Here is a 115343-nt window from a genome sequence, read left to right on the forward strand (position 1 = left end):
CCACCCCGCGCTCCACCTCCGTCACCAGCTTCTGCCAGAACGCCTGCGACCGTCGTGTGCTCGTCATCCCGCGAGTCTGGTCTGCCGCCTTGTCCTCGTCGAGAGGTCCGAATCCGGACGGTTACGTTTCGCGGGAGGATGGCGAGTGAACAAGCCCGAGCATTGCGAGCAGTGCGGGGAGGCGCCGGGGGTGTTCCGCACCCTCGACCGTTGTATCTCGTGCAGACGTTGGATCTGTCACAAGTGCGATGCGGGCAACGACTGGCGGAATCGCTTTACCTCCGAGAAGGGCTACGCCTGTAGGAAGTGCGTGGACGCTGGTCTGCTCGCATCAACACAGGGGTATGCTGGAGGCGTGCGCGAGGCGGCAGAACATTTTCACAAACTCACGGTGCCTGAGCTCACGACCATCGTGGACAGCGCGGTCAGGACGCTTGTCGAGGCGACCAAGGACAACCTGCTGAAGATTCAGGACATCGTTGACAGCATCGCCAAGGCGGCCGAGAGCACGCATAGGGCCGTTGACAGGGCAGCGGACACCTTTCCGCAGATCAAGGCGGCGGTCGACAGTGCGACGCGGGTGGTCGGCAGGACGGACGGGCTGCTTCGCTGGATCAAGGCCGTGGCGGTGCTCCACTTGCTCGTCCTCGTCGTCGTCGCAGCCGCCGTGGTGTGGATGTGCTCGGCTCGACGTTGAACGCGTCGAGGGCGCGTGGCAGAACGGGGGCACAGTGAGTCTCGAGGAGTTCCGGCGCAGGACGTGGTGCCGGCGTTGCAGTCATGTGCCGGCGTGCGCCCAGTCCTGAGCACAGCAGGGAGAACGCGCCCGTTCCGCCGCGCGCGGAGACGGATGCGCATCCGGCATCGTCCACGCCGCCGGCCTGGTGACCCGTCCGCCAGGCTGGGCACGAGCGTCAAGGATCTGCTCCGACGCGCACAGTAGAGGGAGGCGCGTTGATCGCGGGAAGAACTGGTCGCTGGTGCGACGCGCGGCGCTGTCGGCCGTCGGCGGGTCTCGACTAATAGTCGCAGTCGCCCCACTCGTAGTCGTGGCTCTCCCAGTCGAGCTCGCCGCTGCCGAGACCCTCGGGAGCCAGGTCGTCCTGGTCCGGATATCCGTCGTCCCAGTCGTCCCCGCCGACGCCGTCGTCGCTGTCCTCGGTCAGGACGTTGCCGTCGCGGTCCAGGCGGGCGAGCTCCCAGTCCCAGTCGTCCCCACCATCCTCCTCGCCACCGTCGTCATCGAGCGCACGCGCGAGGGCCTGAAGATCCTCTCCCGTCCAGGCCGGGATCCGAGCCTCGCGCGTCGCCCGATCGCCCCACTCCGCGAACTCCGCATCCACCCTGTCGAGCGCCGCGAGCTCACAGAGCTCGAGCCCGTCCACCTCGCCCTCGACCCGCGTCTCCTCGAGCCCCTCGAAGGAGATGGAGATCAGCGACGCCGCCGCGTCCATCCAGGCCGGCGGCTCGACGGTGGTCAGCATCTCCGTCGCGTGCAGCAGTCCAAAGAGCCCCAGCTCGTCGCCGACCACGTCCTCCCCCAGCCCCTCCGGCGCCACCGTCGCGCGATCGCGGAGGTCCACCGCCGGCGGCTGCGTGCTCATCCACGCGGCCTCGTAGAAACCTCGATGCATGGCGTCACCTCCTCCGTCGAGCGGCCGTCCCCTGGCCGGCAAGGTTGCTCGAGGTGGAGACGGTAAGAGGGCCGGGAATCTGACACGGGGGGGTCGGGGGCCGTTGGCCGCGGCCACGGGGGAAGCCGCGGGGCGGCAAGGGCCTGGCTCGTCGTGGTATTTGTGGCTACGATGGTTCTACATCCGAGCGATGCCGGGGCTGCGCCGGGCGATTCATGCCATCCGGAGCCGCGCCACATGCTCCGGTGGGTGTTCGTGGTCGTGCGTACCCGGGGAGACGCGCAACGTGGGGCAGAACGGTTCTCGAACGCGCAGCGGTGGGCTCGGCCGGGAAACCGTGCCGGAGCTGCTCAAGCCCCCCCGGCCGAACGTCGGCGACGTGGTCACCCGCACTGGCCGGGATGTGCGCACCAATAGGGACGCGTCGGGCCTGTATTCCCGATCGACGCTGGAAGCGAACACGCCGTGCCTGGTGGCCCTCGACGGGGCGCAGCGGGGCAAGCGGCACGACTTGCACCAAGAGGCCGTCGTCGTCGGGCGTTCGGGCACCGCGGACATCGTCCTCGCCGACGAGGGCGTGAGCCGGCGACACTGCGAAATCTCCTACTCGGGGATCAACTACCTGATCAGAGACCTCGGCAGCGCGAACGGGACCTTCGTCAACAACGAACGCGTCGAGAACGAGCGCCGGCTGTGCGATGGCGACATCATCCAGGTTTGCCACTGCACGTTGAAGTTCCTGAGCCAGGGCAACATTGAGCATCACTACCACGAGGAGCTCTACAACCTCGCGAGCACCGACCCGTCGACCGGGCTGCGAAACGAGAAGTTCTTCTTCGAGATGCTCACGGAGGAGCTCATCCGGGCGATGCCGCGGGGTCGCCGCGTCGGCGTAGCGTTGCTCGAGCTCGACCACTACCTCGACATCTGTCGCGAGTTTGGTCGCGTGGTGGCGAGCGACATGGTGCGCGCCGTCGGGACCGTGATCTCCGAGTACGTTCACGCCCCCGAGCTCCTCGCCCGTCGCGCCGGCGCCCAGTTCGCGCTGCTCCTGCCCGAGGTCGACCTCACACAAGCGCAGACGAAGGTGAGCACCATCTGTGCGGAGGCGATCCGCCGAAAGGGCATCCTGGCCGGTACGCGAGTCGTCTTCACCCTGAGCGCTGGGGTGATCGTGGCTCAACAGCCCGGTCACTTGGCCGATGGGCTTCTGCGGGCGGCGGAGCTCCGGCTCGAGCAGGCGCTGGCGAGCGGGGGCGGCAGGGTGGATGCTCTCGAACTCGGCGAGATGCTGCCTCCGGCGACGCGGGCCACGTTGCTGGCCAGAGCGACGCCGTTGCCGCCGGTGAGGCCCATCCCCGAGACCTGGTTCAAGCAACGGCTGGTCGCCGAGCTCGAGGGCTTCGACGAGTCCTCGAAGGTGATCCTCGGGGCCTGCGGGCTTCGGGACGCTCTCGCGCTGATCGTGGAGGAGGGGCGTCCTGCCGTCGACAGGTGTCGCGCGATTCTGCTCGAGCAGCTCGTCGCCCTGAGCGATGCACGACCCGTGATCACGCAGGCCGCAGAGGGGGTATTCCTCTACTTCCGTACCGTGCGCAGGAACGAGGATCTGCAGCGGCAACAGCGTCGGCTAGCGAAGGCCTTCGCGGCAGCGCTCGCGAAGCAACCGCTCACTCCACGGCGCGTGGAGCTCGTCCAGAGCCTGATGAGCACGGAGGATCACGAGGCAGGCGTGGACGACTTCATGGATCGTGTCTTGCGGCGCCTCGACCGACTGCCCGTCGCGGATCGAGGCCTAGCCCTGCGACCCTTCCCCGTGGCGCGCGCCCTCCGCCGCATGGAGACCGCCGACGGGGCCGCGGCGAGGCTCAACGAGCTGCACGCCGCGACCGACACCGTGCTGCGCTACCTGACGAACATCGCCCTGGCCGATCTGGTCCTGACCGTCGATCCGTCATCCGAGCTTGTCGGCTGGCTCAGCCAGCAGGTGGGCAAGCCTTTCTCCACGGGGCTCTACATCGGCGTCCTGCGGAAGTGTGTGAACGATGGACGGGCGACGGCGGGCCCGATCATGAAGTCCATCGGTCAGGCGCTCGAACGTCCGGACGCGGGCCGGACGAATACCTTCGCCAGGTTCGACGAGCTGGTCAAACTTCGGAACGCCACGGTTCACGGCGCGCCGGCGGGCAGCGAGGCCGCCGCGCGACACCTGCTGAGCACCGTCCAGCCCCTCTTCGACCGCGTTATCGAGGACCTGGCCGTCCTCGATCAGCAGCAGCTTCTCACCGTCACCGGTCTCGAGTTTCGTGGAGGGAGCTTCCACTGCAACATCCGCGACCACTCGGGTCCCGACCAGCTCTTCAGCGTCGACCAGCGCAAGACCTCAACGCCCGTCGAGAACGGCACGTACGTTTTGAGTCGCCGTGGAGACGACTGGCTGCCGCTCCACCCGTTTGTGCGCTTCGAGCACTGCGGCGCCTGCGGCCAGAGCGAGCTCTTCTGGAACCAGGTCCTCAGCTTCGACAGCGAAACCATATACCACTCGATGATCACCGCCCACCGCCTCTCGGCCGAGGTGGTGCTCGACAAGGTGCCGGCATGGTTCCGGCGCGACGTCAGCCGTGGCTTGATGACTCTTCCTCCGGGACCGGCAGTGCCGCGACCGCCGGCCGCCCTCAGGCGGGTGGACAGCCGGGATACCGTCATGTTTCGCACCGAGGACGTCCGGCGGGCGATGGACGCGGCCCGACGGGAGAGGGAGGAGGGTGACGGCGAGGACGACGGAGCCGGAGACGCGTCATGATTCACCCACGAAGCCCTCATCGCCCTGCCAAGTCAATGCTTCCGGCGACTGTCAGAAAGCGGCGACGACGAGCGTCTGTAGGGGCACGACCGCGGCGCTGCCCGCTGCAGCGGAGGGGTGGTCCGGATGACTGTCACGCCGTTTTCGGAGGATGAGCTTCGCGCAAGACTTCGCGTTGCGCGAGGAGACGACGCGGGGCATCAAGGGCTGTCGATCGAGGCTCGGTACGGGCGGCTTGCGGGCATCGAGCCGCCCGAGCAACCGGGTCAGATCTTTGCGAGACTCACCAGGTGGCCGACCGAGCTCTACCGCGACGCCACGCCAAGCACGCGACGCGAGATCCTCGAGTGGCTCGTCGCCCACGTTGGCGGTGTCCGGGGCTTTGACGAGAAGCACGGGTGGCTGGAACAGTGGCACCTGGAGCTGCTGCGCTGCGGTCGGGCTCTGCCCGGCGAACTCGAGACTCTCGCGGGATCCATGCAGACGCGCCGGCTCAGCGACACCTCGCGGCGCCTCTATGCCGATCTGCGGGCGCGCCATTCGTCGCCCGTGGTGGACCTGGCCTGGCTGAGGCACCTGACGCATGCCCGAGCCTGGGGCGAGTGCATCCACGACGCGGCCGAGATTCTCGGGGCGAGGGCTCCGAGTCCCCTTCGGGCCGAGATGTACAGGCTCCTCGTCGAAGCGCTTCTCGAGCGCGGAGAAGCTCCCGAGTCTCGTCCGAGCGATGTCGATCGTGCGCTGAGCGCTCTGCTGGCCTGCCGTTACGAGGGTCTGTGGCGCGGATCTTTCCAGCCACTCCTCGAGCGCGTGACGGAAGCCGCACTGCCGCCGGAGCTCAGGGCGGGACGTGGTGAGGGAACAGGCCTCATTGCTGGTTTTGGTCGCGATCTGTCGAGGGCGGGGAAGTGGCTGGGCGGCATCTTCGGCGGGCGCGACGCGGAGGTGCCGCACAGCCCGCCGGTCATCGCGAACGCCCCATCCATGCTGCCGCCCGCCGCCGTCGAAGCATTCGTGGCCTCGTCGCGCAAGCTCAGCGAGGAATTCAAGCAAGCGTTCCCCGGGCGCGGGCACGGCACGGAAGCCGCGGTGGCTGCCGCGGCGCTCACCATGGGCGGACTCTGGACGCTGGCGCAGCTCGACAGTTCGGTTCTGCGGGCCATCACCTTCTCTGCCGCCGCGCACCCTGAATCGCTCTCGCGGCTGCAGAGCGTGGCCGAAGCGTTCGATGGCAGCGATGGGGCCAAGACGCGCCTCGCCGGCTACGTGGCAGAGCAGCGGGTCGCCGCCGATCTGGTGCGGGAGGGACACGCCGTCGAGTTCCCCGCCGGGCCCACGCAGGCCGGGTGGGATCTCTTGGTGGATGGCCACGCCGTGCAGGTGAAGTGCTCGACGAGCGCGGACTACGTGCTCGATCATTTTGGTCGGTATCCCGACGTTCCGGTCATCGTGAATGCGGAGCTCGCCGACCAGCTTGGCGACCATCCGATGGTCTGGATTGATGCCGCATTGAGTCACGAGGAGGTGACCGACGCGACGGACGACTCGGTCGCTGCGCTTGCGGACCTCGGCGACGCGGACTTCCTCCCAATTCCTCTCGTCGCTCTCGCGTTTGCGGCCGTCCGCAACGCTGGCGACCTGACCGCCGGGAACATCGACGGGGGTACCTACGCTCAACGCGTGGGGGTCGACGTGGCGGCGCGGGGCCTCGGGGGTGGCGCCGGTGGGGCCGTGGGCGCAGTGGTGGTCGGGGCCTTGATTGGTCCCGTTGGTGCCGCCCTCGGAAGCATCGTGGGTGGGGTTATCGGCAGCATCGCGGGGGGGACCGGTGCGGATGCCATCAATCGCAACGCCGTCTGCGATGCTCGCGACTTGGTGGTGAGGGGGCTCGGCGAGTTCGCGGTCTGGTTCCGAACGACGCTTCTCCGCCCGCGCATCGCCGTCCTCGAGTTACGACACAACCAGGTCACCCTCTGGGCTCAGGAGGCCGCTGCGGCGGGAAAGGCGCCTGCGGCCGTCGCGACCTTCTACGCGGCATCGGCGGAGATGCTCAACCGCGCGAAGCGCCTGGATAGTTGGATCGCTGGCCGCGAGGACTACGACGACTTCGCCCGAGCCCAGGCCGGCTGGGTCGCCCTTCGCGAGGCCCCCGGCTTCTTCCACCCCGAGCTCAAGACCCACCTCGCCGCCCTCCGGGACGCGCTCGACCGCTACCGGCTTGCGGCACATCCGGAGGCGGCGCATAGGCAAGACGCGCAGACCGACGCGCTCGCGAGGGCAGCCGTGGATCTAACGAACATGATGAGCGAGATGGGGAATGTGATCGGTCGATTGGGCACCCCACAGGGCGACGACGACCGTGTGCTCTGCATCGACGTGGGGAGGACGTGCACGCGGTACGTCGTCTTGCCGCGGCGCGCCGGTAGGAAGGATGTCGGGGCGTGCGTCGTCAAGGTGGCTCGCACGTCCGGGTTCGACAGGCATGTGCTGAACGCCACCTGTACGAAGGCGACAGAGCACCGGGTGAGGCCCCGAGCCATCGCTGTGGCCGTTCCGTTCCCCGTCGACTACGGCAAAGAAGGTTCCTTGGTGGCGACGTGTCACTCCGAACAACGGGTCTGCGTCTACAACGATGCCGTCGCCTGGGCCGCGGGCGCAGCCGCGTACCGACGGATGTGGGGTGCCGACGTTCCGTTGCCCGCACTGGCGCTGGTCCTGGGCTCCGGCGTGGGCCTCGCCGTCGTGGCCGAGGAGGAGAGCATCATCGCTCTGGAGGTCAGCGACGTTCCCTGGAGGCTCCACGAGCTGCGGCGCATCTCGCCGGGAAACGACGCGGGCTGTCCCAGCGACTGTGGGCCCGCGGTTCACTCCATCTGTGGAAATGACTTCTTCGCGTGGGTCGCGCGGGACAAGTCGCACTGGAGCGAAGACAAGGTCAGGGAGGAGTACACCGCGCGCGTTCGCGCGCTGGTCGATGACATTCTCCAGCCCATCTCGCGGGCCGTCGGTCCCGTGCGTGCGATTCTCGTCGGCGGGCGCCATTCCGCCTTCGTCTCCCGACAGAAGTTGGGACAGGGAACGAGCCTGAGCGTGGACGTGCTCTCGAAGCGGGAGTTGCCGGTAAACCCTGACCTCGTGGCCCTCCTCGGGCTCCTCAACCTGGCGCAGTCGCGGCAGGCGCTGCGGGTGTTGCCCAGCAAGGAGGCGATGCGCCTCATTGCCCGATGACTTTGCCGCTGTGCCGAGCGCTGGTGTGCAGGGGGGCGGCCGGGATGCTTGGATGGTGGATGCACAGCCTGTCTGGCTGCTGGCTAGGCATCGTCCGCGATCTTCGCCAAGGGCACGATGCCCAGGCGGATCGTCTTGCGGCCAGGTCGACCTGTGCGCGCCAGCCTCTGCCGATGCATCCGCCGGCTAGGCGAGCCGCTCGAGCGAGCCCCCGTTGGCGGCATAGCGGTCTAGGATCTCGCCCGTTGTGTCGTCACAGACGCGAATCTCGATGCCGTTGGCCAACTCGCACCAGGCGCTGTTGTAGAACAAATCCTCGAGATCGAAGCCATTCGAGGGCACGGAAAGCCGCCAACACGGCCACGGCCCCGGTAGGTAGCGGAAGCCGGCGGCTTGAAGCTGGCCCTTGATCGACCACGTGGGCGCGCTGCCGCGGCCTTCCGCGCTGCCGATGCGCACCGAGAGCCGTTGGCTATCGAGGTAGACCGTGCGAAGGCTGCTCCAGTCCAGGCTTGCTGTTGGCCTGAGCCCCTCGAGGAACGGGCTCGGTCGGTTCTGGTCGGTGAGGATCACGAGCACCCGCTCGGCGCGAGTCAGGGCGACGTAGAAGAGCCGGCGTTCGTCTTCGACAATCTTCCCCAGGGTGTCACCGAAGACCCGCATCAGGACCCAGTTGGGATGCACGAGAGGATAGGAGCCCTCAAGGGCGTCGAGTACGATGACCAGGCTAGCCTCGAGGCCCTTGTACTTGTGGGCCGTCGACACGTCGACCCGGTCCTCGGGTAGCCCCGGTAGCTCCTTGCAGAGCCAGTCTCGCCATTCGGTCAACCTGCTTGATGACCCGTCCTTTGAGCGGTCGGCCTCGCTCCGCGGCCACGGCAGCTGATTTCGCCGGCACAGCAACGCAACGCGGTGTGCGGTGCGCGGCTCCTTCATGTTCGCGAAGAGCGGCGACGCCTTGCTCAACGCGGTGGCGACGAGTCGCTTGAGCGCCGTGAGGCCGGGATCGCTTCGCCGCGTCGCGGCCGCCAATGTTGAGAGATCGGCGAGCCACACGTTGCCGGGAGCCTTCTTGTGGGCCCGCGCACGTACTCCGCCGAGCGGACCCATGAGGGAGTTCCCCAGCTCTACGATGGCGGGCAGCGACCGGTAGTTGGTGCGCAGGTACAGCCGGCGGCCGTCGGGGAAATGGCGCTCGAACTCCCTGAAGTAGGTCAGGTCGGATCCCGCGAAACCGTTGATCGCCTGCCAGTCGTCTCCGACGCAGAAGAGGCGCGTCGCGGGGTTCTTCTCGCGGATGGCGGCGAGAAGCTCGAAGAAGAGAGGGCTGAAGTCCTGGTACTCGTCGACGAAGATCAGTCGGAGCTGCTGCAGGTCGCCCATGCCGCTCTTCCGCCTGAAGGTCGTCTTCCCCCCGCGAATCCGTGCCGCGGCCTTCGCGAGCAAGCCGTCGAAGTCCTCTTCACCCGTGGCCTCGAGGCGCTCGAGGTAGCTTGCGTAGAGCTGTGAGATGGTCGCCAGGAACATCGTCTCCACACCGGCGGTGGCGTCGTGCGCGGCGATGCGGTGCACGAGCTGCTCTCGGCTCAACGAGAGCTTGCGCGCGCGCTGAATGAACTGCGTGGTGGCCTTGGTGAAGCGATCGATGGCGCGTTTTCTGCATCTCTCCCAGAGTTCGTCCTCTGTGAGACGCCGCAGCGCCACGCCATGGCGCGACAGCTCCTCCGAAAACCACGTGCCGAAGTCGTCGCGCCGCACCTCCGTGGGGGTCACCTCGACGAGGTGCCACTCGGGCTTTGCGCTCCAGTAGGCGCGCTTCTGGTCCCGCTCTTTGTCGTAGTCGGGGTCCCCTTTGATGCCGAAGTACTCGACGATCACCCCGCCTGCCGGCTTGGCGTAATGCGTGAAGTCGGGCCGATAGACCCGCTCCTCCCATCGGTGCGCAGCCTCGTACCGGTAGTTGACGTCGTGCTCGACGAGGAAGTTGGCGATGGCCTTCTCTCCGTAGGACTTCACGTACTCGCCGCGGAGGGTTTCCCGCGCGAGCGAGCGACGGAAGGCGAGGAAGTCGGACTTCGAGAGGTGGTGGCCACCAGCCGCCAGCGTCTCCCAGTCCTCTCGCCAGTAGGTCATCATTAGCTTGCGAAGGGCGGCGTCCCCGACCGGATCCTGCACGTAGGCGTCGATCAACTCCTGAACAGCGGCGTAGAGCCGTTCGTCTACGTCGTCGTTGAACAGCAGGTCCTCAGGGTGGACGATGGCGTAGGCCAAGGCGTGAAAGGTCATGACGTGCGGCCACGTCACGTCTGAGAGTTTCTCCAACCGATCCTTCACCTCTGTGGCAGCCTTCTTGTTGAAGGCCAGGAGCAGGATCTCCCGTGGCGCCAGGCCGCAGTGACGGTGCAGGAACCAGGCGCGGTTGACGATTGTGGAGGTCTTGCCGCTGCCAGCCCTGGCCACGACGAGCGTGTCTTGCAGCTCCGCCGCGATGGCCCGCGCCTGCTCCTCGTCCGGCAGCGACTTCCTCGCTCCGTTCCTTGGCATCGGCAGGTTTCGTTCGAACCACGCCCGGACGTACTTGCAGAGGAGCTCCTCGAGCTCCGTCTCGGACAGGGCGTCGCGGCACTCCGCACGATAGATGTCGCGAACTCCGAGGAAGTCGGTCGTCATGGCCTCCTCGAGTCTGGCGACCGCGCGCGCCCGTCCCTCCTCCTGCGCCGCGAGGCGCGCCTGGCGCTCAGCTTCGGCCTTCTGCGCCTCCCGCTCGGCTGCGATCCGGATTTCTTCGTCGCGCGTTCGGCGAGCGTCATCTTGCGCCGCCTGCATTTCGGCCCTGTTGATCTGCGCTGCGTAGGCCGTGCGATGAGGCCCAAACCATGACGACGCGCCGACCGTGGGGACCAGTCCAAGGAATTCGCGCGCCCACTCGAACTGACGGCAGCCGAGGAGATCGGCGAGCGCGGAATCGAGAGCCTCTCGCACGTCGTCAGGGGGAAGCTCCTTGAAGGTTCGGTATACCCAAGCCTGGGCGTTCGTAAGGTCCCGATACCGGATGCAACCGCATATGTTGCGCGCGTAGTCAGGCACCTTCGCCCCCCTCGCAGCTGATGTGTGGTCCCCGCGATTGCCCCGAGCTGCCGGCCCCGGGGCAACGGACCTCACGATACCGCACTGCGTGGCTATGCGGCTATGATTCCACCCACGGAAGGACGATTGGCAGGCACGCTCCCTGCTGACAAACCCGCCGCTTCCGGGGTAAGGTCGCGGCCTCGGCCATTCATCCAGAGGGGGACCCGTGGCGGACCAGCAGGCAACGCGCATTCGGGACCAGGACAAGGCGGCGTTTTATCGCGCGGCGCTTGCGGGGCTGCGGTTTGTGGAGGCGCGGCGGGCGACGGGGCGGCGCTTTGGCACGGAGGCGGACGCGCGGTGGAGCTCGTTTCGCGGGGACCTGACGACGGCGGCGCGGGTCGAGCTGATGCTCCGTGACGCGGACGCGGAGTGGCCGGGGGCTTTCGGGCCGCGCACGACCTTTGCGCTGGAAGGGGTCGCCGAGGACGAGCCGTTCGGGCCGGCCTGGGTGCCGCTCGATCCGGTGGACGCGGAGGCGCTCTTCCGGGACGCGATCGCCGCCGCCGCGCCGGCATCTCTCGGGGACGCCCTCACGGCGGTGGCCCGGGCCTGGGGCCTCGAGCTGCGCCCCTTCGACGTGCCCCGCCTCGACGCGGCCGACAAGCTGATCCTGTGCGGGCCGAGCGCCATTGCGGCGACCATCGACGCCTTCGCGCGCGGGACAGGCCTCGACTGGGCCGACCAGACGCTCTGCGTGGCCACTGCCCCGGCGCACCGCCAGCTCGCGGCGCTGGCCCCGGCGCTGCTCCGTGGCACGCGCGCCGCCTCGATCGTCGGCCACGCGCACGCTCCGGAAAAGCCCGCTTCTGCCTGCCGCCTGATCCTCTCCGAGGACGCCGACCCGGCCGATGCGGCGCACGCGCGTCGGCTCGCGGGCTAGGCGAAGGAGAGTCGCCCGCGCATGACCCTCGCCACGACGCGCATCGTTCAGCAGGGCACGACGCCCTTCGCGCACGAGCGGGAGGCCATCGACTTCGCCATCCGGGGCCTGCCGAACGTCGACCCATATCATCTGTGGGCGCTGCTCGAGCTCTTCGAGCCCGCGAGCGGCCGGCTCTACGAGCTGGACCTGCTGATCTTCGGGTATCGCGCGCTCTATCTCGTCGAGGTCAAGAGCGCGCCGGGCTGCTACGCGGGCGACCGCCAGGACTGGTACCGCACGCCCCCCGGCGAGAGTCGCCGCGTCTACATGGAAAACCCGCTGTCGCTCGCCAACCTGAAGGCGAAGGTGCTGAAGAATCGCCTGCGCGGCGCGATGACGCAGCCCGACCGCTGCCCCTACGTGGAACCGCTGATCTTCCTCAGCCACCCCGAGGCGGAGACGCGCTTCGAGCGCTACGGGGACTCGCATGTGGTCGTGCGCGACACGTTCCTCCGCGCCGTAAGCCACCACGACTTTCCGGGGGCCGGGCCGCTACGGACAGACCGCTCGCTCGATCACCGCACCGTGCAGGACGTCGTGCGTGCCCTCGCGGCCATCGGCTTGCGGCCGTGCAAGGGGAAGCTCCACGTCGGGCCCTACGAGCTGGGCGAGATCCTCGAGGAGGGGGCGGGCTATCAGGATCGGGTCGCGACGCACCGCGACCAGCCGCAGATCACGCGACGCGCGCGCAGCTATCTCGTGCCCGACCAGACCACGGTCGCGCGGCGCCAGCAGCTTCGCCGGGCCGCGGACCGCGAGACGCAGCTCCTCTGGGAGCTCCGGGAGCATCCGAGCATCCTGCGCATCGCCGACTATGTCACCGACGCGCCGCTCGGCCCGACGGTGCTCTTCGACCCCTTCGACGACGCGCTGCCGCTCGACGCGTACCTGCGACGCGAGCCCGAGCTCTCCTTCGAGGACCGCGTGGCGATCCTCGAGCAGGTGGGTCAGGCCCTCGGCCACTGTCACCGCAAGGGCATCGTGCATGGCGCGCTCTCGCCGCAGGCCGTGCTCGTGCGGCGGCGGGCCGCGCTCGAGGTGCGACTGATCAACTTCCAGCTCGGCGCGGGGCGCGAGGTGGAGGCGACGACCCACTGGTCGGCCCTCGCCGCGGCGCCCTGGGCGGTCTATCAGGCCCCCGAGCTGCGCGAAGATCCGTCGGCGCGCGGACCCCAGTCGGACCTTTTCAGCCTCGGGGCGGTGGCCTATCTGCTCCTCACGGACCAGGCCCCCGGCAAGGACACGGTGGAGGTGGACCGTCGTCTCAGCCGGGACCTCTGCCTCGATCCCCGCGGCGCGAACGACGCGATCCCCGAGTCCGTGGCCGAGGCCGTGCGGCTTGCGACCCAGCTCACGCCCGCCCGGCGTGCCGACGACGTGAGCGAGTGGCTCGAGCTGCTCCTCGACGTGGTGACGCGTCCGGAGCCCGAGACGCAGGCCCCCGAGCTGGACCCCCTCACCGCGCGCAAAGACGACCGGCTGGCCGGGGACCTGACGGTCATCGGCACCCTCGGCCAGGGCGCCACGGCCCGCGTGCTCCGCGTCGAGCGGGGCAGCGACCGTCGCGCCTACGCCCTGAAGGTCTCCCTCTCGGCCGAGCACGACGAGCGGCTGCGGCACGAGGCCGCCGCGCTCAGGGAGCTCCGGCATCCGCGCATCGTGCAGCTCGTGGACGAGCTCCGGCTCGCGGGCCGGGCCTGTCTCCTGCTCTCGCTGGCGGGTACCGAGACGCTGCATCGGCTGCTGGTCAAGGAGGGCACCGTCTCCCTCGACCTCGCGGCCCGCTACGGCGACGATCTCCTCTCCGCTCTCGAGCACCTCGAGGAACGGGGCGAGATGCACCGCGACCTGAAGCCGGCCAACCTGGGCGTGGGTGCGCTGGGCAAGGACGCGGCGCACCTCACGCTCTTCGATTTCTCGCTTGCCGGCGCGCCGGTCACCGAGCTCGGCGTGGGTACCGCCGCCTATCGTGACCCGTTCCTCCGGCTGCGCGGCGCCTGGGACCACGCGGCCGAGCGCTACAGCGCGGCGGTCACCCTGCACGAGATGCTGACCGGCGTGCGCCCCACCCTCTCCGGTCCCGACGGCTCCTCGCTCGACCCCGAGGCGCGGCTCGCCATCGCGGCCGAGCGCTTCGAGGCCTCCGTGCGGCCGGCGCTGGTGAAGTTTTTTCAGCGCGCCCTGGCGCGCGAGGTCGAGGACCGCTTTGCCTCGGCGCGCGAGCTGCGTCTGGCCTGGGTCACCGCCTGCCAGGCTCCCGCGGAGGAGGGCGCGAGCCTCGACGCCGGGGAGTCTTCTCCCCTGATCGAGCTGCCCGTGGAGCGCCTGGCCGAGCTCGCCGAGGAGACCGCGATCGGCGCGCTGCCGCTCTCGCCCCGGGCGGTGAACGCGCTCGATCGCGCCGGGCTGCTCGTGGCGTCGGAGCTGCTCTCGCTCCCCGACAATCGGCTCTCGGCGATCCGCGGCGTGGGGACGGCCGTGGCGCGCGAGATCCTCGATTTCCGCAACCGCTGGCGGGACGCCCGAGCCCTGGCCCCCGCGCCGTCCGAGCCCTTCTTCGCCGGCTACCGGGGCGAGGATCTCGTCGTGGAGGCCGCGGGCCTCGACGCATCCGTGTCCGCCGCGCTGCGGGATGCGGGGCTCCGCATGCTCTCGACCGTGGCCGCGGCTCCCGGTCCGCAGGTCCAGGCGCTCGCCGTGCGCCACGGCTTCGACGTGAAGGTGCTCACCGCGACCCTCTCCGCGGAGAACCAGCGCGCGAGCCAGCGGGACCGGCCGACGACACTCGAGGGTTGGCTCGAAGCGCTGCTCCCCCCGCGCAAGGCGCACGTGAAGCACGCCCGTCTGCTCTTCGGCCTCGACGGGGAGACGGCCGGGCGCCTCGACCTCACGGTGAGCGACGTGGCCGCCGCCGAGGCGGTGACCCCCGCGGCGATCTACATCGCGCTCGGCAAGTGCCGCGAGAAGTGGGGCGCCCACAAGGCCTTCCCCGAGCTCCGCGAGCGGGTGCAGGCGCTGGTGGACGCCGCGGGCGGAGCCGTGCCCCTGGCCCAGGCTGCCGACCGGCTGCTGCTCGAGCTGCCGCACGATCGCGCACGAGAGGCGGCCGAGCTGCGGGCGCGCGCCGCGGCGCTCTTGCGCGTGGTGGCCGAGGTGGGCAAGGACGGCGGCTCCGGCCTGCGCTACGTCCGGCTCCACGACCGCACGCCCTGGCTCTTCGCCAGCGACGGGCACGCCCGTGCCGTGCGGCTGCTCGGAGAGGCGGCCGACCGCTTCGCCGCCGAGGAGGTGCTCGCCTCGCCGGGTGAGGTGGCGCGCCGGCTGGTCGAGCAGGTGGCGGAGAGCCCGCTCGCGGCGCTGGCTCCCGATCGGCTGGTGGAGCTGGCCGCCTCGGGAAGTCACCGCGCCGCGCGTTCCACCCGGCTCGAGCTCTATCCGCGCGGGATGGCCCCCGAGCGCGCGCTGGCCCTCTCGGCGTCGGTGCTGGCGAGCGGCCTCTCGGCGGGCGAGCTCCAGCGGCGCGTGGCGCTACGCTACCCCGACGCGGCGCCCTTGCCGGACCGCCCCGAGCTGGACCGGCTCCTCGAGCACCACGAGCTCTACTGGAACGTGTCGCTCGACCGGTACGAACGCGAAGGCGCTCCCGAGGGCACCGTGCTCGAGACGCACTATGCCTCGCTGCACCGGGTCAGCACCGCGCTTCCGGGCCAGCCGCGGGCCATGGATCCCGAGGCGGTCGCCGCGCGCCAGTTCGACGAGCAGCTCCGGAGCGCGGTGGAGCGCCGCAGCTTCCGCGTGCTCGGGGTGGCCGCGGACCGGTCGCGCGAGGCGGCGCTGGCCGTCGGTGCGCGGCTCGGCGTGGACCCGGTCCTCTTCGATCAACGACTGATCGCCGCGGCCCGCGAGGAGATGCGCAAGAAAGGTATCCGGAGCGAAGAGATCGTCCATCAGGCCGACCGGGCGCGGCACGGGCCCGGCTGGGAACGGCTGCTCAAGCTGATGCAGGACGCCGCGGCGCGCGTCGCGGAGGCGCTCTTGCCCCCCGCGCAGCCGCTGCTGCTCGTCCAGCCGGGACCCTGCGCGCGCTACCGCCTGATGGGGTTTCTCGAGGCGCTCGTCGAGACCGGCAAGCGGTCCGACTCGGCGGCGGTGCTCCTGCTCGTGCCCGCGGAGGACACGGGGGGGATCCCGCGCATCAACGGCGAGCTCGCCATTCCGGGCGTACTCTCGTCGCACGTGCTCTGGGTCTCTCCGGAATGGCTGGCGAACAAGCACAACGCGGCGGCATAAGGATCGGTTCATGGCGCAGACCAAGCAGCTCGTCGTCGAGAACTTCGGCCCCATCCGCAGGGTGGAGGTGCCCTTCAAGGACATCACCGTGCTCGTGGGTCCGCAGGCGAGCGGCAAGAGCCTGGTGCTGCAGTGGCTCAAGCTGGCCGTGGACGGGAATCGTATCCTCGGCACGCTGGGGCAGCACGGGTTCGATGTGAAGCAGGATGAAAAGCGCGTGCTGGGTTGGATGTTCGGCGCGGGCTACGCGGGGAGTCTGAGGCCGGACACCGCCGTGCGGTTCGCGTCGAAGAAGCTCAGCGTGAGAGCGCTCGCCAAGGGCCGCCGTCGCACGGAGGCGCACCAGGCTCTCTTCGTCCCCGCGCACCGGGCGCTGGTCATGAGCACGGGGTTTCCGCTCATCTTCCGCGCCTTCGACGAGGAGACGCCCTTCGTGGTCAAGCACTTCTCCGAGCGCGTGCGCGAGTACCTGAGCCAGGGGGCGCTGGTGACCGTGTTTCCGGCCGATCGCCGCTTCCGCACGGAGATCCGTGCGCTCCTCGACGACTCGCTCTTTCACGGCGGCAAGGTCGTGGTCGAATCCAAGGGGCTCGGCGGTCGAGAGCTGCGGCTGGTCCACGAGAAGACCCGCCTGGGGATCATGGAGTGGACCACCGGCCAGCGCGAGGTGCTGCCGCTCATCGTGGGGCTCTACGATGCGCTCCCCGCCGGCGCCGCCGATCGGCGAAAACCCATCGAGTGGGTGATCGTCGAGGAGCCGGAGCTCGGGCTGCATCCCGACGGAGTGCTGGCGGTGCTGCTGGTGCTGATGGAGACCTTGCGGCGCGGCTACCGGCTGGTGCTCTCCACGCACTCGCCGCTGGTCCTGGACCTGCTGTGGGCCATGCAGCGGCTGCGCGACGACCCGAAGGGCCCCGAGAAGCTCACCCGCATCTTCCGCGTGCCCTCGACCTCCTTCACGCGGCAGCTCGGCAAAGCGGTGCTGGGCAAGACGCAGTCGATCATCTACCTGGATTTCGAGGACGGTCGCGTCGTCTCCCGAGACATCAGCGGCCTGGACCCCATCTCCGCCAACGCCGCCGAGGCGGGCTGGGGGGGACTGCTGGGCCACAGCACGCGCATCGCTGACGTGCTCGCGGGGGCGGCATGAAGGGGCCGACGCGGAGGAGAAGCCGTGGAGCGCCGGCCGTCGCGGGGAAATACGCCTGCGCGGTGTCACGTGCGCTCGCTCAGCCCGGTGCTTCGCTGGCTGCGCACCTCCGTCGAGGCAAGGGCGCGATCGACGGCGTTCATCGAACGCTGATCGAGCCGAAGCTCGATGGCTCGGTGAATCTCGAGGTCGCCTGGGCTGGCGGGCAGCGAGAAGGCGAGAGACTCTTCGACTACCTTGCCGTCGTGGCCGATGGGTGCGCGCTCAAGCTGATCGAGGTCCACCCGGCCAGCTCCACAGGAGCGGTGCAAGAGGTGATCGAGAAGAAGCAGGGCACCGAGGCGATAGCGGCGAGATCCAAGGTTTCGCTTGAGGGTGGTAGCTGGCACTGGCTGGTGCCGGGGAAGGGATCCGTGACCTTCACGGCCAATGACGGCCACGGCAAGCGTTTGGCCCTGGCTGGGATCGTTCAGCCCCGACGACGTCTGGCGGGGTAGCGGGTAGAAGAATGGCGCGAGGGGCAGGGCAGAGGAAGAAGGTCAGGCTGGAGGAGCTGCCGGGGCAGGCGGATCCGCGGGCGGCGCTTGATGGGGCGGGGCTTTTGCGGGCGGCGCAGCCGGTCCTGAAGGTGCTGAACGCGGATCTATTGGCGCGGGCCAAGGGCTCGCCGGCGGTGAGGGCGGCGCTCGAGGCGCGGCACGCGGCGGACAGGGCGGCGCGACGCACGGCGGACAGCTTCCTCGAGTGGCAGGGCCGGTTCATTGCGCAGGTGGGGGCGGCCTGGCTGCTCTCGTGCGTCTTCGTGCGCACCCTCGAGGACCGGGGGCTTTTGGGCCGGGCGCGGCTGGCGGGGCCGGGGGCGGCGGACAGCCAGCGGCTCTTCTTCGAGCTCGCCCCGTCGCTCACCGAGCGGGACTACCTGCTCACGGTCTTTCGGGAGCTGTGCGGGTTTCCGGCGGCGCGGGACCTCTTCGACGCGCGGCACAACCCGGTCTGGCTGCTCGCTCCCTCGGCGGAGGCGGCCAAGGCCCTGCTCTCGCTCTTTCGCACGCCGACGATCGAGGCGCCGGCCTTGCGCTTCGGCCAGGCGGACACGCGCTTCCTCGGGGACCTGTACCAGGACCTGGACCCGGAGGTGAAGGAGCGCTTCGCCCTGCTCCAGACCCCGCGCTTCGTCGAGGCCTTCATCCTGGACCGCACGCTCGAGCCGGCTCTCTCGCGCTTCGGGCTCGACGAGACCCAGCTCATCGATCCCACCTGCGGCAGCGGGCACTTCCTCCTCGGGGCCTTCGAGCGGCTCTACCACGAGCGGCTGCGGGCGGAGCCGGGCCTCGAGCCGCGGGAGGCCGCGCGCAGGGCGCTCGACGCGGTCTTCGGGGCGGACCTGAACCCCTACGCCGTGGCCATCGCGCGCGTGCGACTGACGCTGGCCTTCCTCGAGAAGGCGGGCTACGCGCGCCTCGCCGACGCGCCGGCGCTCCCGTTGCATCTGGTCGTGGCGGACTCGCTGCTCCACAATCCGCACCTCAAGCAGACGAGCTTCGGCGATCGGGCGAGCACGAAGGCGAGGCCGTGGCACGGAGCGGAGTGGGCGCTCGAGGACGAGGCGGGCGCGCGCGAGGTGCTCTACCGGCGCTACGCGGCGGTGGTGGGCAACCCGCCCTACATCACGGTCAAGGACGCGGCGCTCCGGGAACGTTACCGGGAGAGCTACCGGTCGGCGGCGGGCAAGTACTCGCTGGCCGTGCCCTTTACCGAACGCTTCTTCCAATTGGCGGGAAAGATCGGCGGGCAAGTAGGCATGATCACCGCCAACTCCTTCATGAAGCGGGAGTTCGGCACGAAGCTGATCGAGGAGGTGCTCCCGACGGTGAACCTGGAGCTGATCGTGAACACCTCGGGGGCCTACATCCCCGGGCACGGCACGCCGACGGTGCTGCTCTTCGGCACGGCCGAGCCGCCCCAGGGGAGTGACGTGCTGACCGTGCTCGCCAGCCGCGGCGAGCCCTCCACCCCCGAGGACCCGGAGCAGGGTCTCGTCTGGCGCAGCGTCGCGGATCACTTCTTAGAGGTGGGCTTCGAAAACGACTACATCTCCGTGGCGCGGGTAGCGCGGACCGACCTGGCGAAGCATCCCTGGAGCCTCGGGGGCGGTGGTGCGGCTGAGCTGAAGGCCCTGCTGGAGGAGCGGGCGGAGAAGCGACTGGGGGACGTTGCGCAGAGCATCGGCATCTCCTCGTTCACGCTTGAAGACGAAGTGTACCTACGGGCAATCGATGCATGGCGCAGGATCGGCGTCCCGCCAGTACGCCTTCGCCCGATGGTTATCGGAGAAGCCATCCGCGACTGGGTGATAGGCGAGGTGCCGGAGGCCTTCTTCCCATACGAGAGCGACCTGGAACCCGCTCCCGACGACCATCGAGACATCGCGGCCCTCTGGCCATTTCGCACATCTCTCGCGAACAACAAGCTGTTCGGTGGAAAGACGAAGGTCGAGGGCGGGCTGAAGTGGTACGAATATGGGAGGCTTACGGCCGACAAACTCCGCACCCCCCTCAGCATCGCCTTCGCCTTCGTCGCCACCCACAACCACTTCGTCCTCGACCGCGGCGGCAAGGTGTTCAACCGGAGCGCGCCAATCATCAAGCTCCCCGCGTCCGCCACCGAGGACGACCACCTGGCCCTGCTGGCCTACCTCAACAGCTCCACCGCCTGCTTCTGGATGAAGCAGGTGTGCATGCCGAAGGGTATGAACAACACATCGGAGGCCAACGCGACGCCGTACCTGGTGCGTTACGAGTTTGACGGGACGAAGGTTGGCAATCTTCCAATACCACCCGGGGTAGGTGAACGCGGCGGCGAGCTGATCGGCCTCGCGAGGGCGATGGTAGAGATTCAAGATCGGCGGCAGGCAATCGAGTTCGCACGGTTGATCGAGACGACTGCCGATCACGACGAGCTTGGCGTCAAGGTAGTCGCTGCGATAGCTGAACGCGAAGCCCTGCTGCGTCGGCTTGTCGCGCTGCAGGAGGAGCTGGATTGGCTCACCTACGAGATGTTCGGGCTGTTACGAAAGGGTGACCATGCGCCGGTCGAATCGGTGGCCGGTGTGCCCCTTGGGGCACGGCCGTTCGAGGTGCAGCTTGCCGAGGCGGTCGTAGAGCCGGGGGTGAAGAGCTACTTCGCGTGGCACGGCACGCAGCCACGGCCCGACGCGGTCCGCGAGCTCGGGCCGACGCAGCGAGCAACGTACGAGAGCCGGGGCGGCCTTCTTTCGAAGAATGCCGAGATACGTCTGCTCGAGAGTCCCGAGAACAAGCGCAGGTGGCTGCAGCCGGCGGGAAAGGCGGCGCAGGAAGTCGAGACAGATGCCAAGATCCTCCACGACCAAGCTGTTGCGTGGCTTGAGGTGGAGCTCGAGCAGCTCCTGCGCAGTGCGTCCAACGGCCGTGCGGTCTCGAGGGCAGAGCTCGTGCGGGCCGTGCAGAAGCACCGAGGCATGATGATCACGTTGGCGTGGCAACACGCGGGATCTGCCGAGGTGAAGCCATGGCTCGAAGCGACCATGGCCGAGGAGAGCGTCCCCTACATTGCCGCCCTGCGGTACAGCCGCGGCGGCATGGAGAAGCGAGCGCTGTGGGAGGCGACGTGGGAGCTGCAGCGGCGAGAGGACATGGGGACCGGCGTTGCGGAGATCCCCGTGCCGCCAAAGTACACCCCCGAAGATTTCGCTGACTCGAAGTACTTCCGGCTCCGCGGCCCGCTCGACGTACCGAAGGAACGCTTCATCGCCTACCCCGGCTGCGCCTCCGACGAAGACGGCGAGCCGCTCTATGGCTGGGCCGGGTGGAACCACCTCGAGCGGGCCCAGGCGCTGGCCGCGCTCTACAACGACCGCAAGACCCGCGAGGGCTGGAGTCGGGACCGCCTGACCCCGCTGCTCGCGGGGCTGCTCGAGCTCGTGCCCTGGCTCAAGCAGTGGCACAACGCGCCGGACCCCGAGTTCGACGGTCTGCGCCTCGGGGACTACTTCGAGGGGTTTCTCGACGGGCAGGGCCGCGAGCTCTCCTTGACCCACGAGGAGCTCCAGGCCTGGAGGCCGACCGAGACGAAGGGCCGGGGCAAGCGTGGCGCGGGCGCCGGGGCGACGCGCGAGAAGCAGGGGGAAGCATGAGCACCCGCGAGACGGCTCCGGTCAACACCAGCCAGGCCACCAGCAACCAAGGCACCCGGAGCGGCGGTCCCCGCGTGAAGGAGCTCTTCGAGCTGCCGGAGAGCATCCACCGCATCGCCTTTGTAGAAAAGCTCTCCGAGGCCATCCTGCGGCCCGAGACGACGGCGGCGAACTACGTCCTCACCCCGCCGCTGGTGGAGGCCTTCGACCGAGCGCTGCGCCTCGTCGGGGCCTCGCTGCGGGACGGGCGGAGCCAGGCCGCGTACCTCCACGGCAGCTTCGGCAGCGGCAAGTCCCACTTCATGGCGCTCGTGAGCCTGGCGCTCGGCGGGAGCGAGCCGGTCTGGCGCCTGCCCGAGCTGCACCCCCTGCGGGCCAAGCACCCCTTCGTGGGCCAGGCCCGGCTCCTTCTGCTCCACTTTCACCTGGTCGGGCACGAGAGCCTCGAGCAGGCGATCTTCCTGCGCTACCTCGAGCACGTGCGCCGGGAGCACGCCGGGGCGCCGCTGCCGGGGCTCTTCGCCGACGAGGAGCTCTTCTCCGACGCGCGTCGGATGCGCGAGGAGCTCGGGGACGAGGCCTTCTTCGCCCCGATGAACGCGGGCCTCGCCACGGACGACGCCTGGGGCGAGTACGGCCAGGCGCCCGTCTGGGACAGAGACCGCTTCGACGCCGCCGCGGGCTCCACCGATCCCGCCGGGCGCGAGGCGCTCTTCTCGGCGCTCGTGACCACGCGCTTTCGCTCCTACGCCCAGGAGCACCGGAAGCTCATCGACCTGGACAGCGGCCTGGCCGTGATCGGTCGTCACGCGAAGGGGCTCGGCTACCAGGGGGTGGTGCTCTTTCTCGACGAGCTCGTGCTGTGGCTGGCCTCGCGGGCCGCCGAGGTGACCTGGTTTCACAACGAGGTGCAGAAGATGGTCAAGCTCGTCGAGGCGCAGGAGGCGTCGCGGGCGCTGCCCTTCGTGAGCTTCATCGCGCGGCAGCGGGACCTGGCCGAGATGGTGGGCGAGGACTACGCCGGCAGCGAGAACGCGCGCGTACGGGATTCGCTGAAGTGGTCCGAGGGGCGCTACGAGAAGGTCACGCTCGAGGACCGGAACCTGCCGGCCATCGCCGAGAAGCGCGTGCTCAGGGCGCGGAGCGAGGAGGCGCGGCGGACGCTCGACCAGGCCTTTCAGCAGATGAAGTCCAGCGTGGGGGAGGCCACCTGGCAGACCCTGCTGGGCAAGCTAGACGCGCAGGACTTCCGGCGGCTCTATCCCTTCAGCCCCGCGCTCGTGGAGGCTCTGGTGGCGCTCTCGAACTCGCTGCAGCGCGAGCGGACGGCGATCAAGCTGCTCACCGAGCTCTTGGTCGAGCACGTCGAGGACCTGGAGCTCGGGCAGGTCGTGTGCGTGGGGGACCTCTACGACGTGCTGGCGGGGGGCGAGGACACGGCCTCGGGGCCGATGAAGGCGCGCTTCGAGTCGGCCAAGCAGCTCTACGCCTATCAGTTCCTGCCGCTCTTGCAGGACCGGCACGGCACGACCACCGCCGAGCGCTGTCAGAGGCTGCGGCCCGATCATCCGGCGCGGCTCGGCTGCTCGAACTGTCCCAACCGGGCCTGTCGCACCGACAACCGGCTGATCAAGACGCTGCTCGTCGCGGCGCTGGTCCCCGAGGTGCCGTCGCTCAAGGACCTGACCGCGAGCAAGCTCGTGCAGCTCAACCACGGCTCGCTGAGGGTGCCGATCCCGGGGGACGAGGCGAACGCGGTGGCCAAGAAGCTGCAGGACTGGGCCAGCGCGATCGGTCAGCTCCACCTCGGGCGGAACGCCGATCCGAGCGTGCGGCTGCAGCTCGAGGGCGTGGACCTGGAGCCGATCCTCGAGCAGGCGCGGCGCGAGGACACCCCGGGGGTGCGGCAGCGCGTGCTCCGCGATCTGCTCTTTCACGAGATGGGCGTCGGGGAGGTGAAGGACTGGGCCGTCGACTGGGAGCTCGAGTGGCGCGGCACGCGGCGGCGGGGACAGGTGGCCTTCGCCAACGTGCGCAAGCTCTCGCCCGAGGCGCTGCGTTGCCCGGAGGCGCACGACTGGCGGCTGATCGTGGACTACCCCTTCGACGAGCCGGGCTTCGGGCCGGCGGACGACGAGGCGCACCTGCAGGCCTTCTGCGAGCAGGGGGCCGGGAGCTACACGCTCGTCTGGGTGCCTAGCTTCTTCTCGCACGCCATGAACCAGATGCTCGGCGATCTGGTGGTGCTCGAGCATATTCTCGCGACGCCGGCGCAGACGCGGAAGTACGTCTCGCATCTGAGCGTGGAGCAGCAGGGCCGGGCCGTGAACGACCTGACGAACCTGCGCACGCAAAAGCAGTCGCGGTTGCGGCAGGCGCTCGCACAGGCCTATGGCCTGGCGAAGGTGCGCGAGGGGGACCTGGACAGCGCGCGGCTCGTCGAGCGACACCTGCACGTGCTGAAGCCGGGGGTGCAGCTCCGGGCGCAGCTCGCGCCCAACCTGGCGGACGCGATCGACGCCTACGTGAAGGCGCTGCTCGAGGCGCGCTACCCGCGGCACCCGCAGCTCACGAAGCCGCTCACGGCGAACCGCGTCGAGGAGCTGGTGCGTGTGTTCGGCCAGCTCGTGGACGCGGAGGACAAGCGGATCCCGGTGGCCGAGCGCGCGCTCGCCGAGGAGGTGCGGGGGACGCTCGGGGAGCTCGGGCTGGTGCGCGTGACCGAGGGGGCGGCGCACCTGCTCGAGGATCGGCGGCTGCAGGAGCTCGAGAACCGGCGGCAGCAGCAGGCGAGCGAGCGGCCTCTGGTGGGGGAGGTGCGGCGCTGGATCGACGAGGGCGGCCGGATGGGGCTCCAGACCGAGGCGCTCGACCTGGTCGTGCGGTGCTACGCGCGGTACGCGGCGCGGACGCTGGTGCTCGGGGATCAGCCCTTCGAGGTGAAGCCGCGGCAGCGGATCCCCGACGAGGTGGTGCTGGAGAAGCCCGACCTGCCGACGCACGCGGCGTGGAACGCGGCGCTGGGGCTGGTCTGGGAGGCCTTCAGTCTCCCGCACGCCGGGAAAGCCCTGCACGGGGACAACCTGAAGCGGCTTGAGGCGGAGCTCGGGGGCAAGCTGAAGGAGCTCGGGCCGGCCTGCGCAAGGCTCCCGGGCCTTCTGCGCGGGAGGCTGGAGGCGCTGGGCCTCGAGACCTCGGTCGATCGGCTGCGCACGGCGAGCTCGGCCGAGGCGCTCTGCGCGGCGCTCGCGGGCCAGCGGAGCAAGACCCAGGTGGAGCTACTAGCGGCGTTCCGGCCGGAGACGAGCGCGCGGGCGCTGGGGGCCAGCATCCGGACAGCGAAGGAGACCCTGGCCGTGCTCGAGGACGCGCTGGTCTTCGGCGCGATCGGGCAGCTCGCGGCGCGGCGGACGGAGCGCGCGGGGGCGGCGGAGCTGCTCGAGGAGGTCGCGGGGGCGCTCAGGCAGGACGAGCTGAACGTGCGGCTCGCGCCGAGGCTGCGCGCGCTGGCGGAGAAGGGGCTGCGGTTGCTCTCGCCGGTCGAGCTGGTGGGGCGAGTGGTCTACGAGCGCGCGTTGAAGGGGGAGGGGCGGGCGGCCGCGATCGAGCTTCTGCGGGCGGTGCTGGCCGAGGCGGAGGGGGCGCTCGCGGCCGGGGGTGAGTCGGTGACCGTGACCGGGGAGCTCCGGATCGTCTCGCGGGAGCCCGGAGCATGATCGAGCTGCCGCTGCTCGCGCGCGCCGACGTGGAGGCCAAGCTGGCGGAGCTCTATCGCGTGGAGCGGCGGCACCACCTGGTGGCCTTCCTCGGGGCGGGCGAGGCCGAGCTACTCGACGTGGCGCACGCCGGACGCTTCGAGGTGGTGCCCGTGCGGAGCGAGCTCGAGCTCCGGGCGGCGCTCCCGCCGCTCGCCGACGACGACCGCCGGATGGCCTTTCTGTTGGGCTGGAACGCGCTGCGCGTGCCGCTCGACCTGGCCGGGCGCTTCGCGTGCGGCGGGCGGGTGCTCTCCATCGGGCGCGACGAGCGGCTGAAGCGCCTCTTCGGGGTGAGCGAGCTCGACGATGCGGTCCGGGGCTGTCCGCTGGCGAAGTACCTCCTGCGGCCGGGCGGCGAGGGGCGGTACGGCACGACCGGGGGCCGGCTCACGCTGGAGGCGCTGTGGGCGGAGTGGCTGCGCGCGAGCTGGCAGGTGGACGTGGCGGGGGGGCTCGCGCTCGACACCCTGCTCGCCTTCGCGGCGCGGAATGGCCGGGGGGCCGAGTTTCGCGAGGCGATGGGCGCGCCCGAGGCGGAGGGGGTGCGCGAGGCGCTGCTCTCGCACCTGCGCGAGAAGCTCGGCGCGGCGGGACCGGCCGTCTGGCAGGCCTGGGAGGCCGGTCGCGGGGCGGTGCCGCTCGAGCTCGCGGTGGTCCTGGCGACCCTCGGGCCGAGCGCGCGACCCGAGGTGCAGCTCTGGGTGCGGAGCACGCTGCGGGCGACGCTCGGGATCGCGAGCGAGAAGGAGGCGGCGGAGGCGGCGCGGGCGCTGGGACGCGCGGCTTCGGCCGGGCTGCGAGCGCTCGAGGCGGGTGACGGCGGCCAGCGCGCGCGGGCGCTGATCGTCGCGGCCGATGCCCGGCTCGACGACGCGGTGATCCGCGAGGCGGCGTCGGGGAGCGAGCTGCTGCCGAGCGCGTGGCGGGCTCGGCTGGAGGCGCTCGGTCGGAGGCTGGAGGAGAGCGCGGGGAGCCCGAGCGTGGCGGCGGTGCGCGCGGCGGTGGAGGGGCTGCGGTCGCTCGAGGCGCACCTCTTCTTTTCGGATCGGGAGCAGCGCGCGGAGCTCGGACGCGCGGAGATGGCCGTGCGGCTCCTCGGGTGGCTGGCGGTGCGCGCGGGTCAGCGGCTCGAGGCGGGAGCGACGCCGCAGTCCGAGGCCGAGGCGCTCGGTCGCTGGTACGCGGAGGAGGGGGGCTACGTGGACCGGGCACGGCGCTGGGCGCGTGGCGCGACGGACACGCCGCTCGGCCGCGGCGTCGAGGCGGTCGTGGCGGCGGCCGATGCGGCGCGCACGGAGCTCGACCGGCGCTTCGCGCGGAGCCTCGTCTCCTGGATCGAGGCCGATGGGCCGGCGCAGCAGGTGCTGCCCATCGACCGGGCCGTGGCGCGGCTCGCGGTGCGCTTCCTCGACGAGCGACCGGAGCGGCGGCTGCTCGTGCTGCTCCTCGACGGGATGGCCTGGGCGCAGGCGGTGGAGCTGCTCGAGTCGCTCGGGCATCGGGCCGCGCCTTGGGGGCCGCTAGCCTGGCATGCCTCGCGTCACGGGCGCCACGGGGAGGGCCTCTACCCGGTGGTCTTCGCCGCGCTGCCGACGGTGACGGAGGTGAGCCGGGCGGCCTTCTTCGCGGGCAAGCCCGTGGTGCCGGGGCAGGGCCTGGACTCGCAACAGGACCCGGTGCGCTGGCGAGCGCATCGCGAGGTGCTGAAGTACTTCAGCGGCCCCGACGCGCCGCCGCTCTTGCTCCGCAGCGAAGGGCATACGCGGGCGGGGGGAGCCTCCCCGGAGGCGCTGAACCTGGTCGCGGACCCGGACCGCCGGGTTGTGGCCCTGGTGGTCAACGCGATCGACGACGCGCTGCGGGGGAACCCGGGGCATCGGGTGGCCTGGGAGGTCGAGAGCATTGCGTCGCTGCCCGATCTGCTCGAGCGGGCGCGCGAGCACGGGCGGAGCGTGCTCCTGGCGAGCGACCACGGGCACGTCCCGGCGGACCGGCTGGTCTCGGTCGGTCCTCGATCGGCGACGGGCGGGGCGAGATGGCGAGCCTGGGCGGGTCCCGAGGAGGTGCTGGGCGAGAGCGAGGTCGCGTTCGCGCTGCGAGGCGAGCGGATCTGGGCGCCGAAGGGCGCGCGCGGGGTGGTGCTCCTCGCCGACGACGCGAGCCGCTACGGGGGCAGCACCCACGCGGGCGAGCACGGCGGCGCGACGCTGGCCGAGGTGGTGGTGCCGTGCTTGCTTCTCGGCTGCGACGACGGGCTCGGGACCGGCGGGGACGATCCGGCGCTCGCGGTGCGCGCGGCGCACGTGCCGGGCTGGTGGTGCTTCGACGTGAGGGAGCCGGTCGACGTGCCCGGGGAGGCGAGCGGGGAGGTTCCAGCGACGCCACCGCCCACGCGGCGGACGAAATCGACGGTGTCCGAGGCGCAGCTCCCGTTGCTCGACGTGCCGGCGGTCAGCGTCGCGGCGCAGCCGGGCCCCGTGCCGTTGGGAGCGGACGGCGGCGTGGAGAGCCCGCTCGCGAGCTCCGCGGTGCTCAAGGCGCGCGCGCCGGCGGGCAAGGTGCGAGACGAGGTGCTGCGCGCGGCGACCTTCCTGCTCGAGCGCAAGGGTACGTGCTCGGCGGACGCCTTCGCGGCCGGCCTCACGATCCCGCGCTTCCGGGTGGAGGGCTTCATCGCCGTGTTGCAGGAGGTGCTGAACGTCGACGGCTACGAGGTGCTGAAGTACGATCCGAAGGCCCGGGAAGTGAAGCTGGATCCCGAGAAGCTGCGCCAGCTCTTCGAGGTGGCCCTGTGACCGAAGCGAGTCCGCTCAAGCGGCGGGAGATCATCGACGCGCTGCGGGTTGGCGCCGTGCCCCGGCGGGGGCTCGAGCTCTTCGCGGTCGGGCTCGAGCGCTTCGAGCGCGCGCTGGACGAGGAGCTGGACGCGGCGGCGATCGGGCGGGGCAAGTTCAAGGCCGTGCGCGGGGAGTACGGCACCGGCAAGACCTTCTTCGCGCGCTGGCTCGAGCATCGGGCGCTGGCCAAGGGCTTCGCCACGACGCTGGTGCAGATCTCCGAGCGCGAGACGCCGCTCTACCGGCTGGAGACGGTGTATCGCCGCGCGGTGGAGGGGCTGCAGACGCGCGAGTGGACCGACGGGGCCTTTCGCTCGCTGGTGGATCGCTGGTTCTTCCAGCTCGAGGAGGAGGCGCTGGGCGGGGACGCGGGGCTCGCCGCGGAGCCGGAGGCGGTGGCCCGCGCGGTGGGAGAGCTCCTCGAGCAGCGGCTGCGGTCGGTGAGCGCCACCCAGCCTCAGTTCGCGGCGGCGCTACGGGCCTGTCACACGGCGCGCGTGCGGGGCGATCACGCGACGGCCGAGGGCCTCGTGGCCTGGCTGATGGGCCAGCCCAACGTGGGTGCGGCGGTCACGCGGGTGGCGGGGCTGAAGGGGGACCTGGACCACGACGGGGCGGGGGGCTTTCTGCGCGGCCTGCTCGAGGTGCTGCGGCAGACGGGGCGGGTGGGGCTCGTGCTGGTGCTCGACGAGGTGGAGACGATCCAGCGCGTGCGCGCCGACAGCCGCGAGAAGAGTCTGAACGCGCTCAGGCAGCTCATCGACGATCTCTCCGCGGACCGCTATCCGGGGCTCTACGTGCTCGTCACCGGGACGCCGCAGTTCTTCGACGGGCCGCAGGGCGTGAAGCGGCTTCCGCCGCTGGCTCAGCGCCTGCACACGCAGTTCTCCGAGGACCCGCGCTTCGACAGCGCGCGGGCGCCGCAGCTTCGGCTGATGCCCTTCGATCTGGACAAGCTGGTGGCCGTGGGGCTGCGGGTGCGGGCGCTCTACCCGAGCGCGGCCCCGGAGCGCATCGCCGCGAAGGTGGACGACGAGGTGCTGCGGAGTCTCGCGGTCGGGGTGGCGGGTGCCCTGGGAGGCAAGGCGGGCGTCGCGCCGCGGATCTACTTGAAGCGGCTGGTCGGGCTGCTGGACCAGGTGGACGAGCACGCGGACTTCGAGCCGCGGCTGCACCACGCGCTGGTGGTGGAGGCCGGCGAGCTGCTCCCCGAGGAGCGAGCGGCCGCGGGTATCGCGCGGACCGTGGACGAGATCCAGCTCGACCTGACCGACGGGGGCGATCGCGACGGGGGAACCGAGGGCCCGTGAGCACCGCAGCCTTTTCCCGCCTCTCGCCCGCGCTCCAGTATCAGATCATCAACACGCTCGGCTGGCCCGCGCTGCGTCCCGTGCAGGAAGCCGCGATCGGGCCGGTGCTGGACGGCAAGAACTGCGTGGTGCTCGCGCCCACGGCGGGGGGCAAGACCGAGGCGGCCTTCTTTCCGCTCCTCGCGGCGATGGACGAGCGAGGCTGGCGGCCCGTCTCGGTCGTCTACCTTTCGCCGATCCGGGCCCTCCTGAACAACCAGGAGGAACGGGTGTCCTACTACGCCGGCCTCGTTGGGCGGCGGGCCTTCAAGTGGCACGGGGACGTGGGGCAGAGCGAGCGGCGGCGCTTCCTGCGGGAGCCCGCGGACATCCTGCTCACCACGCCCGAGTCGATCGAGGCCATGTTCATGAGCACCCGGGTCCCGGCGCGGGCCCTCTTCGCCGGGCTCCAGGCAGTGGTGATCGACGAGATCCATGCCTTCGCCGCGGACGACCGGGGGGCGCACCTGTCGGCGCTGCTCGAGCGCCTGTCCCGGTGCTGCGGCCGGGACCCGCAGCGCGTGGGGCTGTCGGCCACGGTGGGCAACCCGGGCGCGATCCTCGAGTGGGTGCGGGGCAGCTCGCGGCGCGAGGGCCTGGTCGTCGATCCGGCGGGGGAGCGCGCGGTGGCCGACCTCACGGTGGACCACGTGGGGAGCGTCGAGAACGCGGCGCGCGTGATCCAGGCGCTGCACCCGGGGCGCAAGCGGCTCGTCTTCGTGGACGCGCGACGCCATGCGGAGACGCTGGGGGTCGAGCTGAACCAGAGGGGCGTCGAGACCTTCGTGATTCACGGGTCGCTCTCGGTGCGGGAGCGGCGGGAGGCCGAGCACGCCTTCCACGACGGGCAAGACTGCGTGATCGTGGCCACGAGCGCGCTCGAGCTCGGGATCGACGTCGGGGACCTGGACCAGGTGCTGCAGCTCGACGCGCCGGGGAGCGTGGCCAGCTTTCTGCAGCGCATGGGGCGCACGGGGCGTCGGCCGGGAGCGCGGCCGAATTGCACGTTTCTGGCGACGAAGGACGAGACGGTGCTCCAGGCCGCGGCGCTCGTCGCGCTCTATCGCCGGGGGTACGTCGAGCCCGTGCGACCGAGCGGACGGGCGGCGCACATTCTGGCCCACCAGATCCTGGGCCTCGCGGTGGCGCAGGGGGGCGTCCCTCGCGGCGACCTCTGGGCCTGGCTCGAGGGGGCGGCGGCCTTCTCCGGCCTCGAGGCGACGGAGCGCGAAGGTGTTCTAGAACACATGCTCTCTAACGGCATTCTGTCCGATCAGGGCGGCCGTCTCTGGCTCGGCGAGGCGGGCGAGAAGCTCTACGGGCGGGCCGGGTTCCGGCGCCTCTATGCCGTCTTCGAGGCGCCGCGGCTCATCGCTGTGCGCTGGAACGCGAGCGAGATAGGCGAGGTGGACGCGGCCTTCCTGTCGGTGATCCACACCGAGGAGGAGCCCGGGTGCTTCACCCTGGCCGGCCGCTTCTGGCAGGTCGAGCACGTGGACTGGGAGCGCGGGAGCTGCATCGTGCGCCCTGCCCCGGGAGGCCGCGCGCCGCGCTGGTCGGGCGGGGGGCGATTCCTCGGCTACGAGCTGTGCCAGGCCATGCGCGAGGTCCTGGTGGGCGCGGAGCTGGACCCGAGCTGGTCCGCCCGGGCGCGGCAGGCGCTTGCCACCCTGCGGGCCGATCGCGCCTTTCTGCGCGAGGCCCGCGCGCCCCTGGTGGAGACCGGCGACGAGCTCGTCTGGTGGACCTTCGGAGGCGGCGCGGCGAACCTGCTCCTGGCCCGGATGCTCGAGGCGGCCCTCGGGGGCCGGGTCACGAGCCGCAACACGGCCATCAGCCTGCGCGGTCAGGCGGGCAAGAGCCTCGTCGCCGTGCGCCAGACCCTGCGCGCCTGGCGCGAGACCGGCCGCCCGAGCCCCGCCGATGCGCTCGGCCTGGCCGACGCCGCCGCGCGCGCCCGCCTGAGCAAGTTCGAGCCCTGCCTCCCCCCTGGCCTCCTCTCCGAGCTCCGCGCCACGCGCCTCCTCGACCCCGAGGCCGCCGCGTCGGTGGTGGCCGCGGGAGGAAATGTGGGAGTGGGGTAGGGGGCGGGAAGCGACGACAGAAGGTATCGACCTACTGAACGTGGGCTCGTAGCCCAACGAGCGCGAGTGCGGCAACAAGGGCCAGTATCGCCGCCACCGTCCATCGCCGGAGGGTCGTCAGGGATCGTTCGAGGCGCAGGACGCGAGTCTCGCGGCGTTCGAGGTCGGCGCGGAGGTCGGTGAGCCCGGCTGCGAGGGGGCCGAGGCGCTGGTCGAGGCGCCGCAGGTCTTCCTCGCACTTCGCGGTGCGCGTCCTCACGTCGAGGACGACGTTGTGGGCGATCTCCTCGGTGCGATGCGGGAGGGTATCGAGGAGGTCGGCGGCGCTGACCTTGATGCGGTCGAGCCAGGTTTCGATGGCGGACTTGGTCTCGGCGAGGTGAGCCATCTCGGCACGCACCCCGGCGGCTGCGGCCCGCACTGCCTCGCCCTCCCGCCGCGCGGCTTGAGCGCCAGAGCGCGCGTCCGTGATGGCCGCGGAGGCGTCCTTCTCAATCTCTCGCAGGGACTTCACCCAGCGGTCGCGCTCCGAGGCGAGGGCCGCTAGCTCCGCCGAAAGCGTCGACGATTTCGCAAGCCAGTCCATCATGGTCAGGGCTCCGTGGGTAGAGGCTCAGCGACGAGCGCGCGAAGGGCGCGCGCTACGGCGACATTCGCGGCCTCTTCGTTGTCAAGCGCGAGAGCGGTGTCGCCGCATAACAGAGCGTACTCCCGGGCGCCGAGGTGCTTTTCGATCGGAGTGCGCTCCTCGCTGAGCAGTCGAGCGAGAGTGGCGGGAGGCATGGTGCGCAGCGCCTCGTTGAGGGGGTTCGCCTCCCCGCGGAAGACCAGGACCTCAAGCAGCCGTTTTGCGTCTCGGCGGGCGCGATCGGGATCACCAAGCCCATGCCAGACCCGGACGAGGATTCCGAGGGCGAAGACATCGTTCGGATCTTCTTCGAGCCGGCGCAGGGACGCGTCGCGGAGCTGCCTCAACGCAGGGGTGGGGCGATCGCGGGTCAGATCTTGCAGTGCGTCGAAGGGCAGCGTGCCACCGTGGGCCGCGAAGTCTACGTGAATTCGCTCGGCCGCGGGCTCGTCGGCCGGAGCGGTAGGTGTCGGAGCCGGCTCAGGCGCAGGTAGCGGTGCAGCAGAGGGCGCTGCATGGGGCGCTTGTTGCGCCGCACGAACGGATCGGCTTTCTACGGGTGGTCGAATGCCACAGACGTCGCAGCGGCCGCAGCTCGTCGGTGGGTTCGGATCGCCGAGAAAGCCGAGCAGGCGCGACTTGCGGCATTCGGTCGACGCGGCGTAGTCCTCGAGATTGAGGAGCATCTGCCAGCGCTGCCGAGCGAAGATCTCGTAGTCCGCGTTCACGACGAGCCGGAGCGCGGTCAGGACCTGGTTCAGAGCGCCCCGCTCCGCGTCGAGGGATTCCCGTAGCTTTCGCATCCAGGCGGCGACGTCTGCCTGGCTTTTCAGAACTCGGCCGAGAAAGCTCTCCGCGCACGCCTCCAGGCGCGGGCGTTCGTGGGGGAGAACGATCGTCCTCCAGGCGTGCGCTTCCTGCTCGTAGCGTTCGACGACGCCGAGGCGCTTCAGCCGATAGAGGAGCTTTTCGGTCGAGGAGTCGCCGGAGCTCGCCTTTAGCGTCAACGGGATCTTCCCCTGCTGCCCCGGCGGGATGTGGGCCAGCCAGAGGGCCCAGACTGAGGCTGCCCTCTCGGCGTGGTCTCTGGGCCGTCCGAGCGCCTCGACCAGCAGGTTCTCGATGACGCCGCTCGTGGACAAGCTCTTTACGGCGCCGGGATGCACGACCGCGGGGTTGGCGCGCTGAAGCGAGGCGGCGTCGGCGGCGCCCACGGTCGCATAGATGGTCCGCCATACGGAGGTCTTGGGGTTCTTGGCTGTATGCCGGCTCACTGCGCCAATCTTCACCAGGTCGTCGAGGAGCTGTCTGAGCCTCTTCTCGTTGACCAGCTCCGCGCGCACGTCCGCCGAAATGGGCACACGCACCTGGCCTCCGCGCTCGAGGTGAGCGGCGAGGGAGTCCTTCAGAGCGTACTGAAGCTGCGCCATGTCGGCCTCGGGGCCCGGGCGGCTCCTCGACAGGAGAAACGCCTGTACGGAGAAGGAGCATTTCTCGGCGAGACGGTAGTCGCACTTGGGCTCCGTAAGGCAGGAAGGCGCCTTGACGCCCCAGTCGGTGCTGCACTCCGGCACTCGCGGGGCCCAAATGAGGACGGCCCGCGCGTCCTTGCGATCCCGACCGATCCGGCCGGCCTCCTGATAGTAGCCCTCGAGCGAGCCGGCGAGACCCGTGTGGATGGCCCAGCGAACGTTCGGCTTGTCGATGCCTGTGCCGAAGCCTTTCGTCGCAACGACGATCGGCAGTCGGTCCTCCTTGAAGCGCTCCTGCACATAGCGCTTGTGCGCCACGTGCAGGTCGTTCGCGGCGTCGGAGGAGATGTAGTGGTCGGCCGTGAGGCCCCCCTGGCGGAGGGCACGTGCGAGTTCGGCTGCGCGGAGGGTGACCTTCCCATCGTCTTTCTCCGATCTCTTGCGGAAGGGCGTGAAAATGAGCCCGGCGTTGGTGTAGCCGCCCTCTCCGCTGCCGTGGAGGGCTTCGAAGCTACGGCTTCCCGCGAGATCGCCAGGCAGACCCTCCCGGAGAAGGTGCAAGAGCTCGGTCATGCGCGCGTCTTCCGTCGGTGCGGTCAGGACCTGAAAGGCAAGCTCCGGACGATCGAAATCCTTGGGCCGCACTTCGTGCTCGAGCGCGAGGTCGAACATGCGCAGGACGTCCTCGCGAATGTCCTTGGAGGCCGTGGCGGTGAGAAGGGCGACCGGGCGCCCGGGCGCAAACTCATGCGCGTGGTCGGGGACCTCCAGATACGAGGGGCGAAAGTCGTGTCCCCACTCCGACGCGATATGCGCCTCGTCCACGACGAAGTACGAGACCGCAACGTGCTTGTCCTCGAGGGAGCTCCTCAACTTGGATCTGAAGGATGCGAGCTGTAGACGCTCGGGTGAGAGATAGAAGAACTTCCGTCGGCCGGTCGTGAGCAGCGCCAGCTCGCTCGCTTGCATATCATCGGGCATCCCCCCGTGCACTCCGCCCGCAAGATCGAGACCCTGTCGGCGGACGTTCTGCACCTGGTCTTCGATGAGCGAGACGAGCGGGCTCACGACAAGAGCCGTGCCCGGGGACAGCAGCGCCGGGAGCTGAAAACAGACAGTCTTGCCCGCCCCGGTCGGTAGGACGCCGAGAACCGATTGCCCCATGAGCAGGCGCTCCACGATCTGCCACTGCCCCTCGCGAAAACGGCGATGGCCGAAGAACCGCTCGAGGAACCATAGGGTGTCGACGTCACTTGGGCTGCGGAAGGGCTCGAGCGCTTGGGGAGAAGGCGGTGCAACGGGCTCATCCGGGCTGCGGGAGCCTGGTTCTCCCGCAACGAGTATCCCCTCGGGCCCGACAGCACGGCGCCATGCGTCGATTTCCTCCGCCGACGCGGAGATATCGTCCAGGACTGGGCCGACGACCAGCTCGAAGGATGCTTCGGGAGGAGCCTGGGGCGCGAAGAGCACGGTGAGGGCGTAGCCGGTTCCCAACCGAACCGTCTCCCTCCAAGGCTCGGTGGGCGCTCGCCCTAGGTACCGGTTGAGCAGGCGCTCGGCGAGCTTCCGATGCTCTGGGTGCGGCTCCACGACGACAATGTGCGTATCCTGGGTCGGCGGCGGGGTGCTGCCGCACATTGCGGAGAGCCGCAGTACAGCCTCCAAGACGTCCAACGTGGCAAGGACCGCTGCGCCACCGAGCCCGCGGCCGAGGAGGATCGAACGTGGCAGGCCTTCCCTCGTTGTTTCAGCGGCGAGGGCGTCGAACAGCATACGAGCCACTCGCGGTACGCTCTCGCCGAGGTTGCCCAGGAGCCACGCGGCGGCCGGCTCCAGCGTCGCTCCCGCTAGAGCATCGCCGGGAGCGGTGACACCGGAAATGCCCTCGCGAAGCAGAAGCTCGCGCAGCGATCTGATCGCTTTGGGTGTGGGCTCGAGGCAGCTCTTGGCGGACAGCCGTAGCGGCCTAATCCCTGCCACGTGTAGCTCGTTAAAGCGGACGCGGTCCTCTTCGAATTGTTCGGGGGCTTCCTGTTCGCCGTGGTAGCTGCGGCCTTCCACCTCGATGTAGATGGGCTGGCCCGGGGTACGGAACACGAAGTCGATGCGCGCGACCTTGCCGTCGGGCCGCACGACGTCTACCTGCGCGTCGAGACGGGCGAGGCCGGCTGGGCCGTAGTAGGGCCAGATGATGCGTTCGACAAACGCCTCTTCTGCAGGGCTCTCGAGCTGGGGCTGTGAGGCCCTCCAGGTCGGAAGATCAGGTCCTTGGAGGTGGGCGTGCGTGGCGCGGAGCTCGTTGAGGCGTCGCCAGGCGTCGGTGTCCCGGGGCCGGATGTCCTCGAGAGGACGTGTTGGGTCGGCAGGGAGGCGCTCGAGGAGCTCGGCGATAGGCGGGATCTCGAGGAGCTCACCTTGGATGGCGCGACGAACCTTGTATGGGAGAAAGGCCTGCCCGGCAGGAAACAGGATCGCCTCAAGGCGCGCGAGCAGAGCAGAAGTCATCCGTCGCGGCGCTTTCGGGGGGTGTGGTGCACGAGCCGCGCGACGAGCCCGTGGTTGTCGTGCGGCGGGCGCAGCTCGTCGTAGAGCGCCCAGCGGACCACGCGAAAGACCTCGGGCCAGGCCTGCCGCGATCGCCCTTCGTCGTGATGCACTCCGTTCAGGTTCGCTCGCAGGAGCGCAGCGTACCGCTCTCGGCTCTCATCGTCGCAGAGCCGCGCGAGCCCGGGCTGCTTCTGGCACAGCCTGGCGAACTCTCGCTCGCCAGGGTCGCGCGGCCTCTTAAACAGAAAGTCATACATCACCCCGATCCCGATCGTCGTGCGGCCCTCGATGGCATCCCTGAGACGCGTGCTCGTTGGGGATGTGACCATCTGGCCCACGGGCCGGGTGACCTTGGTATGGAGCAGTCGCTCGAGGACGGAGCGGAAGGCGAGCAGTAGCCCGCTCACGAGCTCGAGGTCCGGGTCCGCGCGACCCTCTTCAAGCTGCGTCAAGCGGCTCCAGGCAAGGTAGGTGAGCCGACCTTCCTGCCTATAGCCGTCCTTCGACGCGTGCAGCAAGAAATTGTGCGATGGTGCATCACTCGTGAAGAGCGCCGCCACCGCGTCGTGGAGCTTCCTGCCCTCGGCGTCGAGGGCGAGGGTGAGCCTCACCTCGAGGGATTCGAGGTGGCCCCAGATGCGCTCGACGCGAACGTCCTTGAGCGCCTCCATTCCCTTGGTCCTTGTATCACGCTGCCCGGAGGCAAGCGCCGTCTCCTCCTCGGCGGAGGCCCCGAGGTCGCGAGCTAGCGCCACCTGGCGCCGAAGCGCCTCCCGCTCGCGATGCGCTGAGTCCAGTGTCCGTAGGGCCGCGCGGAAACTAGCGTCCTCAACACGCTCCCCCAGGGGTAGTTCCTTCGCCCATTCGGCCAGTAGCTCTGGCGCTCGTCGTAGGCATTCTTGGGACGAGCGAAGGAGGGCCGGCCTGGGCTCTATTCGCCCTGTTGCGGTCGCAGCCAGCAAACGGGCCGCGAAGCGCTGGTGAGCCGCGGATGCCTTCCGACGGTCCAGCACGTGCGCTAGTGCATCGACCCGCCCCGGGTCGACGGGAAAGCGGAAGGCAAAGTCGATGACGGGGCCGAGAGCCTCGTCGGGCAGCAGCCAGTCGAGTACGGCGTTTGCGCTCGCACTCAGTCCCGATCCGAGGAGCGCTCCCATCGCGAACTGGGCATCCGGGCCAGCGAGCGTCTGGAGCATCTGCGGCGGGACGGACCTCAGCTCTTGCCGCGCTTCCTGAAGATGCCCGGTGCTCCACAGCCCGCGTGCCGTGTGCAGGGCGAAGAAGCCCTCGAGTTGCCCGTTCGAGAGCGCGTCCCGCCGCAGCACCAACGTTCTTACACTCGCGTCCTCCCGCGGCAACGCGTAGGCGTTCAGCGGCCTGAGCCCTCCGAGCGCTGCGCCGGTCATCGGATGAAGGGTTCCGAGCTCGGACCGATCCGCGCCGCTCATCCTTCACATGTCGCCATAGCACACTCCTCGGCTGCCTGTCGGAGGGTCACGGCCACGATTAGGCGACGCCGTCCCAAGGGCCTCGAGCCATCCTCGACGTACCGACTTGCGACTGCGGCCGCGCCACTCCGAGATAAGAGAGTTGCTCGCGGGCCTTGAGTTGCCAGCGGCCGTTGTGAACGATGCGGTTGATACACTCGTTCCGCCGTTTTAGGTCCATCGCCGTGCCGATTCCTCTGCCGTTGAGCTTTCCTCCGAAGAGTTTCTCGAAGACGTCGCGGTGATACACGTAGGCGGCATTGCCGGAATGGGAGAACTCGACGACGGCTATACTGTCGAAGACAATGCAGAACGCGTGAACCTCGCTGGTGTGAAGCAATCGGCGGCTCCGGAGCAGGGCGGCCCGACGCTTCTGGTCGGCGCCGGCTAGCTGACGCTTCAGGTGGGCGTGAACCTCGGGGGTGAGAAGACAAATCGTCCGCCGAATGCTGGGGACGTAGTCGAGCCAGAAGGCCTTTCGGTCGGGCTCCTGCATGGCCTCCTCGAAAAAGATAGAAAGATCGTCGCGGATGAGCTGGCCGAGGAAGTCCTCGTAGAAGGTAGCCATGCGGCGAATTGCCCGCCAACCCTCGCTCTCCGGAGGAACGAGTGGGTCGCCGAAGCTCGATCGCATGAGGCGCTCGGCTAGAGCATCGAGAGCGCCCGAGCCGAGGACGGCGTTCTTCTGAATGGCGGCGTCGAGCAGGCTGGCGGCAAAGCGCGAGCGCACGATCAGAGAGGTGCGGTGGCGGGCGGCGGCTCCATCGGTCCTGGCCCCCTTGGCGTCGGGAAGGAGCAAGGCGCTGAGGAGGGGGGAGTCCAAGACTATTTGCCAGTCTGCGTCGAGGCGAGAGCCGGATTCGCGCTGGGCCTCGAACCAGGATGCAACGACGAGGGCCGAGAACTCCCAGCGAAGGTCGAACCTGTGTTCCTCGAGCGTCGGGAGGAGTTCGGGCAATGCGACGTCTCGCAGCGCTCGGGCGAGCTCTAGTGGGCCACCTTCACGAACAAGCCGTTCCAGCGCCACGCCAGGGGCGCCTAGCGCGGGGTGCGCCTCCGGGTGTGCCTCGATGAGTTGCGCGTAGCCTTCGTGGTCCTTCGAGCCGACGAAGTCACTCCAACCACGAAAGCACTGTTTCACGAAGTCGGTGGCGCAACGCGGCCGTTCCTCGAACAGCTTGCGGAGGTCCGAAGCGGCGATGAGCCCGACCAGTCTGGCAGCGTAACGTGCCTCCCGTAGCGTGAGCTTGCTGACCTGCTTTCCCTTGATCAGTCGAACCACTCGGTCGTGATCTATGGACTGCGCGAGGCGCCGCTCGGCCGCGGCAACTGCATCACCATGCTTGAGCAGCGCGGCTCGGGCTACGGAAGCGACCTCCGAGAATCGCGTCTCGAGGGTGCTCTGTGCTGAAGTGAGCGTGCGCAGCGCATTCTCAAGAAGAGCGTGCGAACGCTCCAGCCAGCTCGCGGGGGCGCTCATCGGGATACCCCGCCCTTGACACGTCCTCGGATCTTGATCACCACCCGGCGGTTCTGGTCGTGGGTTCCGATAGGCTCGACCGGACCTCTGCCGGAGACCACGAACCAGTTTTCGAGGCACTTGAGGAGCGCGCGCCTGTCATAGAGCTGCAGCTGCTCACGCAGCGAGAAGAAGAGGTTCTGCGCTCGAGCAGCACTTAGTCGGACGTTGTTGGCGAAGCTCAGCGTCTCGCATTCTGCGTCCGGCGTGCTGGCGCACTTGCTGGGCGAGGGCGGAATACCGCAGACGGAATCGCGCCGGGTGTAGGGGGTGGCGTCCGTGTGGCCCTCGAGCACGATGCCTTGGATGTAGCCTTCGCCAGCCGTGGTGCAGACGCGTTCGAGCAGCGCAGGAAGCTCTTTGACGAGCACGTCGCGCGCTCGTTCACTAACATCGCATCCGCCGCGGGCAAAGCCGAACTCTGCACGGCGGAGGACGATGGTCAACAGAAGGGGGTCACCCCTGTCCACCTGCACGGAGTCATGCGTGCGCCTCAGGGCCCGGATGGCGGCGCCCAGCTCGGCGATCTTCTGTCTCGCCTCGTCCTGAGCGCGGGTTTGGCGCTCGAGCACGGTCTCGACATGCTCGCTACGCTCGGCCTTTTCGACCATGAAGATGGCTGCCAGGATGAGAAACGTGGCGGCCACACCGGACATCAGGTCGGCCATCGAGTGCGCGAAGCCCTCATCGTGACCGCCGTGAGCCATCAGCGTGTCGCACCGAGTTTGGAAACTGTGCGCTCTAGCTGCTCGAGAGAATCGCCGAGATCCGTCACGCTGCTCGCAAAGGACTCGGAGACGCGCCGGATGACCTTTTCCACGTCATCGGCTTGGCCCTTCCAGGCGGCCGAGAGGGCGGACGACTGCTGCTCGAAGCGGCTCAGATACGTGTCGAAGAGCTGAGGCCACACGCGCTCGACCTCTCTACCATAGGCTCGTTGGGCCTCGATGAGCGCCTGCTGCTCGCTGGCTCGTTCGGCGAGACGCGTGCTGAGATCCGTGGCGTCGCGCGTCGCATCTGCCAAGGTCTGCGCCGACTGCTGGAAGGTGCCGAGAATCGTCCGGGTGAGTTCCGCCTCGCGGTGTGCGCCGGCGAGGACCTGCTGTACGCGCGCGGCCATTTCGCCGAGCTCCCGGGAGGCTGCTCCCAGACCGTCTCTGGCAGTGGAAACGCTGGCTGCAATCTCGGCGAGCTGCGTGTTCAGCGCCCCTGTCTGAAGTGCGGACTCGTTCGCGGCACCACGAAGCATTCCCATGATGCTCTCCACCTCGCGGCCAGAGGTGCTGATCATGCGATGGAGCACGGCCTCGCTGCCCTCGGCAATCCTCGTCGAAGCGAGGTCGGCGCCCTGGGCAGAAGCAGCCCAGATCCGTTCGATGGCTTCGCTCGTGGCGGCTTGCTGCGCCTCGAGGCTGGCGAGAAGGTCCGTTACTCGTTCCATGACCGCGGCGGTGGCGTCGGAGTTCTCGGCGGTCCGGCGCCTCAGGTCCTCCGCGACCTCGGCAGTGATCGCGCGAAGCTGGGTGGCGAGCTCCGGCACGACCTCGGCGAAGCGGCGGAGGCCATCGGCCATCCCCGCCGATTCGGACCGGAAGCCACCCGCAAGCACGTCTCGAAGGTTGTCGATAATCGCATCGAGCTGGGACTGCCCTTGGGACTGCACGCTGGTCCGGATCGCTTCCAGGGCACCGCGAGTAGCGGCCATTTCCTGGGCCAACGTTTCAGTGAGGACGGCACGTAGGCGCTCGGCCATGTCATCCATCGCACCGAGCATCTGCTGGGCCATGCCGTGTAGCTCGCTAGCGAGCGACTGCTTCATCATCTTGCTCAGGCCGTCTGTGACTTGCGTTCCCATGTCCTTGACACTGACCTCAATGCTCGAGAGCTTGCGGACGCTGGACTCGACGTCAGCGATACGGCTCATGAGGTCGTGCACCCAGAGAGCGCTGCTCTCGTGTCGCGCCTCGGTGGCGGATTGCTCGGCTTGCATGACCCGCAGGCTCTGCTCCAGTGCCTGCTCCATGCGCACCAGGCGAAGCTGCATGGCGCGCTGGGTTTCGGCGCCCTGTTCGAGCTTGAACCTCTCGAGCGGCACGCACAGCGCGTCGAGCTCGGACGCGAGCGCGGCGGCGGTGTGGTGTGCGCGCCTCCGGAGCAGCCGGGCCAGAAATAGGTGGAGGATGCTGCACGAGACGCCCGTCGCGGAGATGGCGAACTTCGCTCCAAGGTGGGAGACGGCAGATGAGAGCTTGGTCCCGGGGCCGCCGGAGCGCGTCGCTTGACCCATCTCGTTGATGGCTCCGCTAACGTCCGAGACGAGGACCCAGGCAATGAGGGCGAAGGTGCAGATGAGCGCCAGACCGGTGAGCGCCGGTCCCATGGCAAAGGCGAGGCGTCGGTCGAGCCATGCATCGATCGTGTCGTCAAGGGAGACGGAGATGGCACGGTCGGTGACAAATCGCCTGGGCTGGGTGGGGCCCAGGTCGAGAACGAGGTGGTCTTTCAGGCGATGGAAGAGGCGGCTAGCGAGGTCGTCATCGGGGAGTCGCTCTCCTTCGCGGAACGCCGTGGCCGCGCGTCTCGCGGCGCGACCGACGCGAAGGGTTGCCCAAAGCATCCAGACGGCGAGCCAGACGAAGACGCCGGCAAGGGCGAAGACGAGCTGCCAGGTCTGGCGATCGAAGGTCTTAGGGTCGAAGGTCACGTGCCGGCTCCCAAGGCGAGTTGCAGCTCCGCAAGTGTTAGGTCGTCGTTTTGAGGCCGAAGGAAGTCACGGGCCACGCTCCGCTTGTGCTCTACAAGTTGGTGGAGCTTCACGTCGAAGCCACCCTCGGGGTCCCCGGGATGGTGGAGCAGAGGGTAGTAGACGGTGACCGGGCGCGTTTGGCCGATGCGGTGGGCGCGGTCCGTCGCCTGATCCTCCTTGGCGGGGTTCCACCAGCGGCCATAGTGAATGACGTGGTTGGCCGCGACGATGTTCAGGCCGGTACCGGCAGCGAGAGGACTGAGGATGAGAACATCGAACCCCGTGCCGTCGGAAAAGCGGCGAATAGTCGCTAAGGCCCGCCTTCGGCGCTCGGGGTCGCCGTTCACGATGTCGACGCTCGCGAGGCGGAAGTGGCGTGAGATGATCTCGGCGAGCAAGTCCTGCATCTGCAGCCAGAGCGTGAAGACCAGCGCCTTCTCTCGCTTGGCTTCGATCTCCTCGAGAATGGAGAGGCACAGGCGGATCTTCGGACTCTCCTCTTCGACCTCTTTCCAGGTCCGAGTGGGCGAATCGGTTCCCGCTACGGCGCGGGAGAGCAAGACCGGATGCTGGTAGAGCTTCTGCAAGTCATGAAGGATTCCGAGGACCTTGTTCCGGGTGACGTGGGTGACGATTCTTTCACGACTCATCTGCGCTTCGGTCATGGGGATGCGGCGTTCGACGATGGTCTTGGGCGGGAGGTCGAGCGCCGTCTTGTCCCGTCGGAGCAGTCTGGACGTCGGTGCCGGGTAGCTGAGCGCCTCGCGTATGCGCTCAACTCCGGAACCGGCCGTCTCGTCGTAGTCACGCTTGAACTTGGGGAAGGTCGAGAAGGGATCCCCTGGCCGGAGGAAGTCGAATAGGGACCAAAGGTCCGAGAGGCGGTTCTCAACGGGCGTTCCCGTGACACAGATGCCGAAGCGCTTCTTGAGGCCACGGGCAGCGATGGCACACCCGGTATCAGGGTTCTTGATGTTCTGCGCCTCGTCGAGGATGACCACGTCGTAGTCGAGCGCGAGGAGACTGGGTTGATTGCCGGCGAGCGTTTGATAGTTGGTGAGGATCAGGTCGAAGGCGGAAATCCTGCGCGGATCGAGGTGGCCGGAAGGAGCCCGCAACGCTCGCTTTCGCTCGCCGTGGAGCGCGAGCACTCGCCCGAAAGCCGATTCGATGAAGAAGCGTCGCAACTCCTCGAGCCAGTTGTCTAGGAGGATGGTGGGACACACGACGAGTGACGGTAGTTGGAGCGAGACCCTCTCCGTCGAGGCTCGGCGAAGAGCCAGGAAGCAGGCGATCTGCAGGGTCTTGCCCAGTCCCATGTCGTCGGCGAGTAGGACTCCCGGCGGATGGTCCCCGGCCCTTTGTGCGGAAAGTGCATGGTGCCAGAGCCACGCAACGCCCGCGCGCTGATGGGGCTTGAGGTGAAGGCTTGGGCATAGGAGTCGCTCGAGCGTCGCCCAGGGTACGAGGCCTTCGTCGATCTCCAGGACCTGCGGCGCCGAGGGTTGGGACCCCTCGGCGGGGTCCCTGAGGATCGCCACGAGGGCCCTGCCGCTCGCGGTGGAGGCTGGGGTCTCAGGCTCGGCACCTTCGTTTTCTGCCGAGCTCACCACCCGAGCCTGGTAGGTCTGGAGGTGCTCTCTGACGCAGCGCTCGAGCTCCGGGGATGGGTGCACCGCTCGGCCGTCGACGTTGATAGGAGTGGGGTCGTTCGTGGTCCGGCGCGACGTGAGTTGCGTAAGGAGAGCTTGAGCACTTGCGGGTGTCTGCAGGTCGAGACAGTGACGCCGCCCGTCCGAGGCGGTGACCTCAAGCCTGAGGAAGGGCACTGAAGGGTCGCGATCGGTGCGATACCAGTCCACCCCGAGAGATCGAACCTCGGCGTTGCGCCCGATGCGGAAGGGCGTGAACCCGATAACGCGGTCGCTATAGCGGGAAAGATCGAGTGCCTTGTCGAAGTCGTCGAGGCCGGGAGGGATCCAGGAGGTCGGGTTCTCCAGCAGAGCTTCAGCCTTCCGTCGGAGAATGTTGCGCTGACGGCAGGCGGCTCGCGCCACGGTCTCGACATCTGGAGAGAGCAGAAGGTATTCGCGTCCGGGACGACTGATAATCGGGGAGTCGGGGTGCAAGTCGTCGAGGTCGAGCCGCACGCCGGATTGATCATCCGTCGAAATCTCAAGCTCGACGTTGAAGAGCCGTCCGCGCGTGTCCACCTCGAGTACCGGCGCCACCCGGCTGAGGCTTCGAATCTTGAATTGCGCGAGGTGATCATCGAGCGAGAATGCTACTGAGGCCCGCGTTCCCTGAAGGAGCGTCCCGGCGCGGTCAAGGATTGCACGCAGCCGGCCGAGCACCTCTAGCTGTGCCTCCTGGGGCTTCGATGATCGGGAGTTAAAGGCCTCCACGGTTTGCAGCGCCGTCCAGGAGATGGGGAGTACGCGGCGCGGATTACCGGGCGTCGTGCCATCGACCTTGAGGTGAAGGCACATCTCGTGGGCCCCGATGTGTCCGGTGCTTTCGAGCCGAAGCTCCTGCCCGTCGAGCCCGAGGAGCAGCGCGAAGGCTTCGTGTTGCGAGACCCATTGCTCCTCGTCCGCTGCGTCCTCAATCGGCAGCTTTCCCGCATCGGTCCAGAGGGCGACCGGCAGCTCGAGGTGCACGTCGGCCGACCAAATCTCCTTCGAGAAGGCAGACAGAGCGCCCCATTCCTTCAACCACCGGCGAGCTCCGGAATACGCCGGAGAATCGAGGCGTGGGCCTTCGACGCTGAGCTGGACGACGGGCGGCTTCATGCGTGGGCCCCATATCGCTCGTGGGGATTGACAAGCTCCGCCTGCGGCGGGGATGCAGTGGCGAGGGCCAACGGCGCCAACGGGCCACGTGGGTGGGTAGGAAGCGATGCCCAGTGACGGAGGCGATGATCCGACCGTCGCACGGACATGGTGATGGACAAGGTATCGAACCCCACTGAGATGCCTATGAGTGTATCACTCACAAGCCAGACCTGGGAGCCCCTGGAGCGAGGTGCTCGGTGCGGCGGTGGGCACGACTCCAAGGGTCCATCACCGCAAGGGTGTCACGGGATCCCGTCACTGTTACGGCGCTGACCCTGGAGGGTCGGGCTCGATCACCTCCTCGTCGTCAGGCAGCCCAGGGTCGTCGGGGCGCGGGAGGGTGAAGCGCACGACGGCGGCGGTGACGAGCTGGTAGGAGGGCATCACGCCCGGGCCGAGCTCGGCGATGAGCTGTTGCAGGAGGCGCTCGGCCTCGGCGTTGCCGAGGGTAGCGGCCTGCTCGAGGAAGGCGGCGTCGCAGAAGGGGGGCAGGCTCCGCAGGCCGGCGGCGGAGTAGAGCTTGCGCAGCGCGGTCGCGGCCTCGGGCCTCGGGCGGAGCTCGCGGTCGATGAAGACGGTGTCGAAGCTGCGCGTCTCTCGGCCGTCGGGGTGCTTGGCCGCGAGGACGTAGTTGAGCTGCAGGCCCTCGAGGCCGCGGAGCTCGGGGCCCGCGTGGACGGTGCGCTTGGCGAGGAGCCCACCGTGGGCGTAGCTCGTGGTCTGCTCGATGAGCGCGTCGAAGAGCCGGTGTCCGAAGGTGAAGAGCTCGGCTCCCGGGGTGCGCTTGAGCACCTCCCGGTCGAAGGCCAGCAGGTCGTAGCGCGCGGCGATCTTGGGGGAGGTGCGCAGGTGGGGAGGCGTGGCGAGCGAGAAGAGCCCCGGCCTCTGCTCGTCGAGACGGCGGCCACGGAAGTAGGTCTGGGTGAAACCCCGGATGTCCTCGAGGCTGACCTCCGGCTGGTGGCGGTCCCACTCTCCGATGCTGAAGCGGTCGAGCGAGGAGAAGAGGGCCGCCATTCTCTCGGTGGCCTGCTGGGCGCACTTGATGGCCTCGTCGATCTCGCGCTGCGACCGGGCGAGCCCGTCGTCGCTCGTCAAAGCCCGGCGATAGAGCGCGGGCAGGTCGACCTCCGCCTCGAGGGTGCCGAGAATGGACTCGTGAAGATCTTCGGGGTTGTCCTGGACCTCGCGCAGCGCGCGCTCGACGGCGGCGAGCTTCAGGTCCAGGTAGAGGCGCAGCTTGTTCTCGAGAGTCCCCTCGTTGTGCAGGTTGAGGACGAGCACGCGCCGCTTCTGCCCGTAGCGCTCGAGCCGTCCGATGCGTTGCTGCAGGCGCATGGGGTTCCAGGGAAGGTCGTAGTTGAAGAGGAGGTGGCAGTTCTCGTGCAGGTTGAGGCCCTCGCCCCCTGCCTCGGTGCTGATCAGGAAGCCGCCTTTCGTGCGGAGGTCTTCCACGCTGTGACGCTTGGCGTTCAGGCCCATCCCGCCGTGAATCAGCGCGATGTGGGTGTCTGGATAGGTGCCCGCGAGGGAGGCCTGTAGCATCTCTTGTGTGGCGCGATATTCGGTGAAGATGAGCACGCCGCCTTCAAAGTCCGGCTGGCTCCTGAGAGTCGCCACGTGCTCGAGAAAGACGGCGGCCTTGCGTCCGTCGCCCAGTCGACCGGCGCGCTCGACGAGCTCCTTCAGGTAGCGGGCCTCCTCCTCGAAGAACGACGGGTCGAAGAGCTCCTCGAGCTTTTCCTGCTGCTCCCCCTCGAAGCGCGCGTCCTGCTCCTGGGCCTCCTGACGCGGGCGTTGAGGCCGTCGGGCGCCGGTCAGCCCGGCCAGCCGGTTCTGGAGAGCCGAGCGGATGGCGGCGGGGCTGCTCGCGGCGAGCTTGAGGAACGTCGTCATTACGAGGGCCAGGATCCGCTGGCGTCCCTCCTCGAGGCGCTTGGCGGCGCCGTAGGCTACTTTGACGTAGGTCTCGAGAGCCTCGAGGAAGGCCAGCTCGTCGTCGCCCGGCGTGACCTCGACCGAGCGCACGTCGTGCCCCTTGAAGATCGGCTGACCCTGCGCATCCGTGACCTCGGACTTGCGGTTACGGGTCATGACCTCGCGGAGCCTGGGCAGGTTCGCCTCGAGGGACTTGGCCGGATCCTTCTGGGAGAAGAGGTCGGGGCGCAGGAGGTGCAGGAGGAGGGCGAAGCGGGCGTCGTCACCCTGGTGCGGCGTGGCGGTGGCACAGATCAAGATGCGCGTCTTTTCTCGCAGGAGCTCGAGGAGCTGGTAGTTCTGCGTGCGGCGCACGGAGCCGTCCTCTTCGAGGCGGGCGGTGAGCTTGTGGGCCTCGTCGACGATCAGGAGGTCCCAGTCGGTCGTGTTCTCGAGGGCGGGCTTGCGCTTCGGCCGCTTGAGGGCATCGAGGGAGGCGATCACGCGCGGAAAGCGACTCCAGGCGTCGGCCCGCAGGTCGAAGAAGTCCCGGTTGAAGATGTCGAAGTAGATGCCGAAGAGGGCCTCGAGCTGTTCCTGCCACTGCAGCGTGAGCCCGGCGGGGGTGATGATCAGGACGCGTTGCGCCTGCTTGCGGGAGGAAAGCGCCGAGAGCAGGAGGCCAACCTCGACGGTCTTGCCCATCCCGACGTCGTCGGCGAGGAGGTGGTTGGCGTGGGGGGCCGAGAGGATACGGTCGGCGGTCAGCACCTGGTGCGGCAGCATATCGACGCGCGCGGCGGTGAGGGCGGCCGAGCGACTGCTGACCACCTGCAGGAGCGTGGCCATCGTACGCAGGTCGTACTTCCAGGCGGAATCGAAGCGCCCGCGACGGAGGCAGCCGAGCGCGTCGTCGACGGGATCGAGGTCGGCGGCGTCGACGGTCAGGAAGGCTCCGCTCGAGAGCACCTCGACGACAGCCTGCGTTATGCCCGCGATGGTGGAGACGCGCACGACCTTGGCCAGGCCGTCGAAGCGGCGAGCCCGGGAGATGACGGTGGCCTCAGGCGGAAGCATCGATGAGCTCCTCGTCGGCAGGGTGCGAGGACGCGTCCCGTCGTTCGGGACAGGGGAGCGTGCAGGAGGCGTCGGGCCGGGCCGCGCTGCACCGGGAACACCGCGTGCGTTGATAGTGCATGAAGGGGGCGTCGTAGTGGTTTTCGAAGTGGTCGGAGACGCCGGCCTGGGCGACGAGGCTCGCGAGGGACTCGCTGAAGACGTAGTTCTCGTCGTAGCGCGAGAAGGGCCGCTCGGCGTCGTCGAAACGGGGCAGAAGCCCCGTGCGGGCCACGAAGCGGCGCGTGTGCCGGGAGGGATAGTAGGCCGCCTGCTCGAGGACGCGGCGCCGCGTCTCGTCGTGACCCCAGACGCCGAGGCGGAGCATCTCGCGCACGACGTAGAATGCCTGCTTGCCGATGCTCTGCCCGAGGCCCTTGATCTCGGCGCGCTCGCCGGGGAGCTTGCCGCTGCGGAAGAAATCGGCGATCTCGGCGGGCTGGCCGGCAGCGACCTCGTGGAGCCGCTCGACGAAGCCGTGGTTTCGAACCAGGAGCTTGGCCTTCTCGAAGTCGTAGAGCAGACGCCAGTAATAGGTCCAGTCTCGTAGGAATCCTGAGCGGTCGTCGAAATAGGCGTCGAGGCTGGCCTTGACGATCTGGTGGAACGCCGGCGTGCCGTTCGCGTCAAACAGACGATCGAAGTGCCCTTCGCGGGCGAAATGGTGCAGGAACTCGCGCCCCTCGTCAGTCCGGCGACCAGTCTGCATCACCGTGGAGATGGCGAGCAGGCGAAACCAGAGGTGCTGGCCATCCACGTCGTGGAAGCGTTCGAGGACCCCCCTCAGCTCCTCGTTCGTCGGGGCCGGCGAAGCCAGGCCGAGCGCCTCGCCGTAGCTGTTGAGCGTGTAGGCCGCGCGCTCGTGCGGGTGCTCGTCTTTCCACCAGTCGGCGAGTTCTCGGAGGAGGGTGAGTTTCTCGCGGTCTCCCACGGGCGGTCGTTCGGTCGGCGCCGGGGCCGTCGCGGCCTTGAGGGCGTCGGGGAAGAGGGAGATACGCAGCCCCTTGTCCAGGCCCTCCCACACGTCGTCCGGTACGAGGGGCCTGAGGAAGCTGAGCCTGCGAAGCGTGACGTCCGCGAGCTTCACGTCCCCGTGCCCGTAGTCCTTCCACCGCTGGGAGAGGTACTGCAGCAGGGCCACGGCGTGGGCCTCCTTCCTTGTCGCGGCCAGCGCGGCGTCGTGGACCTCGTCATCGGTCAGGAGGTCGGACAGCTCGAGGTGGCCGCGAAGCCAGCCGGCGTTCTCTCCGGTTAACGGCAGCTGGCGGATGTCGATGCTTCGGCCGGGCGCGACAAGGCCAGACAGCTCCTCGACGGGCCACCAGGCGTTGTCGGGGAGGCGGTGCTGGCCGTCCCTCGCGGGGACGCACTCAACCGCCCGCAGGGCGCGCAGAAGGGCGTCGCGTTCTTGGTCACGGTTGGGATCGCGCCGCTCCCGCGCCTCGAGGGGGCGGTAGTAGCCCGCGATGGCCTGCAAGACCTTCCCGGCGGGAAGCTGCGCGGCGGCGCCGTAGAGCCTCCGGACGAGTCGCTCGGCGTCCCAGAGTCCCTGCCGGACCTGAAGGCGGTCGAGCGCCTCGACCGCCGCGTCGTCGAGGAAGTGCACGGTCGGCGCGCCCGCCCAGGCGCTGCGCACGGCTTCGTAGACGCCGATGAGGTGCTTTGGGCCCCGCGCCATCTCTTTCGACGAGACGAGCTGGCCCTGCCGTGTGAGGAACACGCGCTCCTCGGCCTCCAGGAGGTGCGTGAAGGCGGTCCGCAACGGGTCGAGGACGTCATCGGGATCGCCCGGCTGCCGCGGGGCGACGACCAACGTATAGAGGGAGCGCACCGCGGCCGCGTCCTCCCGCCAGTGCCGAAACATCGCCTTCAGGCTGTCCTCGAGCAGCTCGCCGAGGGCGCGGCCGATCTCCCAGTTGCAGGCGAAGGCCGGTCGTTCGCGGCCGATGCGCGCCCGGCCCGCGTCGGTGGCGAAGGCGCCGTGAACGGCGAAGGGGAAACCGTGCGAATCCTCGGTCGGCAGGTAGAGCGCGACGGTGCGCATCGCGAGTGGTAACGGATCGATGCCCTGACCGCTGGTTCGGAGGCGGAAGGCCAGAGCGAAGTCGGCTCGCCGTGCGCCGCCGTGCTCGCCGTAGTCGACGCGCTTCTCGCCGTGGATGACGAGATAGTCGCCGAGCCGAGCCGCGCCCTCGCCCTGATTGGCGCCTGGGTCGGGCGTCTCGAAACCGAGTCGGACCTTCTTCGCGAGGACGGCAGCGCGGCCCGCGAGGGAAAAGTCCTCCGTGTCCCGGGTCAGCGTGACGCGCAAGGCGGATTGTCCGCCCGCCGCTTCGCGCTGGAGGTCCAGGCGCCGCAGGTGCGCGAGGAAGAGGAGGTGCGAGGCCGGAATCGTGACGAGCGCTTCGAGATTGGCTCGGACGGCCTGATAATCGGCCTTGGCGCTTTCGCGTCGACTCGACACCTCGCAGAGAAAGCGCGTTTCCTCCTCGCGCAGACGGCCTGCGTCGCTGTCGTAGAGCTCGTCGAAGTAGTCCTCGAACCACTCCGGCAGAATGAAATGGTCGATGGTGAAGTGGTAGGGGTGGGAGAGGACCCGAACGCGGTGGCAGAGCCGGAAGATCGACTTGAAGCCGAGGCCGAAGCGGCCGATCTCGCCCTGGCCCTGGCGCTTCTCGGAGCCTCCGAGGGAGAGGATGCGCTGCACGTCGGCGCGAGGGGCGCCGGACTCATCCGGCTTGTCGAAGCGGCGTCCGGCGTGGGCGAGCGTGAACCGGTCGGTGGAAAAGACGAGCCGTGCCCACGGAACAGCAGGACGCGCGTCGGCGGCCTGGCTGGCGTAGGCATCCTCCACGTTCTGGAGCAGCTCGCGAAACACGCAGGCGGTGGTGGTGTAGCCGCGCTCGTGGACGAGTGTGCGGCGAAGCTCGTCGAGACGAGCGGCCGTCAGCTCCTTGCGCAGCTTCCCATAGCCCCCCTGGCCGCGGGCCTTCCCCCAGGCCTTGCGAAGCGCGTCGTCGGCCGAGGTCAAGATAAGCTGGCCGAGAAGTAGATCCAGGTTCTCGTCGGCGAGCCTGGCAATCTCCCTCTGGGCCTCCTGGGTCTCCGCCTCTCGCTGCTCTCGTTCGTTCTCCTTCCGCTCGGCGACGCGGTTGTGTTCCTTCAGGGCCTTCCGTTTGCGGTAGGTCGCTGCGTGCTTTGTCGCGAGGTAGCAGTTCCAGACGCCGTCTCGATGCTCGGCGTAGGCGGAGACCTCCTTCGCCATCTTGAGCGGGTCTCCCTCGCCCACCTTCACCGAGAGGTGACGCCTGATGGTCGCGGCGAAGGCAGCCGTTCCCGGCGCCGACGCGAGCTCGGCGTCCGGCGGGAGACGCAGGTCCTCCTCGAGGTTCTCTCGCACGAGCTCGCGGAAGGCCGCGTCGTACTCGGCGGGGTAGCTGGGGGCGAGGGCGAGCTCCTTGGCCTCCGCGATCCCGCCGCCTGGTCCGACGCGGAACCGCTCGTCGTCGACCACGCCGAGGGTGGTGCAGAAGCCGGGCTCGGTGGCGAGGGCGCGGTGGAGGCGGTGTACATGCCGCTTGGCATCGGCGAGGATCTTGGGCACGAGCGGGTGGGCTCCGCGCAGGATGCCCAGCTCGGCGGCCTCGAGGGTGTCGGCATGGGTCAGCACGACGCGCTCGTGGGCGGCGAACCAGGGGCGACGCGGGTCGGCGGCCTGCAGCACGCGCGTGGCGGCGAGGGCAGCGTGGACCTCGAGCTCGGAGAGGCGTCTCGGCTCGTTGCCGCTCGGCCGGCGGCCCAGGGCTCGGAGAAGTCGCAGAGACAGGTCGGTGTCGCTGGGCAACGCCAGGCGATTGTCCACGACATCCAGCTCGGGGACGCGGAAGGCCGCCTCCAGGAAGCGCCGTATGGCCTCGTCGGGTTCGACGATCACCTCGACGCTGCTGCCGAAGAGGGGCGTCACCACGTCTCCCACCCGAGCGTCACGGACGGAGGCCGAGCGGCGATCCTCCGAGGTCGCCGGCTGAAGCCAGGTAGTGGAGCAGTCGGTGCGTACGAAGGGGCGCACGAGCTCGACTCGGCCTTCCGCGCGCAGGGCCTCGAAGGCGGCCTGCACGTCGGGGTTCTCGGCCCAGAGGGTGCCCAGGTCCTCCCAGGCTGCGCGTCCGTCTGCGGAGCTCCGTCGACTGGCGGAGAGACGGTGCTCGAGAAGGCTTCGGAGCTGCGCCTCGTTGGGCTGTCGTGACAAGACGAGCAGCGACGCCTTCTCGAGCTCGCCTAGCTCCTCGAGGTGCTTGCGCCAGGTCGCGCCGAGGTCCACGCGTGGGAGATCCGATTCCGCGAGCGCCCGGTTGAGGCCCCGGTCATTGGTGGCGGGACCTACCAGGGCGTCAAGAGGACGCAGAAGCTCGGTGCTGCCGGTGGCGGGAATCCAGGCCGCGCTCGTCAGAGCCGTGAGAACCTCCGAGGCACGTGAGCCTCGTTCGTGCCAGCGCCGTCGGGCGAGGGCGGCGAGGTAGCCAACGAGGGCCCAGGCCTCCGAGTCGCTGGAAACTTGCTGCGCGGCGCGGGCGAGGTGCGAGGTTTCGGGCTCGAACTCGCGGGGGAGTCCAAGTCCACGCTCGAACCGTTCGGCCAGGGCGTCCGCCGTGCGCCCCGTGCCTCCGGCATAGTGCTCGAGGTCGATGCCCTGGGCCTCGGGGAGCAGGCGGCGCAGGACCGAGGCCGGCAATGGCGCCGGGAAGGCCGACACGGCCAGCTCGTTGGCTGGCCTCCATTCCGTGGGCCCGGCGACCTTCAGCCGTGTGGCGCCCGCGAGCTCGGCGCGGAGGGTCGTACGTCGATCTTTGGGCTGACGATCGAAGAGATCGATCAGCCAGTCGACCAGCTTGGGCGATGGTGCTGGCAATCCCTCAAGGGCCTCGAGGACGAGGGCTGCCGGCGGCGTCCCGTTCTGGGCCTGGCGGACGAGGTCTCGAAGGAGCTCTCGCACTTCACGAGGGTAGGCTTGCTCGTCCAGGCAAGGGACGTGGTCGCGGAGCTCGGGGTGGTAGTCGTTCAGGAGCTCGTCGAGCGAGAGATCATCCAGGGAGACCTTCTTGCCGGTGGGGCCCTCCTTCGTCTTGCCCAGCACCTTGAGGCCGTTCCGCATGCGTGTTCGTTCCACCCCTCCGAGTGGATTACCGGAGACGGCGAGGCTCAACAGCCGGAGCAGGAGGAGCTCGCGGTCCGGTTGAGGAGGCGCCTCGACGTCTACAAACTCGGCGATCGCGTCCCTACGGAACTGCTGGTCGTGGATCGTGCTGCTGCCTGAGGCCCACTGCTCGACGTGCGGATCCAGGATCGGCATCGCCGGCCAGAGCGCGAGCACGAGGTCCCGCTCCTGCCGCTCACTTTCCCACCTGCGTGCCGCCTTCGGTGAGACGAGGCGCCGCGCGTCCAACGCGGTCGGCAGAAACTCCACCTGCTCGAGCTGGCGTTCGATGCCCTGCACGCGGAAGTGACGGCGGAGCTCGAAGAGCGGGCCGTACCAGTCGAGCCCCCGCTGGTTGCGCTCGAGCACTGCCGGCTCCTGGCTCAGGAAGCGCTGAAGATGATGAGGCGCCAGGCGCTCTGCCTTCACGCTCTCGAGGAGGAGATGAAGATGGCGTGCGCCAAGGTCCAGGTCCTCCCGATCCCTTGCCGCGTCACGAACGACTTTCACGGGCACATCTGGCGATGCATCGCTCAAGAACCACCGGGCCGGGCCGCCGTCGGCGACCTTCACGAAGGCGTCAAAGGCCGCTGCGTCGGCTGCGACGAGGACGTGCTCCGGAGTGGCGAGCGTGCCGTCGTGGGCTGGAAGGAAGGGTTCTCGATCCCGGAAGGCCAGCGCCGCTTGTCGCAAGGAGGAAAGAAGCTCGCTTCCCTCGTTGGCGTAGGGGAGCAGGCGATGGAGGGTTTGTTGGAGACCGGTGCCGGCGCCGTGGCCGAGCCAGGCGAGGAGCTGTCCAAGGCCCACTTCCAGGCTCGCGATGAGCTCGCGGTTGAAGCTGTCCGGCGACAGATCGGCGCGGTTGTCCACGAGGTTGAAGGGGGCGTTGACGAGCAGGTTCAGGCCGAGCCGCGCGTTGCTGACGGGCAGGAATGCGAAGACCCTGCCGCCGAGCGCCTGTGCGGGATTGACGAAGCCCAGCTCGGTCCCGTTAGCCGAAAGGCGGGCGGCAATGGTCCAAGAGACCTCTCGAGGCAGCCGGCTCCGGGCCCAGGGATCGAGGTCGGTGAACCGAACGGCGTCGACGGGCACCGCGGTGGACTGCAAGAGGAGCCACTCCTCATGCGGCGCCTCTCCGCAGCGCACGACGAGGCGTTGCAGCCGACCGACGCCCGGGAGCTCTTCCAGGGATTCGGGAACCTCCTTCTCGTAGACGACCTCCCGAAGGGGCTTTCCGGGTCGCTCTTCGACGAGGCGCAGCCGGGTCACGTTGCGCAGGAAGAGAAAGACGTTCGAGGGGACGAGCCGCTCGAGATTCGTGGCGTTCCAGTCGGTCCGGTCGAGGCTTTCTCGGAGCGGCAGCCGGAAGAACGAACCACGCACGCTGGACGCGGTGTCGGCGGAGCCCTCATTCGTCAACGAGGGGAGCGGCTCGGGGAGGATGTAGCCCACGCGGCGGTGATGATCTATCTCCGAGGCCGTGGAGACCTGTCCGGAGATGTCGAACGACGCGCGGTCCATCAATGCGCGGTGGTAGGCCTCGTCGAGCCCGCCCGGCTCGAAGAACCGGAACCCGAAGCGAACCTTCTTCTCCAGGTCGAAGGTGTGGATCTCCGGCCTTGCCGAGACGCGAAACACCGTCTTGAAGCCCATGCCGAACTTCCCGATGGTGGATGCATCGCCCTTGTCCGACTCGAGGAAGGAGCAGATGGCGTAGAGATTGTCGTGGGTGAAGGCACGGCCGTTATTGAAGACCTGCACCTCGTCGGCGAGGAAACGGAAGGTTACGGAAGTGGCGCCCGCATCGTCGGCATTCTGGAGGAACTCGCTCACGAACTGTGGTCGTTCCGGATGCGCGTCCTTGTAGCGAGAAAGGACCTCGAAGGCGTTCGGCTTGTAGTAGTACGCGTACCGGTAGAGGAGCTCGATGAGCGCCGGCTCGGGAAGCTGCTCGATGAGCTTTCGGGCCTGGTCTGCTGCGGGTTCTCCCGCGGGAATCGGAAGGCCCGTCTCCCGCAGAGCCGCCTCGAGCCGGATGCGCCAGTTACGACGTGGCCGGAAGAGCGCCTGGCAGAACTCGTCGAACGGCTTCAGCGTGTCCATGGAACCCCCATTTCATGGTGTGTCTGACGTCTCTCGGGCCGGGGATCCGGCTCCGTCAATCCACCTCCCCATCCGCGCGTGGGGGGCCCTGCGCCTCGGCTTGGAGGCGGGAGGCGAAGGGGAGGCTGTCAGGGGGGACGGTGGGCATAAGGGCCTCGAGGGTGCGGAGGACTTGGGTGTGCTCGGGGGTCAGGGCGAGGGCGGAGGTGGCCCAGGCCAGGATGCGCAGGATGCCGAGCGCGGGCCAGTAGCCGCGGGTTCTGGCGAAGGCGAAGGCCTCGAGGGCCTCGCCGAGGGCGTCGTGATAGGCGGCGCGGGCGCGGGAGGGATCGGGCGCGGTGGCGAGGGTGGCGGCACCGTCGATGGTGGCGCTTGAAGCGGGTGCTTCGGCGGCGAGGGCCTCCGCGATGTGGAGGCGCGCGCGTTCGTAGTGCCAGTACATGAGCGTGCTGGCGTAGTAGGGCCCGCTGTAGCGGCGGGTGTGCTGGTCGAGCTCAGCGCGGGAGAGCTCGAGGGAGGCGGCGGCCTCGCGGAGCTGGCCGAGGGCGCGCTGGGCCCGGGCGAGATAGAGCCGCGAGCGACCGACTTCGTGAGGGTGGGCCTGGGCGTGCTCGGCGAGGGCCTTTTCGAAGAGAGAGCGCGCACGCTCGGGCTCGCGTTGATGGAGCCACGCCAGGCCCTGAGAGCCGTAGACGCGGCCGAGGGCCAGGCGCTCGTCGCCGGTGTCGAGCTGGGGCACGAGGCGATCGAGCTCCTCGGAGAGGGCGCGGGCGCGAGGCCAGTCCTCGCGATCGGTGGCGCTGCCGAGCTCGAGCACGCGCAGCATGGCCTCGAGCCACGGGGCGGGCCTTGGTCGCGCGGCGAGGGAACGTACCTGGGCGTCGGCCTCGGCCATGCACCCGGCGTGCAGGTACGAGAGGGTCGCGGCGCCGCGGGCCTCGTCGAGGAGCGCGGAATCGACGCCCGGCTCGCCTTCGAGGCTGCCCACGAGGAGCACGATCTCGTCAGCGAGTACCTGCCAGGGCCCGCGTCCGTCGCTCGTCTGATGGTGCGAGAGCTCCTGGTCGCGGGCGTGGTCGAGGAACTCGCGGAGGCGCGCCTTGCGCTGCGAGATCGAGCCGAGGTCCGAGGGCGGCGCGACGGTGGCGAGCGACAGCCCGGCGACGCGCAGGGCCTCCTCGAGGGTCGAGACGGGCTCGGTGGGCACGAGGTCCCCGGCCTCGGCCACCTGGCTTGCGGCAAGAAGGAGACGGCGCGAGGGCGAAGCGCTCGCTCCGACGACGGAGGCGAGGAGCCAGTGCGGCGAGGCAGGCGCGCTCGCGGCGAACGCGGCTGCCTTGTGCGCGACGCCCGCGACGGGGAGGATCTGTGCGCCGCCGGTTCCCGACGGACGGAGCGCTCCCGTGGCAGCGAGGCCCGCGGGCAGGGCGGTGCCGCTCCAGAGCGAGGCGAAGGCCAGGGCCGCGGGGAGGCCGAGGGATTCCCCGTCCACGGCGAGGGGCGCGCCTTGCGCGTCGAGGAGCTCGAGCTCGTGGTCCTCCAGCGGGTAGGGGGGCAGCCGCGAGGGGCAGAGGCGGCTCGCCGCGAGGAACGCCTCGTGGAGCGCGGCCCAGGCCTGCGCCCGCAGATCGTCGTGTCCACGCCAGAGGCCCCGCGCGGAGCCGGGGGCATGACGCAGCCGTAGCAACGCGACGCGGCCGAGCTGGGCTTCCTCGTCGACGAGCAGCGCGGTGATCTCGCCGGGGGCGCGTGCTGTATATGGGGCAAGGTACGATCTCCCAGCAAAGGACCCAAGCAAGCCCCCAATCGCGGCCCCAGCCCCAAGCAGGGCGCCCCGCGCGCTCGCGGCGGCGAGGGGCAGCGGGGCCGGCGCGAACAGCTCGCGCAGACGGCTCGCGAGCTGCTCGAGCCACGTGGGCGCGGGCGTCACCAGGCCCTTGTCCACGGCGCCCTGCCAGGCGGTCGCGAGCAAGGGATCGAGCGCCGGAGCGGGTCCCATGACGCGCGAGGCGCGTGCATGGGCGTCGGCCACTGCGCTCCAGATGGGCCAGATCGGGTCGAGCGGTGTCAGATCATCCTGCTCGAGCCGGAGCCGCGCTGCCTCGGCGAGCGCCGCGAACCGCGCCGGCTCGCAGGCAATGAGCGCCTCGAGCTCCTCGAGTCGGCTTCGCACCGCGCGAGCTGCGGCTGCCGGAAGATGAGGCAGGAGCGCTGCCTGGTGCTCAGCCGCGAGGACAACCTCACCGAGCTCGAGCCGCAACACGGTCGGATCCTCGTCGCCCACGGGCAAGGCAGGGAGCTCACCGAGCGCGTGCGCGGCCAGCTGGCCAACGGCGCTGCCACGTTCTTTCAACAGGGCCCGAGTCGCTTCGAGGAGCGCCTCCACCCCGGAGTCGGAGGCTTCATCGAAGGAGCGGTCAAGCCGCTGAAAGGTCTCGAGGAGGGTGGCGGCAAAGGCCGCATCATCGGTATCGCCGGTCTCCAGGGCGGCGCGCGTGTAGGCGAGCGCCCGCCTGAAGGCTTCCATCTCAGCAGGTTCCATGGTCTCGGCTCTGCGGGTCGTGCCGCGTTCATCCGAGGGAAAGACGGCCGAAAGTGCGGAATCTGACACCCGGGCGTCGTCATGCTCCAGTGCCTCGCGACGCAACAGGCGATACTCGCCGGTCTTGACCCGCGTTCGAATGCGACCGACACATCTCTCCTCGAAAAGCTGGTTTCGCTTGCCGGAATCCGTCGGCGGCAGCATTCCGCCGGTCGGCCGAAAGGCCGAGACCATGCGCCACTTCTCGCCGATCGGTTGGACGACGAGGATGATGCCGCCCGTGAGCTGCCCGACCACGCTCCCGCTGTCCTGGCACACGTCCATCGCCCAGCTCGCGTCGGCCGCAGTTGTCTCGGCGAAAGCGCGCACCACGCAGGCGTGGTAGCCATCGATCGCCCTGCCCATGATCGACAGGTAGGGAAGCTGCCACCATCGCGAGTGGCGAGATAACTGGTCATCGAACACTGCGTCCGCGGGACAGTGCCAGGGCGTCTGCGTCAGACATTTCTCAGATCCGAACTCCTTCTCCAGGCAGCGCAGGAGCTCCTCTCGTAGGGCTGGCGGCGTCAGGCGTGTATTGCCATCGGGGGCGACGACGTCCTCCCAGCATTCGAGAGGGTTCAGGTAGTGCTTGCCGGCGTGCGGGATGCCGCGGTGGTCGCCGATCCGCCCGGCGGATGGCTTGACGATGAGGTCACCGGCCCGCGGGAAGCGGATCTTGCTCATCGCTCCCCTCCACCTGCCACGCTCACTCGTTTGCGTGCTCGCTCCGTGGCGCGCTGACGCTGCTTGTAGAGCCAGTTTCTCGCGGAAATGAAGGACGCTTCGTCCCAGCTCGCGTCGTCGATCACGCCTGGAGGTCCGCGCAGGATGAAGACCAGTCGTCGCGTCCGTTCGCCCTTGGTCAGCCCATGGTTCGCGACGCGCGCGCGCCAGTCGTCGAGCATTGTCCAGGTCTCGTCGCTGGACCGACTCAGACGGTCACTAGACTCAGGGGAGCTCTCCTCGACGGCTGCTCTGATGTCCTCTCTCGAGATAGTTTCCGGGGCGCCGACGCAAAGCAGCACGAGCCTGCCGGTGGCCGTAATGGGCAGGTCTCGAAGGCAATCGGTACCGCTGGCGGGGCCAACCGTGTGTGCCTCGTCGCTCGACTCAGGAGCTGGCCCTCCGTCGCGGAGCGTCGCACGCTCTCCCTTGGTGAGCTGCGCCTGCTCTCGTCCCCAGTCGAGCAGTAGATGGCGCCAGGTGCGTGCGAAGTAGCCGAGTCCCTTGGGGCCGTCGCTCAGGGCCTTCGACAGCCAGCCTCGCACGAGCCGCTCGTGCAGCGCGAGGCACGCCCACTGGAAAGCGTCCCTTCGTTCTTCATCAGTGAGGAGGTGCCGCGACCCCTGGGTCCATTTCAGAAGCGTGTGCTGCGCGACACGGAACCAGCGTTCGAGGCCCGCCCGCTGCGCTCTGGCATCGTCCGGCCAGGGGTGCACGAGCGCCAGGTGCTCCTCGCTGAATGGCTCCATGAGGAATCGCCCTCCGGCCTCGGCCGCGTCGTCGCCCGACTCCGATGGTCCGAGCCGAACGCCCGCCCATCGCATACCACAGATCTTGGGTGTTGTGGGTACGATCGCGCCGTTTGATCGGGTGCGGTAGAGGTTCCGCCGAGCGACTGGGACTCAGGTCGTCGCACGCCGACAGGACTGCGGCGCGACGCACGGCCTCAGTTTTCCCCTTTCAGCGTCGGCACCACGCCGAGGTCCCAGGTCAGGACCTGGCCGCAGGCGTCGCAGCGAAAGCCGGAGAGCTCGCCGCCGCAGCAACGGCAGGTTATCTGGTAGCCGGCACGCAGTCGCTTGGCGTGAAGCGTGAGGTCGAGCGGCCTTGTGTGGTCACAGCAGAAGATGTACGGGCGCAGATCGGCGCCGCAGCGGCAACGGAGATCGAGCGGCCAGGGACGGGCGGTGGGCTCGAGGAGGCGCGTGAGGCTGCGCAGCTGGTCGCGCCAGTTTCGCTTGGGCTTGCGGGGGCGGTTGGCGACCTCGTCCGAATCGGTCGGTGGGTCGCCGAGCTCGTGGGCCACGGCGCGCGCGCTGAGCTGCTCCTCGACCTCGCGTGCGGCCGCGTCGACCATCGTCTCGAGGGTCAGGCCCCGGATGGTCGTCACGCGCAGGATGTCCGTGAGCAGCTCCCGGAGGTGGTCCCGATCGCGTCCGCTCGCCAGACATCGTGACACCAGGAAATGAATCGCCAGGGCCATGGTCCATTCGGCCGCGGAGAGGGCGGCCGTGACCGCAGCCTCGACCATCGCGTGCTCGCGCGTACCGGGGCGCTTGATCGCCGCGAGCCAGCCACGAAGGATCTCAGGCTCGAGGGGCACGGCCACGGAAGGAGAGGGGCGACCGCGCCGGAGGTAGTAATGGCAGAGGCCCTGTCCGAAGAAGAACACATCGCGCACGAGACTCTCGATCTCCAGGTCGCGCGGGGGGGTGGCCTCTTGCAGCCGTTGTTCGGCCCAGAACAGAATGGAATGCCGTTCCTCCTCCAGCAGCGAAGCCACGGCGTCCGAGCCCCACATGCAGAGCTGAGCGCCCACCGTGCCTCTGAGGAGCTGCAGGTCGCGGAGCGCGGGTCCGGGCACGGCATCCAGGAGCTTGACGGCGCTCTGGGCCTGCTCGAGCGCCATCTGGGTTGCTTCGTCGGACGCATGGCCCGCGAGCGACTCGGCGCGGGCGAGCAACACGCGTGCAGTGGAGACGTCGTCTCGTCCTGTGGCGAGCACCGCGCGCCTGGCGGCGATCTTGGCGGCTCCCTCGGGATCTGCGTCCTCGGGGACCAGGTGCGCCGCGCGAGCGAGCGAGGTCTCTGCCTCATCCCAGCGTTGGGCCGCCATCTCCCACTGCCCGCGCACGAAGTGGTGCAGCGCGTCCGACGCGGTGGCGCCCGGGTCCAGGGCTGCGAGCTCATCGAGATGGTCGAGCGCGCGCACCGGGTCGCGCTCGGACTCGACGAGCAGGGAGAAGACCTTCACCTGGGCGGGTCGATTTTGCGTGACGCGGAAGCAGACAACCGCCGCCGAGGCGTAGCGGAGCAGCTCGCAGGCCCCGGCGCGGGTTCGTGGCTCCCGGTCGAGGCGATCCATGGCGAGCAGCATCAAGTTCCCAAGGGCGTTGCCGCACTCGGGAATGGTCCCGGCGAGCTGGAAATGGCGCAGCGCCGCGGTCTGCGCCTCGAAGGCGGCTTCGGGAGACCGCCCGCGAAGATGACAGCCGCGGAGTAGGGCGATTTCTCCGGACGTCAGCGCGTCATCCTGCTCAGCAACGCAGTGCTCGGCTTCGGTCAAGAGCCGAGCCGCGTCGTCATCGCAGCCTGCGGCGTGGTGCGCGAAGGCCAGGGCCGCGAGGAATCGACCGCTCGCGCGACGAGGAACCGACGCAAGCAGCGGTTCGGCCTTGCGTCCGACGCGCAGAGCGTCTGCGTTTCGCCTCTCGTCGGTGAGCGCGCGGCAGCGGAGGCGCGCGGCGTCTACTTGCTGCTCCAAGGTGTGAAGAAGGTCCCGAGCATCGGTGAGGAGGGCCAGCGTCTCGGCCGGTCGTCCCGCGTGCCGCAGGGCTGCGGCGCGGTAGAGCGCGAGGTGCGCCTGGTCCGAGGGGGACAGGCCGACCGAGGGCTGCGCGAGGATGACCTCGAGGTCCCCGGCCCGCAGGCAGCGCTCGAGCCAGCTTTCCAGAGACTCGTCTGGTCCGCGGGGCTCGGCGCCGGCCAGGGCCAGGTCCGCGAACGGGATCATCACGACCTCGGAACCGGCTTGCACCGGGAGGAGCCGGCGACGGTTGCAGCGCTGCCAGGCCGGGTGCTCGACGGGCACAATGTGGCCAACGGTGCCAGCCGCTCGCCCGTTCACCGAGCCGAGGAGCTGGACCCGGCAGTCACAGAGCCATCGGATTACCGGATCGTCCGCAAGCGGACCATGAAGATCGAAGCGGTCCTCGAGGTCGGCGAGCGACGGGCAGGTCTCGCGTGCCACCCTGGGCAAAGCGCGCACGGCGTCGAGGGAGTCGGGATTCATCATCGAGGACCTCCTCGGGCGCGGACTTCCTCTACCGGAAAGCCCGCGTGGATCGCTCTCATGGGTCGTCGGCAAGCAGACGTCTACCCGCCGCGAATCTGACAGCGTGACCCCGACCCCTCCTTGGCGCTTTTCGCGGAGCGCCTTCGCACCGCGCCGGCTATCCCCGGTCGATTGACCGAGAGCAAGCCCCCCACGACCGCCGAGAGGCCGACGCGGCCCTGTCAGATTCGTTCCGACCGGACGTCTGCTGGGTACGAACTTCGAGCTGCCCTGAGAGGGGCGAGGAGGTCTCCCGATGTTTATTGCCCCGTGGCTCTTGGATGCGCTCCTTCTGCTCTTCCTGGCGTGCCTGTTCTCCTGCTGATTGCGCTAGACGCGTCGCCGGTAGCTCTGTCGCCTGACGAGCTGCCCCGGAGCACCTTCTCGATGCGGCGCTGACTCGCTGGATACGCTGACTCGCTGGAAGGAGGTCTGTTGATGCTGAGGCAGGTGCTGGACGTGGCGCGCGACCCGGTGAGGCTGGCGCGCTACCTCGGACGTCTCGTGAGTGATCCCCGCGTCCCCACCGGGGCGAAGGTCGGCCTCTTCGGGTCGGCGGTCTATCTATGGATCGACGGCGACCTGATCTCGGACACGCTCAGCCTCATTCCCGGGCTTGGCTACGTGGACGATCTGGCGCTGATCGTGCACGGCGTGCGAGGGCTCGTGGCTGCCGCGGGGCCGGAGCTGGCGGTGGAGCTGTGGCCGGGGGACGAGGCCTCGTTCCGCCGCACGATGCTGGCGGTGGTGTGGATCGACGATCAACTCTACGGCCGGGCGCGGGCGCTCGTGCGGGCGTTGCTCGGCCGTCTCATCGGGACTGTCCCGAGTGCGCGTCCGCCCGCGTCCGTACAGGGGGCGTAAGGATGATGACACCTGGATTCGTCGTCCTCCGCGTCCTGACCAGCCTGACCCTCGTGGTGTTCGCCGGCTGCATGGCCCCTTGGTTCGAGCCGGGTCCGGCGATGGGTCCCTGGCCCGGCGGGCCGCGCACACCCATGGCAGCGGCTGCTCCGTTGCGAACAGCGCCGCCCGAGCCGTGCAGGAACGAGGGTCCTGGCCCTGCCTCCATCGGAACCCACAACATCTTCGAACGCCATCAGCTGCGCACCTCGGAGACGCTCGAGCGCGACGCCGAGTTGATTCAGGCGGCCATGCTGCTCGCGGCCTCCGTGGAGCGCTGTCCCAATGTTCGGCTCATACTCCGGCCCGCGCTGCCCGGAAGGGGCCAGCTCTGGGAAAACCACAATCGACTATGGGACCACGTTTACCACCTGAGCGTCTGTGGACGGCCGCACGTCTATCGTTGGACCGGGTTTGCCGACGGCCGCCATCATTTCCGTCAGGAGACCGGCCTCTGGAGGGACGGCTACATCCCCCGGGTCGCCGGAGACGGGGACGGCCCGGTCTATCCACCGTTGCAGATGCCAGGCCCCGCTCGTGAACGTTGGGAGCAGCATCGCCGGCATGTCGCGGAGGAGAACGAGCGAGCGTTCCTTGAGCGGCGCCAGGCAGCGATCACGGCGGGTGGCAGCCCGTAGCCCGGCAAGCCGTTTTCAGCAGGGTGTCAGACCGAGCAGGGACGATCGCGTCTGAAGAGGTACCGAGCCGGGAGGCATCCATGGATCCACGACTGGAGGAGTTCGTGAGCCGCACGCGGGCCGAACGCACCGCTCCGCTGCGCACGGTGGACGATCTGCGGCAATGGCGCCCCGCGCCCAAGGACTGGCTCGACGCGGCGGTGCTCGGCGGCACTCGGGTGGCGGAGATCCTGCTGGGTCGCGTGACGGACGCCGATCTGGAACCGCAGGTGGTCGAAGCCTTCCACACCGAATATCCGCACCTGGGATCGCTCACCGAGCGCCTCCAGAGCCTGTCGGGCGACGACGACGCTCTGCGCGGTCTGGTCAGCGGCGTGAAGGGCAAGCTCTTCGAGCTGCGCTACGTGGAGCAGCTGAACGCGGGCGGCCTCCCCGAGGGCTTTCACGCCGAGCTGGCGGAGTCCCCCACCCAACCGGGATGGGACGTGGCGATCCGCGGGCCCGACGGGGAGATCACCGAGCTGCTGCAGCTCAAGGCCACCGCGGACCTCGACTACGTGCGCGGCGCGCTCGAGCGCCATCCCGAAATCGACGTCGTGGCGCCGCATGAGCTCGTGGAAGGAGCCGACGTCTCGCACGACGTGGCGGACCATCTCATCGACAGCAAGATCGCGCTGGCCGACCTGCACGACACGGTTGGGGACGCGGTGGACGCCGCCGGGGCGGCAGCGGGGCTCGACGTGGTGCCCGAGCTGGCTCTGGCGTTCATCGCGGGCCAGGCGGTGTTCGAGCTCGCGCGGAGGAGCAGGCCAGCCGAGGCGGTGCTGCAGGATGCGGCGAGCCGGGGCGGCAAAGCAATGATCGCCGCAGGCGTTGGAGGAGTGCTCACGTGGCTGGCCGGTCCCTGGGTGGGCGTCCCGGCCACCGTGGGCACGCGGCTCCTGCTGCGACGGCGGGATGTGATGGCAAGCTACGGAAAGGCGGCCGAGGTGCGTCTGGAGCGCATCCGCGCCCTGGCACTCCGAATGGAACAGGCGGGGGCTCGATAGGCGAGGACGACGAACGTCAAGGAGACCTCCATGGGGCTTTTCGACGGAATATCGGGCAAAGACACGCTGCAAAAGATGGAGCGGACGGCCGCCGAGCTGGAGGCGGTCTATGTGGCCATGGCGACGCATGTGATCGAGCTGCGAGAGCAGCACGCGGATCTTCTCCGCCAGCACCGGGCGCTGAGCCACGAGGTGGCGCAGCTCCGGTTAGAGCGACAGGGCCGAGGGCTCCGCTGGCTTTGGGTGGGTTCCATTGCGAGCGGGGCCGTGGCGATCGGCGCAGTGCTCTACGCCGTGCTAACGTGAGCCGCCATGAGCGGTAGCGGCGAGGAGGAGCGCATGCGGTTCGAGCCGAGAACCACGACGTCCCCCTGGACTGTGCTCGAGGCTGAAGTGGCCGCGTGCGCGGGTCTCACCGGCGAAGCGTTGCTCAACCAGCTTCGCGAGCTTCGCGCTGAGGCGGAAGAGGACCCCGAAGGGGCCGTGGAACGCCTCAGCGAGCTCGGGCATGGCCTGCGCGATGCAGGCTGGGACGTGGAACGCGTGCGAGACGTGCTACGTCAGCGCATTGCGGCCTGGGTCGAGGTGTCCTGCTCGCGGCTGGAGACCCACACCAATCAGAAGTTCGAGGAAGCCATCAAGGCGATAGACCGGGATCTGGACGAGGAGGTCGGGTACGGAACGCAGTTCGGGGAGATGTACGGCAACTCGAAGCGCGCCGTCTCCTCCTGGTGGGACAAACGGGCGATTCGTAGCGGAGTGGCGCGGTTCTTCGATGAACGGCTGGACGACCCGAATGCCCGGCGGTTTCTGGAAGAGCTCGTGGACAAGCGACGGAGTCTCGAGCAGGAGCAGGGCCTCGTGCGCGCGCGCCGCAAGAGCGCCGAGAGCACGGCGGAACGCGATCGATTGGACCGGGACATCGCGTCTCTGAGGAACTCGGTCGCCGAGGTCCAGACGGAGGTCCAGGCTATTCGCAAGCAAGGCCTGGCACGCATGACCGAGCTGGAGCGACGAGGTTTCTTCCAGATGGACGCGCAGGAAAGGATCGAGGTCTTGCGCCGCTTCGATCCGACGCTCATCCCGACCTTCAGAGAGCGTGGTTGGCTCGGTGCCGACGACCAGGCACCGGACGGCAGGGCAGAGGGGCTCTTGGGGCGGCTTCTCGAAGGACATTTCGGCGAGAGCGCCTTGACCGACTTTCGCGTGTTCTTTCAGGCCGAAGACGACCGGGCGTTTGCCGAGTACTGGAGCGCGGTCTTGCGAGACGTAGCGATCAAGCGCCGTGCCCTGCGTCGCTTCGACTTCGGTGCGACGGCTCGACCAGAGGCCGCTCCGGCTCCCCAGGCCGTGGTCGCGATCGCCGCAGTGGCGATGCCTCTCGCCGCCGCCGGCGTTCTGGCAGCCGGGTGGCACACCGTTCCTTGGGCACTGTTGCATTTGGGGGCACCTCTCGCGCTCGTGGGCGCCCCCGTGGCCGTGTGGGCGGTGGTCACCGGCAAGGAAAAGACGCGAGAAGCTCTCAGCCGTGAAGCACGGGTGTTCGCCGAGCGGTGGCGCACGACGCAGCTACGGTGGGTACACGAGGCGTATCGCCATCACGCGACCGAGGCTGCCGGACAGTTCGTCGATGATGCTACCGCCAAGATGCTGGTCGCAGATGTTGGGGCAACATCGATAGCGCATCTGGGGAGGCTACTCGACGCGATCGATTCGCTCTGTGCGCACCTGGCTCCTCGAGAGGCTGTGGACGCCGCGCGATGGTCCGATCTGGCGCAGCAGGCACTCGACGCTCAGCAGCCGTTTGCTGCGGCCGCGCTGTGCGTCTCCGCGTACGAGAGCGTCGTTCACGCGTGGCTCGACCGCCTGGGCAGGAGCCGGAGCGGGCTGATGGAAGGGATGTCACAGAGCCTGGCGCAGATCGCGGCGGACGAGAGAGCGCCCACCGATGCCATCTCACGGCTCAGGCGCCTTCGACCCCTACGCAATCGCTGGGCTCATGGAATGAGAGACCTCGTGGGTCTCTCGCCGTCCGAGGTGGCGCACCGAGTCAGGAAGTTTCTGCTCGAGCTCGAGCTCGCGTCCCCTCGGTAGCGCTGACCATGTCGACAGATGGCGCCTTTCCGATGGGTCGGCGTGTCGGTAGACCCGGTGCGTGGGCACTGCGGCAGAAGCGCAACGATCCGGCGTACGGTGCGTCACGCCTGCTGCAGCTCGGCTCGGCCCAGGCTGGTTCGCGCGCCTCTGCGGAGGTCCGCGTCGAGCCACTTCACGAGGCCGACGGGAGCGCAGCGACGATCGCGATGCCATGCTCGGCCGGAGCGGTAGCACTTCGCTCTTGGACGGGGCCGCGCGCAGGAGATGCTCCGACGGGTGGGCTGGTGGCGCGCCGCCGGCACACCGGCCGCGGAGGACGGCGAGGTCCTGTCAAAACCATCTGTTTGTGACAGCCCACCTCGGTCGGCAGCCGGCTCGCACGATTTCAGCGGTTTGGGCGGTCGCAAACTCGAGGGGGTTTTGACAGGCTCAGGCGGAGCCCTGCGCGCGAAGAACACGGCGGCAGGTGGATTCGCTGGCCTGAAGCCTCGCGGCGATCTTCGGCCACGGAACTCCTTGCTCCCGCAGCGCGGCAACTCGCGCGGCATCTACTTCCCGTCGCGGGCGCCCGATCTGTTTCCCCCGCTTGCGGGCACCCGCGAGGCCGGCCATCACACGCTCGCGGATCAACTCGCGCTCGAACTCGGCGATCGCGGAGAGCACCGTGAAGGTCAGCTTCCCTACCGCCGTGCTCGTGTCGATCTGTTCACGCAGGCTGATGAAATCCACCCCGACGGACTGGAGCTTCTCCCCGAGCGCCAGGAGCTCGGTCGTGCTCCGCGCGTATCGGTCGAGCGCCACGGCAGCCACCAGCGTGAAGCGACCCCGACTGGCGTCAACTAGCATCCGCTCGAAATCGGGCCGGTGCCGTCGTCGGGACGAGACATCGTCATCCACATATTCCTCGACGATCTTCCACCGCCGACGGCCCGCAGCGTCGCGGAGCTGGTTGAGCTGCACGTCGATGTTCTGGTTGGACTGAGAAGTGCGGGCGTAGATGGCGACGGACTTCATGGCCGAACGGTTGTGACGGTCGCGGTGGTCGAGATCATCCATCGGTTCGACCCTGCGCGAGCCGTTTCTGCTGCTCCTCGAACCGGAACTGAAGGAGCGCTCGAGCGACGACTCGAGTTTCTTCCGGGGTGAATTCCCGCTGGTGCTCTCGTGCTTCAGGCTCCTTGGATTCGGCGGGCCGGAGTCGGTCCAGGATTGCGCGCCGCTTCTCGTCGGCACGGCGGTCGAGGCTAACGAGAGCCGCCACCAGGCCCTCCAAGGATCGCGGTTTGACCTCGAGCTTGGCCAGTTCGCCATGCAGGGTCTGCCGGACCTTCTCGAGGTCGGCGAGTTCTTGAAGCTGGGTGGCGGCCAGCGCGCCTGCGCGTTCTTTGACCACGGTGGTGGACACCTGCGTCCAGAACTGCTCCCGCTCCTCGGTCCAGTGTCCAAGGGACGCCCGGCGCCGAAATGAGCTCCAGCCAATGACCTGCTCGGCGTGCTGCGCGTACCAGTGCTCGAGACTCCGGCGACCGGGATCGGTCACATAGGCCATTCTGGCGCGGAAGACCGCCTCCTCGATCGAGGCCGGCACAGGGTCCGTGCTGGCCGAAATGGGGGCTGTTTCTTGGCCGAACCCTGGCCGAAGGTTGGCCGGCAAGGGAGGCGCCGGCCGAGCCGAATCCAAGGGGCTCTGGCCGTGCTGAGCGCGTGGGGAGGGAGGGACGTGGCGGGTTGCGCTCATGGGTCCCCTTCGCCCTGGGTGGCCTTCTTTCGACGCAGTGGAAGCACGGACGCGCCCTCCATCTGTTCGGACTTGATCCCCAGCCCCTGCCGCACCAGGGGCGAGAAGCTTCGGCGGACGAAGTGGTCGTAGTACCGCTTCGTGACCACGGGCGAGGAGTGACCCAGCGCGGCGCTCACCTCGTCGAGGGACGCGCCGCCGGAGAGCGCCCGGCTGGTGAAGGTGTGCCGAGTCGCCTCGTACCAGGTCAAGGTGACGCCGAGGCCGGGGGCGACTTTCTCCCAGCAGTGCTCGACAAACTCTTTCCGGTACCAGCTCCCATCGCGCTTGTCGCAGGGGAACACCAGGTCTTCCGGGCCGGCACCGGCCGCTTTACGCATGGCCAGCCAGGAACCGAGCACAGCCTCCGCATCGTCGGCGGCGGGGACCCACTTCATCTTGCCGGTGTTGCGCTTGTCCTCCTTGAGCGGTCCGTCGTAGGAGAAGCGGACGCGGATCACCCCGTCGGCGAGGTAGCCCAGGTCTGACATGCGTAGGGCGACCGTTTCGCCCGTGCGCAGCCCCGAGCGGTTGCCGAGGTAGAACATCAGGTCCACCGGCTCGGGGAGCGCGTTCATCAGCTTCCGCACAAGGCTGTCGTCGTCGAGCCAGGGTACATCGCGCTTCTGGGCCTGCTGGGGACGGCGCCCCTGGGGAATCTGGCGCACGGGGTTGACCGCGACGTGGCCACGCTCCACGGCCCACGAGAAGAAGCGGCTGAGCAGGTTCAGGTTGTGCCGGATCGAGGCTTCGGCCAGTTCCCGCTCGCCGTCGGCATCGACTTGCTGGCGCTGCTCATCGATCCAGTCCAGCAGGGCGGCCATCGTGATGTCCGCGAGCTTCCGCTTGCCGAACTTGGGCAAGAGGTGCTTCCGCAAGCGGCGGCGGTCGTCCTCCGCGTTCCGATTGGTGATGGACTTGGCCCACGTCTCCATCAGCCCGCGGGCGAGGGGGGCGTCGGTCCGTTCGTCGATGCCGATCTTGCCGGCGGCGACCCGCGCCTCGACCTGGGCCAGGTACTTGCGGGCCAGCTCCCGGGTGGGCTGGTGGGACAGCCGCATCTTCCACGAGCCGTCCGCGTCCTTGTAGCGGACGTACCATTTCGGGTTGTCGCGGGTGCCCCGGCGGGTCAATGAGCCCATAGACGACAGTCTAGCAGCCCATTGATATAGCGTAGATACAAGAAACGGGAGCCAGCGGACCGGCTCCCGTTTCGTCAATAATCCCAGCGGGGTGGACGGGACTCGAACCCGCGGCCTCCGGCGTGACAGGCCGGCGTTATAACCGACTTAACTACCACCCCTTGGTACTGCCTTTGGGCGGAACAGGGCTCGAACCTGCGACATCCTGCGTGTAAGGCAGGCGCTCTTCCGACTGAGCTATCCGCCCTGATAACCGCCGGCAGTGTCCTTAGCAGCGGGCGCGAGAGCTGTCAAGCAGAAGGCCACGGAGGAAGGTCACGCGGGCAGCGCGAGGCGCCGAGGGGGGGCTGGGTGTTCGCTTCCGTATCGCCGCCCTTGGCCCCGGCGTACTTACCGAGCGTCGGCCCGACGTGGCCGCGGGGAGGAGAGCGACATGCGGATCGGAGTGCTGGGTACGGGGGATGTGGGGCGGGTCCTGGGGGCGGCGTTCGTCACGCTGGGACACGAGGTGAAGCTGGGGGCCAGGGCGGCGAACAACGAGAAGGCCGCGGCGTGGGTCAAGGAGCTGGGTCCCAAGGCCTCGGCGGGGACCTTCGCCGACGCGGCGGCGTTCGGCGAGCTGCTCGTGCTGGCGACCCTCGGCGCGGCCAACAAGGCGGTCCTCGAGGCGGCGGGGGCCGCGAACTGTCGGGGCAAGGTGGTGATCGACACGACGAACCCGCTCGACTTCTCGCAGGGGATGCCTCCACGCCTGGCGGTGGGGCACACGGACTCGGGGGGCGAGGAGGTGCAGCGTCTCCTTCCGGGTGCGCTGGTCGTGAAGGCCTTCAACACGGTGGGCAACGCCCACATGTTCCGCCCGAGCTTTCCGGGCGGGCCGCCGGACATGTTCATCTGCGGCGACGACGCGAGTGCCAAGGGCCGCGTATCGGAGCTGCTCCGGGAGTTCGGCTGGGGGGTGATCGACCTGGGCGGCATCGAGTGCTCGCGTTACCTCGAGCCGATGTGCCTGACCTGGGTCCTCTACGGGCTGCGCAGCGGCAGCTGGAATCACGCCTTCAAGCTGCTGAAGCGCTGAGCGGCGTCGCACTCGCTCGCGCGCTTCGCCACGCGGGATCACTGCGCGAGCAGCGACGCGACCTCCTCGGCGAGCGCGAGGGAGGCCGTCAGCCCCGGGCTCTCGATGCCGAGGAGGTTCACCCACCCGGGGAAGCCCCGCGCCCGCTCCTCCTGCACGAGGAAGTCCCGCCAGGGCTCGCCGGGACCCTGGAGCTTGGGGCGCAGGCCGAAGCTGTCGGGTTCCAGGTCCGCGGCGCTCAACCCGGGTAGCAGCGGGGCCACCGCCTCCGCGAAGGCGCGGGCCTTGGCGGGGTCCACGTCGGGGTGCGGCGCGTCTCGCGGCACGTAGGTCAGGTCCGGGCCGAGTCGCAGCCCACCGTCGAGCGTGAGCGTCAGGTGGACGCCCAGGCTGGCGAGGGCGCGCGCGGGAACGGGGTAGACGAGGTGCGCGACGGGCAGCGGCCTTCCGGCCCGCAGTCGGAAGTAGTCGCCGCGTCCATGATGGACCGGATCGCAGGAGAGGCCGGCCGAGGCCGCGACGCGGTCGGCGTCGAGCCCTGCCGCGTTGACCACGCGTTCGCAGCGGAGGAGCTCGGTGCCGGCAGGGTGCGCGAGCTGGACCTCGTAGCCGCGGGCGAGCCGCGAGGCGCTCGTTACGGTGCAGCGGTAGAGCACCTCTGCGCCGCGCTGCCGGACCGCCGCCTCGAGTGACTTGGCGAGGGCGTGCGCGTCCACGATCCCCGTGCGCGGGGACCAGAGCGCGCCGTGCACCCGCAGGGCCGGTTCGCGTCGCGCGACCTGCCGGCCGTCCAGCAGCTCCAGCGAGGCAACGCCGTTCCTCTCGCCCTGCTCGAGGAGGCGCCGGAGCTCGACCTCCTCCGAGGCCTCCCGCGCCACGACGAGCTTGCCCACCTCTCGCCACGGTACTCCCGCGGCGTCGCAGTGCGCCGCGAGGAGCTCGCGGCCCCGCACGCAGAGCCGCGCCTTGAGCGACCCCGTCGGGTAGTAGAAGCCCGCATGTAGCACGCCGCTGTTGCGGGTCGAGGTCTCCCGAGCCGGGCCGGGCTGTCGCTCGACGAGGAGCACGCGCCTGCCCTCCGAGGCCAGACGGGCGGCTACCGCGAGCCCCACCACCCCGGCGCCCACCACCAGGTCGTCCGTCGAGAATTGCATTCGTTTTCGCTCCGTCGCAGTATACGGTCCCCGCTACGGAGCGCCATAGGACCGATCATGGAGTCCCAACCCAATCTCGTCACGCGTCTTGCCGTAGCCGCCGACGGTGCGCGCATCGGTCGCGTGCTCGATGCGTTGCGCGCCGAATTCGGTTATACGGCACAGGCCACGGTTCCCCTGCCGGTGGACGCGAATGGGCCCCTCTACGTGGTGCTGGCCGAGCTGGACGACGAGCCCGCGGGCCTGATCGCGGCCGAGCACTGCTACAGCCTCGTGCGGGGCACGAGCTTCCTCCTGCTGTCCGACATCTACGTGCTGGACGGGTATCGCCGGCGCGGCGTCGCGGCGCGGATGATCCACGAGGTGGCTGCGCTCGGGCGCAGGCTCGGGTGCCAGCGCGTCAGCCTCATTCTCGACCACATCAACAACGCCGCGCTCGCCACCGTGTCGCGCGCCGGGTTCACCAAGCTGCACGACATTCTGCTCCAGCTGCCGCTCCGCGAGGAGCGAGGCGCGGACGACCTATAGCGCTTCTTAACCGTTCGACGCGTTGAGCGCCCCTACCGCGAGGGTGGGGCGCGGCGACGGCTGCCTGAGTCGGAGGGGGGCGCTGCGCGCGGCGCCGGGCCTGGAGCGGGCGCGGGAGCTGGCGCTGGAGCCGGTCCGGCCGAAGGAGGGGCACTCCGGTACGACGGAGGCCCGGGGGGCGGAGAGCTGTCGCCTCCGGTCCACGGACCGGAACCCGTGGAGGGGCTATCCCCCGACGGCGGCGCGGAGCGATAGCTTCCGCTGGGCGGCGGAGGAGGCGGAGCCGGAGCCTCCTCGCTCGGAGGCGCTCGTCGCCTTCGCCCGGTAGGGTCGTCCGGGTCGGGGGCCGGCGCGGGGGTGCCATACCCCGGTGGCGGCGCGCCGTAGCGATACCCCGGGCCGCCGGCAGGCGGGGGATACCGGCCGGGACCGTGAGCCGGAGGACCGCCGTAGCGCCGTCCGTAGTAGTGCGGGCTCGAATAGAGCTCGGGGGCTGGCTGGTAGTGCCGGCCTGCCCATCTCCCCGGATGGTACGCGTAGCCGCCACCGCGCCGGACGTAGCCCCCGGGGTACCAATAGAGCCCCGCGGCCGGGGGATAGAGGTAGCGCCCTCGGACCCAGACGTAGCCTTGGACCCCGCCCCAGTGCCAATACCCGTCGACCCACACCATCCCGGTGGCCGGAGGCGAAGGAATCGTCTCGACCACCGGTGGCGGAGGCTCGGCATAGATCAGGTGGCCTTCGTACTCCCCGTAATAGTGCGCGTAGCAGCCGCTCGCGCCGACCACGAGGCACGCTGCCGCGACGAGTCCGAGCCTTCGCATGCCGAGCTCCTTGTCCTGGCGGTGAGTCTACCGCCCTTACAGCATAGGAGCACGCGAGGACCGTCGCGAGGACGGGCGTCACACGCCGCGCTCGCGCGCGCGAGCCGGTTGCAATGAGAGAAGACCTGCCCCTATGCTTGCCGCTCGGCATGCGGCAGGGATCATGATTTTCGCGATCATCACCACCACGGTGGGAGACCGTCGGATCTATCGGGAGCATCTCCAGGCGCACCACGACTACCTGGCCGAGCTCTCCGACCGCGGCGTGCTGGCCGCCGCCGGTCCCTTCGACGACCACACCGGGAGCATGACGCTGGTCGAGGTCGACACCCTGGAGGACGCGATCTCCATCGCGCGGAACGATCCGCTGGTCCGGGTCGGTGTGGACCGCTACCAGGTGCGGCGCTGGAACCTGATCTACGACGCGCAGGACCGCCTCGAGGCGCAGGGGACGCTCCCCCAGCTCCGCGTGCCGCCGCCGATGCCCATCGCTCCTCCACCCTCGGAGGGGGCCTTCACGGTGGTCGATGCCACCGAGGACCCGGAGCACGCCGATGTCCTCGTGCGCTGCTTCGCGCCGGAGACGATCGCCGCCGGCGATCCGACGCGCCACAACTTCCTGCGGCTGGCGCGGCCGAGAGGCCTGCGCAAGCTGCTGCTGCTCTCGGACGAGACGGTCGCGGGACAGCTCGAATACGCCCCGGCGGGAGTCGCCGGTCTCCCGATCGAAGGGGAGGGCGTCGTGGTGGTGCACTGCCTGTGGATCACCGAGGCGCACACGGGGCTAGACGGCGGACAGCGCCTGCTCGCCGAATGCGTGGAGGCCAACCCAGAGGCCCAGTCCCTCGCCACGGTGGCCTTCACCTCCACCCTCAAGTGGCTTCCTCGCAGCTTCTACGAGCGCCAGGGGTTCGCGGTCGTGGACGAGCTCGAGACGGGACGCTTCTTCGGGGACACCCCCATCGTGGCGTACCTCATGTGGCGCCCGCTCAAGGAGGGTGCGGCTCGACCCGCGTGGGTCCGCGACGCGTTCCTCGGGGGCGTGGACTTCTGCCCGGCGTACCCCTGGATGGTGGGGCGACGCCTCTACTGGGGCCGGGACTACGCCTATCGAGCGATCGTCGTGCAGGAGGGGCTCCGCCGCCCAGAGATCCTGGAGCAATTCCCCGTCCTCGCCACCCAGCGCGTGGAGAGCTGGACCATGGTGCAGGTGGGCTTCCCGGCGGCGGACCTGCCGCGCGCGACGAAGCTGATCCAGGCGGCGCTCGTCGAGGAGCCGACGTACTACGCGTACCTCTACCCGCAGGAGGGGTCGGACGAGATCATCGTCGTCTTCCCCTTCCGCGAGTACCGTGTGACGCGGGACCCGGCTACCTGGGCCGAGGCGGTCCGCTACGGTCTGGACAAGGGGATCCCCCGGGACGAGCTGCTCTTCGACCCCTCGGTCTTCCACGAGGCCGCGACGAAGGGCGGCGCCGAGTAGCTCGAGCCGTCAAGGCCCGCAGCCCGTCGCAGGCGTGCGTTGGCCGCCGAGGTGACGACGGCCGAGGGGTAGAAGGGCGCTAACGGGAACGAGGTGCGCGGCCGCGAACGGGGCCGCGCGAGGGAGCGGGGGTTACTTCTTCTTCTTGGCGGCCTTCTTGGCGGGTTTCTTGGCCGCCGCGGCCTTCTTGGCGGGCTTCTTCGGCGCAGCCTTCTTGGCAGCCTTCTTGGCGGCGGGCTTCTTCGCCGCAGCCTTCTTGCCTGCCTTCTTGGCGGCCTTCTTCGGCGCCTTCTTGGCCGCCTTCTTCTTGCGCTTCTGTCCGCCTACTGCGCGCTTGGCCCGGGCTACGTCTCCATCCTTGTCCAGGAAGTAGATGTAGTTGGCCATGTCCATGTCCACACCGGCATCGACCACCTTCTCGGCCTTGCCTTTCGGGACGCCGGGCTGCTTCCGACGGACTCGCCAGACCGCCCCGCCCTTGATGTAGTACATGAAGTCCTTGTCGCGCACGATTCCCGTCTTAGCAACCTTTTCAGCCATGCCGTCGGCCCTCCTCAAAAAGGTCTTCGTGGTGAGCACCATTTTTTAGGGAGGCTCCGTCGAGTGTCAACATATTTCCGACGAGAAAACCGGTTTTCTCGTCGGAAAAGTGCTTCGCGCGCATTCTTTCGCGCCCGATTCACCGTCGGAGAGATCTAACGCGCGGTGCTGCGCGCGTGCGGCGTGCGGCTCTGCTGCGGCTCCGCCGGCGCGCAGACGAGCACCTGAGACTCGCTGTCCCCGTCGAGGGGTTCTCCGTCGAAGCCGCCGAAGCAGCGCTCTACGCGGAAGCCCGCGACCTCCACGAGCATGCGGAGCTCCTGCGGGAAATACTGACGGTGAGCGAGCCGCACCACGTGGCTCGCCCCGGCCTCGCCCGGCGGAGGGTCGTAATAGATGTTGACGAGCACGATCTGCGTCACGGGGTCGTAGGTGTGGTTCGTCGTGTAGACCAGCGGCCGTCCGCTGCTGGGGTGTTTGAAGCGCGTGCGGGCCCACCTGCGCTGCGGGTCGCGCGTGAGCCAGGCCAGGTCCGGGTTCAGCACGTCGAAGACGAAACGGCCGTCGGGGCGAAGCCGCTCGCGTACGCCGCGCAGGAGGTCCACGAGCGCTTCCGCGCGGTAGACGTGCTGGAGCGTGTTGAAGGCGCACACCACGAGCTGGAAGCGCCCCTCGAGCGGAAGGGCGAGGATGTCCCCCTGCACCAGACGCAGGCGGTCCCGCGCGGCCGCGGGAAGGCGCTCGGCGCGTCGGCGGGCGCGGGTCAACATGGCCCGACTCAGGTCCACGCCCACGAGCGCGTGGCCGTCCCGCGCCAGGGGGAGGGCGATCCGTCCGGTGCCGCACCCCAGCTCGAGAATGGGACCGCCTACCTGGCGGGCGATGCGCCGGTAGAAGCGGACGTCGGTGCGGCGGCGGCGGTACTCGTGGTCGTAGAGCGGCGCGTCCTCGTAGTGCTCGACGGTGCCGCGTCCGAGGAGCCGCGGGTTCACGGCACCTCCTCGGGGAGCTCGTCCTCCAGGGCCTCCACGAGCAGCTCGTGCGCCTCGGTGGCGGCCGCCGCCCCCCGTCGTCGCCGGCGCTTGCGACCTCCCCGCCGATGCTTCTGCTCGAGGGTGTTCCACTGCTCGATGGCGCTCGCGAACTCGCCGGTGACGGCGTCCCGGAGCTCGAGGAGCTGCATCGCCTCGGCGAAGTAGTCGCGGTCGCGGATCGCCTGCCTGGGACGGGCCTGCGCGAGACGACGCTGCGCCACCAGGATGTGGCGCAGTCGCTCGCGGTCGCGGCGCGAGACCTGCAGCCGCGTGGCAACCGAGGCCACGAGCTGGTCGATGCGCTCGACGGTCTCGCCGATCGTGAGCTCTTCCACGAGCGCGGGGCCGGCCAGAGGGGCGAGCAGGCTTCCGAGCAGGACCGCGTGGCTCAACGGTTCGTGCCCGTCGGTGCGGGCCTGCACGACCAGGCGGTCCACCGCCTCCAGGCAGAAGGGCACCATGGAGCCGGCAGCCGCGCGGGGACCGAGGCGAGCCAGCCCGATGGCCTCCATGAGGCTCTCGGCCTCGGCCCTCTCGTCGAAGGGGGCATCCTCCGGCGCGCCCTCGGCGAGCGGGGCAGGCGGTTCGGGGAGCTCGTCTCCGGCACCGTTCGCTTCGCTGGCGAAGGCGAGCTCGTCGGCGCCGTCGGCCACCAGCTCCAGGCGCCGCCTTCGGGTGGGCCGGATGGCCGCCACGACCTGACGTGCGGTCGGAGAATCCGGAGGGGCGAGCGTCGCGGCCACCTCGGGGAAGAGCACGGCGAGCACCCCCGTGCGATGCATGAGCGCGAAGGCGGGCGCGGCCGAGCCGCTGCCCAGGATGCGGTAGATCTCCTCGAGCACCCGCGCCACCGAGCAGCGCGCGATGAGCCCTCGCTGTTCGATCATGGCCGCTTCGGTTTCGGTCTCGATGCGGAGCTCCAGGCGAGCGGCGAACTTCACCGCGCGCAAGATCCGGACGGGATCCTCGCGGAAGCGCCGCTGCGGATCCCCGATGGTCCGCACGAGGCCGGCGCGCACGTCGGCCATCCCGCCGACGGTATCCAGCACCTGGCCGCTCGCCAGGTCGAAGAAGAGCCCGTTGATCGTGAAGTCCCGTCGGCGCGCATCCTCCTCGGCGGTCCCGAAGACGTTGTCCTGCCAGATCATCGGATCCTCGCCGTTCGCGTCGGCGTCGGCCCCCGGGTCCGCGCGGAAGGTCGAGGTCTCGATGATCTTGGGGCCGAAGAAGATGTGCGCCAGGCGAAAGCGGCGGCCGATGATGCGGCAGTTGCGGAAGAGCTTGCGGATCTCCGGCGGCGTGGCGTTCGTGGCCACGTCGAAGTCCTTCGGCGTCCGGCCGAGGAGCAGGTCGCGCACGCAGCCCCCCACGAGATAGGCCTGGTACTCGTTCCGCGTCAGGCGGCGGATGACCTTGACCGCATCGGGGTCGATCCGCTCGAGGGTGATGGGGGAAAGCCGGTCTGTCACACGGTCGTCCGAGAGGCGAGGGAAAGGGACGAACTACGCTTTTCTCGCTGGTATCACATCCCTCGCGGCGTGCCAAGCATCGCGGCGCGTGGTGTCGCCCGACGCCGAGGCGGGGCGCGCGTCGTCATTCCTCGTCCGCCGAGCCGGCGAAGAGAGACCCCTGTTCCGCGGGCGGGGTCGGCCCCTCCGCGGGGACGATGGGACACCGCGCGGCGGGGAGGCCGGGGTTCTGGCAGCGGCAGGCCGAGAGGCGGATCCCCTGCTCGCGGCCGATGCGCTGCACGCGGCGCAGCAGCCCGTGGAGCTGGCGTTGCGGCAGGTGGTCGAAGGGGCTCGGGCGGTCGGATCCTTGCGACGGAAACGCGCCGAGGAGCAGCCGGAGGGCCTCCGGGGGCGCCTCGCGGCGGAGCTGCTCCGCGACCCCCGGCCGGAGGTGCAGGAAGCTCACCATGGCCTGCGTGTGCCCGAGCGCGGAGAGGGCGGAGCAGAGCTTGCGCAGGCTCTCCGTCTCATCGTTGACGTACGGGATGAGGGGATCCAGCCGCACCGCCGGGGTGAGGCCCGCGTCCTTCAGCCGCTGCAAAAGGAACAGCCGCTCGCGCGGCGAGGCGGTGCCGGGCTCCCAGCGCGCCACGTAGTCGGGCGAGAGCGACGGCAGGGGGATCGTGACCTGCACGCGGCCGGGGCGGCGCGCGAGCGCTCGCAGCGTCTCGGGGGGAATGTCCCCCCGGGTGGCGAACGAGAGGCCGAGCCCCCGGTTGAGGACGATCTCCACGCAGGCGTGGGCCGTGGCCGCCACCGCCGGGCCGCCGAGGAAGGCGTCCGAAGCGGTGGAGAGCGCGACGAAGGGGGGGAGGGGGCGCTTGCGGCGCGGGCTGTCCAGCTCCTGCCGGAGGAGGGAGGGGAGCGACTGATAGAGCCCGACGGTGCCCGGGGGCGGGGCTCCGGGGTGGCAGCGGGCGTAGCAGAAGGTGCAGCGGGCGGCGCAGCCGCGGGTCACGTTGAGCGTGGCGAGCTCTCCGACGCACCCCAGCTCGCCGCGCGAGAGGGCATGGCTCTTCTGGGCCGCGACGAGCTCCACCCTCGAACGGTATCAGGATCCACGCGCCGCCGCCTCACGGCCGCGACCGCGGGGCGGGGCGGAGGTCAGCGGGCGAGTGCCTTCTTGGCCTCGACGTAGATTCCCGCCGCGTCGAGCGCGTGCTTGGCGTAGAGCTCCTCGGGGCTGCCGGACTCGCCGAACTCCCTGAGCCCCACGCGCCGGACGCGGGTCGGGGCGTGCTCGGCCAGCGCCTCGCACACGGCCGAGCCGAGGCCTCCGACGACCGAATGGTCCTCGACGGTCAGCACGACCCCGCAGGGGCGCGCGAGCTCGGCCAGCCGCGCGCCGTCCACGGGGTTCAGCGTGTGCAGGTTCGCCACGGCGGCCTGGATCCCTTCGGACTCGAGGCGCCGCGCCGCCTCGAGAGCCCCGCCGACCGTCCCCCCCGAGGCGCAGATCAGCAGATCCTTGCCGGGGCGCAGGAGGTCCGGCTGCCCGAGCTGGAAGCGGTAGCGCTCGTCGTGGACCCGCGGCACCTTCTGCCGGGTGAGGCGCAGAAACGCGGGACCCTCGTGCGCGCGGACCAGGTACTCCACCATCTGGGCGGTCTCCAGGTCGTCGGCCGGTTGCAGCACGGCCAGGTTGGGGAGCGTGCGCAGCATCCCGACGTCCTCGAGCGCCATCTGGGTGTAGCCGTCGGGACCGACCGCGCAGCCCGAGTGCGTGCCCACGATCGTCACGTTCGCGTGGTTGTAGGCCACCGAGACCTTGATCTGGTCGAAGCGGCCGGTCACGAAGCACGAGAAGGAGCAGCAGAAGACGCGCTTGCCCGTGGCGGCGAGCCCCGCCGCCGTGCCGAGCATGTTGCTCTCCTGGATCCCCATCTGAAAGAAGCGCTCGGGGTAGGCGTGCGCGAACTTGGCCGAACGCGTGGACTCCGAGAGATCCGCGTCCAGCACGACCAGGTTCGGCACCTCGGCGCCGAGCCGCAGGAGCGTCTGTCCGAAGGTGTCCCGGGTGGCTGTGGGTTGACTCATCGGACCGCCTCCGTGGTCGGGAGCCCCGCCTTGGCGCGCACCTCGGCGATGGCTCGGTCGGCCTCCTCGCGCGTCGGCGAGACGCCGTGCCAGTTCACCGCGTTCTCCATGAACGAGACGCCTTTGCCCTTCACGGTGTGCGCGACGATCATCGTGGGGCGCCCGCGCGTGGCGGCGGCCTCGTCGAGGGCGTCCACGATCTGTCGGAAGTCGTGGCCGTCGATGGAGGTCACGTGCCAGCCGAAGGCGCGCCATTTGTCGGGCAGCGGCTCGAGGTCCATCACGTCGCGGACGTACCCGTCGATCTGCGCCTTGTTGTAGTCCAGGATGGCCGTCAGGTTGTCCACGCGGTACTTCACCGCCGACATGGCCGCCTCCCAGACCTGCCCCTCCTGGCTCTCGCCGTCCCCGAGGAGGCAGTAGACGCGCGTGTCCCGCCGGTCCAGGCGCGCGCCGAGGGCGATCCCCTGGGCCACGCTCAACCCCTGGCCCAGCGATCCCGTGGAGGCCTCGACCCCCGGGAGCCACCGGCTGCACGGGTGACCCTGCAGTGGCGACCCGAGCTTGCGCAGGCTCCAGAGCTGATGGCGGGGGAAGTAGCCGAGGTCGGCCATCACCGCGTACTGGGCCGGCACCCCGTGCCCCTTGCTCATGACGAAGCGGTCTCGCTCGGGCCAGTTCGGTTCCGTCGGGCGATGCCGCAGTTTGTAGTGGTAGACGGCGCTCACGAGGTCGATCGCCGAGAGCGAGCCCCCCGGATGACCGGAGCCAGCCTCGGCGAGCATCTCGAGGATGTCTACCCGGTAGCGAGGCGCCTTGGCCTCCAGCGTTCGAATCAGGGCTGCCTTATCCATCTCTCCTCCGCGTCGAGCGCCGCGCATTGTACTTTTGCGCGCTCGGAGATCAATCGGTTTGGGGCGGGTCCCAGATTGTTGGCCTGCTGGGCGCGCTCTGGTATGAACGGGGAATGAAGAAGCTTGTCATTCTGACTGCCTTGGCTCTCGCGACGGCTGCGACGCCCGCCCTGGCGCGCGCGAAGAACTTCGACCTGGCTGGCAAGTACGAGCTCTCGGGGGGCCTCGGCTTCGCCGCCGATGTCTCGTACTGGACCCCGGGGGGCTTCAAGTGGTTCAACGACTTCGGGATCAAGCTCTCGAGGCTGACCTGGCTCAACCTGCAGTTCAACATCGTGGCCGGCGGCACGGGGGGACGCGGGGCCTGCTACTACGACAGGCGCGGGAACTGGGTCTGCGACAAGCAGTCCTACTTCGGCGGGACGGCGCTCGAGTTCGCGGGCGGGGTGAAGCTGAAGTGGAAGCTGCCCACGGTGCCGGTGCAGATCCACGCCAAGTTCGGCGGGGCGCTCCCGCTCATCTTCTTCGACGGATTCCGGGGAGTGGGGATCGTCTTCCGGGGCGGCGTGGGGGCGCGCTACTTCTTCGTCCCCACCTTCGGGGTGGGGGCGGAGCTGGTGCACAACCTGGGTCCCGCCTTCCTGAACCGCGGCGCGGGCGTGCAGGTGTACGCCAGCGTGGAGATGAACTTCGGCGTGGAGTGGCGCTTCTGACGCGCCCGAGGCACCGTCGGGGGCGATCCCTGGGACCGGTCCTGTAGTGTGCGGTCTACGCTTGGGTAGTTCACCCCCACCTCCAAGGTGCGGGCCGCGGTGCGGCAGCCTCGATACTCCGTCGAGACCACAGCGATGACCGGCGCGGCCAGCCTCGGCCGCTTCTGGCACGTCCCTCGCAGGATCCTCAGGTCCTGGAGGGCAATGACGCGATGAAGGGCCTTTTCCGTCGGCTTCTGAGCAAGGACGAACCGCTGGGTGACCTGGCCACCGAGGACTGGGGCCCCGTGCCGGGGGGGACGGAGGCGCAGCCGGGGGATTGGGGGGAATGGCTGATCGACGATGCGCCGGGCAAGACCGGCCCGCTGCCCGCGTTGGCGGCCGAGGAGGGGGCGCCGGCTCCGGTCGCCGCCGCGCCGCCGCGTCGCGCGGACGGACCGGGGCAGACCGGGCCCCAGCTCGCCGTGCGCGAGGAGGCTCCGTCGCCGTCCACGTTTCTGGACGCGCTGACCGAGGAGGAGCGCGCGATCATCGCGCAGCAGCAGGCGGCCGAGGCGGTGCTCTCCGGGCCGGACGAGGTGTCGGCGGCGCCGGGGACGCCAGCCGCGCTTCCGGCGACGGCCCCCATGGGCCTCGAGCAGGTGGTCACGGAGCCGGCGGCGGAGGCCCCTATCGAGGCGCCGCTCGTCGCCGTGTCCAGCTCTCCCTTCGCCCCCGTCGCTCCGGCGGGGAGGGGCGTCGCGCGTCGCTCGCCGATGACCGTGGCGGCCGGCGCCAGGACGCCCCGCGCGCGCATCCACACCCGGCGCGGGATCGGGGACGAACGCGTCGAGCGAGGCGGAGGGCTAGCTCGCCTCGCGACGCCGCTGCCCCCCGCGGTGCAGCAGATGTCGACCTACCTGACGGAGGAGGAGCTGCGCATCATCGAGAAGCAGCTCGGCGGGTAGACGCCCCCGCGCGATTTTTGTAGGGTCGGCCCATGTCCACCCTCCCCGCCGTCGCCGAGCGTCTCCTTCGCTACGTCCGCTACGATACCCAGTCCGACGAGTCCTCGAACAGCGTCCCGAGCACCTTGAAGCAGCTCGAGCTGTCACGGCTGCTCGTGCAGGAACTGCAGCAGCTCGGGCTCGCGGACGCCGAACTCGACGCCCGCGGCTGCGTGATGGCCACCCTGCCGGGCAACGTCGCCCATCCGGTGCCCATCATCGCCCTCATGGCCCACGTGGATACGTCGCCCGAGCTCACCGGGGCCAACGTCCAGCCGCAGGTCCACGCGGCGTACGACGGAGGACCGCTCCGGCTCGGCGGCGAGTACCTCCTGACGCCGGAGCAGTGTCCCGAGCTTCGCGACCACGTGGGGCACACGATCATCACCACCGATGGGAGCACGCTGCTCGGCGCGGACGACAAGGCCGGGATCGCGGAGATCATGACTCTGCTCGAGCGGCTCGCGCGCGACCCGAAGATCCCGCACGGCACCCTCCGCGTGGCCTTCTCGTGCGACGAGGAGATCGGGCGCGGGGCGGACCGCGTCGACGTGAGGAAGCTGGGCGCGCAGTACGGCTACACGGTGGATGGGGAGACCTGGGGCCAGGTGGAGAACGAGACCTTCTGCGCCGATTCGGCGCACGTGACCTGCAAGGGGGTGAACGTCCACCCGGGCTACGCCAAGGACAAGCTGGTCAACGCGCTGAAGGTGGCGGCGCGCTTCGTCGAGCTCCTCCCGCGCGCAGAGAGCCCGGAGGCGACCTCGGGGCGCCACGGCTACGTCCATCCGGTCGCCGTGAAGGGGGGCGTCGAGGAGGCCGTGGTGAAGCTCATCCTGCGGCACTTCGAGCTGGACGGGCTCGAGGCGCAGCATCGCCTGGTAGCCGAGGTGGCCGAGAAGGCGCAGGCCGCCTTCCCCGGCGCGCGCGTGTTCGTCAGCTTCGAGGAGAGCTACCGCAACATGCGCTACGTGCTCGACCACCATCCGGACGTCGTGCAGCACGCGCTGGACGCGGTGCGCCGGGCGGGGCTACAGCCCGAGCTCCACGCCATTCGCGGTGGCACCGACGGAGCGCGCCTGTCGTACATGGGGCTGCCCACGCCCAACATCTTCACCGGGGCGCACATGTTTCACAGCCGCTACGAGTGGGTCGCGGTGGAGGCCATGGAGGCCGCCGTGGAGACGCTCGTGCAGCTGGTCCAGATCTGGGTCGAGCGGAGCGCGGTCGAGGCCCCGGTCGCGCCGCGGTGATCAGGGCTCGAGGAGTGCGAGGAGCCCGACGAGCATGCGGTAGGTGAGCCCCCAGAGCACCTGGTCCTCGACGCGCCAGCCGGGAAGCACGAGCTCCTGGCCCTTGTGTGGGTAGCGCACCTGGGTGGCCGCGGCGGGGTCGCGCAGCCAGGCCAGCTCGACCCAGTGGATGCGCTGGACCTCGTGGCTGAGCGCCGGGGTCACCTCCCGCTCGAGCGAGAAGACGAACGGGCTGATCACCAGGGGCACCGCGCGCCCCTGCGCGATCGCCGGGAGGTCGTCGAGTCGGCCAAGGAGCTGCGCGTCGGCCGCGAGGTCGATCGCGACTTCCTCGAGCGTCTCGCGTCGTGCCGCCGCGAGGGGGTCTTCGTCGGTCGCGTCGACGCGGCCGCCCGGCAGGGCGAGGTGTCCGGACCACGGGTCGTCGGGGTGTTCGGCCCGGTGGATGACGAGCACCTCCGGCGAGCGCGCGCCCTGGCGCAGGATCACCGCCACGGCGGCGCGCTTCGGGCACACCGCCTCGGCGATGAGCTCCGGGCGATGTGCGCCGAGGCGCTCGCGCCAACCTTTCATGCGGGGAGTCTACTGCAGGACCGCCATCTGGAAGCCGGCGACCGTCAGCGGGGCGCGGCTCTTCGGGAAGCGCACGCCCTTCAGCTTGGCGAGGACGCAGCGGCTGAGCGGCGAGCCGCGCACCTGATTCACCCGCGCGTCGGCCACCTGCCCGTCGGCCTTCACGACCACCTCCACGCGGGCGCGCGCGCCGGAGAGGCTCGGGTCGCGCCGTCGTGCCTCCACGAAGCAGGGCTCGATCCGCGACGTGTGACTCTGGAGGATCTGATCCACCTGTTCGCCGGAGAGGCCGCCGTCTTCGCCGCTGCGGTCCATGCGTACTACCTGGGCCGCGCAGAAGAGGTCCTTGCAGCGCGCGTTCTTCGAGGGGGCGCCCTTGGCCGCGCGCCGCGCCGTGGCCCCGCCCTTGCTCCGGGCCTTGCGAGCGACCGCACGCGGAGGGAAGGCGGCCCAGGCGAGGAACACGGCGGCTACCAGCATCCAGCGCGTCATGATCGTACCTTCAGGATACCGCAAACGCGCCATGGGGACCGCCGCCTCGCCACGAGCAGGGCCAGAGCCGCGAGGAGCCAGGCCCCGGCGCCGCTCGTCGGGTTCGCGAAGGGGACCAGCGCGCACCCCGAGGAGGTCTCGCTCCCGGTTGCTGCGCCTCCGGGGGAGGTTCCGGGGAGCAGGGCACAGGCGTGCCGGCCGCTCCCCGCCGGGAGGCACTCCATCCCCTCGCCGCAGCCGGTGGAGGGGGTGCAGAGCTGCGTGCAGAACGTGGCTCCGTCGGGGCCCGCGCCGCAGAGGCCGCTCTCACACTGATCGCTCCCGGCGCACGAGCCGCCGAGGGGGGCCTTGACGGCGCTCAGGGCGATGCAGGCTCCCTTGTCCCCGGACGCAGGCTGGCAGGCGAAACCCTGAGGGCAGCTCGGGGCGCTCAGGCTACACAGCCGCGAGCAGACCTTCGCCCCCTGGAAGCCGACGCAGAGGTTCGCCACGCACTCGCTCGAGCTCGCGCAGCGGTCTCCGAGCGGCTTGCGCGTGGTGGTGGGCGGCGGCGGGGGCTCGCACGGCGCGCTGAGGCCGCTGCCGCACGGGAGCGACCCGACGACGCCGTGGATCCACTCGGCGTACATGTCGACGCGGGTCTCCACGCTCCCCATGGTGCAGTTCTCTCCGGCGCGCGAGGCCACGCCGATCACGCGCCAGTCGTACCCCTCGCCGGCGTCGAGGTCGCCGAGGGTGGGCCCGCCGGAGTCGCCGCGGCACTTCTGCGGGCCTTGCGGGGCGTAGATCCAGAGCTCGTGCGTGCCGACCTGGAAGATGCTGGTGATCCCCTGATAGCGCACGCCGGTGCTCTGCTCGCTCGCCGCGTTCGTCTGGCCGAACCCGATGACCTCGACCGGCCGGTTCGTCTGCACGAGCGTCGCCACCTCCGCCTTCCGTACGAGCTTCACCGGTTCGACGCCCGTCACGGCCCTGGCGAGCTTGACCAGCGCGATGTCGTCGTAGACCGCGAGCTGACCGGGGGGCGTGCCGTTCGTGTAGCTCGGGTGCGCGTGCATTTCGGCGATGGGGACCACGCGCGAGGCCACGTCCGCCGCGTGCACGTTCCCTCCGAGGTAGAAGCCGGTGGGCGTCCCGGCCGGCACCTGCGCGATGCAGTGAGCGGCGGTGAGGACCCAATCCTTGGCCACGAGCGTGCCGGTGCAGAAGGCCTGGTAGTAGCCGGGGACGTTGAGGACCAGGGCGCCGACCCCCGGCAGGAGCGCGTCGGAGATCGCCTGTCCTCCGATCAGGGGAGCGCTCCTCGCCGCGACGGGCCGGGAACTCTCGTCGGCGCACCCGAGGCCTGCCAGCGAGAGCATCAGCGCCATCATCTTCCGGGGGAACCGTGCAGCCATGACATTCTCCTACTAACTAGGCTCGCTCGTCGTCCCGCCTTCCGCCGTTCCTCCACCCATCCAGAGATGCGCGCGCGAGGAGCCGGTGCGTCCTTCGAAGTCTCTCGCTGCGCAATTTGGACGCGTAGAGTAGCATGGCCCCCTGGTTCGGGGGAGTCATCGCGCAAGGACCGATGCGTGCGGCGGTTTTCAGTTTCTCGCCCCTCGACCTGGCGGTCGTCGGGTTGTTCCTGCTGGCGGTCCTGACCCTCGGCCTGCGGCTCGGGCGGCGTGCGGGTCCCGCCGAGGAGTTCTTGCTCGCGGGGCGCCGGCTCACGCTCCCGATGTTCGTCGGGAGCCTCGTCTCGACCTGGTACGGCGGGATCCTGGGCGTCGGGGAGATCGCCTTCTCCGACGGGGTCGTGACCTGGGTGACGCAGGGGGGCTTCTGGTACCTGAGCTACTTCGTCTTCGCCTTCTTCCTGGCCGAGCGGCTCTCGCGGTCGAAACAGGTCACGCTTCCGGATCAGCTGGGACTCCTGCACGGGCCGCGCGCGCGAGTCGTGGCCTCGCTGCTCAACTTCCTCAACGTGGTCCCCGTGGCCTACATGCTCTCGATGGGGCTCGTGGCGCACCTCATCCTCGGCTGCCCGGTCTGGCTCGGCACCGTCCTCGGAGCCACGCTGGTCCTCGGCTACAGCGCGCTCGGCGGGTTCCGCGCCGTGGTCTACACGGACCTGCTTCAGTTTGCCCTCATGTGCGTGGCGGTGGCCCTGCTGATGATCTTCGCGGTGGTGAAGCTCGGCGGGTCCGACTACCTGACGCTGCGCCTGCCGCCGGCGCACCTCCAGCCGCGGGGCCACGTCTCGGGCCAGGAGCTCTTCGTCTGGGCGCTCATCGCCCTGTCGACCCTTGTGGACCCGAACTTCTACCAGCGCTGCTACGCCGCGCTGACGCCGCGGGTGGCCCGCCTGGGCGTTCTCTGCTCGATCGGGTTCTGGATGCTCTTCGACGTCTGTACCACCTTCACGGGTCTCTACGCGCGCGCCGCGCTCCCGACCGCAGACCCGCGCCTGGCCTACCCGCTGCTCGCGAACCGACTCCTGCCCCCGGGGGTGAAAGGGATCTTCTTCGTCGGGCTGCTCGCCACCGTGATGGGGACCGTGGACTCGTACTGCTTCGTCGCCGCGACGACCCTGAGCCATGACTTCTTTCGCCGCACCCTGCGCCCCGACGCGACCGACGAGACGGTGGTGCGCACGACGCGCTGGGCCCTCCTCTTCACCGTGGTGCTGGCCGTGCTCCTCTCGCTGGCCTCGGGGGGCTCGATCAAGGGCGTCTGGAAGACGCTGGGCTCGCTCAGCACCTCGGCGCTCCTCGTGCCGATGCTGCTCGGTCAGCTCGGCTGGCGTCCGCGTGGTGCGGGCCTCGCGGCGATGCTGGCGGGCGCCGGTGGCACCCTGGGCTGGGCCGCGCTCAGGCGCTTCGGTCCACCCTGGGCCCGCCGCCTGGAGGTGATGGTGCCGGGGCTCGGCCTCTCGCTCTCGGCCTACGCGGGGGCGGGACTTCTCTCGAGAGGCGGAAAGGGGACGCCGTGAGCTGGGACTGGACGCTGCTCCTGGTCATCGACGCGAGTCTGCTCATCGCCGCCACCGCGGCGGTGGTGGGCTTCTTCCTGCGCGACCTGCGGCGGCGCTGATGGACACGCTGGTCATCCGCGGGGCCCGAGAGAACAACCTGAAGGGGATCGACCTGGACCTCCCCCGGGGACGGCTCGTGGTCATCACCGGCGTCTCGGGCTCGGGGAAGTCCTCGCTGGCCTTCGACACGATCTACGCCGAGGGGCAGCGTCGCTACGTCGAGTCGCTCTCGGCCTACGCGCGGCAATTCCTCGAGCGCATGTCCCGGCCCGACGTGGACACGATCGAGGGACTCAGCCCCGCGATCAGCATCGAGCAACGCGGCCTCTCGAAGAACCCGCGCTCCACCGTGGGGACGGTCACCGAGATCCACGACTACCTGCGCCTGCTCTTCGCCCGCGTGGGTCGTCCGCACTGCCCGCAGTGCGGCCAGCCGATCGCCGCGCAGAGCGTGTCGCAGATGGTGGACCAGCTCCTCGCCCTTCCCGCGGGGACCCGGTGCGCCATCCTGGCCCCCGTGGTGCGCGACAAGAAGGGGGAGCTGAAGAAGGAGCTCGACCGCCTGCGCCAGGACGGCTTCAGCCGCGTCAACCTGGACGGCGAGGTGCTGGACCTCTCCGGAGAGATCGAACTCGACCGGCAGCAGCGGCACACGCTCGAGGTCTACGTCGACCGGCTGGCGATCAAGCCCGAGGTGCGTCCGCGCCTCGCCGAGAGCCTGGAGCTGGCGCTCAAGCTCGGCGGGGGGGTGGCGAAGGTGACCTCTCCGGACCGCGGCCCGGACGGGGAGGAGCTCGACCTCGTCCTGTCCGAGCGCTTCGCCTGCCACGCCTGCGGCATCTCGCTCGCGGAGGTCTCGCCCCGCCTCTTCTCCTTCAACAGCCCGCACGGCGCGTGCCCGAGGTGCAGCGGCCTCGGCGCGCTCCTCGAGGTCGACGAGACGCGCCTCGTCCCGGACCCCGAGCTGTCGCTCCGTCAGGGGGCCATCGAGCCCTGGGAGCAGCGGGGGGGGGCCTACCACCATCGCCTCCTCGAGGCGCTCGCTCTGCGGGAGGGGATAGACCTGGATGCCCCCTACCGGCTGCTCTCCGAGGAGGCGCGGCGGCTGATCCTTCACGGCACCGGGGGCGACCCGCTCGAGCTGACGCTCGGGGAGGGAGAGCGCGCGCAGACCTACCGGCGGCCGTTCGAGGGGGTTGTCCCGAACCTCGAGCGTCGCATGGCCGAGCGGGTCAAACGCAAGAAGGAGGGCGCGACGGTCGGCGAGCTCGAGCAGTTCGACGCGGTGGTCGAGGCCTTCCAGGCCTACCTGCGACGGACGAGCTGCCCAGCCTGCGGGGGGGCGCGGCTCCGGCCCGAGGCTCTCGCCGTCCGCCTCGAGGAGCGGTCGATCCACGACCTCTCCCGGCTGAGCGTCGAGGCCGCCCTCAGGTTTTTTGAAGGCCTCGTTCTAGAAGGGCGCGATCAGATCGTGGGGGCTCGCATCCTGCGCGAGATCGTCTCGCGGCTGACCTTCCTTCGCGGCGTGGGGCTCGGGTACCTGACTCTCGACCGCGTCGCGGCGACCCTCTCGGGGGGCGAGGGGCAGCGCGTGCGGCTGGCCACGCAGATCGGGGCCGCTCTCGTGGGGGTGCTCTACATCCTCGACGAGCCCTCGATCGGGCTCCACCCGAGAGACCACGCGCAGCTGCTCGAGACGCTGCTGCGGCTGCGCGACCTCGGCAACACGGTTCTCGTGGTGGAGCACGACGAGGAGGCGATGCGCGCGGCCGACTACGTGGTGGACCTGGGACCCGGCGCGGGCGAGCAGGGGGGGCGCGTGATGGCCCAGGGGACCCTGCAGGAGGTGATGGCGACCGCCGGGAGCCTCACCGGGCAGTACCTGGCGGGGAAAAGGCGGATCGAGGTCCCGCGCGCGCGGAGGAAGGGGCAGCGCAAGCCCCTGCTGGTCCGCGGCGCCCGCACCAACAACCTGAAGGGGATCGACGTGCGGATCCCGCTCGGCACGTTGACTTGCGTGACCGGCGTCTCCGGGTCGGGGAAGTCCTCGCTGATCGTGGACACGCTCCTGCCGGCCGCGCGGGCCTTCCTCCACCGCAGTCGCGACGCGGCGGGGGAGCACGACGGGCTCGAGGGACTCGAGCTGCTCGAGCGGGTGATCGCGGTCGATCAGAGCCCCATCGGCCGCACGCCCCGGTCGAATCCTGCCACCTACGCCGGGCTCTTCGGCCCCATCCGGGAGCTCTTCGCCGGTACCGCCGAGGCGCGGCTGCGCGGGTACACCGGCCGGCGCTTCTCCTTCAACGTGAAGGGGGGGCGCTGCGAAGCGTGCAAGGGGGACGGCATCCTGCGCATCGAGATGCACTTCCTCCCCGACGTGTACGTGCCGTGCGACGTCTGCGAGGGGCGACGGTACGGCGAGGAGACCCTGCGCATCCGGTACAAGGGGCTCTCGATCGCGGACGTGCTGGAGCGGACCGTCGACGAGGCGCGGCTGCTGTTCGCCGCGGTCCCTCCGGTGCGAGACCGACTCGAGGTGCTCTCGCGGGTGGGGCTCGGGTACCTTCGACTCGGGCAGGCCGCGACCACGCTCTCCGGGGGCGAGGCGCAGCGCATGAAGCTGGCGAAGGAGCTCGCGCGACGAGGGAGCGGACACGCGCTCTACATCCTCGACGAGCCCACGACGGGGCTACACTTTGCGGACATCCACCTGCTGCTGGAAGTGCTGAACGAGCTCGTGGACGCGGGAAACACGGTGATCGTGATCGAGCATCAGGTGGACGTGGTGAAGAGCGCGGACTACGTGATCGACCTCGGCCCCGAGGGGGGCGATGGGGGAGGGGAGGTGGTCGTGGCCGGGACGCCGGAGGAGGTGGCGGCCTCGCCTCGCTCGCACACGGGAGCCTGGCTGAAGCGAGTGCTGTCGTGAGCGTCGCCGCGTGCGAGCTGCGGAAGAGCTTCGCCGGCCTGGACGCCGTGGCGGGGCTCTCCTTCGCCGTGGCGGCGGGAGAGGTCTACGGGCTCATCGGTCCGAACGGCGCCGGCAAGACCACGACGCTGCGCATGCTGGCCGGCCTGCTGCGCCCTGACGCGGGGCAGGCGCGGATCTGCGGCGAGGACGTGGCCGCCGACGTCGAGCGCGCCAAGTCGCGCGTCGGGTACCTCACCGCGGCGACGGGGCTCTACGAGCGCCTGACCGCGCGCGAGACCCTGCGTTTCTTCGGGCAGCTCTACGGCAAGACCGTGGCCGAGGTGGACGCGCGGATCGAGGTGCTGGCTCCGGCGCTCCGCCTCGAGGGGCTGCTCGAGCGTCGCTGCGGCAAGCTCAGCACGGGGGAGCGGCAGCGCATCTCGCTCGCGCGGGCGACGATCCACGATCCGCCCGTGCTGATCCTCGACGAGCCGACGGCGGGGCTCGATATCGTCGCGAGCCGGTCGGTGGCGGACTTCGTGCGAACCGCCCGAGGCGCCGGGCGGGCCATCCTGTTCTGCACGCACTACATGTCGGAGGCCGAGCTGCTCTGCGATCGCATCGGTCTCCTCTCGGGCGGGAAGCTGCTGGCCGAGGGGGCCCCCGCGGTCCTGAAGGCCGAGCTCGGGGCGGGGTCGCTCGAGGAGGCCTTCCTGCGGCTGCTCGACCGGCAGCGTGGCGTGGAGGCGAAGGCCGCGGAGGGATCGGCATGACCCGCCTCGTCTGGCTCATCTACCGCAAGGAGGTGCTCGAGACGCTGCGGGACAAGCGCACCTTGATCGTGATGGTGCTCCTCCCCCTCTGCCTCTATCCGCTCGTCGGGGTGGGCGTCACGCAGTGGATGGGTGTGCAGCAGGCGGCCCGCCGCGCGCAGCCCTCGCGGGTCGGTCTGGCGGGACCGGCCTGGCCGGAGCTCGACGTCGCTCTCGCGCACGACCCGCAGCTTCGCCTGGTGCGACCGGCGCAGCGGGAGGCGGTGAGCCGCGGCGAGCTCGACCTGGTGCTCGACGTGCGGGGGGAGCATGGCGTGGCGTTGGCCTCCGGGCGGCCGGTGAGCCTGGAGCTCGTCTTCGACGAGACGCGGGAGGCGTCGACGCAGGCCTTGCGCCGGGCGAAGAAGGCGCTCGAGGGGTTTGGCCGGGCCCTGGCGCGCGACCGCCTCGAACGGGCGGGCCTCTCTCCATCGCTGCTCGAGCCTCTGGCGGTCAGGGAGCGGGGGCTCGCCAGCCAGAAGCAGATCGGCCGCAAGATCCTGTCCACGCTCATCCCGATGCTCGTGGTGCTGATGGTCCTCCTCGGGGCCTTCTACCCGGCGATCGACCTGACGGCCGGGGAGAAGGAGCGCGGGACGCTGGAGACCCTGCTCGTCGCGCCGGTGCCGCGGCTCGCGCTGATCGTCGGCAAGTGCCTGGTGGTGGCCACGGTGGCGCTCGTGACGGGGCTGCTCAACATGGGCTCGATCGGGGTGACCTTCGGGCTCGGGTTCGCCCCCGCGCTCAAGGCCAGCGGGCTGCTCGCCGAGCTGCCGTGGTCGTCGGTGGCGCTGACGGTGGTGGCGCTCGTCCCCGCGGCCCTCTTCTACGCCGCCGTCATGGTGGCCGTGGCCACGCTGGCGCGGAGCTTCAAGGAGGCCCAGACGCTCCTCACCCCCGTCTACCTCGTTTGCGTCCTGCCGACCGCGGTGAGCCAGCTCCCGGGGGTCGAGCTCACGCCGCTCACGGCGCTCCTCCCCGCGGTGAACGTCGCGCTTCTCACGCGCGAGCTCGTGGCCGGGAAGCTGGCCTGGCTCCCCACGCTCCTCGCGGTGGGGAGCACGCTGGCCTACGCTCTCGCGGCCCTCAGCATCGGGGCCCGCATCTATCAGGGCGAGCGGCTGCTCTTCGCGGCCGAGGCCGACGCGGGTGGAGCCTCGGGGCGCGGTGCCCGGCCGCTGGCCGCCTTTCCCGAGCCGTGGCACGCGGGGACGCTCCTCCTCGGCGTGATGGCGCTGATGCTCCTCGTGGGCCGGCCGCTGCAGGCGTGGGGGATAATCCCCGGGCTGCTCGTGACCGAGTGGCTGCTCATCGCGACGCCGGTCGTGCTCCTGATTCGCTTCGCGCGGCTGGACCCCCGCGCCGTGCTGGCGCTCCGGCGTCCCTCGGCGGGCGCTCTGGTCGGCGCGATCCTGGCGGGGGCGAGCGGGTGGTACCTCGTCGGGGTGCTCGTGGAGGCCGCACAGCAGCGCGTTCTGCCGATCCCCAAGGAGATCCTCGACGAGGCGCGCCGCCTGCTCTTCGACCCGCACCGCAGCCTGGCCCTGGACCTCTTTGCGCTCGCGCTCTCCCCGGCGATCTGCGAGGAGCTGCTCTTTCGGGGGGTGCTCCTCCGCGCCAGCCAGCGCGGGATGAAGACCGGTGCGATCGTCCTGCTCAACGCGGCGCTCTTCGGCCTGTTCCACCTCTCGATCTACCGCCTCCTTTCCACGGCCATCCTGGGGGGCGTGCTTGCCTGGATCGTCCTGCGGGGGCGGTCGATCGTCCTGTCCATGACGTTCCACGTGCTGAACAACAGCGCGGCGCTGCTGCTCGGACGGGCTATGGGTGGAAAGGAGCTAGAGCGGCTCGAGGCGAGTCCGGTCTTCCTGGGCCTCGCGGCGGCAGCTTTCGGGGCGGGCCTGTGGCTCATCCATCGCGCTACACCAGCGCGCGAAGACCCTCTCGGTCGGTGATGATCACCTTGCGACCGTCGCTGGAGATGAGCTTCTTCTTCTTGAAGTGAGAGAGCGTCAGGCTCACCGTCTCGCGCGTCGAGCCGATGAGGTTGGCCATCTCCTGGTGCGTGATCTTCACCGCGACCATCGTGCCGCGCGCGTCGTCCACGCCGTAGTCCTCGCAAAGGTTCAGCAGAAGCTCGGCGAGCTTGGCGTTCACGTCCTTGAAGACGAGGTCCTCCATCTTGGCTTCCAGCTCGAGGCGGCGCTGGCAGAGGATCTTGCTCAGCGCGTAGCCGACCGCGCTGTGGGTTTTCACCACCTCTTCGAAGCGCGGGCGCTCCATCTGCGTGACCAGCGCGTTCTCCATCGCCTCGGCCATCTCCTGGCGCGGGCCGCCGTCCACGATGCAGAGCTCCCCGAAGATCTCTCCGGGGCCGCGATACGAGAGGGTGAGCTCCTTGCCGTCCGGGGTGACGCGGGAGATCTTCACCCGTCCCCCGTTGACGAAATAGACGGATTCTCCGGGGTCCCCCGACATGTAGATCACCCGGCGGCGGCGCGCCTCCTCGAGCGTCACGTGGTCGGCCAGCGCGGAGAGCTCGTCAGCCGATAAGAATCTGAAAAGTGGTATCTTTTTGAGATACCAGAGTGCGCGCCGGTCCTCTTGCACGGGGGGCTCCTCGGGCCAATCTGTGCGGGAACCTACAGTAGGGCCGCTCACCTGTCCACGGGATATCTGTCGGCCGGACCACATTTCGAGGGCCGTCGGCGGGGAGCGCCGGCAGTCTTGCGCGGGGAGGAGGAGAGAGAGGGCGGGGCGGGAACTGGACGGGCGACGGCCCCGGGGCGCGCAGGTCGCGGCCGGCCCCTTGGGTCCCGGGCTACTGGCTGGCCTTCACGGCCTTCAGCTTCTCCGTCAACTCGGGGAGCACGTCCTCCCACTTGGCTACGAGCCCGTAGTCGGCCACCTGGAAGATCGGCGCCTCGGGGTCCTTGTTGATCGCGACGATCACCTTCGAGCCCTTCATGCCCGCCAGGTGCTGGATCGCGCCGCTGATCGCTACCGCCACGTACAGGTTCGGCGCCACTACCTTGCCGGTCTGCCCCACCTGCAGGTCGTTCGGCACGAGTCCGGCGTCGCACGCGGCGCGCGTGGCGCCCACGGCGCCGCCCAGCAGGTCAGCGATCGCCTCCAGGTGCTTGAAGTTCTCGGCGGCCTTCATCCCGCGGCCCCCCGACACGACCACCTTGGCGTCCGTGAGGTCGGGTCGCGCGCTCGTCACCGCTTCGAGCTTCACGACCTGCGCGCCGAGCGTGCTCACCGCGCCCGCATCCGCCGTCTCCACCGCGCAGCTGCTGCCGCTCGCCGCGGCCGGAGCCCACTCGGTCTGCCGCACGGACACCACCGCCATGGCCGTGGTGACCTCGACCTTGGCGACCACGTTCCCGGCGAGCATCGGCCGCCGGAAGCTCTTCGGGCCGAGGACCCCCGAGACCTCCGAGGCCATCCCCGCTCCGAGCAGCGCCGCGACGCGCGGGAGCAGGTCCTTGCCCATCGAGGTCGAGGTGCCGCAGACGAGGTCCGCGCCCTGCGCCTTGGCCACCTGCGCGACCACCGGAGCGTAGGTCTCCGCCATGTAACCGCCGAGGCTCGCGTGGTCCACGGAGATCACCTTGGTCAGCCCGTAGCCGGCCAGCTCCGAGGCCGCGCCGGAGACGTTCTGCCCGATCACCAGGCCGATGAGGTCGCCCGCACCGCGCGTTTCCCGCAGTTTGCGAGCGAAGGAAATGGCGTTCAGCGAAGCCGAGCGCAGCGCGCCCGCCTTTTGCTCTGCAACGATCAGAATGTTGCCCATCGTCGTCTCCTCGCTCTCGCTATAGGACCTTGGCTTCGGTGCGCAGCTTCTCGATCAGCTGGTCCACCGATTCGACCTTGATGCCGGCCTTGCGCTCGGGCGGCGCTTCCACGCCCACGGTCTTCACCGCCGGGGTGAGCGACACGCCGAGGGCCGCCGCGTCGAGCTCCTCGATCGTCTTCTTCTTGGCCGCCATGATCCCTTTAAGAGAGGCGTAGCGCGGTCCGTCGCCGTAGGTCGCGCCTCCTTGGGCGTTGCGAACGGCGTTCGGCATGACGATGCGCAGGTCCACCGAGACGACGGCCGGCAGCGGAAGCTTCTTGAACTCGGTGCCCCCGTCGACCTCGCGGCCCACCGTCACGGAGGCCTGGTCGCTCGCGAGCTCCACGTCGCAGGCGAAGCAGGCCTGCGGCAGGCCGAGGTAGCCGGCCACGAGCTGCGGCACCTGATTCGCGTCGCCGTCCACCGTCTGCTTGCCCATCAGGACGAGCGTCGGCTTCTCCTTCTGCACGACGGCGGTCACGATGCGCGCGACCTGCTCGCTGTCGAGGGCGGTGTCGTCTCCTGCGACGAGAATCCCTCGGTCCGCGCCCATGGCCAGGCAGCTCCGCACCTGCTGGCTCGCGTCCTTGGGGCCGATGGACAGCACCACCACCTCACCCGACCGCTCCCCGCCGCTCCCCTTCTCCGTCAGGCGCAGCGCTGTCTCCACCGCATACTCGTCGAAGGGATTGACCACGAAGTTCGCGCCGGCGAGGTCGACGGCGTCACCTTTGATCTTCACCTTCTGCTCGGGGTCTGGGACCCGTTTGGCGGTGACCAGTATCTTCACGGTCGTCTCTCCTTGACTGGGTCCGACGGTGGAGGCTCCGTTTGAGCTCCGTCCCTCGGTATGACCTTTCAACGTGCGCGTGGGTAACACGCCGCGTTACGCGCTGTCAACGCTCGCGCCGCTTGTTCCCGGCGGGCGCCGCTGGGAAGCTTACCCCCATGCCCCTTCCGCGCCAGCTGTCGGTTCTCCTCGGCCTCGGTCTCTCCCTGCTTCCGGCGGTCGGACGCGCCGACGCCACGGCGCGCGCGCAGGCGAGCTACGACCTGGCCCCGCTCCTCGCGCTGATCCGCCCGGCGCAGCGCCCCCAGCTCGCGCGACAGTCGGGCCTCACGGACCTACGCGACCTGCCGCTCTACGAGCTGGACCTGGCCCTCGACGAGGCCTCGGCGCGCCTGGCGGGCCGGGTGGTGATCCACTTCAAGAACCGCTCGAAGCGGCCGCTCGCGGTGCTGCCGCTTCTTCTGCACCCGAACGCTCCTCGCGAGCTGGGGGCCGCCGGGGCGCCCGCCATGCAGGTGACCGAGGCGACCGCGGTCGACGGTCCCCAGGTGACGCTCGCGCGCCGCCGTCCGACGCTGGTCGAACTCCGCTTCGCGCGTCCTCTCGCCCCCGGCGAGCGCGTGAAGCTCCGCGTGAGCTACTCCGCGCGCCTTCGGCCGCTGCCGGCCGACGCGAACGACCTCTTCGCGCAGGCGCTCTCGTCGCTCGGGATGAGCGGCACGGGGAGCGCCGCCTCGGACTACGGCCTGCTCGCCGTGGGGGACGGTCTGCTCACGCTGGCCTCGGCCTACCCGATGGTGGCCCCCTACGGGGACGGTCGTTTCGACACCTCAGCGCCGGCGCGCTTCGGGGACCTGGCCTACAACGAGCTGGCGCACTTCAAGCTGCGCACGGTGCTGCCGAAGGGCTACCAGATGGTCTCGAACCTGGTGGACCAGGAGAAGGGAGCGCCGCTCGGCGCGGATCAGGTGGTCTTCCACTCGGCGGGGGCGGCGGTGCGGGACCTGGTCCTCGTGGCGGGGCGCAAGCTGGTCAGGAAGAGTCGCGCGCTCGGCGACGTGCGGGTGACCAGCGTCTACCTGGCCGAGGACGCCGCCGCCGGGGCGCGTGTGCTGGCGACGGCGCACGCCGCGCTCCGCCTCTTCGAGGAGCGTTTCGGGCCGTATCCCTACACGGAGCTGGACGTGGTCGAGTCCACCCTCGTCGGTGGCGCGGGGGGCGTGGAGTTCTCGGGGATGGTGCTCATCGCGGGGATGCTCTACCGCAAGCCGAGCCAGAGCGGCAGTCCGCTGGCCCAGCTGCTCAAGCTGATCGGGCGCCTCGGCGGCGTCCTGCAGGGGGCGTTCGAGAAGCCACGCTCCGGCGGCAAGCCGCAGGGCGAGGGGCAGCTCGGCTCGATGGACCAGATGATCGAACGCATGGCCCTCTTCACGGTGGCGCACGAGGTGGCCCACCAGTACTTCGCCGGCCTCGTGGGGATCGATTGCCGGCGCCACGCCGCGCTCGACGAGCCGCTCGCGCAGTACGCTGCGGGGGAATACGCCAAGCACGCGCTCGGGAAGAAGGCGGGGGAAGCGCTCCTCGACACGAACGCCAAGCTCAACTACGGCATCTACCGCCTGCTCGGGGGAGCGGACCTGGCGGCCGCGCAACCGCTCGCGCAATTCCCGTCGTCGATGGCCTACGCGGCGATCGTGTACGGCAAGGCGCCGTACTTCTACGCGGCGCTCGAGAAGCGCCTCGGCGCGCCGCGTCTGCGCAAGATTCTGCGCGCCGCGGTGGACCGCTATCGGTTTCGCCTGGTCACCGTCCCGGCGTGGACCCGTGCGCTCGACGAGGCGGCGGGAGGGGGCGGTGTCGTGACGGGCCTCGCGCGGCGCTGGCTGCACGGCGCCCACGGGGACGCGGACCTAGGCGTGGACGAGTCGGGGGAGACGGTGCTGCGGTCGTTCTTCGACCGGGAGACGCTCGCGTCGCTCAAGCGCTCTCTGGCCATCGTGGGGATGCACCCCAAGGACCTCTTTCGCCTCCTCATGGGAAACCTCATGCGCGGTCAGGGGGCGACCCCCGGGAGCCTCGACCCCGAGGAGGCGCTGAAGCGGCTCCCCAGCCGTTGACGGAGGCGCGGCGGGCCGCGCAGGGGGCACTCCCTCCGACGCCCGCCCTGTGCTATCCCTCGGCAGATGGCCACCCCCACGGACCAGGAACTCGTCGCCGCGGCCCAGGCGGGAGACCGCGTGGCCCTCGAGCGGCTGCTCGAACGGCACCAGGGACAGATCTACCGCTTTGGCCTGAAGATGTGTCGCCACCCCGAGGACGCCAAGGACGTGGTGCAGGAGACGCTCTTCGCGGTGGCGCGGGGAGTGGGCAACTTCCGTGGAGCCTCGTCGGTTTCCACCTGGCTCTACAGCATCGCCCGCAGCTTTTGCATCAAGCAGCGGCGCAGGAGCAAGTTTGCGCCCGACGAGGAGCGCTCGCTCGAGCGGGCCATCGAAGGGCGGGAGCCGCTCCCGGCCGACTCCGCGGAGCTGGCCGACGAGCAACTCGCGACCCTCGAGCTGCAGCAGGCCCTGGACGACGCGATAGGCCGCCTGGAACCGATGTATCGCGAGGTGCTGGTCCTGCGCGACGTCCAGGGCCTCACGGCTCCCGAGGTGGCAGAGGTGATGGGCCTCTCCGTGGACGCCGTGAAGAGTCGCCTGCACCGGGCGCGGCTGGCGGTGCGGGAGCGACTCGTTCCGCTGCTGCAGGGCCCGCCGCTTGCCACCGAGGAGCGAGGGCCGGCCGAGGGGTGTCCCGACGTGCTGCTCCTCTTTTCGCGGCACCAGGAGGGGGAGATCAGCGCCGAGCTCTGCGGCGAGCTGGAGCGACACCTTGCAGGCTGCCCGCGGTGTCGCGCGGCCTGCGACACGCTGCGCCAGACCCTGGCGCTCTGCCGCACGGCCCCGGCGGGAGAGATGCCGGAGGAGGCGCGGCGGTCGGTCCAGACGGCGATCGACGGCTTTTGGGCGGCCAGGGAAGGGCGCTGAATCCTTTTTGCCCGGCCCGGCTCCAAGCAAAGGTAGCGGCCGCGTGCCGCCCCGACACCAGACGAACGCCAGGGACGTACTCCATGGATGGATATCTCGGATTGATCATCTTTGCGGCCGTGTGGTTCGGCCTGCAAATCTTCGTTCTGCCGCGGCTGGGAGTGCCCACTTGAGCCGTACCTGATCCGCGCCGGTCGGCGCGGCAGACGGCGGGCAAGGCCGACTCGAACGATCCGCAGGGAGGGAGCTGCTCATGAAGAACGTTGGAATGCACAAGGAACTGCGCTGCACCTACGACGAGGCGCTCACGCGCGTGACCGAGGCGCTCAAGACCGAGGGGTTCGGCGTCCTCACGGAGATCGACGTCAAGGAGACCCTGAAGAAGAAGATCGACGTCGACTTCCGTCGCTACAAGATTCTCGGTGCCTGCAACCCGCCCTTCGCGCACCGGGCGCTCCAGACGGACCTGCAGGCCGGGCTCCTGATGCCGTGCAACGTGGTGGTCTACGAGAACGACGAGCAGCGGGCGACGGTGATGGCCGTGGATCCGATGCAGACGATCGCCATGGCCGGCAAGCCGGAGCTGACCGAGCTGGCGACGGAGGTGCGCGCGAAGCTGGAGCGGGCCCTCGGGCGCCTGGAGTAGACCGTGTGGCCGAAGATCGCGGTGGTCGCGGTGGCCATCCTAGCCGTCGGGTTGATCATGTTCTTTCGTAGAGGATCTGGTCTGTCGAGTGAAGACGCGCGGGCCCTCGTCTCCAAGGGCGCTCGCCTGCTGGACGTGAGATCGCGCGAGGAGTTCGCCGGCGGGCACCTGCCCGGGGCGGTGAACATCCCCGTGCAGGAGCTGGCCTCGCGGGTGAAAGAGGTCGGAGCCGCGCATCAGCCGGTGGTGGTCTACTGCGCCGCCGGCATGCGCAGCGCGCGGGCTGCCGGCATCCTGCGCGGCGCCGGGTTCACGGCGGTTCACGACCTCGGCGCGATGAGCCGCTGGTGAGGACGATGTTGGTCCCTGCCGGGGGGACCCCCTTGTCACGGATGAGGTCGTGACTATAGTTCGTACCGTGCAGCGGCGTTTCGCCCGAGAGCAGGAAGTGCTGGCGAGAGTTCGAGCCAACTCCCGCGCCGGGCTCGTCGGCTGGCTTGTTCTCGTGGCTGCCCTGTTCGCGCTCCTCGGCCCCGGCCACGTTCCCTCCGGCGGGGAGGGGCCCCGACACGCGGCGCCCTTGACGGCTACCGACGGCGACGCCCCCGAGACGGACGATCTTCTGCCCCCCAGCACCCATTCGGCAGCCACCGCGCTGCTCGATGAGCGGGAGGCTCCGGCCCCCATTGCCGGGTCGGCGCGGCACGCCCATCAGCGCGCGCTCGAACGGCCGCCCCGCCAGTTCAGCTAACCCAGACACCGATACTCCGACAGCTTCGCGGGCGCGCGCTCGGTCACCCGAGCGCTCCGCCAGCGCACCGACGACTCGCCAACGCCCAGGTCGCAGGTGCCGGCGTCGCTGGCAATCCCAGTACGAGCGGCGTCGTCTGGACGGCGGCGCGAGGTTTGGACTGCGAATGACGAGAGCTGGGCCCCTTCTCCTTGGGCTGGTCATCGGCACAACGTCGGCGCGCGCCGAGCAGCTGAGCCTGCGGCGGGCGCTCGAGTACGCCGCGGAGTCCGCTCCCGAGGTGCGGCTCGCGGCTCGCCTCGAGGCAGAGGCGCGCGCGACGCGCGTGGGAGCGGGGCTTATCACCCCTGTCAATCCGCGCGCGAACTTCGACGTCCGCCCCTCCCGTGAGACCTCCGGGCGGGCCCTGGGCTTTGCCGGAGGACTCGAGCTTGCCTTCGACGTGAGCGGGGCCCCGGCGCTGCGGGTGAAGGAGGCCGCCGGCCGCCTGGCGGTGGCGCGCCAGGGCGTCGGTGCGGCCCGTCTCGCGGCACGGCACCGGGCCTACCGGGCCTACGCGGCGCAGCAGCTTGCCAGGCTGAGGCTCGTCGAGCTCGGACGGGCGGAGGCCATTGCGCGACGCGTGCTCGCGGCGACCGAGAAGCGCGTGGCGGCAGGCGCCTCCGGCGACACGGACACCACCTCGGCACGGGTAGGTCTCGCCAAGCTGCGAGCGGAGCAGATACGTGCGCAGGCAGCGCTCGTGGGGCGACGCATGGCCCTGCTCGATGCTCTCGGATCTCCCCCCGAGGCCTATCTCGAGCTCTCCACGCCGTGCGACGAAACGGCGCTTCCGGCGACCCCGGGCCTTGGCAGGTCGCGCGAGCTTGCCATCTCGAGACGGGGCGAGCTCGCCGAGCTGCGCGCGCGCGTGGCGCTGGCAGACGTGACTCTGCAGCGATTGCGCCGGGAGGTGGTGCCGCGAGTCGGCGTGTACGGCGGGGTGGATGCATCGCCTGCCTCGCCGGTCTTCGGGGTCGTGGGCCTGTCAGTAGAGCTCCCCTTGTTGCAGCGCAACCAGGGCCCGCTGGCCGTGGGGCGCGAGGTGGCCGAGACCGAGCGGACGCGTCTCGAGCTGGCGCGCCAACGCGTTCTTCGAGAGGTCGTGGGGGCCCACAGAGCCTACGACCTCGCTCGCGAGCAGCTCCGGCGGATCTCGGCCGAGGCTCTCCCCGCGGCCGACGAGCGGCTCCGGCTCGTGGAGCTGGGCTGGCAAGCCGGACGCTTCGACATCTTCAGATTGACCGCGGCGGCGGCCGACGCTGCGGAGCTCCACCTGGCCCGAGTCGACGCGCTCGAGGCCTGTTGGCAGGCCTGGGTGGGGCTGCTCGAGGCCACGGGAGCGGAAGGACCATGAGCGAAAATGCCGCAACGGAGGTTCTAGAATCAGAGATCCATTTGTCCCTGCCCGCGCGAGGTCCCCGTCGGCGACTGCCGATGATCCTCCTCGGAGCCGTTGGGCTAGCGATCTTGGGCGGGGGCGCCGCCTGGCTGCTCCGGTCGGAGGAGCCGCACCCGACGAGCGGTGGCGCGGGAGGCGATCTGCCCCAGCCGAGCGGAAAAGGGTTCCGGCTGAGCGCGGCCTTTGCGCGACGGATTGGCCTTGCCTCGGAGCCCGCTGCGCTTCGCAGCTTTCGGCCGGTCGTGCAGCTCGTGGGTACCGTGGCGACGGATCCGCGGCGCGTGGCGGTGGTCGGCTCGCGCATCGCGGCCAGGGTGAGGCGCGTCTACAAGGTGCTTGGCGACCCCGTGCGAAAGGAGGAGGTGCTGGCGGACCTCGACAGCGCGGAGCTCGCACGAGCCCAGGCGGACCTGCTCAAGGCCAAGGCGCGCGAAGTTGCGGCCGAGGCGGAGGCGCAGCGCGCGGCGAGCCTCGCCGCGGAACGGGTGGGCTCTCGCCGGGAGGCGGAACAGGCGAAGGCCCAGGCGGCGGTGGCTCGAGCGGAGCGCGAGGCGGCCGAGCAGTCGATGCGGGCCCTCGGAGGCGACCGCGGGACTCCGCTCGGTCTGCTCAGGCTGCGGAGTCCCATCGCCGGGAGGGTGATCGAGGCGAAGCTCGCACGGGGGCAGGCAGTGGAGCCCTCGCACGCCGCGTACGTGGTCGCGGACCTGTCGTCCCTCTGGGTCGAGCTGAAGGTCTTCGAGCGGGACCTAGCGACGGTGCGGATGGGAGACCCGGTCGAGGTCGTCCCCGCGAGTCACGGCGGCCACGCGGTGCGGGGGGTCGTGGCGCACGTGGGTTACGTGCTGGACGTGGCGACGCGGAGTGCGACGGTCCGCGTGGAGATCCGGAACCCCGATGGACAGCTTCGCCCAGGGCAGTCGGTCAAGGCCGAGCTGCTCGCGGACGGGTCGCGGGTGGCGACTCTCGCCGTCCCCCGAGGGGCGGTCACTGTCGTGGATGGTGTGCCGCACGTCTTCGTCATGGCGGAGCCTGACCTCGTCGAACCTCGTCCTCTGACGCTCGGTCCGCACGACCGTAGCTACGTGGCAGTGCGTGCGGGTCTCAAGGCGGGTGAGCGGGTCGTCACGGGCGGCCTCTTCGCCATCAAATCCGAGATCTACAGGTAGGCCATGTTCGCTCGACTGGTCCAGGGATCCGCACGGCACCCCTATCTGGTTGGAGGGGCGACGCTCCTGCTGCTCGCGGGAGGCACCTTCGCCGCGCTGCGCCTGCCCATCGACGCGGTCCCGGACGTCTCGACCGTGCAGGTCTCCGTGCTGACGGAGGCGGCGGGACTCTCGCCCCCCGAGGTCGAGCAATCGGTGACCTTTCCCATCGAGACGGCGCTCAACGGCGTGCCGGGGCTCGTCGAGCTGCGCTCCGTCTCGCGTCCCGGCCTTTCCGCCGTGACAGCCGTCTTCCGGGACGGCACGAACGTCTGGTTTGCGCGCCAGCTCGTGCTCGAGAGGCTTCGAGAGACGCAGGAGACGCTTCCCCCCGGGGCGTCGGTGCCCCAGCTCGCCCCGGTTTCGACCGGCCTGGGCGAGATCTTCCAGTTCGTGGTGCGTTCGCCCCTCCATTCGCCCAGGCAGCTTCGGACGACGCTCGAGTGGGAGATCGTACCGAAGCTGCGGGCCGTGCCCGGGGTCATCGAGGTCAACGCGATGGGCGGTGACCTCAAGCAGTACGAGGTGCGCCTCGATCACTCGCGCCTCTTTGCGCACCACCTGACGATCGGCGAGGTCCGGCGGGCCCTCAGCTCCGCAAATTTGAACGCGGGTGGCGGCTACGTCGAGCGGGGGAGCGAGACCCTGGTCATCCGTGGGCTCGGACGCCTGGCCAACGAGAGCGACGTGGGCAAAGCCGTGGTGAAGAGCGAGCCCGGGCGCCCTCCCGTGCTCGTCAGGCACCTCGGCGAGGTGCGCGTCGGGGCGGCGCTACGTCACGGCGTGGTCACTCGCGACGGGGAGGGCGAGGTGGTGACCGGTGTCGTGATGATGCTCCTCGGGGCGAATAGCCGAGAGGTGGTCACTCGGGTGAAGCAGAAGCTGGCCGAGGTGCAGCGCGAGCTGCCGCGTGGCGTGATGATCGATACGGTCTACGACCGCGCCGACTTCATCGGACGCACTCTGGGCACCGTGATGCGTAACCTCGTGGAGGGTGCACTGGTCGTCGGGGTCGTGCTCTGGCTCTTGCTCGGGACCCTCCGCGGGGCGCTGGTGGTGGTCCTGGGCATCCCGGCCTCGATGACCTTCGCCTTGGCGGGGATGCACCTCTTCGGGGTGACGGGAGACCTCATGAGCCTCGGGGCGATCGACTTCGGCTTCCTCGTCGACGGGCCGATCGTGGTGCTCGAGGCGCTCGTTGGCATCCTGGCGGGGCGCAAGCTCTCGCGCGAGCTGTGCGCCGACGCGTACGGGGCCGCGACGGCGCGGGTGATTCGGCCTGTGGTGCTCTCCGTGGCGATCATCATGCTCGTCTACCTGCCGCTGCTCCTCCTCGAGGGAGTCGAGGGGAAGATGTTCCGCCCCATGGCCGTGACGATGGCCAGCGCGCTCTTCGGGGCGGTGGTCTACTGCGTGCTCTTCTTCCCCGGGCTTCTGGTCTTGCTGGTCCCGCCTCCGAAACGACATGGGCCGGCCTGGCTCGGCTGGCTCGACCGCTGCTACGCGGCGTGGTTGCCGGGGCTTTTGCGCCACCGCTGGGGGCTCGCGGCTGCGGGGGCCTCCTGCACTACGGTCGCGGTCGCCGCCGTCGCCGCCCTGGGCGCCGACTTCGTGCCACGCATCGACGAGGGGGACGCCGTGGTGACGATTCGTCGCGCCCCCTCCATCAATCTCACGCAGGCCCGCGAGCTCGACCTGGCGACCGAGCGCGTGCTGAAGCGATTTCCCGAGGTGCGGACCACGATCGGCATGACCGGACGCGCGGAGATCGCCTACGACCCCGTGGGCTACGACAACACCGACATGCTCGTGAAGCTGCGCCCGAAGGCGGAATGGCGCACGGCGCGCGACCTGGACGGGCTATCGGAGGTGCTCAAGCGCTCTATCGAGGCGGAGGTGCCTGGGACCTTCGTCTCGGTCTCGCAGCCGATCGAGGACCGCACGAACGAGCTCCTGAGCGGGTCGCGGGCGGACGTGGCGATTCAGCTCTTCGGCCCCGACCTGCTCTCGCTGAAACAGCTCGCGGAGCGGGTGGGTGCCGTGGCGCGACGCGTCCCGGGGGCGGGGGACGTGCGCGTAGAGCGCCTTCTGGGACTGCCGAGCCTCGTCGTGCACCCGGATCGCGCTCGCCTGGCCCAGCACGGGGTCAAGGTGGAAGACCTCTTCGCCACCGTGGAGGCGGCGCGCGTGGGCCTCAAGGTGGGCTCGATCTACGAGGGACAGCGGCGCTTCGATCTGCGGCTGCTCACGCCCGTCGGGTCGCGGCCCGAAGATCTGGCCGCGCTGCCCATCGAGGCCGCGGACGGTCGGCCGATTCCTCTCGGGGAGGTGGCCCGGCTCGAGGAGACCGACGGGCCGGCGCAGGTGCGGCGCGAGAACCTCGAGCGGACGGTGCGCGTGGAAGTGAACCTCCGGGGGCGCGACCTGGTTTCCTGGGTCCGAGAGGCGCAAACGACGCTCGCGCGGGAAGCGCCGCTTCCGTCGGGCTACCGCGTCACCTGGGGCGGGCAGTTCGAGAACTTCGATCGCGCGAGCCGACGGCTGGCCGGGGTAAGCGTGATCGCCGCGCTGATCATCTTCGGCATGCTCGTTGTCATCTTTGGCAACGTGCGCTACGCGCTGGCGGTCTTCGGGCTCGTCCCGCTCGCCCTCGCCGGCGGAGTCCTGGGCCTGGGCGTGCGTGGAATGACCTTCAGCATCCCCGCCGCCGTCGGCTTCATCGCCCTGGGGGGGATCGCAGTTCTGAATGGTGTGGTCACGGCGAGTGCGGTGCGCGAGCGGATTGCGGCGGGGGCCTCCCTGGCCGAGGGGGTCGCCCTCGGGGCACGAGACACGCTTCGCGCGGTGATCACCACGGCGGCCGTCGCTGCTCTCGGTTTCTTGCCGATGGCCAGCTCGACCGGCGCCGGCTCGGAGGTCCAGCGCCCGCTCGCCACGGTGGTGATCTTCGGCATAGCCTTCTCTTTGCTGCTTTCCGTGACCGTCTTTCCGGGGGTGCTGCGCATCTTCCTCGAGACGAGGGATGCCCGCCCCACGGCCTCCGCGGACGCGCCACGTATTGACAGCGACGCGCCGAGGCCGTAGCCCTTGAGGATGTCGAAGCGTCTCCTCGTTCTCTCGATTCTTCTCGGCGTCGCCCTGTTGCCTGCGGGCTGTCGTTCACCCAAGGGCGCCGTCGTCGGGCCAGCCGCACCGGCCTCGAAACCCAAGGCCGCGAAGGGCTCCCCCACCGAGGACCAGCTCGCCCACCGGCTCATCCGCGCGTGCGGGGGGGACCCGTCCAAGGTTCCGGCCCCCTTCCAGGAGCGCTTCCTGCGCCTCGTGCAGGAGCAGAAGTGTCCCTGTACCGGGCGCTCCGTGGGGCCGCTCGCGGAGTGCACGCTCCCCGGCGACAAGCAGTGCATCCGTGGCGTGTTCGCCTCCCGAAGCATCCTGCTCGGGCTGGCGCACGGCGGCACCGACCAGGAGATCGGCGAGCAGCTCGTAGGGCGCTTCGGTCCCCGGACCCCCGAGAAGATCGACCTGGCCCAGGCGCCCTGCCGAGGGCCCGAGAAAGCGGCCGCGGTCTTCGTGCTCTTTTCCGACTTCCAGTGTCCCGGATGCGCGATGGCCCGAAAGCTCGGCGAGACGCTCGAGAAGGCCGCCGGGCCCTATGTCCGTCTTTGCTTCAAGAACCTGCCCCTGCGCAAGATCCACAAGCAGGCGCAGCTCGCCGCGCAGGCGGCGCTGGCGGCCAACAAGCAAGGCCGCTTCTGGCCCATGCACGACAAGCTCTTCGACAACCAGACCGCCCTCGACCGGGACGATCTTCTTGGCTACGCGAAGGAGCTCGGGCTGGATGCGAGGCGCTTCAAGGCCGACCTGGACTCCTCTGCCGTGAAGGCTCAGGTGGAGCGCGACGTGGCCGAGGCCGAGCGGCTGGGCGTGCAGGGGACGCCGACCTTCTACATCAATGGCCGCGAGATGACCGACCCGATGACCGTGCCCCACTTCCTCGATTGGATCGCCGAGGCCGCGGCGCTCGCCAAGGCCAAGGAGGGGGGGCCAACGAGTCGGCCGGCGGGCAAGTAGCCTGCGCTAGCCGTCCAGCCGCTCTCCGAGGCGGCGGGCCAGGTAGTTGAGCACGTGCAGCTCGCCGTCGGTGAACGACCCGGCGAGCCCGATCCGGTTCACGAGCTCGAGCGCTCCGACGACGCGCCCTCCCTGCCAGATCGGCGCGCTCGCCACCGAGCGCGTCTCGCCGCGCCCCTGGTCGATGGCCGTGCGCAGGTGGGGGCTCTGCGCCAGATCCACCACGTTCAGCGCCACGCCCTCTTGCACCGAGAAGCCCGCCACTCCTTCGCCGAGCGCGAGGGTGAGCCCGACGATCTGGAGCGCCTTAGGCCCGCGGGTGGCCACGAAGTGGACGCGGCCGTCTTCCGCGTCGTAGAGGAGCACGGCCCCCGCCTCGGCCGGGATGAGCGCCACGGCGATGTCGAGCGCGTAGCCCACCGCCTCGGCGCTCGACGGCTGGGCCTCGAGATCTTGCGCGTGGGCGTAGGCCGAGCCGAGCAGGCCATCCACGTCCACGGCGGCATCCTGCGTCGGCGGACGTGAGGCCTCGGCGGCGAGCGCCGGGTGCACGGGGTACGCGCGCTCCGTGGCGAGCCGCGAGACCCCCGGCGCCGAGGAGGGGCGCGTGACGGAGGGGCGGTGAGCGGAGGGGGCCGGCACGATCTCGCCGGGCTCGGCCGGACGTAGCGAGAAGACGCGCCGCCGGTCTCGGTCGTGCACCAGGATGCTCTGGTCGGCCTGGATGCGGCAGACGAGGCCGAGGGCGGCTCCCTGGTCCCCTGCCTGCCGGCGCGCGATGCGCAGAGCGGCGAGCCAGTCGCTGGCCTCGACCCGCATCACCCGGTCCGTGATCTCGGCGTTGCCCGAGGAGAGGGTGACGACCCACTGCATGGGGCGCTCAGTCGCCGGCGGCCGCGCCGGCCGCTCCCCCGGTCTTGAGGGCCTCGGCCTGGTAGAAGGTTCGCAGGGCGTCGAGCACGGTGTCGATGTCTCCGTCGAGGACGGAGGGGAGGTTGTGCACGGTGAGCCCGATGCGATGATCCGTGAGGCGGTCCTGCGGGAAGTTGTAGGTCCGGATCTTCTCCGAGCGTTCGGCGGAACCGACCTGCGACCGTCGGGCTTCGCTGCGCTCGGCGTCCTGCTTCGCCTGCTCCTGCTCCAGCAGGCGCGAGCGGAGGATCTTGAACGCCTTGGCCTTGTTCTTGTGCTGCGACTTCTCGTCCTGGCAGAGGACCACCAGCCCCGACGGGATGTGCGTGATGCGCACCGCGCTGTCGGTGGTGTTGACCGACTGCCCCCCCGGTCCGCCGGACCGCATGACGTCGATCCGCAGGTCCTTGTCGTTGATGTGGACGTCCACGTCCTCGGCCTCCGGCAGGACCGCCACCGTCGCCGTCGAGGTGTGGATACGCCCCTGCGCCTCGGTGGCCGGCACGCGCTGCACGCGGTGCACGCCGCTCTCGTACTTGAGGCGGCTGTAGACCTTCTCGCCCGAGATGAGCGCGATGAGCTCCTTGATCCCGCCTGAGGCGCTCTCGCTGATGCTGAGCACCTCCCAGCGCCAGCGCTGTCGCTCGGCGAAGCGCATGTACATGCGATACAGGTCGCCGGCGAAGAGCGAGGCCTCTTCCCCGCCCGTGCCGGCCCGGACCTCGAGCAGCACGTTTCGCTCGTCGTTCGGGTCCTTGGGGAGGAGCAGGATCTTGATCGCCTCCTCCAGCTCCTCGATGCGGCGGCGATCCCGGTCCAGCTCCTCGCGCGCCATGTCGCGGAACTCCGGGTCGTTCAGCAGTTCCTTGTTCTCGGCGATCCGCAGGTTCGTCTGGCGGTACTCGCGATAGGCCGCGACGAGCTCCGCCAGGTCCGCGTGCTCCTTCGAGTAGCGCTGGAACTGGTCCCGGTTGCCGATGACCTGGGGGTCGCAGAGCAGCCCGTTCAGCGTCTGATAGCGGTCTTCTACCTCGGCGAGCTTGTCGAACATGGGCTATCGATCTCGGGTGGAGGGGGCCCAGGGCGCACGAAGGCCCACGCGGCCCATTGTAGCGCGAAAGACGACGGATGGGGTTGGGTCGGTGCCGCGTGCGCGCAGGGCGCCGGAGCCAGGAGGGGCCCCGCTACTCTCCGGTGCGGCCGTACTTCTTATTGAACCGCTCCACGCGGCCTGCCGCGTCGAGGAGCTTCTGCTTGCCCGTGTAGAACGGGTGGCACGCGGCGCAGATGTCCACCTTGAACGAGCCGCGGCTGGAATAGGTCTCGACCTGATGGCCGCAGGCGCATTCGATGGTGGCGGGCTTGTAGGTGGGGTGAATGGCTCGCTTCATGGCTCAACTCTCCGGGGTGGACCTATAGCGCGCGGGGGAAGGGGCGTCAAGATCGGGCGTGGCGATCGGTCCGCCGAGGGTCCGGCGGTGGGAGGACGGGTCGGGCAGGCCGCCGCCGGCTCCCTCCGGCGCCTCACTTGATTCGGATGCAGGTCCCCATCTCGAGCATCAGGTATTCGAGGATCCGCTCCTGGGGCAGGAGCTCGGCCGCCTCGCCGTAGGTGTGGTACGAGGAGAAGACCACGCGGCCGCACCCCTTGTGGTCCCCATCGAGAAACTCGTAGCTCAGGGTGAGCGGGCGGGGTCCGATGCCGCCGGCCCACTTGGCCTCGCCGCGCACCCAGGTCGTGACGGGGAGCTGGCTGTTGCCCGAGCTGGCCACTGCCCACCCGGTGTCGAAGCCGCGCACCTCCACCTTGCCGTCGGGGCCGAGAGCGTTGATCTCGGGGAGGGCCAGCCACTTCCGGAGCTGTTCGTCCAGCACCTCGGCGCGCAGGACGAGGTCCGGGCTGCCGAGCTCGGCGGCGTTGTGCTCCTCGGGCTGGGCGGCGGGGGTCTGCGGCGAGCCCTCGAAGTTTACGTACTCGGGGAAGGTCTGCTCGAGGAAGTCATAGGAGACGTCGGTGACGAAGAGGCGTCCCCCTTGCCGCACGTACTCCTTGAGGTTGTTTCGCGCCGGGCCGGGCGAGGTCACGAGCTCCTCGAAGCGCGTGCCGCAGTTGATGAAGAGGAGCTGGTAGCTCCGCATGACGGCGCCGTTCTGCAGGAGCGCCTGGAGGCTCTCCGGGCCGGTGCTCTGGTCGCGCCCGTTGTAGACGGTCTTCTCCTTCACGCCGAGCTTGTCGAGCACCTTCTCCAGGCGGTCCCAGGCCCCGCTCACCACGGCGATACGTGGGATCGTGTCCCAGGGGCCCCCCTCGCGCTGCTTGCCGGGGAGGGTGGACTGCTCCCTCGGCACCTCGAGGCTGCCGCACTCCGGGACCGTCACCTCCACCACCCGGCGGAAGTGCCCCTTCTGAAACGCGAGCTGGAAGGTGCCGTTCGGTACGCGGTCCAGCTTGAAGGAGCCGTCGGCTCCGGTGATCGTCTGCGCCCGGAACTTGCCGCCGATCGCGCAGCTCTCGCACTGCACGGTCGAGCCGAGCGAGGAGAGCGCCACCGGCACGTAGACCGCGGCGCCCGCCACGGGGTCGGTGCCGTTCGGCGCGTAGACCTTGCCCGTGACCGAGGGCGGCGGAGCGGGAAGGCACGGATTCACGTAGGCGTCGGCGACCGGGCCCCCCTCGTGCGGCGCGACCTGGCCGTCGGTGGGCGAGACGCCCTGGTCCTCGTAGAAGCTCGTCGCGCTCTTGCAGCGCGGAAGGGCGAACCCCACCGCCGCGGCGAGGCCGAGCGGGAGCAGGGCGGAGAGCATGGAGCGAAGGGGGCGCGTGCGAGAGCGAGGAGCGGACATTGCGGTAGCATGCCTCGCGCCGAGGGGCGCGCGCCAGATGGATGATGCCTGGGGGAGGTCGTGCGGGGCGAGCCGGGGACGACGGAGAGGTCGAACTAGCCGCTCATCGAGGCAAGGAACTCGGCGTTCTTGCTCGTCTTGGAGAGCTTGTCGAGGAGGAACTCCATCGAGTCGATCACGTTCAGCGGGTGCAGGAGCTGGCGCAGGATCCAGACGCGGTTCAGCACCGCCTGCTCGAGGAGCAGCTCTTCCTTGCGCGTGCTCGACTTGTTGATGTCGAGGCAGGGGAAGATGCGCTTCTCCATCAGCTTGCGGTCGAGGTGGATTTCGCTGTTACCCGTGCCCTTGAACTCCTCGAAGATCACCTCGTCCATGCGGGACCCGGTATCCACGAGCGCGGTGCCGATGATCGTGAGGCTGCCGCCCTCCTCGATGTTGCGGGCCGCGCCGAAGAAGCGCTTCGGCTTGTGCAGCGCGTTCGAGTCCACACCGCCGGAGAGGATCTTGCCGGAGGGGGGCACGACGGTGTTGTAGGCGCGGGCGAGACGCGTGATGGAGTCGAGGAGGATCACCACGTCCTTCTTGTGCTCGACGAGACGCTTGGCCTTCTCGATCACCATCTCGGCCACCTGGACGTGCCGTGCCGCGGGCTCGTCGAAGGTGGAGCTGATCACCTCGCCACGGACCGACCGCTCCATGTCGGTGACTTCCTCGGGCCGCTCGTCGATGAGCAGCACGATGAGCACCACGTCGGGCTGGTTGGAGGTGATGGCGTTGGCGATGTTCTGCAGGAGCACCGTCTTGCCGGCGCGCGGCGGGGAGACGATCAGGCAGCGCTGCCCTTTGCCGATCGGCACGAGCAGGTCGATGATGCGCGTCGAGAAGTTACGCTGCTCGAACTCGAGGTTCAGCTTCTGGTTCGGATAGAGCGGCGTCAGGTTGTCAAAGAGGATCTTCTCCCTCGACGCGTCCGGCGGCTCCATGTTCAGGTTTTCGACCTTGAGCAGGGCGAAATAACGCTCCGAGTCCTTCGGGGGGCGGATCTGGCCGCTCACCGTGTCGCCGGTGCGCAGGTTGAAGCGCCGGATCTGCGACGGGGAGACGTAGATGTCGTCGGGGCCGGGCAGGTAGTTGTAGTCCGGCGCGCGAAGGAAGCCGAAGCCGTCCGGGAGCGTCTCGAGCACGCCTTCGCCGTAGATTTCGCCCTTCTTCTCGGCTTGAGCCTGTAGCAGCGCGAAGATCAGCTCCTGGCGGCGCATGTTGGAGGCCCCTTCGATGCCGAAGTCGTGGGCCATGTGCGCCAGGTCCTTGATGTTCATGCGCTTGAGTTCGCTCAGGTTCAGAGGGGCCGGGTTGCTCATGAGTTCTCCTTGCTGCGGGCCGCCGGAGGGCGGCGCGGACGCCGGGCCGGCGGGCCCGGGCATGGCGGGTCGTAACGTCTTGCGTTGTGGGCTGGCCTTGGCCAGCGCGTCTTCGTTTGAAGTTCCTCGGATGATGGCCAGGGCTCGGTCGAGCCCTGCGGTCGAATCGGAAAAAGCTGCGCGCAGTATGTGATCGGAAAGTCGGCCGATGTCAAGGCCCGATTCGGCGGGCCCCAGGGTGATCGAGTTCTCCGGATGGAAGAGACCGGGGAGGGCCTAGGGGCGCTCGTGACGCGGGCCCTGGCGGACGCCGCCGCTTGCATGAGCCGGCAGCGGGGCGGAGTGGGCCGGCGCAAGCGGCGGCTCGAGCCCTCGCGCCAGCCGTGGATCGGGGGGAGGGCGGGCGGCTGGCACTCGGGACGCTGCCCGGGCCTCGCTTCACCTCGCGCCCCCTTGGGCTCCCGTGATCGCGGTGTAGGCGTGGCGGGTGGACCGCGCGCGAGGGCTCGAGGGAAGCACGGGGTGATGGCGGCGGTGTGCGGCGGGGATCGATGCGAAGGCCTTCAGCGCGGTGCTGCGCCGCCCCCTCCATACCCCCATCTCCGAGAACTCCACCGCCCTGCGGGGGCCCGGTCCGCGGAGGGGCCCCGGTCAGTCCGCCACGTGGAAGCCGTGGTGCTCCCCGGTGGCCCCCGAGAACTCGGCCTGCACCGTCTCCACGCGGGCCGCGGGGGGCCCGTGACCGCACCAGGTCCTGAGGGCGTCGAGCGCGGGGTCTGGCCCCTCGGCCAGTAGCTCGACCGAACCGTCCGGGCGATTGCGAACCCAGCCGGAGAGGCCCAGGCGAGCGGCCTCTCGCTGGGCCGACGCCCGGTACCAGACCCCCTGGACGCGCCCCTGAATGACGAGGTGCATGCGGCGGGCGTGCATGCGGAGAGGATAATCCTCGCGAGCTCGCCGGCGGGGCATTTTTTTGGCCCGAGCGCCGCTCCTCCCTAGGATGGAGGGATGCTCAATCACGACACGACCTCTCGTCCCATGGAGCGTCGGGCCTCGGACCGCCGTCCCTGCCGTATGCCCGTCCGCGTCTTCGCCGAGCCCGGCCCGATGGCGGAGTCCTTCCACCTCGATTCCTGCGACGTCAGCGAGGAAGGCGTCTTTCTCGCCACGGAGCTGCTCTTTCCGGTCGGGGAGTGGCTGGAGGTGGAGCTCACCGTCCCCGGTCGAGCTCGCCCCATCCGTCGCCGCGGCCGTGTGACGAGGGTGCTGGTAGACGACGCCCTGCCGGGGCCGGGGGTGGCGGTGCGCTTCCACGGCCTCACCGAGGAGGAGCGGACGGCGCTCGGACGCCTCAGCGCGGACGCTCTGCGCTAGAGGAATCCCCCCGGTCCTCGGGCCGGGCCCGCCGGCGGCCACGCCCCTCGGTCCTCCCCTGGCCACCCCCACGGCGCAGTGGGTTTACAACCGAGCCCGGGCCCGATACAAAGGACTGCCGCGCGGTCCGCGGTCGAGGTCCGTCCAGCGGATCCCCCCTCAGGTCGTCGAGGAGCGCCGAAGGGCGAGACTCGTGGGCTTGGGCGGCCGGTCCCGCCGAGGACCCCCAGCCTGGAGACGATTCGGATGCCGCAAGAACAGTGGGTCCAACGCCTGGTTCGGTATCAGTACATCGAGAGCCTGCTCTTCGATCGGCGCGTGCTCGAGATCGGATGCGGTTCGGGCCGAGGGGCGGACTTCCTCGCGAGCCGCGCCGCGCAGGTCGTGGGGCTCGACACCTCCTCGGTGCTGCTCGGGCGGGCGCGCGGGCTCTACGCCCACGCGAACGTCGAGTTCGTGGTGGGAGAGCCCGACCGACTGGTCCTCCCCGACGAGTCCTTCGACGTGGTCCTCGTCCCCGAGCTGGAGCGCTGGATCACCCGCGGCTCGCTGATGCCGGAGATCCGGCGCGTGCTGGCTCGCGAAGGCGTGGCGCTCTTCGCCGTGCCGAGCGCCGAGAGCGGCTACGCGCACGCCATGGACTACGGCGACCTGGTCGAGTTTCTTTCACAGGCCTTCGCGAACGTCCGCCTCCTCGGTGAGATCCCCTTCGCGGGGACGATCGTCGCCGACTACCAGCCGGAGGACGACGAGCTCGACCCGGCGCTCGACTGCACGCTGGTCGAGGAGGACGAGCCGCCGACGCACTATCTCGCGCTGTGCAGCGACCGGCCGCTGCGGCCGCTCGGCTACGGGCTGCTCCAGGTCCCCGCGCTCGCGACGGACCGCCGGCAGTTCGAGCACCTCGCGGAGGAGCTGGACCGCACGCGCCAGCGACTCGGTCAGGCCGAGGAGGCCGCGCGACGGGCCCAGGCCCACGCGCTGCGTCCGCCGCTGCCGGCTGGCATGCGTACCCAGGCGGAGGAGGTCGACGCGGGCGCGCGAGCAGAGCTGGAGGCGGAGGTCTCGCGTCTTCGAGAAGAGCTCGCCGAGGCGGAGCGGCGGGGGCTCGAGGCCAGCACGGAGTCCCGACAGGAGCTCACGGCGGTGCGGCGGCTCCTGCGCGAGAAGGAGGACCTCGCAGCGCAGCTTGGTGGAGAGCTCGAGTCGGCGCGCGCGGCGCTCGCGGAACTTCGCACGCAGGTCCGTCAGCGCCCCACGGCCGAGACGGCGGTGTCGGGGAGCCGGGCCTCCGAGCTCGGCGTGTTGACGCGCGATGCGGTTCCAGGGCAGCTCCAGGCCCTCCAGAAGTGGGCCGAGAGCTGGGAGGGACGGCTCGAACGGGAGCGGCAGCGGGCCGAGGCGCTCGAGTCACGGCTCGAGCAGGAGCGGAATCGCTCGGACGCGGAGCGCACGCGGGCGCAGACGGCGGCGGAAAGCTCGCTCGAGGCTCGGGCTCGGGCGGAAGCGGAGCGCGCGCGGGCCGAGGCGGCGGAGCACCTGGTCAAGGAGGCGCGAGCGCTGGCCGATCAGCACCGGCAGCGCGCCGAGGGGGCGGAGCGGCGCTGCGACACGCTCGTCGGGCGGATCGAGCAGGAGGCGGCGGAGCTCTCCCGGCTGCACCAGCGGCTCGCCGAGCTGCAGGGCATGCGGCAAGCGGACCAGTGGCGCATCGACGAGCTCACGGGTCGCGTGAAGGAAGCCGAGGCGCGAGCGGGCGCCGGCGCGCCGCCGCGGCCGTTCAAGCAGGCGCTCACGGAGAGCGACGGGGCGGTGGCCACGCAGGTAGCGGTGGAGGCGAAGAGCAAGGCCGAGGCGCGGGTCGCGGGGCTCGAGCGGGACCTCGAACGCGCGCGCGCGGAGGCGGCGTCGGCGAGGAAGGAGCTCGCCGCGGCCGAGGAGCGACTGCTCGAGGCGCAGGGAGCCCTGACCAAGCTCACGGAGGAGCTCGACGGTCAGGCGCCGAAGATCGCGGAGCTGGAGAAGAACCTCATGCGCTCCGAGTCGCGGGTGGTGGAGGCGTCGCGGCGCGCCACGAACTCCGAGTCGAAGATCGTCCAGATGGAGGT

The 115343-nt window shown here is 69.7% G+C and carries 75 protein-coding genes and 2 tRNA genes (1 of these 77 running past the window's edge); 38 read left to right on the forward strand and 39 right to left on the reverse strand.

Annotated features, from left to right (window positions below; translation table 11 throughout):
- The first annotated feature begins 145 nt into the window (after window positions 1-145).
- Complete coding sequence (locus IT371_23555; GenBank protein MCC6750654.1) at window positions 146-697, forward strand: hypothetical protein; 552 nt, start codon at window positions 146-148, stop codon at window positions 695-697.
- A gap of 322 nt (window positions 698-1019) precedes the next feature.
- Here IT371_23555 and IT371_23560 read toward each other — a convergent pair whose 3' ends face one another.
- Entirely contained in the window at window positions 1020-1634 is a 615-nt protein-coding gene (locus tag IT371_23560) for a hypothetical protein (GenBank protein MCC6750655.1), read from the reverse strand.
- A 286-nt stretch (window positions 1635-1920) separates the two neighbouring features.
- Here IT371_23560 and IT371_23565 point away from each other — a divergent pair, with 286 nt between their 5' ends.
- Together IT371_23565 and IT371_23570 are read left to right on the forward strand one after the other, a co-directional pair.
- Window positions 1921-4437, forward strand: a complete 2517-nt coding sequence (locus IT371_23565; GenBank protein ID MCC6750656.1) for a GGDEF domain-containing protein — start codon at window positions 1921-1923, stop codon at window positions 4435-4437.
- A 1212-nt stretch (window positions 4438-5649) separates the two neighbouring features.
- Entirely contained in the window at window positions 5650-7665 is a 2016-nt protein-coding gene (locus IT371_23570; protein MCC6750657.1) for a hypothetical protein, read from the forward strand.
- A 186-nt stretch (window positions 7666-7851) separates the two neighbouring features.
- Here IT371_23570 and IT371_23575 read toward each other — a convergent pair whose 3' ends face one another.
- Window positions 7852-10335 (reverse strand): UvrD-helicase domain-containing protein, encoded by a 2484-nt coding sequence (locus IT371_23575; protein MCC6750658.1) that lies wholly within the window; start codon window positions 10333-10335, stop codon window positions 7852-7854.
- Between the two features lie 625 nt (window positions 10336-10960).
- Between IT371_23575 and IT371_23580 the strand changes: the two genes are divergently transcribed.
- The 9 genes from IT371_23580 to IT371_23620 all read left to right on the forward strand — a co-directional run bounded on the left by IT371_23580 (window position 10961) and on the right by IT371_23620 (window position 31361).
- Window positions 10961-11677 (forward strand): hypothetical protein, encoded by a 717-nt coding sequence (locus IT371_23580; GenBank protein ID MCC6750659.1) that lies wholly within the window; start codon window positions 10961-10963, stop codon window positions 11675-11677.
- A 21-nt stretch (window positions 11678-11698) separates the two neighbouring features.
- On the forward strand, window positions 11699-16009 hold the full coding sequence (locus IT371_23585; GenBank protein ID MCC6750660.1) for a protein kinase: 4311 nt from the start codon (window positions 11699-11701) through the stop codon (window positions 16007-16009).
- A gap of 10 nt (window positions 16010-16019) precedes the next feature.
- Entirely contained in the window at window positions 16020-17159 is a 1140-nt protein-coding gene (locus IT371_23590; protein MCC6750661.1) for an ATP-binding protein, read from the forward strand.
- Between the two features lie 62 nt (window positions 17160-17221).
- Window positions 17222-17656 carry a hypothetical protein gene (locus tag IT371_23595; protein MCC6750662.1) on the forward strand — a complete coding sequence of 145 codons (435 nt, stop codon included), beginning with the start codon at window positions 17222-17224 and terminating at the stop codon, window positions 17654-17656.
- Window positions 17657-17667: 11 nt separating this feature from the next.
- Window positions 17668-21333: a BREX-2 system adenine-specific DNA-methyltransferase PglX gene (pglX, locus tag IT371_23600; protein MCC6750663.1), complete on the forward strand. Its 3666-nt coding sequence runs from the start codon at window positions 17668-17670 to the stop codon at window positions 21331-21333.
- Window positions 21330-25049, forward strand: a complete 3720-nt coding sequence (locus IT371_23605; GenBank protein ID MCC6750664.1) for a hypothetical protein — start codon at window positions 21330-21332, stop codon at window positions 25047-25049. The genes pglX and IT371_23605 overlap by 4 nt, the downstream gene beginning before the upstream one ends.
- On the forward strand, window positions 25046-27886 hold the full coding sequence (pglZ, locus tag IT371_23610; GenBank protein ID MCC6750665.1) for a BREX-2 system phosphatase PglZ: 2841 nt from the start codon (window positions 25046-25048) through the stop codon (window positions 27884-27886). The genes IT371_23605 and pglZ overlap by 4 nt, the downstream gene beginning before the upstream one ends.
- Window positions 27883-29238, forward strand: a complete 1356-nt coding sequence (gene brxD, locus IT371_23615; protein ID MCC6750666.1) for a BREX system ATP-binding protein BrxD — start codon at window positions 27883-27885, stop codon at window positions 29236-29238. Before pglZ ends, brxD begins: the two co-directional genes overlap by 4 nt.
- Window positions 29235-31361: a DEAD/DEAH box helicase gene (locus tag IT371_23620; GenBank protein ID MCC6750667.1), complete on the forward strand. Its 2127-nt coding sequence runs from the start codon at window positions 29235-29237 to the stop codon at window positions 31359-31361. Before brxD ends, IT371_23620 begins: the two co-directional genes overlap by 4 nt.
- 31 nt (window positions 31362-31392) lie before the next feature.
- On the opposite strand, the gene IT371_23625 is transcribed toward IT371_23620, so the two are convergent.
- The 12 genes from IT371_23625 to IT371_23680 all read right to left on the reverse strand — a co-directional run bounded on the left by IT371_23625 (window position 31393) and on the right by IT371_23680 (window position 61526).
- A complete protein-coding gene (locus IT371_23625; GenBank protein ID MCC6750668.1) occupies window positions 31393-31950 on the reverse strand; it encodes a hypothetical protein in 558 nt (185 codons plus the stop codon).
- A gap of 2 nt (window positions 31951-31952) precedes the next feature.
- The gene (locus IT371_23630; protein ID MCC6750669.1) at window positions 31953-35522 is read right to left on the reverse strand and encodes a RecQ family ATP-dependent DNA helicase; all 3570 of its coding nucleotides are present in this window, start codon (window positions 35520-35522) and stop codon (window positions 31953-31955) included.
- 440 nt (window positions 35523-35962) lie between these two features.
- The gene (locus tag IT371_23635) at window positions 35963-36763 is read right to left on the reverse strand and encodes a hypothetical protein (GenBank protein MCC6750670.1); all 801 of its coding nucleotides are present in this window, start codon (window positions 36761-36763) and stop codon (window positions 35963-35965) included.
- 751 nt (window positions 36764-37514) lie between these two features.
- Window positions 37515-38975 carry a hypothetical protein gene (locus IT371_23640; protein MCC6750671.1) on the reverse strand — a complete coding sequence of 487 codons (1461 nt, stop codon included), beginning with the start codon at window positions 38973-38975 and terminating at the stop codon, window positions 37515-37517.
- The gene (locus IT371_23645; GenBank protein ID MCC6750672.1) at window positions 38972-39682 is read right to left on the reverse strand and encodes a hypothetical protein; all 711 of its coding nucleotides are present in this window, start codon (window positions 39680-39682) and stop codon (window positions 38972-38974) included. The genes IT371_23640 and IT371_23645 overlap by 4 nt, the downstream gene beginning before the upstream one ends.
- A gap of 38 nt (window positions 39683-39720) precedes the next feature.
- Entirely contained in the window at window positions 39721-41718 is a 1998-nt protein-coding gene (locus IT371_23650) for a hypothetical protein (protein ID MCC6750673.1), read from the reverse strand.
- Window positions 41715-44552 carry a DEAD/DEAH box helicase gene (locus IT371_23655; GenBank protein ID MCC6750674.1) on the reverse strand — a complete coding sequence of 946 codons (2838 nt, stop codon included), beginning with the start codon at window positions 44550-44552 and terminating at the stop codon, window positions 41715-41717. The genes IT371_23650 and IT371_23655 overlap by 4 nt, the downstream gene beginning before the upstream one ends.
- A gap of 303 nt (window positions 44553-44855) precedes the next feature.
- Entirely contained in the window at window positions 44856-47588 is a 2733-nt protein-coding gene (locus tag IT371_23660) for a DEAD/DEAH box helicase (protein ID MCC6750675.1), read from the reverse strand.
- Window positions 47575-54924 (reverse strand): hypothetical protein, encoded by a 7350-nt coding sequence (locus IT371_23665; protein ID MCC6750676.1) that lies wholly within the window; start codon window positions 54922-54924, stop codon window positions 47575-47577. Before IT371_23665 ends, IT371_23660 begins: the two co-directional genes overlap by 14 nt.
- A 55-nt stretch (window positions 54925-54979) precedes the next feature.
- A complete protein-coding gene (locus tag IT371_23670; GenBank protein MCC6750677.1) occupies window positions 54980-58192 on the reverse strand; it encodes a hypothetical protein in 3213 nt (1070 codons plus the stop codon).
- Complete coding sequence (locus tag IT371_23675; protein MCC6750678.1) at window positions 58189-58980, reverse strand: hypothetical protein; 792 nt, start codon at window positions 58978-58980, stop codon at window positions 58189-58191. Before IT371_23675 ends, IT371_23670 begins: the two co-directional genes overlap by 4 nt.
- A 197-nt stretch (window positions 58981-59177) precedes the next feature.
- Window positions 59178-61526 carry a hypothetical protein gene (locus IT371_23680; GenBank protein ID MCC6750679.1) on the reverse strand — a complete coding sequence of 783 codons (2349 nt, stop codon included), beginning with the start codon at window positions 61524-61526 and terminating at the stop codon, window positions 59178-59180.
- A 477-nt stretch (window positions 61527-62003) separates the two neighbouring features.
- Here IT371_23680 and IT371_23685 point away from each other — a divergent pair, with 477 nt between their 5' ends.
- The 5 genes from IT371_23685 to IT371_23705 all read left to right on the forward strand — a co-directional run bounded on the left by IT371_23685 (window position 62004) and on the right by IT371_23705 (window position 66249).
- Window positions 62004-62429, forward strand: a complete 426-nt coding sequence (locus tag IT371_23685; GenBank protein MCC6750680.1) for a hypothetical protein — start codon at window positions 62004-62006, stop codon at window positions 62427-62429.
- 2 nt (window positions 62430-62431) lie between these two features.
- Window positions 62432-63106, forward strand: coding sequence for a hypothetical protein (locus IT371_23690; GenBank protein MCC6750681.1), 675 nt, complete (start codon window positions 62432-62434; stop codon window positions 63104-63106).
- Window positions 63107-63186: 80 nt separating this feature from the next.
- The gene (locus IT371_23695; protein MCC6750682.1) at window positions 63187-64155 is read left to right on the forward strand and encodes a hypothetical protein; all 969 of its coding nucleotides are present in this window, start codon (window positions 63187-63189) and stop codon (window positions 64153-64155) included.
- A 30-nt stretch (window positions 64156-64185) separates the two neighbouring features.
- Window positions 64186-64461, forward strand: coding sequence for a hypothetical protein (locus IT371_23700; protein MCC6750683.1), 276 nt, complete (start codon window positions 64186-64188; stop codon window positions 64459-64461).
- A 33-nt stretch (window positions 64462-64494) separates the two neighbouring features.
- Window positions 64495-66249: a hypothetical protein gene (locus IT371_23705; protein ID MCC6750684.1), complete on the forward strand. Its 1755-nt coding sequence runs from the start codon at window positions 64495-64497 to the stop codon at window positions 66247-66249.
- A 432-nt stretch (window positions 66250-66681) separates the two neighbouring features.
- Here IT371_23705 and IT371_23710 read toward each other — a convergent pair whose 3' ends face one another.
- The 5 genes from IT371_23710 to IT371_23730 all read right to left on the reverse strand — a co-directional run bounded on the left by IT371_23710 (window position 66682) and on the right by IT371_23730 (window position 69418).
- Entirely contained in the window at window positions 66682-67308 is a 627-nt protein-coding gene (locus tag IT371_23710) for a recombinase family protein (protein MCC6750685.1), read from the reverse strand.
- Entirely contained in the window at window positions 67301-67840 is a 540-nt protein-coding gene (locus IT371_23715) for a hypothetical protein (protein ID MCC6750686.1), read from the reverse strand. Before IT371_23715 ends, IT371_23710 begins: the two co-directional genes overlap by 8 nt.
- 146 nt (window positions 67841-67986) lie before the next feature.
- The gene (locus tag IT371_23720) at window positions 67987-69171 is read right to left on the reverse strand and encodes a site-specific integrase (protein MCC6750687.1); all 1185 of its coding nucleotides are present in this window, start codon (window positions 69169-69171) and stop codon (window positions 67987-67989) included.
- A gap of 87 nt (window positions 69172-69258) precedes the next feature.
- A tRNA-Asp gene (locus IT371_23725) sits at window positions 69259-69332 on the reverse strand.
- 13 nt (window positions 69333-69345) lie between these two features.
- Window positions 69346-69418: transfer RNA gene (locus IT371_23730), tRNA-Val, on the reverse strand.
- A gap of 186 nt (window positions 69419-69604) precedes the next feature.
- Between IT371_23730 and IT371_23735 the strand changes: the two genes are divergently transcribed.
- The gene (locus IT371_23735) at window positions 69605-70249 is read left to right on the forward strand and encodes an NADPH-dependent F420 reductase (GenBank protein MCC6750688.1); all 645 of its coding nucleotides are present in this window, start codon (window positions 69605-69607) and stop codon (window positions 70247-70249) included.
- A gap of 38 nt (window positions 70250-70287) precedes the next feature.
- On the opposite strand, the gene IT371_23740 is transcribed toward IT371_23735, so the two are convergent.
- The gene (locus tag IT371_23740; protein MCC6750689.1) at window positions 70288-71403 is read right to left on the reverse strand and encodes an NAD(P)/FAD-dependent oxidoreductase; all 1116 of its coding nucleotides are present in this window, start codon (window positions 71401-71403) and stop codon (window positions 70288-70290) included.
- 57 nt (window positions 71404-71460) lie between these two features.
- Here IT371_23740 and IT371_23745 point away from each other — a divergent pair, with 57 nt between their 5' ends.
- Window positions 71461-71931, forward strand: a complete 471-nt coding sequence (locus IT371_23745; GenBank protein MCC6750690.1) for a GNAT family N-acetyltransferase — start codon at window positions 71461-71463, stop codon at window positions 71929-71931.
- Between the two features lie 32 nt (window positions 71932-71963).
- Here the strand turns inward: IT371_23745 and IT371_23750 are convergent, their stop codons facing one another.
- Entirely contained in the window at window positions 71964-72755 is a 792-nt protein-coding gene (locus IT371_23750; GenBank protein MCC6750691.1) for a YXWGXW repeat-containing protein, read from the reverse strand.
- A 163-nt stretch (window positions 72756-72918) separates the two neighbouring features.
- Here IT371_23750 and IT371_23755 point away from each other — a divergent pair, with 163 nt between their 5' ends.
- The gene (locus IT371_23755; protein ID MCC6750692.1) at window positions 72919-74238 is read left to right on the forward strand and encodes a hypothetical protein; all 1320 of its coding nucleotides are present in this window, start codon (window positions 72919-72921) and stop codon (window positions 74236-74238) included.
- A gap of 132 nt (window positions 74239-74370) precedes the next feature.
- Here the strand turns inward: IT371_23755 and IT371_23760 are convergent, their stop codons facing one another.
- The 6 genes from IT371_23760 to IT371_23785 form a co-directional block, all read right to left on the reverse strand.
- Window positions 74371-74778 (reverse strand): hypothetical protein, encoded by a 408-nt coding sequence (locus IT371_23760; protein ID MCC6750693.1) that lies wholly within the window; start codon window positions 74776-74778, stop codon window positions 74371-74373.
- A 155-nt stretch (window positions 74779-74933) separates the two neighbouring features.
- Window positions 74934-75770 (reverse strand): class I SAM-dependent methyltransferase, encoded by an 837-nt coding sequence (locus IT371_23765; protein ID MCC6750694.1) that lies wholly within the window; start codon window positions 75768-75770, stop codon window positions 74934-74936.
- Window positions 75767-77281: a polynucleotide adenylyltransferase PcnB gene (gene pcnB, locus IT371_23770; GenBank protein MCC6750695.1), complete on the reverse strand. Its 1515-nt coding sequence runs from the start codon at window positions 77279-77281 to the stop codon at window positions 75767-75769. Before pcnB ends, IT371_23765 begins: the two co-directional genes overlap by 4 nt.
- A 124-nt stretch (window positions 77282-77405) precedes the next feature.
- Window positions 77406-78362, reverse strand: a complete 957-nt coding sequence (locus IT371_23775) for a radical SAM protein (protein ID MCC6750696.1) — start codon at window positions 78360-78362, stop codon at window positions 77406-77408.
- Between the two features lie 65 nt (window positions 78363-78427).
- Complete coding sequence (locus tag IT371_23780; protein ID MCC6750697.1) at window positions 78428-79360, reverse strand: transketolase family protein; 933 nt, start codon at window positions 79358-79360, stop codon at window positions 78428-78430.
- Window positions 79357-80214, reverse strand: a complete 858-nt coding sequence (locus IT371_23785; GenBank protein MCC6750698.1) for a transketolase — start codon at window positions 80212-80214, stop codon at window positions 79357-79359. Before IT371_23785 ends, IT371_23780 begins: the two co-directional genes overlap by 4 nt.
- Before the next feature lie 113 nt (window positions 80215-80327).
- On the opposite strand from IT371_23785, the gene IT371_23790 reads away from it, so the two are divergent.
- The 3 genes from IT371_23790 (at window position 80328) to pepT (ending at window position 83166) form a co-directional block, all read left to right on the forward strand.
- Window positions 80328-80927, forward strand: a complete 600-nt coding sequence (locus IT371_23790; protein ID MCC6750699.1) for a hypothetical protein — start codon at window positions 80328-80330, stop codon at window positions 80925-80927.
- Between the two features lie 212 nt (window positions 80928-81139).
- Window positions 81140-81874 carry a hypothetical protein gene (locus IT371_23795; GenBank protein MCC6750700.1) on the forward strand — a complete coding sequence of 245 codons (735 nt, stop codon included), beginning with the start codon at window positions 81140-81142 and terminating at the stop codon, window positions 81872-81874.
- A 32-nt stretch (window positions 81875-81906) separates the two neighbouring features.
- Complete coding sequence (gene pepT / locus IT371_23800; GenBank protein MCC6750701.1) at window positions 81907-83166, forward strand: peptidase T; 1260 nt, start codon at window positions 81907-81909, stop codon at window positions 83164-83166.
- On the opposite strand, the gene IT371_23805 is transcribed toward pepT, so the two are convergent.
- Genes IT371_23805 through IT371_23815 form a run of 3 tightly spaced genes read right to left on the reverse strand, consistent with a single transcriptional unit; the run spans window position 83167 to window position 85628 of the window.
- Window positions 83167-83739: a CoA pyrophosphatase gene (locus IT371_23805; GenBank protein MCC6750702.1), complete on the reverse strand. Its 573-nt coding sequence runs from the start codon at window positions 83737-83739 to the stop codon at window positions 83167-83169.
- Window positions 83740-83748: 9 nt separating this feature from the next.
- Window positions 83749-84231 carry an AgmX/PglI C-terminal domain-containing protein gene (locus tag IT371_23810; GenBank protein ID MCC6750703.1) on the reverse strand — a complete coding sequence of 161 codons (483 nt, stop codon included), beginning with the start codon at window positions 84229-84231 and terminating at the stop codon, window positions 83749-83751.
- A complete protein-coding gene (locus IT371_23815; GenBank protein MCC6750704.1) occupies window positions 84228-85628 on the reverse strand; it encodes a S1 family peptidase in 1401 nt (466 codons plus the stop codon). The genes IT371_23810 and IT371_23815 overlap by 4 nt, the downstream gene beginning before the upstream one ends.
- Before the next feature lie 134 nt (window positions 85629-85762).
- Here IT371_23815 and IT371_23820 point away from each other — a divergent pair, with 134 nt between their 5' ends.
- The 4 genes from IT371_23820 (at window position 85763) to IT371_23835 (ending at window position 92925) form a co-directional block, all read left to right on the forward strand.
- Window positions 85763-87205 carry a sodium:solute symporter family protein gene (locus tag IT371_23820; GenBank protein MCC6750705.1) on the forward strand — a complete coding sequence of 481 codons (1443 nt, stop codon included), beginning with the start codon at window positions 85763-85765 and terminating at the stop codon, window positions 87203-87205.
- Between the two features lie 100 nt (window positions 87206-87305).
- Window positions 87306-90176 (forward strand): excinuclease ABC subunit UvrA, encoded by a 2871-nt coding sequence (gene uvrA / locus IT371_23825; GenBank protein ID MCC6750706.1) that lies wholly within the window; start codon window positions 87306-87308, stop codon window positions 90174-90176.
- Window positions 90173-90931 carry an ABC transporter ATP-binding protein gene (locus IT371_23830; protein ID MCC6750707.1) on the forward strand — a complete coding sequence of 253 codons (759 nt, stop codon included), beginning with the start codon at window positions 90173-90175 and terminating at the stop codon, window positions 90929-90931. Before uvrA ends, IT371_23830 begins: the two co-directional genes overlap by 4 nt.
- Window positions 90928-92925, forward strand: a complete 1998-nt coding sequence (locus tag IT371_23835) for a CPBP family intramembrane metalloprotease (GenBank protein ID MCC6750708.1) — start codon at window positions 90928-90930, stop codon at window positions 92923-92925. The genes IT371_23830 and IT371_23835 overlap by 4 nt, the downstream gene beginning before the upstream one ends.
- Here the strand turns inward: IT371_23835 and IT371_23840 are convergent.
- From IT371_23840 to IT371_23850, 3 genes are all read right to left on the reverse strand, one after another.
- Complete coding sequence (locus IT371_23840; protein ID MCC6750709.1) at window positions 92891-93580, reverse strand: Crp/Fnr family transcriptional regulator; 690 nt, start codon at window positions 93578-93580, stop codon at window positions 92891-92893. The two genes, IT371_23835 and IT371_23840, sit on opposite strands and share 35 nt — an antisense overlap.
- A 211-nt stretch (window positions 93581-93791) precedes the next feature.
- Window positions 93792-94766 carry an electron transfer flavoprotein subunit alpha/FixB family protein gene (locus tag IT371_23845; GenBank protein MCC6750710.1) on the reverse strand — a complete coding sequence of 325 codons (975 nt, stop codon included), beginning with the start codon at window positions 94764-94766 and terminating at the stop codon, window positions 93792-93794.
- Window positions 94767-94785: 19 nt separating this feature from the next.
- Window positions 94786-95598 (reverse strand): electron transfer flavoprotein subunit beta/FixA family protein, encoded by an 813-nt coding sequence (locus IT371_23850; protein MCC6750711.1) that lies wholly within the window; start codon window positions 95596-95598, stop codon window positions 94786-94788.
- A 158-nt stretch (window positions 95599-95756) separates the two neighbouring features.
- On the opposite strand from IT371_23850, the gene IT371_23855 reads away from it, so the two are divergent.
- The 9 genes from IT371_23855 (at window position 95757) to IT371_23895 (ending at window position 106744) form a co-directional block, all read left to right on the forward strand.
- Window positions 95757-97715, forward strand: a complete 1959-nt coding sequence (locus IT371_23855) for a hypothetical protein (protein ID MCC6750712.1) — start codon at window positions 95757-95759, stop codon at window positions 97713-97715.
- A 66-nt stretch (window positions 97716-97781) separates the two neighbouring features.
- The gene (locus IT371_23860; GenBank protein MCC6750713.1) at window positions 97782-98627 is read left to right on the forward strand and encodes a sigma-70 family RNA polymerase sigma factor; all 846 of its coding nucleotides are present in this window, start codon (window positions 97782-97784) and stop codon (window positions 98625-98627) included.
- Window positions 98628-98895: 268 nt separating this feature from the next.
- On the forward strand, window positions 98896-99273 hold the full coding sequence (locus IT371_23865) for a DUF302 domain-containing protein (protein ID MCC6750714.1): 378 nt from the start codon (window positions 98896-98898) through the stop codon (window positions 99271-99273).
- Window positions 99274-99330: 57 nt separating this feature from the next.
- The gene (locus tag IT371_23870; GenBank protein ID MCC6750715.1) at window positions 99331-99624 is read left to right on the forward strand and encodes a rhodanese-like domain-containing protein; all 294 of its coding nucleotides are present in this window, start codon (window positions 99331-99333) and stop codon (window positions 99622-99624) included.
- A 49-nt stretch (window positions 99625-99673) separates the two neighbouring features.
- On the forward strand, window positions 99674-100024 hold the full coding sequence (locus tag IT371_23875; protein MCC6750716.1) for a hypothetical protein: 351 nt from the start codon (window positions 99674-99676) through the stop codon (window positions 100022-100024).
- A 166-nt stretch (window positions 100025-100190) separates the two neighbouring features.
- Window positions 100191-101420 (forward strand): TolC family protein, encoded by a 1230-nt coding sequence (locus IT371_23880; protein ID MCC6750717.1) that lies wholly within the window; start codon window positions 100191-100193, stop codon window positions 101418-101420.
- An 80-nt stretch (window positions 101421-101500) separates the two neighbouring features.
- On the forward strand, window positions 101501-102634 hold the full coding sequence (locus tag IT371_23885) for an efflux RND transporter periplasmic adaptor subunit (GenBank protein MCC6750718.1): 1134 nt from the start codon (window positions 101501-101503) through the stop codon (window positions 102632-102634).
- A gap of 3 nt (window positions 102635-102637) precedes the next feature.
- Window positions 102638-105757, forward strand: coding sequence for an efflux RND transporter permease subunit (locus IT371_23890; GenBank protein MCC6750719.1), 3120 nt, complete (start codon window positions 102638-102640; stop codon window positions 105755-105757).
- A 9-nt stretch (window positions 105758-105766) separates the two neighbouring features.
- Complete coding sequence (locus tag IT371_23895) at window positions 105767-106744, forward strand: thioredoxin domain-containing protein (GenBank protein MCC6750720.1); 978 nt, start codon at window positions 105767-105769, stop codon at window positions 106742-106744.
- Window positions 106745-106750: 6 nt separating this feature from the next.
- Here IT371_23895 and IT371_23900 read toward each other — a convergent pair whose 3' ends face one another.
- From IT371_23900 to IT371_23925, 6 genes are all read right to left on the reverse strand, one after another.
- Window positions 106751-107617 carry a GAF domain-containing protein gene (locus IT371_23900; protein MCC6750721.1) on the reverse strand — a complete coding sequence of 289 codons (867 nt, stop codon included), beginning with the start codon at window positions 107615-107617 and terminating at the stop codon, window positions 106751-106753.
- Between the two features lie 7 nt (window positions 107618-107624).
- Entirely contained in the window at window positions 107625-108707 is a 1083-nt protein-coding gene (gene prfA, locus IT371_23905) for a peptide chain release factor 1 (GenBank protein ID MCC6750722.1), read from the reverse strand.
- A 133-nt stretch (window positions 108708-108840) separates the two neighbouring features.
- The gene (rpmE, locus tag IT371_23910; GenBank protein MCC6750723.1) at window positions 108841-109047 is read right to left on the reverse strand and encodes a 50S ribosomal protein L31; all 207 of its coding nucleotides are present in this window, start codon (window positions 109045-109047) and stop codon (window positions 108841-108843) included.
- 133 nt (window positions 109048-109180) lie between these two features.
- The gene (locus IT371_23915; GenBank protein MCC6750724.1) at window positions 109181-110500 is read right to left on the reverse strand and encodes a hypothetical protein; all 1320 of its coding nucleotides are present in this window, start codon (window positions 110498-110500) and stop codon (window positions 109181-109183) included.
- A gap of 95 nt (window positions 110501-110595) precedes the next feature.
- Entirely contained in the window at window positions 110596-111843 is a 1248-nt protein-coding gene (rho, locus tag IT371_23920; GenBank protein MCC6750725.1) for a transcription termination factor Rho, read from the reverse strand.
- Window positions 111844-112512: 669 nt separating this feature from the next.
- Window positions 112513-112791: an acylphosphatase gene (locus IT371_23925; protein ID MCC6750726.1), complete on the reverse strand. Its 279-nt coding sequence runs from the start codon at window positions 112789-112791 to the stop codon at window positions 112513-112515.
- 78 nt (window positions 112792-112869) lie between these two features.
- Between IT371_23925 and IT371_23930 the strand changes: the two genes are divergently transcribed.
- Together IT371_23930 and IT371_23935 are read left to right on the forward strand one after the other, a co-directional pair.
- Window positions 112870-113235 (forward strand): PilZ domain-containing protein, encoded by a 366-nt coding sequence (locus tag IT371_23930; GenBank protein ID MCC6750727.1) that lies wholly within the window; start codon window positions 112870-112872, stop codon window positions 113233-113235.
- 246 nt (window positions 113236-113481) lie between these two features.
- Window positions 113482-115343, forward strand: the 5' portion of a protein-coding gene (locus IT371_23935) for a methyltransferase domain-containing protein (protein MCC6750728.1). 967 nt of this gene lie beyond the right edge of the window; the window shows 1862 of its 2829 coding nt (coding positions 1-1862); its start codon is at window positions 113482-113484; its stop codon lies off the right edge, out of view.

Source organism: Deltaproteobacteria bacterium (assembly GCA_020848905.1).
In the GTDB taxonomy this organism is placed as follows: domain Bacteria; phylum Myxococcota_A; class Polyangia.

Excerpts from the sequence above, each read along its gene's own strand:
- IT371_23560 (MCC6750655.1), bottom strand. The coding sequence starts at position 1,634 with ATGCATCGAGGTTTCTACGAGGCCGCGTGGATGAGCACGCAGCCGCCG.
- IT371_23575 (MCC6750658.1), bottom strand. The coding sequence starts at position 10,335 with ATGACGACCGACTTCCTCGGAGTTCGCGACATCTATCGTGCGGAGTGC.
- IT371_23585 (MCC6750660.1), top strand. The coding sequence starts at position 11,699 with ATGACCCTCGCCACGACGCGCATCGTTCAGCAGGGCACGACGCCCTTC.
- IT371_23590 (MCC6750661.1), top strand. The coding sequence starts at position 16,020 with ATGGCGCAGACCAAGCAGCTCGTCGTCGAGAACTTCGGCCCCATCCGC.
- pglX (MCC6750663.1), top strand. The coding sequence starts at position 17,668 with ATGGCGCGAGGGGCAGGGCAGAGGAAGAAGGTCAGGCTGGAGGAGCTG.
- IT371_23605 (MCC6750664.1), top strand. The coding sequence starts at position 21,330 with ATGAGCACCCGCGAGACGGCTCCGGTCAACACCAGCCAGGCCACCAGC.
- pglZ (MCC6750665.1), top strand. The coding sequence starts at position 25,046 with ATGATCGAGCTGCCGCTGCTCGCGCGCGCCGACGTGGAGGCCAAGCTG.
- IT371_23625 (MCC6750668.1), bottom strand. The coding sequence starts at position 31,950 with ATGATGGACTGGCTTGCGAAATCGTCGACGCTTTCGGCGGAGCTAGCG.
- IT371_23640 (MCC6750671.1), bottom strand. The coding sequence starts at position 38,975 with ATGAGCGCCCCCGCGAGCTGGCTGGAGCGTTCGCACGCTCTTCTTGAG.
- IT371_23645 (MCC6750672.1), bottom strand. The coding sequence starts at position 39,682 with ATGGCCGACCTGATGTCCGGTGTGGCCGCCACGTTTCTCATCCTGGCA.
- IT371_23655 (MCC6750674.1), bottom strand. The coding sequence starts at position 44,552 with ATGAAGCCGCCCGTCGTCCAGCTCAGCGTCGAAGGCCCACGCCTCGAT.
- IT371_23660 (MCC6750675.1), bottom strand. The coding sequence starts at position 47,588 with ATGCTTCCGCCTGAGGCCACCGTCATCTCCCGGGCTCGCCGCTTCGAC.
- IT371_23665 (MCC6750676.1), bottom strand. The coding sequence starts at position 54,924 with ATGGACACGCTGAAGCCGTTCGACGAGTTCTGCCAGGCGCTCTTCCGG.
- IT371_23670 (MCC6750677.1), bottom strand. The coding sequence starts at position 58,192 with ATGAGCAAGATCCGCTTCCCGCGGGCCGGTGACCTCATCGTCAAGCCA.
- IT371_23675 (MCC6750678.1), bottom strand. The coding sequence starts at position 58,980 with ATGGAGCCATTCAGCGAGGAGCACCTGGCGCTCGTGCACCCCTGGCCG.
- IT371_23680 (MCC6750679.1), bottom strand. The coding sequence starts at position 61,526 with ATGATGAATCCCGACTCCCTCGACGCCGTGCGCGCTTTGCCCAGGGTG.
- IT371_23685 (MCC6750680.1), top strand. The coding sequence starts at position 62,004 with ATGCTGAGGCAGGTGCTGGACGTGGCGCGCGACCCGGTGAGGCTGGCG.
- IT371_23690 (MCC6750681.1), top strand. The coding sequence starts at position 62,432 with ATGATGACACCTGGATTCGTCGTCCTCCGCGTCCTGACCAGCCTGACC.
- IT371_23695 (MCC6750682.1), top strand. The coding sequence starts at position 63,187 with ATGGATCCACGACTGGAGGAGTTCGTGAGCCGCACGCGGGCCGAACGC.
- IT371_23700 (MCC6750683.1), top strand. The coding sequence starts at position 64,186 with ATGGGGCTTTTCGACGGAATATCGGGCAAAGACACGCTGCAAAAGATG.
- IT371_23705 (MCC6750684.1), top strand. The coding sequence starts at position 64,495 with ATGCGGTTCGAGCCGAGAACCACGACGTCCCCCTGGACTGTGCTCGAG.
- IT371_23710 (MCC6750685.1), bottom strand. The coding sequence starts at position 67,308 with ATGGATGATCTCGACCACCGCGACCGTCACAACCGTTCGGCCATGAAG.
- IT371_23720 (MCC6750687.1), bottom strand. The coding sequence starts at position 69,171 with ATGGGCTCATTGACCCGCCGGGGCACCCGCGACAACCCGAAATGGTAC.
- IT371_23735 (MCC6750688.1), top strand. The coding sequence starts at position 69,605 with ATGCGGATCGGAGTGCTGGGTACGGGGGATGTGGGGCGGGTCCTGGGG.
- IT371_23740 (MCC6750689.1), bottom strand. The coding sequence starts at position 71,403 with ATGCAATTCTCGACGGACGACCTGGTGGTGGGCGCCGGGGTGGTGGGG.
- IT371_23745 (MCC6750690.1), top strand. The coding sequence starts at position 71,461 with ATGGAGTCCCAACCCAATCTCGTCACGCGTCTTGCCGTAGCCGCCGAC.
- IT371_23750 (MCC6750691.1), bottom strand. The coding sequence starts at position 72,755 with ATGCGAAGGCTCGGACTCGTCGCGGCAGCGTGCCTCGTGGTCGGCGCG.
- IT371_23755 (MCC6750692.1), top strand. The coding sequence starts at position 72,919 with ATGATTTTCGCGATCATCACCACCACGGTGGGAGACCGTCGGATCTAT.
- IT371_23760 (MCC6750693.1), bottom strand. The coding sequence starts at position 74,778 with ATGGCTGAAAAGGTTGCTAAGACGGGAATCGTGCGCGACAAGGACTTC.
- IT371_23780 (MCC6750697.1), bottom strand. The coding sequence starts at position 79,360 with ATGAGTCAACCCACAGCCACCCGGGACACCTTCGGACAGACGCTCCTG.
- IT371_23785 (MCC6750698.1), bottom strand. The coding sequence starts at position 80,214 with ATGGATAAGGCAGCCCTGATTCGAACGCTGGAGGCCAAGGCGCCTCGC.
- IT371_23790 (MCC6750699.1), top strand. The coding sequence starts at position 80,328 with ATGAAGAAGCTTGTCATTCTGACTGCCTTGGCTCTCGCGACGGCTGCG.
- IT371_23795 (MCC6750700.1), top strand. The coding sequence starts at position 81,140 with ATGAAGGGCCTTTTCCGTCGGCTTCTGAGCAAGGACGAACCGCTGGGT.
- pepT (MCC6750701.1), top strand. The coding sequence starts at position 81,907 with ATGTCCACCCTCCCCGCCGTCGCCGAGCGTCTCCTTCGCTACGTCCGC.
- IT371_23805 (MCC6750702.1), bottom strand. The coding sequence starts at position 83,739 with ATGAAAGGTTGGCGCGAGCGCCTCGGCGCACATCGCCCGGAGCTCATC.
- IT371_23810 (MCC6750703.1), bottom strand. The coding sequence starts at position 84,231 with ATGACGCGCTGGATGCTGGTAGCCGCCGTGTTCCTCGCCTGGGCCGCC.
- IT371_23815 (MCC6750704.1), bottom strand. The coding sequence starts at position 85,628 with ATGGCTGCACGGTTCCCCCGGAAGATGATGGCGCTGATGCTCTCGCTG.
- IT371_23820 (MCC6750705.1), top strand. The coding sequence starts at position 85,763 with ATGGCCCCCTGGTTCGGGGGAGTCATCGCGCAAGGACCGATGCGTGCG.
- uvrA (MCC6750706.1), top strand. The coding sequence starts at position 87,306 with ATGGACACGCTGGTCATCCGCGGGGCCCGAGAGAACAACCTGAAGGGG.
- IT371_23835 (MCC6750708.1), top strand. The coding sequence starts at position 90,928 with ATGACCCGCCTCGTCTGGCTCATCTACCGCAAGGAGGTGCTCGAGACG.
- IT371_23845 (MCC6750710.1), bottom strand. The coding sequence starts at position 94,766 with ATGGGCAACATTCTGATCGTTGCAGAGCAAAAGGCGGGCGCGCTGCGC.
- IT371_23855 (MCC6750712.1), top strand. The coding sequence starts at position 95,757 with ATGCCCCTTCCGCGCCAGCTGTCGGTTCTCCTCGGCCTCGGTCTCTCC.
- IT371_23860 (MCC6750713.1), top strand. The coding sequence starts at position 97,782 with ATGGCCACCCCCACGGACCAGGAACTCGTCGCCGCGGCCCAGGCGGGA.
- IT371_23865 (MCC6750714.1), top strand. The coding sequence starts at position 98,896 with ATGCACAAGGAACTGCGCTGCACCTACGACGAGGCGCTCACGCGCGTG.
- IT371_23870 (MCC6750715.1), top strand. The coding sequence starts at position 99,331 with ATGTTCTTTCGTAGAGGATCTGGTCTGTCGAGTGAAGACGCGCGGGCC.
- IT371_23880 (MCC6750717.1), top strand. The coding sequence starts at position 100,191 with ATGACGAGAGCTGGGCCCCTTCTCCTTGGGCTGGTCATCGGCACAACG.
- IT371_23885 (MCC6750718.1), top strand. The coding sequence starts at position 101,501 with ATGATCCTCCTCGGAGCCGTTGGGCTAGCGATCTTGGGCGGGGGCGCC.
- IT371_23890 (MCC6750719.1), top strand. The coding sequence starts at position 102,638 with ATGTTCGCTCGACTGGTCCAGGGATCCGCACGGCACCCCTATCTGGTT.
- IT371_23895 (MCC6750720.1), top strand. The coding sequence starts at position 105,767 with ATGTCGAAGCGTCTCCTCGTTCTCTCGATTCTTCTCGGCGTCGCCCTG.
- IT371_23900 (MCC6750721.1), bottom strand. The coding sequence starts at position 107,617 with ATGCAGTGGGTCGTCACCCTCTCCTCGGGCAACGCCGAGATCACGGAC.
- prfA (MCC6750722.1), bottom strand. The coding sequence starts at position 108,707 with ATGTTCGACAAGCTCGCCGAGGTAGAAGACCGCTATCAGACGCTGAAC.
- rpmE (MCC6750723.1), bottom strand. The coding sequence starts at position 109,047 with ATGAAGCGAGCCATTCACCCCACCTACAAGCCCGCCACCATCGAATGC.
- IT371_23915 (MCC6750724.1), bottom strand. The coding sequence starts at position 110,500 with ATGTCCGCTCCTCGCTCTCGCACGCGCCCCCTTCGCTCCATGCTCTCC.
- IT371_23925 (MCC6750726.1), bottom strand. The coding sequence starts at position 112,791 with ATGCACGCCCGCCGCATGCACCTCGTCATTCAGGGGCGCGTCCAGGGG.
- IT371_23930 (MCC6750727.1), top strand. The coding sequence starts at position 112,870 with ATGCTCAATCACGACACGACCTCTCGTCCCATGGAGCGTCGGGCCTCG.